We start from the raw sequence: 113,847 nt of genomic DNA on the forward strand, positions 1-113,847 counted from the left end.
TGGGGCCAGACGAAACGGCCTCGCTCAAGCCGTTTTGCGAGGAGCCAGAGCCCGTCGTCGGTCGCCCACAGGACCTTCACGAGATCGCCGCGACGACCGCGGAAGATGAACACGTTGCCGCCCAGCGGATTCTCCTCGAGCGCCGTTTGTACTTTCGCCGCCAGTCCCTGGAATCCGCAGCGCATGTCGGTGACGCCTGCCACCAGCCAGACGCGTGTACCCGTAGGCAGCGCAATCACGATCGCACGCTCGCTAGTACAACCCGTAGCGTATCGGCATCGACGCCGCCGTCGACCTTGACGACCACGCTGCCGATTCGAATCTCGATCGTCCCGGTGAGTGGCGTCCGATTGCCAACGTCGCGTGCTTCCGGCGTCATCGCCACTTGTGCGGGCAGCGTCTCATGGACCACCGCCACTGGAATCATGGAAGTCGTTTCGGCCTGCAATTGCTCGCGATACCGGCGCCGCCATGTGAACAGCATGTTTGCATTGATGCCACTATCCCGGGCCAGCTTTGCGACCGACACCCCAGGCTCACATGCCGCGGCCGCAAGCCGACGTCGAAATTCCGGATCATGGTTCGGGCGTCCCTTGCGGCTACCCGGCTTGGCTTCCGACTCTGTCACAGTGGTGTCCATCAAATCGAAAATGATGGGCACCACTTTGATCTCGTGCCGCGCCGGCGTCTACGACGGCCGCCGCGAGGTGCTTACATTTTTACCTCGTTGCACGTAGCACTTGCGTCTTGGCTTGCCGAGCAGCGAACGGTGTCTCTACGAGCAGAAGAAGCAGAACAAGCAGCCTACAACGCGCATAAGAGACTCTATGAAGCTATCGTCTCTGCGTTCATGGCGCCGATCTCCGCGCGCGTGCGCAAGGAAGCGCAGATTGCAGTGGCGACGGCGTGGGGCATGGACGATCCGGCTGACGCAAAGCACGCTATTGCCGCTCATCAGCTCGCATGCCACGGTCGTCGTCGCTGTTGTTCAACTCGCGCGCCGCGCGGAACGGGTAATGCGGATCCGCCAGATGCGCGCGTCCCATCATCGCGATATCGGCAACTTTTGACCGGCCTGCGCGGCGCGAGACTCGCGCCGCGTCATGTTGCTTCGTCAGAGCGCTGCGCCTGCCGCCTGCCGGCGCTCGTCGAGCGGACAAAATTCGGCTCGATGCGGCCCATCACGAACACGATCGACAGCATGCCCGCGAACACCGCTGCCTCCGCGACTAGGAATGCGTCTTCGAACGAATACATCGCGGCCACGACGAAACCGGTCAGCGCCGGCGCAACCGCGCGCATCACTCCTTCACTGTCGTGTCAGCTGACTTGGTACCGGCTGATCTCCATACCGGTACCGACCGGCAACGCACACTGCGAATCCCTGGAAAAGCGCTAATTGCCCGGCCGTAAGCGTGCACACCTTCGCTTTCCGGCCGAAGCATGTTGTCGGCTACTACGATCGCACCGGGATTAAGTCTGGGATAGAACGCTTCAAGGCAAGGAAGGCGACGGTCTTTCCATAGGTCCACAAAGACGAAATGCACGTTGGCGGACAGTCCGGCTATCAACTGCACGGCGTCCTCGACTTGGAAGTCTATCCAGTCCGCCAGGCCCGCACTCGTCGCCATTTCCTGCGCGTACTGCGACTTGTAGCCGTGCAGCTCCATCGTGATGAGACGCCGCCGCTAGCGCGCGCGGCATCCGCAAGCCAGATGCCGGAATAGCCGAACGACGTGCCAAGCTCAAGAATAACCGGGGCCGTAAGACTCTTCGCCACAATGTTGAGCAGCTGCACGGTCTCGGGTGATACAGCACGCATGCGTTGGTCGTGGCCTCCGTCGCGGCCGCCCGGCGGCTCCGTTCTCGGCTGGCTACGCTCTTCCTGCATTCGGGTGTGGTATTGGTTCCAACACTTCAGTAACGCGTGCGTCCATTGAACGCCGGAACATTGCGCGCAGCGACGCTCCTCACATTGCGATTCGGTCAGTGCCATTCACGATCGGCAGCGACACTCGCGCGTTCAGGCCCGCCGGTTCGCGATTGCTCAGCGTCAGCGTGCCGCCGTGCGCGCGCACGATGTCATCAACGATGGACAGTCCCAGCCCTACGCTGCCCGACCGGTGCGCGCGCGCGGAATCGAGTCGCACGAACGGTTCGATTACGTCGGTCAGGCGTTCAGGCGGAATGCCCGGTCCGTTGTCCGTTACGTCGATGACCACTTCCCCGCCGCGCACGCTCGCCGCCACCACGACCAGCGTGCCGAAGTAAATGGCGTTCTCGATCAGATTCGTCAGCACGCGCTGCATCGCGTCAGGCCGGCAGTAAAACGGAATCTGATCCGGGCCCTCATAGCGAATCTCGGCACCGGATTCGTCATACTCATCGCACAGCGTTTCGAGCAGTGCCCCAAGATCGAGCCACTCCTTCTTCTCGGCGCTCGCGCTGCTCGTGAGGAACGCGAGCGCCGAGGTGACCATTGTCTGCATCAGCGTGATATCGCGCTGCAACTTGCCGCGGTCGATTTGCTTGTCTTCGTTGTCGACTTGCAGCCGCATGCGAGTCAGCGGCGTTCGCAGATCGTGGCTGATGGCCGCGAGCATGCGCGTGCGGCTCTGCATGTGCTGCGCGATGCGCTCCTGCATCGCGTTGAAAGCGTGCGCGGCGCGGCGTATCTCCAGCGGACCTTCTTCTTCGATCGGCGCGATTGCGATATCGCGGCCGAAGGCATTGGCTTGCTTCGACAAGCGGCGCAACGGCCGGATCACGCGCGACACGGCCCACGCCGACAGCGCCGCGACGCCCACGCACAGAAACGCCAGCGCGCCGAAGAACGGAATCGTGAAACGCTCGGGTTCGCGCTCACTGCGTTCGGTGCGCACTTCGAGCGTGCGCGCGCCGAGCGGAACGAGCACCTGCACATCGCGTTCAGGATGCTTTGCGTCGCACGTGCGCACCGTCAGCGGCGATGCATCGTGCAACTCGGACTTCAGCGCTGCTTCGAGATCGTGGGTGTCGAGCGTGGCGGTGGCGCATGGAGCGGGGGCATCGGTCAGCTTCGCGGCCATTCCCGCCGATGCCAGCACGTTTGCCCGCTGCGCCTCCGGCATCGTCCTCAGCAGACCGACGAGCCCAGTGATGCGATAGGTGGTCTGCCACGGCCACGGCGGATTGGGCGGCGCGCCGGGGAAGAACAGCAGCGCGATGAACAGCAGAAACGTCGCGACCGACGAGCACGCGACGATCGCCAGAATCTGACCGAGCGTTGTAGAGAAAAAACGCGGCATCGGCATCAAACCGTCTTCACTTCGGGCTGGAATGCATAGCCGTCGGCGCGCATGGTGCGGATCGGATCGTCCAGCGGATCATTGCCTTGCAGTTTGCGGCGAAGGCGGCTGACGAGCAGATCGACGGAGCGCGCGGCAATCGGAAAGTCCTTGCCGCGCGTCAGACCGATGAGTTGTTCGCGCGATAGCACTTGCCGCGCGTTCTGGCAGAACACCAGCAGGAGATCGGTTTCCGCGCCGGTCAGCGGCACGCGCAGGCCTTTGGGCGAACGCAGAAAGCGTCGATACGGATAGAACGTGAAGCCGGAGAACTCCATGACGAGTTCGGTCGCCTGCTCGCCGGGCTGCGTGCGCGTCGGGGTCTGCGTCTGCCCGCGCCGCAACACAGCGCGAATGCGCGCCAGCAGTTCGCGCAGATCGAACGGCTTCGTCACGTAATCATCAGCGCCGAGTTCGAGGCCGACAACCTTGTCGGTCGGTTCGCCCAGCGCCGTGAGCATGATGATTGGCGGGCCGCCCGATGCGCGCACGCGCCGGCAGAAGCTCAGGCCATCTTCACCGGGCAGCATCACATCGAGCAGGATCAGGTCGAAGGCACCGCGCGCGAGCACGCCATGCGCCGCCTCGGCGCTGTCGGCCACCTCTACGTTCAGCCCCTTGCCCCGCAGGAAGTCGGCCAGCGATGCTCGGATCTCGGGATCGTCTTCGACGAGCAGAAGTCGGGTATCGGTCACTACGTCAATCGCCGGTAACGGCGTGGAAGATCATGTTGCGATTGTCCATCAGATTGCGCCCGCGGTTCATGTCAATCTGGACACAAAATGTGAATGTATCGACAAATCAACGACTTAGTTGATGTTCGGCCGGCGTGCGGCTATCGTTCAGCCTTCGCTCAAGTTCTTTGCGTCTCATGCCCGAACACCGTCTTCTCCGGCTCGCTGCTTCGTTGTCGATCGCCGCCTTCGCGCTCTGCGCGTGTCACGACCAGTCCGCTTCGGCCGCCGCTTCGCCCCCCACCGCACCGAAAGTCACCGTCACCACGTTGCGACCGCAGCACATCGATATCCTCGATGACCTGTCGGGCCGTCTGTCCTCGGTCGAAGTCGCCGACGTGCGTCCGCAAGTCGACGGCATCGTGCAGAAACGCCTCTTCGTCGAAGGCGCGAGCGTGGAAGCCGGTCAGCCGCTCTATCAACTCGATCCGGCAAGTTACCAGGCCGCTTACGACACCGCGCTCGGCACGCTGCAGAAAGCCATCGCCACGTCGAAGGCGGCGGAGATCACCGCACGCCGCTATCAGGAACTGCTCAAGGTCAAGGGCGTGAGCGAACAGGATGTCGAGAACTATCTCGCCGCTGCCGACGAAGCGCGCGCCGATATCGTCACCGACCGCGGCGCGCTCGAAACGGCGCGCGTAAATCTGACACACACGCGCATTGTCGCGCCGATCAGCGGCAAGATCGGCAAGTCCAGCGTGACGGCGGGCGCGCTCGTCACGTCGGATCAAACCACGGCGCTCGCAACCATTCAGTCGATGGACACGCTCTATCTCGACGTCACGCGCTCCAGCGTGGAAGCGTTGCGTCTGCAGAAGGCTATTGCATCGGGCAGGTTGCAGGCGGGTTCGTCGCAGGTGACAGTGCAGACCGAAGACGGCGCGACCTATCCGCATCCCGGCAAGCTGCTGTTCTCCGATGTCACCGTCGATGCGACCACCGGCTCGATCACCCTGCGCGCGCTGATCCCCAATCCCGGGCATGAACTGATGCCCGGCATGTTCCTGCAGGCGCAGTTCGACGAAGGCGAGCAGGACGCGCTGCTCGTGCCGCAGACGTTGGTCAATCGCGGCTCGGGCGGCACGGCGACCGTGCTCGTCGTGAACCGGCAGAACGTTGTCGAAAGCCGCAATGTGAAGGCAGATCAGGCGCACGGCGCGGACTGGATCGTGACGAGCGGATTGCGCGCCGGCGATCGCCTTGCAACCGACAACCTCCAGTCGATCAACGCGGGCATGAAAGTGACGCCTGTTGAAGATACGAAGAAGGGAGCGTGAGCCATGCGTTCCCGCTTCTTCATTCATCGGCCCGTGCTCGCGTGGGTCATCGCCATTGTGGTGATGATGATCGGCGCGCTCGCGCTGCGCAGGTTGCCGGTCGAGCAGTACCCGAGCGTGGCGCCGCCGACCATCCGCATCAGCGCGACGTATCCCGGCGCCTCGGCCGATACCCTCGCCACGACCGTCACCCAGGTCATCGAACAGGATTTGACGGGCATCGACAATCTGGACTACATGTCATCGTCGAGCAGTTCGGCGGGCACGGCGACCATCACGCTCACGTTCAAGTCCGGCACCAATGCTGAGGTCGCCGCCATGCAGGTGCAAAACAAGGTGCAGGAAGCCAATGCGTCGCTGCCCACCGCCGTCCAGGAACAGGGCATTCAGATCACTAAGACGTCGGGCGACATCCTGATGGTCATCTCCGTGACCTCCACCGATGGCCGCATGAACGCCGTCGATCTGGGCAATCTGCTGGCGACGCGTGTGGAAGATACGCTGACGCAGATCAGCGGCGTCGGTCAGGTGATGCTCTTCAACGCGCAACACTCGATGCGCGTCTGGCTCGATCCCGCCAGGCTGCGCAGCGTCGGCCTGATGCCGAGCGACGTGACAACCGCCATCGGCTATCAGAACGCGCAGTTGTCGGTCGGGCAGATCGGCGGCGCACCGAACACGGACAAGCAGGCGATCAATGCGACCATCGTCACGAAAGGCTTTCTCAAGACTTCAGACGACTTCGGCAATATCCTGCTGCGCGTGAATGCGGACGGCTCGCGGGTTTATCTGAAGGATGTCGGCCGCGTGGAAGTCGGGGGCGATTCCTACGACATGACTTCGCGTCTGAACGGCAAGCCGGCGGCATCGATGGGCATTCAGCTCGCTAGCGGCGCGAATGCGCTGACCGTGGCGAAAGCGGTGAAGGCGGAACTCGGCGTGCTGCAACAGCAGATGCCGGGAGGCGTCTCGATCAGCGTCGCGCACGATACGACGCCTTTCATTTCCGCATCCATCGCCGAAGTGATTAAGACGCTGATCGAAGCCGTCGTGCTGGTGTTCCTCGTGAGGTATCTGTTCCTCGGGAATCTGCGCGCCACGCTGATTCCGACCATCGTCGTGCCGGTGGCGCTGCTCGGCACCTTCGCCCTGATGGCCGCGGTCGGCTTCACGATCAACGTGCTGTCGCTGTTCGCGCTGGTGCTGGCCATCGGGCTGCTGGTGGACGACGCGATCGTCGTCGTGGAAAACGTCGCGCGTCTGCTTCGCGAGGGGTCCAGTCCGCTCGATGCCACCATCGAGGCGATGAGCGAAATCGGCGGCGCGCTGATCGGCGTGACCGCCGTGCTGACGGCCGTTTTCATTCCGATGGCGTTCATGTCCGGATCGACGGGCGAAATCTACCGGCAGTTCTCCCTCACGATCACCTGCGCGATGCTGCTGTCCGTGATCCTGGCGCTCACGCTCACGCCCGCGCTGTGCGCGACGCTGCTGCGCCCGGTCGATCGCGAACACGCGCGGCGCGGCTTCTTCGAGTGGTTCGATCACAAGTTCGAGAACGGCACGCGCCGCTACGAACGCCTCGTCACGCGGCTCGTCGCACGCCCTTTACGCTCGATGCTGCCCTACGCCCTGATTTGCGGCGTCGCGGCGCTCCTGTATGTGAACCTGCCCTCGTCGTTCCTGCCGGATGAGGATCAGGGCACGCTAATGACGCTCATCACGCTGCCCGCGGGCAGTTCGAGCGTGCAGACGAACGTCGTCGAGAAGCAGGTCGAGGCGTACTACACGAGTCGTTCGGATGTCGAGGATATCGTCATGCTCGACGGCTTCAGCTTCGCAGGCGAAGGGCAGAACATGGCCATGGCGATGGTCCGCCTCAAGGACTGGAGCCAGCGCGCGGGCAAGGGGCATTCGGCGGCGGAGATCATCGCGGCGGCGAACAGGCATTTCGCCGGCATCCACACGGCGCAGGTCTTCGCGATGAACCCGCCTGCCGTGCACGGACTCGGCACGTACAGCGGCGTCGATTTCGAACTGAAGGACATGGCCGGTCTCGGTCATGACGCACTCGTCGCCGCCAGGCAGAAACTGCTTGCGATGGCATCGAAGGACAAGAACATCGAGGGGATGCGCGCCGCCGGCATGGCCGACGAGCCGCAATACGAAGTGGATATCGACTATCTCAAGGCATCCGCGCTAGGCGTGAGCGCCCAGAACGTCAACGCCACGCTGCAAACCGCGTTCGGATCGACTTACGTGAACAATTACGTGGACACGGGCCGCATCCAGAAGGTGTATGTGCAGGCATTGCCCCAGTATCGAATGATGCCGTCCGATATCGGCAAGTGGTTCGTGACGTCGAGCAATACGCCTTCCACGACGACGAGCACTGGTTACGACGGCCAGATGGTGCCCTTCTCCGCCTTCGCCACCGGTCACTGGACGAGCGGCTCGCCTCAGGTCGAACGCTACAACCGCAGCCTGTCAATGGAAATGACCGCGAAAAGCCCCGGCGGCGTCAGCAGCGGCGATACGATGAACGCCATCGAAGCGCTGGTCGCCAGGCTGCCGCAGGGCATCGGCATGGAATGGACGGGCGAGTCGTATCAACAGCAGATTGCAGGATCGCAGGCGACGTATCTGTATGCGTTGTCGCTGATCGTCGTGTTTCTTTGTCTCGCCGGTCTCTATGAGAGCTGGTCGGTGCCGTTCTCGGTGATGCTGGTCGTGCCGCTCGGCATCGTCGGCGCACTGATGGCGGCGCATGTGCGCGGCTTCGACGACGACATCTACTTCAAGGTCGGCTTGCTGACGACGATCGGGCTTGCAACGAAAAACGCGATTCTCATCGTCGAGTATGCGAAGTCATTGCTGGAGCGCGGGCACACGCTGCGGCAGGCGGCAATCGAAGCGGCGCACCTGCGCCTGCGTCCGATCGTAATGACGTCGCTTGCGTTCGGCTTCGGCGTGCTGCCGCTGGCCATGGCCAGCGGCGCGGGCGCAGCCAGCCGTCAAAGTCTGGGTACCGGTGTGCTAGGCGGCGTCATCGCGGCAACCTTGCTCGCAATCGTCTTCGTGCCGGTATTTTTTGTGCTCGTCAAAGGGTGGGGTCGCGGTGAATAAGCCAATGAAAATCGTTGCGGCGTGTACGTTGTGTGTCCTCACCGCGTGCACGCTGGAGCCGCGCTATGAACGTCCGGCCGCGCCCGTTCCGGCTGCTTATCCGCGTTATGAGACGTCGGGTGCGGAACCAGCGTCCGTGAATGTCCTCACGGACTGGCGCGCCTTCGTCCAGGACGACTATCTGCGCGAGCTGATCGAACTGGCGTTGAACAATAACCGCGAGATGCGGCAGGCTGCAATGAAGGTCGCGCAGTACGAGGCGCAATATCGCGTGGTGCGGGCGGAGCTCGGGCCGTCGGTCGCGGCGACGGGAGCGCAGAGCGCATTGCGTTCCTCGGGCGTGACGACGCGCGCGGCGAGCGTGCAACTCGGCGCCAGCTCGTGGGAAATCGACTTCTTCGGGCGCATCCGGAGTCTCAAGGATCAGGCGCTGGAACAATACCTTTCCACGGACGCCGCGCGCCGCAGCACGCAGATCAGTCTGATTTCAACGACCGCCACGGACTATCTGACGTGGCTCGCCGACCGTGCATTGCTGGAAAACACGCAACGCACCGTGCAGTCGTATCGCGATACCTACGAAACGACGGTGCGGACTGCGCAGCTCGGCAGCGGATCAATGCAGGACGTGCAATCGGCGCGCACTTCCCTGACGAGCGCGATGGCGAGTCTCGCCTCGTATCAACGTGCAGTGGAGCAGGACCGCAACAACCTGATTGCGGTGATCGGCTGTCCATTGCCCGATGGCTTCCCCGAAACGCGCACGCTGCCCGATGCATCGCTCTTCGCGGCGGTGCCCGAAGGACTGCCGTCATCGCTGCTGACCGAGCGGCCCGATATCGTCGAAGCGGAACATACGCTGAAGGCCGCGAACGCGTATGTCGGCGCTGCGCGCGCGGCATTCTTTCCAAGCGTCTCACTGACGGCGACGGGCGGGGCCGCGAGCAACTCGCTAACGACGCTCTTCAGCGCCGGCAGCGGCGCGTGGGCGTTCACACCGTCGGTCACGGTGCCGATCTTCGAGTTCGGTAGCCTGCGGGCCACGCTCGACGCCGCGCGGATCGCAAAGAATATCGATGTGGCCGCTTACGAGGGAGCAATCCAGACCGCCTTCAAGGAAGTGGCCAATGCCCTCGCCGCGCGCGCGTCGTACATCGAACAGACCGCCGCCGACGCGCAATATGTCGATTCCGCACAGCAGTACTACGACATCGCGAATGCGCGCTATCGCGGCGGACTCGACAGCTTTCTTTCGCTTTTGACCGCACAGCGCACATTGTTGACCGCGCAGACGCAAATGATTACGGACCGGGCCGCGCAGCAATCCAACATGGTGACGCTTTACACGGCGTTGGGCGGAGGGTGGCGGAATGCCACAACGCCGTGAAGTCGATACGTCCATCCGACAATTGTGCGACGCGCCCTGGGCCGCGCCGTCCGTTTGCTGTGCTGTGCCGAAGCCGCTCGCCAGCGCGGTGATGACGGACGAGACGGCCCACAAGAACGCGCCTCATCGCCCGACGCGCCTCACGCCGAAGCGGTCGAGCACGACGCCCGCCGGTATCTGCAGGAGCGCATACACCCACGAGAACGCACTGAAAAGAACGCCCATATCGCCCGGCGTGAGCTGGAACGCTTCGCTCAGTTGCGGAGCGGCCACCGACATCGTTACGCGGTCAATATAGTTGACGAGAATGCCGATGCCGATGAAGATGCCGATCCACCAGCGCCGGCGCGGGACGACTGCAGGCTCAATACGATGCTAAATCATTGTGTCCGATGCGTATTATGGTCGTCAGCCGATTAGTTGGGACTACCGTCGAATCGACGGTCCACGACCTTGCCGTTCTCGACGGCCGGCTCATCAAGCTTGTCGGATTCACGCGAAACCAGGCTCACTATCGCCGCGAGCACCGCTGCACCCACAAGAATGCAGAGCCCCGGCGAATATCCCGAAGTCGTCGAGCGGACATAGCCGAGAAGGTACGGACCGGCGAAGCCGCCCAGATTGCCGATCGAATTGGCGAGCGCGATGCCTGCTGCCGCTGCGGTACCGCTCAGGAACGTCGTCGGCAGCGCCCAGAAGGAAGGCAACGCACCATAGCCGCCGATCGCAGCGATAATCAGCCCGCCAAGGATCATCGGCAAGGTGGATGCCATCGCGGCCACTGCCAGTCCGGCGGCGGCGACGACACACGCGCAAGCGAGATCGAACCGATACTTCCCGCGCTTGTCAGCGAAGCGCGACCACACGACCGTTGTCACTGCGCCTATCACGAACGGAATCGAGTTCGCGGGACCGATCCACTGGTCCGACACGCCAAGCGCTTTCAAGGTATTAGCGTAACGCGTTCACGCGCTGACCCTTGACCCGAATGACTTTGCTTCCGGCACGCTGCAGCCAGTTTGCCACCGGAAACCATGCCATTCCGGTTGGCTCCACACGGCTGTGATCGGCGTATCGGCGCCAGCGAGCCGACGAGCGCCGGAATCGCGTTGTGATAGCGCCGCTTGCCGCGCCGGTCGGAACTGCGCCCGATGACAATCATCGTGATTGCGGCGGTGGCATAGGGAATCGCGGAATACAGGCCGGTCTGCATCGTGTCCTTGACGGCCGCCGCCTCGATGATGGAGGGGAGCCAGAAGCTCACGGCCTAGATGCCACAGATGAAGCAGAAGTACGGCACGGCCATCAGATAGACACCGGGATCGCGCGCCACCTGCGCGACCGAATGATGACCGCCGGATGTTCGAGTTCGGACGCGAGCAGAGGTTTTTCATCGTCAGAAAGCCAGCGTGCGTCGGCAGGACGGTCCGCGAGCACGAACACCGCGAGCACACCGAACAGCACACACGGAAGTCCCTCGATGAGGAACATCCACTGCCAGCCGTCGAGATTATGCGCGCCGGAGAAAGACGTCATGATCCAGGTCGAGAGCGGCCCGCCGAAGACGCCGCCGATCGGCCCGGCGAGCATCACGATCGCCATCACCTGCGCCATGCGCGCGCGGCCGTACCAGTACGCCAGACAGAAAATCATGCCCGGCGCAAATCCAGCCTCGAACACGCCCCGCAGGAAGCGCATGCCATAGAGGGTCTTTTCGCTGCGCACGAACAGCATCGCCGCCGACGTCACACCCCAGAGAATCATGATGCGGCTAATGGTCTTTCGCGCACCGACCTTCGGCAGCAAGAGGTTGCTCGAAACTTCGAACAGTACGTAGCCGACAAAGAGGATACCCGCGCCGAGGCCATAAACGGCGTCGGAGATACCTAGATCGCTCTGCATCTGCAGTTTGGCGAATCCGATATTGACGCGGTCGAGGTACGCGAGCGTGTAGCAAACCAGCAGGAACGGAAGCAGCCGCCAGTCGAGCTTGCGATACAGCGGCGCGTGCATTTCGGGTCATGTGCGTCGAGGGAATGGCGGACAAGGGCGTTCTCCGATGAACGTTTCGGTCGTAAGGTCTATTCATCTTCGTCAGCCAATATGCGACGAGCAAGAGCAACCGAGGTCGGCAATCGTTGCCCCTTGGGCAACGCTCGAAAGTGGTCCTGAGAAAACGCAGGGCTCCATCCGCGCGGCGGCGGACAGTCTCAACACGGCGGCATCCGTCATCACACGGCAAATTCGCTTGCTCGAGGAAGAAGTCGGCGCGCGCCACACTGTTCGAACGACAGGCGCGCGGCGTGAAGCCGACCGAGGCGGCGCATCTGCTCGAATACTGGCGCGGCTGTCAGGCACAGCAGGAACAACTCGAGCTGCGTGCTTTGCACGGCCTGCAGCGCGGGCACATCGGGCTTGCGATCAGCGAGGGTTATATCGACGGCCTGATGGAAGAAGTGCTGAGCGACTTCCACATGCAGTATCCAAAGCTCGATGTCGCGGTCGATATCCTGCCCGTCAACGATGTGCTGGAAGAAGTCGCCCAGAGCCGCGCGCACATCGGCCTTGCGTACAATCCGCCGGCCCATTCCGATATCGTGTATCGGGCGACGTCATCGCAGCCGGTGGTATTGCTGGTCGATGCGGCGCATCCGCTTGCAAAACGCGGCGGCGCCGTGACCATCGGCGAGATGTTGCGGTATCCGCTCGCCTTGATGCCGCCGTCCTTCGGCCTCGGACAAGTCATCGAAATGCTCGCCTACACAGAAAATGTCGAGATCAGACCAACGCTCGTCACCAACTTGTTGCAGGTACTGCGCCAGTTCGTGACCCGCGGCGAAGGCGCGACGTTGCCCGGCGCTTTTTCCGTGTACCGGGAGATCGATGCCGACGAGTTGATCGCCTTACCCATCCTTCACCCGCTATTCGAGGCAGTGAAAGCACGCATTCTCGTAAAGGCGCGACGGCCGCTTTCCGGCGCGGCAGAAGAACTACTGAGATGGGTTCTGCGTCGGATGAGCGTATTCGCGGCGAGTGCCTAGGGAGCGCTCAACGAGGCCTACATGCGCGATGTCGCAGACGCATCGGCCGATAACGGAACGAGCGGCGAGCAACACGCCGGAAGCTGGCCCCAACAGCGGACGCGGGGACTTTCGGCCGTTGCGAATGCTCGCCGGCCTGTCGCTCCGCGACGACTGCGTACTGCCCGCCGCCGTCAGAATGCAGAAGATCAACGTCGGAACCCAAGAGGGCGAACGAAACTTCACCGCCTCCCTGATGCCACTCGAGTCACTGCGCAGGCAATGCCGTTCTCAAACGATCAAGACAAAAGTTGTGGTGCACTCCTGTAGCCCGACGATTAACAGTCACACGATCCATGGCGTGTGTGTCCCGGGAAAGGGCTCTTCCAGTTGCGCGATCGATTTCGAGACGGCTGGCTGTCCGATCTGAAGCCGCCGCGCTGCAGCCCAGAACGAGCCCGCCTCTCCCACACCGGAACGGGCGGCGCGGCGAGTTGAAATGGGACACTTGTTGTCGGCGACAAACCTTCGATTGAGTCGCCCGGACCTCTACTTTACGGCCGCATGCTAGGCGTCCTCGACTCACCGCGCTTCGGGGCAAGATGTGCGGATTAACCAGCGTCCGCCGCGCCTGCGATCTTGACAAGTACGCCAATGGCCTCGGCGAGCTTCCTACGCTCGCTTTCGCTGGTTCTGGCAAGCAGCACCTCGGTCAGCCACTCGGTTCGCGCCTTCCTATCCTTACACAGTTGTGCTTTGCCCGACTGCGTGAGATGCACGAGATAAGCGCGTCCGTCTTTGGCATCCTGCATCAGATCGAGCAGGCCGGCATCGACGAGCTTCGTTACGATGAGACGCATCGTCTGATGCGTGACGCCCCTGCTTTGTGCGAGCGCCGATATGTTCATTGGTCCGCAGCGCTCCATCTGAGCAAGCGTTTCGTTCTGCGCATTCGAGCATGTACCGCTGTGCTCGCGCACGGAGCGCACGAAACGCCCCACGACATCGCGAATGGACTCCGCGAGAACCATGACCTCGTCCTTGGAGACATACGCGTGCGGTTGTTCAAGTTGGTCGATAGCCATGTTCACTTGCTGCTCAGTTGAGCGATGACGGCAGAAAGCGAGTTGATGCCCCAGTGTTCGACGTACTGCCCGCCTCGTACGCGCACGATATCGATGACGTCGATCGACAGCGATTGACCTGTCGGCTTAACGCCCAGCAACGGCCCGGTGTGTTCGCCGCGGAGCGTCTTGCGCGTCGTGACCTTGTCGCCGTCCAGAAGCTGGTCATGAATCACGACGTGCAGCCCTGAGAGCGCGGGGCGCAGTACGCCGTCAAAGGTCTTCCACATGTTCTCAGCGGCGCGAAGCGATGCATCGGGCGCCGCCCAGTTCACGAAGTCCGGCGCCATTAGCGCTTCGAACGACGAGCGGTTGCCGTCTTCGATGACTTCGCGATTGAAGCGCAGCACGACGTTCTTCGGGTTATTGGTTTGCATGGCAAAACGGAGTGGGATGGCTGAACTGATATTATACAGCATGGCTGTATATATCGCATCGAAATTTCCCACTTGTTCGGTGGGCCGGCCTTCCTACACTCGCCCTGATCATAGCGGGGTCGCTTCAGAAAACGGAAAATGCACGTTAGCCAGAGGCGATCGTCACCAGTGGGCCGGCCCGGCGTCTCGAGGTTACGTCCCGAGCAAAATGATGCCCAGCTGGCAGAAATCGTATAGGTTTATTCGATGCCTGCCCTCAACCACGGGCGCGTCATCGAACGACAACGCGTGCGGGCAGGCGTTGGATAAACCTCGAGGAAGGAAACCGCGGAGTAGTCCGATGCAGCCAGCGTTTTCGCTATGGGATCGGGCACAGCGAACGTTTCCGCCGCAAGCGCGCTTAGACAGACCGCCCCATGCGCTCCCGTGGACGAAAAGCAGACGTCTTGAATCACGGAGAACCGCATGCAAGCCCTCGACAACAAAAACGAAATAGCAAGTCGGCTCGCGCGCTACGAGGCGCCCGTCCTTGCGAATACTTCGCTCAAGTTCAGCTCTGAGCAGTCGTTAAGCAGTCGCATACCTACCGCCTCAGCGGCGAAAGGGAATGACTGTGCGGCGACGACGTCGGCACGGCTGAGCACCTAATAATTAAGAACAAGGCGGTGTCTGAAGAGCGCTTTGCGCCGCCGTTTCGGGGAAAACATGTCACACACCAATCGAGGACTGAAGGCCAAGCTATATTGGCTTATCGCGGCGATCGGCGTCGCCTTCGTCACGGCGAGCATCTGGAACGCGGTGCAGTTGCGCGAATCGCTGATCGCCGGTCACGCGACCGAGCTGCAGCATCTCACTGAATCGCTGCATAGCCTCATGGCCGCAGAGCAAGCGAAGGTTGCATCGAAAGACAAGACCGTTGAGGAGGCGAAAGCGACGGTCATCAAGCAGATCGACAATATGCGTTACGGCGAGGATGGCTACTTCCTCGCGCTATCGGACGACACTGTCGTGCTAGCGCACGCGAATGCGGCCTTAGTTGGAAAGAACGTCGGCGACTTCAAGTCGGCGGATGGCAAGTTCATTTATCGAGACTTCGTTACGCTAGGCCAGCGCAACGGCCGCGGTCTTTACAACTACGACTTTCCGCGTCCTGGGTCGACGGTCGCCGAACACAAGCTTGCGTATTACCAGTACGACCCGACATGGCATTGGGTCATTCTGACCGGTGTCTATATTGCCGATGTTGACGTGGCCTATCATCGCTCGCTCGTCAAGCAGATGGCCTTGACCAGCGTTATCGTCATTGCGCTGTTGGTGCTGATCCGCATCGGCGCGCAACGCACGGTGCTCGCGCCAATCCGCGAAGCGGTGACCGCTTGTCAGGCGATCGCATCTGGTGATCTAACGCGCGACGTGCCAGCATCCGCGCCTGGAGAGATCGGCGAGTTCATGCGCGCTCTAAGCACGATGCAAGCCACCCTCGCCAGCACCGTTGGCGCCATCGCAGAATCAAGCCGTGCAGTCAGCACGGGGGCGAAAGAGGTGACTGCGGGTAGCACCGATTTGTCATCGCGCACTGAACAGCAAGCGGCGTCGCTCGAGGAGACGGCGGCGAGCATGGAGGAGTTGACCGCCACGGTGAAGCAGAACGCCGAACATGCCGCGCACGCGAAAGGTCTTGCCGACGATGCAAGCGCAGTGGCGCGGGAAGGCAACAACATCGTCCGAACGGTGGTCGACACGATGACCGAGATTCGCGACAGCGCCGGGAAGATGGACGAGATCATCGGCGTCATCGAAGGCATCGCATTCCAGACCAACATCCTTGCGGTCAACGCAGCAGTCGAAGCTGCCCGCGCTGGTGAGCAAGGGCGCGGCTTCGCCGTGGTCGCGACCGAAGTGCGCGGTCTCGCGCAACGCTCATCGACGGCCGCAAAGGAGATCAAGCAACTCATCACGTCTTCGGGCACGCGCGTTAAGACAAGCGCATCGCTTGCGGCCGAAGCAGGCGAGACGATGCAGAAGATCGATACTGCCATTGGGCGGGTCACCGATCTCATGAGCGAGATCGCGGCGGCATCGGTGGAACAGAGCCGCGGCATCGACCAGATCAATCAGGCGGTGTCTCAGATGGACGAAGTCACTCAGCAGAATGCATCGCTCGTCGAACAGGCGAGCGCGGCGGCTGCCATGCTGGAGGATCATGCGGAACAGTTGCGGGCTTCGATCGCGGTGTTTCGTACGTGAAGCAGACGAATTGGCGTTCGCCTGCTGCGCCTGGCTGCGGCATAAATGTGCTGATGCGTTCAGAACGATAGGCGTCGAACCCATCACAGGCGGATTAGCGTATTCAACACGCGGCGAGCGGCCCGCGCGGCCACCCGCCGCATTATCGACGGCCCCAGAATAGTTTCGAAAGGCACGCAAGCGCGATGAGGTTGCCCGAGACGGCACCGACTGCACGTCGAGAAAGATGCGTGGCGGCAGTGCTGCCTCGGATCGCGCCTAAAGTTCATGCAGCGACAAGCCGACATACGTTCAAGCCCCTTTCGGCAGCCTGGCGCTGCAGTGAAACCGTCACTATAACCGGACCAAGAATGGAACACGGGAACACGCCGGGCCTTCAAGTCATCGACTGCATTCTTCACGAGCACGACAGAAGTCTCATGTTGCTTGCGTGTGTGGTATGTGCAATCGGCATTTATGCATCGTTCGCTGTAGGACGACATGCCGCCCGCGCTTCGGGCAAAGCGAGGGTTCACTGGGGCATAGTGAACGTCGTGGCTAGCGGATGCACGGCGTGGGCGACGCACTTCATCGTTTTGCTCGCTTTTGAACCACAGATGCCGGCGGCCTTCGAACCGTATCTGACCGCGGTGTCGCTAGCCTGCGCGATCGTCGGCATTGGCGCGAGCGTGACCGTCTCGATCGCCGGCGCACAACGGTCGAGGCAGGTCCTTGCCGGGTTGATCATTGGAACGGGGGTGGCGGCCCTTCACTACATCGGACAGAGCGCTTATCTGGTGCAAGGCACTGTGTCGTGGGACGTCGAACTGGTCCTTTCTTCGATTGGTGTAAGCCTGCCGTTGTTCGGAGTGGCGATGTTGGCAATTGCCAATCGGGACCGACGGATCCGAAAGCTCGCCGCCCCACTCATGCTCTTGGCAATCGCTTTGCTGCATTTCTGCGGCATGGGAGCGATGACGTTGCGGTACGAACCGACCGTTGTCTTCCCCTCAGATGCGGTTCTGCCGAGGACTGTGACGCCCGTCGTCGCCGGCGTGTCAATCGCGTTGATCATGCTGGCGGTGCTTGGTTGGCGCTTCGACCTCGCTGCGAAAGCGAGGATAAGGCAAGACAGGCGACGGCTGCGCGATCTCGCCGACGTTGCATTGGAGGGCCTGCTCATCACGCAAAGCGATGTGATCGTCACGTCGAACAGCAGCGTTGAACGTCTGTCCGGCTTCGCGCCGGAAGAACTGACAGGCACACATGTCAGTACGCTCCTTCCTGACATCGACCTCGGCGACTTACCCGAGAAGGAAGAGCGCGAGACCGAACTCGTGGGAGCGACTGGGCAGAGGATTCCGGTTCGCGTGCTACGCTCAGAAGTACCGCTAGGGCACAAGCTGCAAACCGTCTTTGCTGTACGTGATCAACGGGAACGCCTGCGCACTGAGGCGAAAATGCGCGCGCTCGCCTACAATGATTCGCTCACGGGGCTCCCGAACCGCGCGAGCTTGTACGAACTGCTCACGTTGCATACCGCTCTGCCCGCCGATACCGGCGAGCCGTTCGCCGTCATCATGGTCGACCTCGATCGTTTCAAGCAAGTCAACGACACGTTCGGTCATCCCATAGGTGATGACGTTCTCGTGCGCATCGCAGAGCGATTGCGGGCGATCGTACGGGCTGACGACGTCGTCGCACGCCTCGGCGGCGACGAGTTTGCAGTCATGCAACGCGGCGCCGACGCAGAAACAGCGTGCACGTTGTGCGTCCGCATTGTCGACGCATCCAATCGCGAGACGTTCGTCGTGGGCGGCCAGTCGATTCACCTCGGCGCGAGTGTCGGCTTTGCGCTTTACCCGGAAGACGGTCGCGTTCCAGCGGAGCTCTTGCGCAACGCGGATCTCGCGCTTTACGCTGCGAAGGCGGACGGCAAGGGGGTCCACCGGCGTTATGAGCCTGCATTGAACGACAAGACGCAAGAAAGGCAGGCCTTGGAAGCGGGACTGCGTCGCGCGCTAACGGATGGACACCTGGAACTCCACTATCAGCCGCTCGTTGACGCTCAAAGCGGGCGCATCGCTTCTGCCGAAGCGCTGGTACGCTGGCGTCATCCTGACCGCGGGCTCGTGTCTCCTGCGGAATTCATCGAAATCGCCGAAGAATCGGGCATCATCATTCCGCTGGGCGACTGGGTGCTTAGGACTGCTTGTGCACAAGCTGCGACGTGGCACTCGCACGTCGGCGTTGCGGTCAATCTCTCGCCTGTGCAGTTCCGCGACAAGGGCCTGGCGTCGAACGTCAGATCGGCGCTGCAAGACGCAGCGCTCCCGCCGGAGCGCCTAGAACTGGCAATCACCGAAGGCGTCCTGCTCATGGACGAAGCACGGACACTTCAAACCTTGAATGAACTTCGCGCAATGCATGTGCGCGTCTCGATGGACGACTTCGGCACGGGTTACTCTTCCTTGAGCTACATCCGCAAGTTTCCATTCGATAAGATCAAGATCGACAAGTCGTTCGTTCGCAACATCCCCGAGGACGCGGAAAGTGTCGCTATCGTGCGGGCGATCATTACGATGAGCGCGTGCCTCGGCCTTCCGACAACGATGGAAGGTGTGGAGACAGCCGACCAGTTCCGCTTCGCTGTGGCAGAAGGCTGCAGCGCCATACAAGGCTATTTCGTTAGTCCTCCTGTTCCTACTTCGAAGTTTCAAGCCCTCTTGGAGCAAGATGCATTTATCGGAGGTTCAGAGCCAGAGATTGACGGACGTCTCGCAACCGCCGAGGAACTCGCGAATGGCTAAACGGCCCATCGAGCAACAAGCGAATCGTTAGACCCAGCCCTAACCAGTTCTTTCCAGAGCCGGGGCAAAATGTCGGGCAGGTTGGCCACCGTTCGCCGCTCCGTGGCGGCCGATTTCAGCCATGGCGTGCTCGTCGGGTCACTCGTGCAACGCACACCAGCCGACCTGCTCAGCGTATTGGCGTCTCACGGATAGCCGCCCCAGGTCGCTTCGATTATGCGATCAACTAGCGTCTCGCGATTCCGCCACCCGCGAGTGCCGGTGCAGCGCAATTCCGAAGGGCGCTGAGATACGGCCATCGACCGTCCGTAGAGCGAGCAAAGCATTATCGCCGGAGGCGGCCTCTCTAGCAGGCCGTTGAAATATCCGTCGTTGGCGCGCTAAGACGCGTTGCGACGGATATTTCAACGGCCTGCTAGCTCAGCGAACGACAAGTATCGACCCGCGATAGGTTTGGACATGAATAGTGGCATGCCGCCACGATAGCGGAACCAGCGCGAGCCTACCGCTTGCGACGCGCCTACCGCCTGCGCCGCTTTCTCGCTTGTAATGCCGGTCGCGATCTGTTGCCAAAACCGACGCTCAATCTCATGTCCAAGTGATGGGGCGCCCGGCGAGTACATCGGTGCTCGACCCGTCAACCGATACACCTGCTTTGCACTTCGCACCATGCAGCACCTCCTCGATTGAAGGTGTTGCGACGACCGGTTGAATCCGCCCAATATTGCGCACAGGCATACCAGAAGCTCCTCAGGCAGTTCGGCATGCGCGCGTCGATGAGTCGCCGCGGAAATTGCTACGATAACGCGCCGATAGAATCATTCTGGGGTTCACTCAAGAACGAACTGATCTATCATCAGCGCTTCGCAACGCGCGTGCAGGCCAAACTTGCCATCAGCGAGTACATCGAAATGTTCTACAATCGGCAGCGCACGCAGGCACGTCTGAACTACCTGTCGCCTGCCGCATTTACGCGGCGATTCTATCTGGATCGTCCCGCTGCTTAACGCGTTGGCCTCCACTGATTCCGACCGACCTCAACAACAATTGGGTCGAAAATCAGATACGTCCATGGGCCATCGGCAGGTCCAACTGGTTGTTCGGAGGGTCGCTGCGCGCTGGCCAACGCGCCGCTGCGATCATGAGCCTCATCCGATCGGCGCAAATCAACGGGCACGAACCTCATGCATATCTCAAGGACATCCTGACCCGCCTGCCGGCCCCCAAAGCAAGCGACATCGCAACATTGCTGCCGCATAACTGGCAGCCTCTCGCGCCTGTCGCGTAAGCCATCGTTCGTCAAGACGAGTTCGCTGGCCGCTTACGCTTGAACTCGTTGGGTGTCGGATAGGCCAAGCTCGAATGCGGTCGAATGGCATTGTAGTGACGCCGCCATTGCATCGATAACGACCTTGGCTTCGACGCGCGTCCAGAACCATTCCAGGCTGAGGCATTCGTCTCGGAACTTGCCGTTGAAGCTTTCATCGGCACCGGTTCCGCCATGGCTTGCCGGGATCGCTCAGTGCCATATCCCAGCTTCTTCCGGCAACAAGTCGACCGGCCTTTCCTATTCGGAACGAACGATGCATATCCTAGTGGAAGTACCAATGCCCGTGAAGCAAGATGTCCATAGAATGACTGCCACACCAGATGGCAGACACCACAATCGCACGACCCGCTTGCGTTCTCGCATTATGGAATGCGCATGGCGCCAGACATTCGGCAATCCGCCATTGACGAGACGACATCACTAAAGGAGAACCATGAACAAACGTTTCCTGACGGTCCTTGCGGCCACTATCGCTGTCTCAAGTACAGGTCTGGCGCGTGCGGCAGACAATGTCGCCATCGCGGGCATCGTGTTCCAGCAGGACATGTTCATGCGAAGCGTTGCGCGAGGCATGAGCGAGGAGGCAAAGGCCGAAAACGTAACGTTGCTGGATGGCAACTCCGACAACAAGGCCGAGAAAGAAGCAAGCCTGATTGATACATACATATCACGAGGCGTCAAAGCGATCGTCATTGCGCCGCTGAGCGATCAGGCGTCGATTCCCGCACTCAAGCGCGCACACGACAAAGGCATACAGGTTGTAACGTGGACGACGGACATCAAGGCGGATTTCCCGGCCGCGCGTGTCGGATCGTCGGGCGCCATTATGGGCGGCGGCACCGGTAAGGCCGCTATGCGCTTCATCAAAGAAAAGCTCGGCGGCAATGCCACGGTCGGTCTCATTGGCTTCAAGGCTCAGCTGCCTGAGCTAAGCACGGCGCGCACTCAAGGCTTTCTGACCGAGGCGCGCAAGGGCGGCACGCTGAACATCGCAGCAGAGCAGGATGCGTGGCTCGCTGAGAAAGCAGTCACGGTGGTCAGCGATATGCTAACGGCCAATCCAAATATCAACGTCATCTATGCGGCAAACGAAGGCGGAACCGTAGGCGCGGTGCAGGCAGTGCGGCGTATGAACAAGCAGGGTAAGGTCTTCGTGTTTGGCACCGACGGCTCCGAGCAATTGACCAGGTTCTTGCAAGATAACGACGATGTCCTCATCGCCACCACTGCGGCCCAACCCAAGCTGATTGGTCGTGAAGCTGTCAAAGCCGCCTTGAAGGCTGTGAAAGGCCAACAGGTCGACAAAGTCGTCGAAGTGCCCGCCGTGCCGCTCAGCCGCGATGATCCGAAGACTCTCGCCGCTTACGCATCGAGCCTGAAGAATGTCAACTGAAACGCCCGTTGCGGCCCGCTCGAACGACGAGACCGAGACAGCGCGCAAGACGTTCGCACGCATCGAAGCGCGTGGCTTGTCGCGCAGTTTCGGCTCCATCGTCGCGCTCAGACAATTCACACATACATTCGAGTCGGGACAGATCCATGCGTTGATGGGCAAGAACGGCTCGGGAAAATCGACGCTCCTGAAGATCCTCGGTGGCTCGATTCGCGCAGATGGCGGCCAGTTGCTGCTCAACGACACAGCGTGCGATTTCCACCACCCTGCCGACGCGTTCTCGGTCGGTATCCGAATGGTGCATCAGGAACTGTCGCTAATTCCGACGCTTTCGGTGGCGGAAAACATTTTCCTCGGCCGTCTGCCCGTCATGCGCAAAGGATTACGGTTAGGCGTCGACTGGAAGCAATTGCGAAGCGACGCCGAGCGCATGCTCGAAGCGACTGGGCTCGACATATCACCGGACGATCCGGTATCGAAGCTTCCGGTCGGTCAACAGCAGATGGTGGAAATCGTCAAGGCGTATGCGACTTCGCCTTCGGTGCTGTTGCTCGACGAGCCGACATCTGCGCTCAGTCATCGCGAAGTGGACCGGCTATTTACCCTAGTTCGCCTGCTTCGCTCGCATGGTGTGACGATGCTCTACATCACGCATCGCATGAATGAAATCTTTGACATCGCCGACACCTGCACCGTGCTGCGCGATGGCGAGCACATCAGCTCAATGCCCATTGCGCAGACCAGTCCAAGAGAAGTGGTGCGAGCCATGTTCGGTGAGCATCATGTGCCCTCTCGCGTCCAGCCGCGTGAGTTGCCCACCGGACAACCTGCGCTGTCCGTGAAGAACCTGCAACGAAACGGCGTCTTCGAAGACATCAGCTTCGACTTGCGGCGCGGCGAAGTCCTCGGCATTTCGGGCATGCTCGGCGCGGGACGCACCGAGTTGCTGCGCTCGATTTTCGGCGCGGACCTGCTGGACAGCGGCACCATCGAAATGGACGGCAAAGCGGTGCAGGCACCGTCCCCGGCACGAATGAAGAAGCTGGGCTTGGGCTATACGCCCGAGAACCGCAAGGAACATGGCCTCGTTCAGATGCACTCGATTCATTCGAACTTGTGCCTGGCGGGAATGAGCCGAATATCCCGGCGCTCATTCATCAATCAGCAGATGGAAGCCGGGCCGGTGCGCCAGCAGATTGCCGACCTGGCGATCAAGGCTCCGCGCCCTCAGTTGCCCGTATCGTCGATGTCGGGTGGAAATCAACAAAAGGTGGTGCTGGGTAACTGGTTCAACACCAATCCACGTGTGATGTTCTTTGATGAACCGAGCCGCGGCATCGACATACAGGCGAAGGAACAGATTTTCGGAATCATCCGCGAGAAGTCGGCGCACGGAATGAGCGCCATCGTCGTATCGAGCGAACCGGAGGAATTGCTCGAAGTCTGCGACCGCATCTTGATCATGCATCGCGGGCGATTCGTGGCCGAGGTCAACCCGCAAACGATCGCCCTCGACGATCTTTATCAAATCATGATGGAGGGCGTGCAATGAGCGCCAAAGGAAGTGCAATGTCGAATACCACTTCGGCTGCCAAGGCGGGCGGAACGGGTGAATCCGTGGTTTATCGCTACATGCTGGAAATTGTGCTGATAGCGGTTGCCGTCATGCTAACGTTCTGCGCGCCCGGATTCTCGACGTTCTCGAATTTGCTAAATGTCATGCGCGCGATCTCGATGCTTGGTATCGTCGCGTGCGGGATGACCGCCGTCATCATCTGCGCCGAGATCGACTTGTCGGTGGGTTCGGGCATGGCGCTGGCAGGTTGCATCCTCGCGTGGGTCGTCGGCGCCTGCACGCCGATGATGGGCAGCGTCGCCGCGGTCATTCTCGGCTCATGCGCCGCTATCGCAGCCGGCATGGCGTGCGGGGCGTTCAGCGGCCTGATGAAAGCAAGCTTCAATGTCCCGACCTTCATCACGACGCTCGGCCTGTTCGCTGCATTGCGCGGCGCCGCGAACCTGATCACCGGCGGCTATCCGCTCGCAACGTTTCCGGGATGGTTCGATTTCATCGGCAACGGTTCGCTCTTCGGCTTGCCCTTCCCGGCCTTCGTGTTCGTCGCGGTCGTGCTGATCATGCATTTTGTCATGAGCTATACGACCTTCGGCCGCGCGGTGTATGCGGTCGGCGGCAACGCGGAAGCGGCCCGCCTGTCGGGCATCAAGGTGTCATGGGTCAAGACCGCGACGCTGGTGCTGACCGGCGGCCTCTCCGCGCTTAGCGGAATCCTGATCGCGTCGCAGATCGGCTCAGGAACCGGTACGACAGCGACGGGCATGGAACTCGACGTGATCGCCGCGACCATCATCGGCGGGACCAGCCTTTTCGGCGGCAAGGGACGCATCTGGGGCACCTTCATCGGCGTATTGTTTCTCGGCGTGATCGGCAATGGCATGACGCTGATGAACGTGTCCGAATACTGGCAATATGTCGTGCGCGGTGCATTGATCGTCGGCGCGGTCATGCTCAGTCAGGTGACCGATAACCGCCGCCGACGTTGAACTCCCCGCAGCCCTGCGAGCCGCGAGCGGGCAATGCCGCTTGCGTGTTCGCAGGACCGGCAGCACAACGCTCCGAAGTGCTTCTCCGTGACGGTTCTCACGTATCATCTCTTTGCACTCTGCATCAACTCGGACGCATCATGGAGCCCATCGAACGCGGTACATCGCTGACGGAAACCGTCGCCGCAAAATTGCGCGCGGCGATCGTCAGCGGCGATTATGAACTCGGTCAGCCTTTGTCCGAGCGGATCCTGGCCGAGATCCTGCACGTATCGAAGACGCCCGTGCGCGAGGCCTTGTCGCTGTTGCGGATGGAAGGCCTCGTGAAAGTGCTGCCGCAGCGAGGCGCGACTGTATTTCTGCCCAGCGAGGACGAGGTTCGCGAATTATGCGAGCTTCGTCAGGCGCTCGAATGCACGGCCGTGACGCGTGCCATGCAGCGGGACTGCGAAGGCTTTGCTGACAAGCTCGACGAGATCGTGCAGAAGATGACCGCGGCGCGCGCGAAAGGGAAAACACGCGTCTACCTCGAATGCGACACCGCCTTCCATCAGTGCTTCTTCGATTTTTGCGGCAATCAGTTAATGGCGAGAACGTACGCCCTTCACAGCGGAAAGATCGCCGCATTGCGGACACACCTCGCGGTCAGGCCGATGCATACGGATCTCAGTTTCGATGAACATCGGCAGATTGCGGAAGCCGCGCGCAAGAACGATATCAACCGCATTATGGCGCTAATCAATACGCATATCGATCGGACGCGGCAGAGCTTCACGAGTATCGTTGACGCGATACAAGCCGGGCCGCAACCCCGGTCGGAAATCACGCACGGCCGTCAGCGCGGCTCATATGTGTTGCGGAACAACTAACTTGCTGCAGTCATATAAGCGAGCGCATTGGACGTCGTCACATCGACGCCCTGGCCTGGCTTGTACAAGCCCGATCCAAGTCCAAAGCCGCTCGCGCCTGTTGCGCGCAACGAGCGGATGTCCACGGGCCGCACGCCACCCACAGGAATCAGCGCAGTGTCGCGCGGCATCACGAGGCGCCACGCCTTTAGTACGCTCGCGCCCAATTGCTCGAACGGAAACAGCTTGAGCACGTCAGCACCGTTCTTCAGCGCGGCGAACGCTTCGGTTGGCGTCGCGACGCCGGGCGCTGTCATCATGCCGCGCTCGCGCGCCGCCGCGATGACCTCGGGATCGCTGTGCGGCATGACGATCAACTGACCGCCCGCTCAGTCGACGTCACGCACGTCCGCCGCACGCAGGACGGTTCCGGCTCCGACGATTGCATCGGCGGGCAACGCGTCGCGAATCGCGCGGATGCTGTCCAGCGGACGCGGCGAGTTGAGCGGTACTTCGATGACATGAAAGTCCGCCTCGTACAGCACGCTCGCATGAGCGGCCGCTTCGTGCGCTTCTACACCACGCAGTATCGCGATGAGCGGACAGGTTTGGAGCGATTCGGTCAGCCGAACGCGAGTCGTCTCGCGGTAGAAATGGTCCGTCGGTGATTGCATGTTCGCTGTGCTTATCCTCACTTAGTCCGCATGCGCGGGCGACAGCAGACCCGCATCCTGCGCGATGTGAAAAAGCCCATGTTCCGTCGTGCCTTGAAGCACGCGAACATCGGTGCAGCCGAGGCGTTCGAGCGCAAGTTGGTATCGGCGGTACAGCGCGCGCTCGCCGATCAGTCCGAGCATCCAGTCGGCGAGCGTGCTGTGTTCGCTCGCAAGGTGATTCGACAATCCAAGCAGTTCATGCGTGATGAGCAGACCCGACAGATAGTCCGCCTGTTGCTCGGCCTGCAACTCGCCCGTCAAGCCGAGCGTGCGTGCGCTGAAGATCGTCGCGAGCATGCCTGCGTCGCCGCATTGTCTGGCGGCATCGACGCCGCGTAGAAACGCGACCTCGTCGGTGCCCGGACACGGATGCATCGTGCGTCCGAGTATGGTGTAATCGCGAAAACGCCGAACACTTCGCCGGTCATGAACGTCAGGAAGCGCTCGATGCTTCCATCGACGACGAACGCCCATTTCGCGTGCGTACCAGGAAGGCCGATCAAGGTCCTACCGCCATCGGCGAATTCCGGATGCGCAACCAGCGCACCGACAATCTGCGTTTCTTCGCCGCGCATCACGTTCGGAAGCCTGCTCCGCTCGATGATTCACGGCACGATATGAACCGGCACGCCGCGCGACGACTTCACCGTCTTGAGTCCCCCACTTAACGGCGCGCAATTCGCGGGCGCAGTGACGTAAGGCGCTTCGGCCCAGCCTTGCGCGCTGCCGATCAAGCCGGCCGCGATGACCGGCACCTCGCGCGCGGTCAGCCAGTCGCCGCAGATGGCTTCGAACGCTTCGTCGAAGCCGCCCGCCTCTCTCGGCTTCGGCAAACGCATGATGCCGTTCGCGGACTGGCGCGTATCGATGACGCCGCCCACCGCATCGAACAGATAGGCGCGCAATGACGAGGTGCCCCAGTCGAGACCGATGAGCGCGGGTGAGCCGTGGGATTCAATGTGCATTCGAAAGTCCATGAGGACGAAGTGCTCTGCTACGCGTCGCGCGGGCCTTGCAGCGTGAGCACGCCTCAGCGATGTCAGGCCACGAGGTAGCCGCCATCCACCGGTACGATCGATGCCGTCATGAACGACGCCGCCGGCGTACACAGGAACACCGCGACCTGCGCAACTTCTTCGGGCGTGCCCCATCGCGCGAGCGGCGTGCGGCCGAGAATGGCCTGCGAGCGGGCGTCGTCGTTCTGTAGCGCCTGCGTCAGCGGCGTGGCGATCCATCCCGGCGCGATCGCATTCACGCGGATGCCGTCGGCCGCATAAGCGATCGCGAGCGACTTGGTCAGTTGCGCGACGCCGCCCTTGCTGGCGCTGTACGCCGGCACCAGGCCGCCGCCGAAAAAGCTCAGCATCGACGCGGTATTCACGATGCATCCGGCCGATTGCGCAAGCAACGCGCGCGCGGCCGCGCATGCGCGCATCGTCCCGTTGAGGTTGATATCCAGCACTTTCTCGAACACCTCCACTTCGTGTTCGTCGCCACGCCGTATCACGCCCGCGCAATTGACGAGCATATCAAGGCGTTCGAATCGGCCGATCAGTGCGGTGACATCTTCAGTAGAACAGACATCGAGCGATACCTGTTCGACGGCTGCATCGAGCGTATCGGTGGCGCCTTCAGGCTGGGGCAAGCCCGCCGCGACGACACGCGCGCCAAGTTGCGCAAGACGGTTGGCGATCGCCGCCCCGATTCCCGACCGGCCGCCCGTCACGAGGGCGACCTTGCCATCAAGAAGATTCTCTTTGAACGTCATATGAGTTCCGGATGTTTGATGACGCTGATCGCTTCAATGAAATCCGATCAGATTCGTTGTACTACAAGACGGACACGTGTCAAGGGTCCGGAAGACCGCTTGGCTTACCGGATGAACTGATCGACGTAATCTTCGCCCAGTCCGACCGATGCATAGTGCTTGCGGCACATGTCGATTTTCGTGAACACGTCTTCGTACCCGGTGTAGTTGCCATACGGATCGCAGTAGAACATCACGCCGTTGACCTGGAAGTACGTGATCATTTCTTCGACGTCTTCGGGCACGTAGAGCGTGTGCGTTTCGCCCGGCGGTTCGTACACGTAGCTGCCCTCCGTGGCAGTCCATTCGTGTTCGAGATATTTCCAACGGCCCTTGAGCACCATGCCATGCACGCCCTGCGGATGACGATGCCGGCTGAGCACGCCCGACTTGCGCACGCGCAACAGGTTCATCCAGTAACCCTGCGACGCATTCAGACAAAGCGGACGGAACGACACGTTCTCCGCTTGCGGAACCCACACACGCTCGTCCTGCGGAATGGCGAACGGCACCACTACTTCCTTCTGCGCTTCCTTGGGGAAAGGAAGTTGATAGGGTGTCATGGGTGAATACTTCTCGACGATCTCGGCCATCACTATGCTCCTTGCGGTTTATGGGGAATATTTCTTCGTCGACGCATCAGCGCGACGCCTGCGCTTCACGAGCGATGCCGTGGAGCAGATGCCCGACATCGGGCGCGGGCTCGCCCGGTCCCGGCGTGAAGCGATGCCGCACAGCGTCGCGGTTCGCGCGAAGCTCGTCGATCGAACACATGCCCATCAGAGCTAAGGTCAGATCCGTTTCGGTGCGCAGCAGCTCGATTGCCTGGCGCACGCCCTTGCGTCCCGATGCACCCAGTCCGTAGGCATACGCGCGGCCCAGCAGGACTGCATCCGCGCCTAGCCCGATCGCTTTCACGATATGACTGCCCCGGCGTATTCCGCTATCGAGCAGCACTTCGGCGCGGCCCGCGACGAAGCGGGCGATTTCGGGCAATGTGGAAATGGACGAACGTGCGCCGTCGAGCTGACGTCCACCGTGATTCGATACGCAAACGCCGTCCGCGCCGCCGTCGAGCGCGCGTTCTGCGTCCTGCACCGACAACACGCCCTTGACGACAAGCTTGCCGGGCCATTCGCGGCGTAACCAGGCGAGGTCGGACCAGCTCATCCTCGCATCGACATTCGCGGACAGATACGCGGCCTGCGCCATCAGATTGGCGGGCACGCCGGCCTTACCTTTGACATTGCCGAGCAGAAGGCGGCCATGCACACCCATGCGTATGCACCATGCGGGCCGTGACATCAGATCGAGAATCGTGGCGAGCCTGAGCGATGACGACGTGCGAAAACCATTACGCGTGTCGCGCTCGCGCACCGACGACACGTTGGTGTCGGCCGTAAGAAAGAGCGTCGTCACGCCGACCTGCCACGCGCGCTGCATGATTTCGGATGCGAGTTCGCGGTCCTTGAACACGTAAAGCTGCATGGACAAACCGTTCGGCATCGCGGCGCCCACTTCCTCGATCGAATTGATGGAGAAGGTCGAAAGGCACATCGGTATGCCGGCGTCCCGCGCGGCGTGCGCGGCCTGCACTTCGCCGTCGGGCCAGAACGATCCGGCGAATCCGACCGGCGCGAGCATGGCGGGCATCGAATAGCGAGCGCCGAGAAATTCGGTCGACAGATCGCGCGTCGAGAGATCGACGAGCACGCGCTGCTCGAGCGTGCACCGGTCGAAGTCTTCTGTGTTGCGCGCCAGCGTGCGCTCGGAAAACGCGCCGCCGTCGATGTAGTCGAAGAACATCCGGGGCAACTTGCGCCGCGCTTCGCGCCGCAGGTCTTCAATGTTGGAGATGGTCATGGGCGCGTGACCTCGTTACGCCCTTTCGACGTGAGCGTAGGCGTCGTCTTCGGGCCGATAGCCGAGATACTCGATCGCGCCGCTTAGATCCCAGTCCATGTCCTTGTTGTTCGACACACCGTTGACGACGATCGCCTGCGAAGGCCATGCGTCGCTAGACGCAAGCACCGAGCGAATGAACAACTGATCGAGATCGCGATTGGACAGCCACATGTTGCGGAACCATCGCAGGGTGCGGCGGGCTTCATCGTCCAGCACGGTCGTGTCGGACGTCGATGCGGGCGAGCCCGAGTGCGTGATGTCGCGCGCGTTGTTCTCGCCGGTGAGCGCCCAGCCCACTCGCACGGACACGGTGCTCAGCTTGCCGCCTGCGAGTTCCGCCACGGACGCGCAAAGCTTTTCGCCCATGACCTTGGCCGTGCCATAGGCGAGCGAATACAGTTCGCGCGTGCCGTCGTGCCATTTCGTTCCGGGTGCGGTGGCAATGTCGGTCGTGAGCAGGCCGGGGCCCATCTTCGCGGCCAGTGGCATGTCCTTGTATGCGCCCATCGTGTGGTTCGAAGATGCGAACACGAAGCGCGGGACGCCTGCCCGCACGCATTCCATCAGCAGATTCGAGGTCATCTCATAGGAGGCGAGTGAGTCGAGCCATGAAGAATCCGGCACGGGATTGAGCGCGGCGAAATGAATCACGGCGTCGACCTCGTCCATGGCGCGCGTCCATTCGCCGGCGCGTTGGGTTAGATCGCCCTGAACCAGACGAAGGCGCTTGCGGGCGGCATCGGAGAACTTCGAGTAATCGCCGCTGCGAACGATACCGATGACCTGCTCGCACCATTCGGTGCGGGTCAGCGCCTCGACGACCTTCTGCCCCAGATTGCCGCCGGCGCCGGTCACCATCACACAGCGAGGAATAGGATGATTCATGTTGCAATTCTCCTTAGATGAATTCCATGCAGACGCCCGAGGGAATCGCGTGCGTATGTCCCGTATCGGTCAGCGCGCCGGTTTGCTCGTCGATTGAGAACACGCGGATGAAGCCGTCGTCCTGCGACGCGGCCAGCAGAAAGCGGCCGTCCGGCGACACGCGGATATCGCGCGGCGTTCGGCCGCCGACCGCCCACGTTCCGATCGACTCGAGCGTGCCCTGCGCTTCGTCGATGCGCGCGGCGAATACGGAGTCGTGTCCTCGATTGCCGACATACACGAACTTGCCTGACGGATGCAACCGCATGCCGCCTGTCGCGCTTTCCTGATCGAACGACTGCGGCAATGTCGAGACTTCGCTCACCAGTTGCGCGTCGTGATCGCCGAGTGCGTACATGCGAACTGTCGAACTCAACTCGTAGTTCACGAGCATGTGCGTGCCCGAGCGCGTGAAGGCGAGATGACGCGGACCCGCGCCGGGAGCGGCGGGCAGCATCAGATCGGATGCTGATTCCGGCTCGCCGCCCAGGCTAAGACGATGCCGCACAATTCCGTCGATGCCGAGATCGGAAAGGTAGAGATGGCGTCTATCCGGACTGACGAGCGCGCAGTGCGCATGCGGGCCCTCCTGACGTGCGGCGTTGGGCCCGCTGCCCTCGCGGGCCAGCAGACGCGGCTCGCCGGAAGGTACGCCGTTGGCATCTAGCGCATAGGCGAGCACTTCGCCGGTCGCATAGTTTGAAACGAGCAACAGGGAGAGCTCGTCGTCGACCGATATGTGACAGGGCCAGCCGCCTGGCGTCGTCAGGTCGCGCAGTAGATCGAGTGTGCCGTTATCCGGATCGAGTTTATACACACCGATGCCCGGCCCGTCTTTCGCATCCACTTCACGCACAGCGTAAAGACGCTTGCGGTCTGCGGACAACGCGACATATGAAGGATTGACTGCCGCCTGCACCGAACGCTCGCGCAGTTTGCCAGTGGCCGTATCGAAGCCGAGCACGTAGATGCCCTTGCCTTCGCCGTTCACGTGCGGCATCGGCAATGTATAAGTGCCGACGACGAGCAACGCTTCCTTGCCCAACTGTTTCATCTCGCTTGTCCCTTGTTCGTTCGATCCAGCGTGGCCGGCTTACAGCACGCCGCCGCTATTGCGAATGTTGTTGATCATCTTTTCGCGAGTCGAAGCCAGGTGCTGACTGATCGCGCGTTCCGCCGCCGCCTCGTCCTTCGACACGACCGCCTTGAGGATGGCGAGGTGCTCCGTATGCACACGCTTCGGCGGCACCAGCGGCCGGTAGTAATGGCTGCGCATGATGTGCATGTAGATGTTCAGATTCTCGTAGGTGAGTTTCATGCGCTGGTTATTGCAGGCATCGATCAGCGTGTTGTGAAACGCGCTGTCGGCGAGCGAAAACGCCAGGTAGTCCTTGAACTCGCTGTCGGACATGAATCCGCTCATTTCGTCGATCAGCGCCCGCATGCGTTTGGTGACCTGCGGGTTCTCGGGGCTGTGAATCACGAAACGCGCCGAATAGAGTTCGAGCGCTTCCCGAACCTGGAAGATTTCGACCGCATCTTGTTCGGTGATGCCTTTGACGAAGGTACCCCGCCGTGCCCTGACCTCGACGAGGCCATCCGACGCCAGTCGCTTGATAGCGTCCACCACCGGTGTACGGCTGACCTGCAATTCGAGCGCAACTTCGTCCACGTTGATCTGCTCGTCGATCTTCATTGCGCGACTCAGGATGCGCGCCCGTACGGCGTCGTACACCTGATCGGCCAGATGGGTGTGCTGAATCGGTGTAAAACCGCGGCTCATTTGCACTGCTCCTCTCATTCGTTTGCGACGGTCCGTCGCAGATGTTGTTGACATCAACATCTAACATGTGAAATATTACACTACACAACGAGCGCTGCCAAGCAAACGCAAAGGCAACGCAAAAACGCAGTTCAACCCCGGAGACAACGAAACATGAAGCAATCCAACGCCTTCTTCTTGCGCGCCATCGTCGCAGCTGTGCTGTCCCTGACTGGCGTGGCAAGTCAGGCTGCAGAGCCGGTTCTGATGCCGGGCGCCATCGTGCGCGAAGGCACCAATCCGATGACTGCGCCGAATCAGTACAAGAAATCGGCGCCCTGGAAAATCGGCTTCAGCATCTGGGGTTTCGGCAACACCTGGATGACGCAGATGGTGCATGAAACCGACGCGGAAGCGGCCAAGCACAAGGAAATCGCCAAGGTCGTTTTCGCCGACGCCAACTCCAAGCCCGCTAAGCAGATCGCAGATATCGAAGACATGATCGCGCAGAAGGTCGATGCGATTATCATCGCACCGGTGTCATACACCGCGCTCACGCCGGTCATCAAGAAGGCGGTCGCGGCGGGTATTCCCCTGATCGTGCACTCGACCGAAGTCGATACGGACGCCTACACCACTGAGATTCAAGGCGAATCGCTCTACTTCGGGCAGGTAGGCGGCAAGTGGCTGGTCGATACGCTGCACGGCAAGGGCAACATCTGGGTGCTTCGCGGCCAGGCCGGTATCGCGGCCGACACCATGCGCTACGACGGCCTGCGCAAGGCGCTCGCCGGGTCGAATATCAAGATCGCATCCGAGCAATACGGCGACTGGTCCTACAACAAGGGAAAGCAGGTGTGCGAGTCGCTCATGCTCTCCAACCCGAATCCGGACGGTATCTGGTCTTCGGGCGGCGATATGAGCCGCGCCTGTATCGAAGTGTTCAAGGAATTCGGTAAGCCCGTTCCGCCCATCACCGGCGAAGGGAACAACGGCTTCATGCGCGCCTGGAAGAACAGCGGCGCAAATGCAATGGCGGCTGTGTTTCCGTCCGAACAAGGCGCGGCCGGCATTCGCGCAGCGGTGGCGTTACTCAATGGCGACTCGCTGCACAAGCGATACGTACTGCGCCCCGACCCGATCACCAAGGCCAATTTCGACAAGTTCTTCCGGCCCGATCTCAACGACAACTACTGGGCGCCCAGTTCGTTGCCCGAAGCCGATCTAAAGAAATACTACGGTTCGAAGTAAGCGACGGAGACACGCGTCATGGAAACGTTAGTCGCTGCAAGTCACATCACGAAGTTGTATGACGGCGTGCCTTCGCTCGTGGATGTTGGCATCACGGGCAAGGCCGGTTCGATTCACGCTGTCACCGGTGAAAACGGCGCGGGCAAATCCACGTTGATGAAGATCATCGCTGGCGTGGTCGCGCCGACCGAAGGTCAGGTCACGGTGCGCGGCACGCCGGTGCGGTTCTCGTCTCCGCTCGACGCGCTCAACGCAGGCATTTCGACCGTATTTCAGGAATTCTCGCTTGTCGGCAATCTCACCGTGGCCGAGACGATGTTCCTCGGACGCGAGCCGAAGCGCGGACTGTATGGCGTAGACCGCAGGCGCATGGAGGAAGAAGCGCGCGCGGCACTCGGCTATCTCGGCCTGAGAATCGATCCGCGCCGGCTGGTGAGTTCGCTCACCGTGGCCGAGCAGCAGTCTGTCGAGATCGCGAAGGGTCTGGCCGTCAGTGCGGACATTTTCATCTTCGACGAGCCGACCGCCGCGCTGAACACGAAAGATGTGGAGCGCATCGAGTCGCTGCTCCTCAAACTGCGTGATCAGGGCAAGTGCATCTTCTACATATCGCATCGGATGCGGGAAATTTTCGACCTGTGCGATACCGCGACGGTCCTCAAGGACGGCAAGCTGGTCGGCTCATACGCCACCGCCGATTTGAACCCCGACCGCCTGCTGTCACTGATGGTCGGGCGCGATGTGGAGCACCTCTATCCGCCGCGCGCGGATTATCACAACGGCGCGGCGCTGAAGGTAAGCGCGCTGAGCACCGCGCCGGGCCGCACCGGCGTCGACTTCGATGTGAGACGCGGCGAGATCCTCGCGCTCGGCGGACTCGAGGGTCAGGGACAACGCGAAATCGTGCGCTCGCTCGCGGGCGTGGCGAAAGGCTGCACCGGCAAGCTGGAATTGCAGCGCCGTTCGGGTGCGTCGATCTCCTTCCGACCGCGTGCGGGCGTGCGCCTCGCGCTGTCGAACGGCCTCGCCTTCATGCCAGAAGACCGCAAGGGCGAAGGCCTCTATCTCGACTTGCCAATTCGCGAAAACCTGACGCTCGGCATGCATCAACGCAAGCACTCGTGGGCCATCGCGCGGCCGCTCGCGGCGCTCGTCAAGCGGCTCTCCGACGAACTGCGGATACGCGCGGCCAGCCCGGCTCAAGCAGTCGTCAGCCTGTCGGGTGGCAATCAGCAAAAGGTGATGCTCGGACGCTGGATAGCCATCGACGCAGATGTACTGCTGATCGAAGAGCCAACGCGCGGCGTCGATGTCGGCGCCAAGGTCGACATCTACAACGCGTTACGCACTTTTTGCGAGCGCGGCGGCGCGGTGATCTTCACGTCGCGCGAGTTGCCCGAAGTGATCGGCCTGGCCGACCGCGTTCTCGTTGTCAGCAACCATCGCATCGTCAAGGAAATCGACGCGAAGGACGCCACGGAAGAGGACATTCTGCAGGCGGCCGTCGCCCGTACCGAAACGCTTGCAGGAGCCACAGCATGATTTCGCGCCTCACCTCTCTCCGGGCCGACCGCACCGGCGGCCAATACGTGTCCGGCGCGCTGCTGGTGATCGCGATCGTGGCGCTGGCGGCCTCTTTCGCGAGCTTCCGGACGCCGCAGAACCTCGGCAACCTCATCGTGCAGGCCACGCCGCTGATGGTCGTCGCACTCGGACAGACCTTGCCGATTCTCACCGGCGGTCTTGACCTGTCGGTCGGTGTCGTGATGAGCCTGTCCACGTGCATTCTCGCCACCATCAGCTCGCCCGCGCTCGCGATCGCGCTGACCATCCTGAGCGCCGCGCTCGTCGGTATCGTGAACGGTGTCGGCGTGACGCGGTTTCGCGTGCATCCGATCATCATGACCTTGTCCACCGGAACTGTGCTGCAAGGCATCGTGCTGCTCGTGCAGCCGTCGCCTGGCGGCAGCGTCTGGCCGATGATTCCCGCCGCCGTCGGCAACTCCGTGATGGGCGTGCCGATCGCGCTGTTGTGGGTTGCGCTGGCGATCTGGTTCGCGTGGTCGCTGCTGCATCGCTCGCGGCTCGGCCTGCACGTCTACGCGGTCGGCGGCGGCGCGGATAACGCGGCGCTCGCGGGCGTGTCCGTCACGCGCACCACCATCGCGTCCTATGTGATTTGCGCACTGTTCGCGGCGGTCGCCGGCATCTTCCTCGCCGGACGTATTTCCTCAGGCGATCCGTGGGTCGGCGCATCGTACGGGCTTGACTCAGTGGCCGCCGTCGCCCTCGGCGGCACGCAACTGAGCGGCGGGATCGGCGGGCCGCTTGGCACGGCGTTCGGCGCGTTGCTGCTGAGTATCGTCGGCAACGCGATGAATATCGTGCAGATCAATCCCTTCCTTCTTTCGGTGGTCAACGGCGCGCTGCTGCTGTTCGCGGTCTGCCTGCGTCGCCGTAAAGAAATCGGAATCTAAGTCTGGAAACTACGCCATGCCCGTCCAACCTGCCTCCGAAGCCGGAAATCTTTCGATGCGCGCCGCGCCGCGCTTCGACTTCCGCAAGTTCTTCGTCGCGGTGCCGCCGTCGATCTTCGTGCTCGCCGCGCTGTTGCTGTTCTGCGTTTTTCTTCGCCCGGTGCTGTTGCAACTGCCGTTTCAGATGGTCATCGCGCGTCAGGCCGCGCCGCTCGGCCTGGCCGTCGCCGCACAGATGATTGTGATGCGATGCCGCTCCATCGACCTGTCCGTCGGCGGCGTTTTTGTGATGACGAACTATCTGATCACCACCGCACCGCTCAACGAGCTGTCCGCGCCGATGCTGCTTCTCGGCGCGCTCGCGATGGGCGCGCTGATCGGCCTCGTCAACGGCCTGCTCATCACGCAGTTTCGCGCGTCCGCCGTGATCGCCACGCTTGCGATGGCGTCCATTCTCACAGGGACCGTGCTGTTCCTGAGTTCCGGCAGCAGTCCCGGCTCGGTGCCGGAGCCGGTGCAAGTGCTCGGCAGCGCGAAGCTCGGCATGGTGCCCATCGCAACCGTGATCTGGGCGGGCGTGCTGCTGCTCCTCGCCATCCCGTTGCGCTACATGGTGTTCGGCCGTCTGCTTAAGGCCGTAGGCAGCAATCCGGTCGCGGCCACGCTGTCGGGCTTGCCGGTCGAGGGCGTGTTTATCGCCTCGCATGTCGCTGCGGGTCTGCTCGCCGCGGCGGGCGGTCTGTTGCTGTCGGGCTATGTCGGCGTAAGCACGACCAGTGTGGGCACCGACGTGGTGATGAACTCGATCGCAGGCGTGATCCTTGGCGGCATTACCTTCGGCGGCGGACGCGGCGGCTTGATCGGACCGTGCGCGGCGGCCTTCGCGCTCACGCTGCTCTTCAACGTGCTCAACGCCTACGGCGCGGGCGAGTCCGGCAAGCTGATCGTGCAGGGTCTCGCGATCGCGGGCGCGGCCATTCTCGCGGGCATGGCGCGGCGCACGCGCGGCTGATTATTTGCGACGGATCACATCGCTTCTCAAGGTTCCAGGTTTCGAGATATGGCCAAAGCAACGACGCACTACGATTTCATCGTGATTGGCGCGGGCGCGGCGGGTTGTCTGACCGCCGGCCGTCTGGTGCGCGATCATGGCGCGCGGGTTCTGCTCGTCGAAGCGGGCGCGCGCGACCGCAATCCGCTCATCCACATGCCTGCGGGCTTCGTCAAGCTGCTGACGAATCGCGACTACATGACGTTTCATCGCAGCGCGGAACATGCGCATCTGAACCGCCGCCAGCCTTCGATTCCGCAGGGCAAGGTGCTCGGTGGCGGCAGTTCCGTCAACGCGATGGTCTACATTCGCGGCCAGGCGCGCGACTACGACGACTGGGTGTCCGTCACCGGCGACGCGTCTTTGAATTACCGTCGTCTGCTGCCGCACTTCATCCGGCTCGAAGGCAACTCCACGTTCAACAACGCGGAGCACGGCGTCGACGGTCCGCTGAAGGTATCCGACGGCGCGAACCTGAGCGATGTATCGCGCGCATTCGTGCTTGCCGCGCAGCAGACCGGCCTGCCCTTCAACCCCGATTTCAACAGCGGCACGCAAATGGGCGCGGGCTTCTATCAGACGACGACGTATCGCGGCCGCCGATGCAGCGGCGTCGACGCATTCCTTGCGCCCGTCATGAACGATCCGCGTCTGGAGATCCGCACGGACACCACGGTCACGCGCATTCTGATCGAAGGTAACGTGGCGCGCGGCATCGAAGTGCAGAATGGATCGCAGCGCGAGCAGATTTTCGGCGGACAGGTGATTCTGACAGCAGGCGCGCTCGTGACACCCAAACTGCTGATGTTGTCGGGCATCGGCGCGGCGGGCGAACTGGCGCGTTTGGATATCCCGGTGAAGGCTGATCTGCCCGGTGTCGGCGAGAATTTGCAGGATCATCATGAAGTGCCGGTCGTCGCGTTCTCCAAAGGAAAACACGGCTACTTCAATCAGGATCGCGGCTGGAACCAGTTACGCAACGGGCTGCAATATCTCGCGTTCCACAACGGCCCGGTCGCATCTAACGCGGTGGAAGCCGGTGCGTTCTTCAATCCCGACGACGCATCCGGCGCGCCGTCCATTCAGGTGTTCTGCCTGCCGACCGTGTATCTCGACCCCGATGTCACGTCGACACGCGCGACCTACGGGTTCACGCTGAACAGTTGCGTGATGCGCCCGAAAAGCCGTGGCCGCGTCTCGCTGCAGACGGCCGATTCGGCCGCGACGCCCATCGTCTACCCGAACTATCTGCATCATCCCGATGACCTTCGGCTGTCCATCGCGGGCATGCGCCGCGCGGCGCGCATCATGCGCGCCGGACCGCTCGAAGGCATGGTCGATCGAATCGTATTGCCGGACGAGCGTGCGTTGACGGATGCATCTGCCGCATCGGACGAGGCGCTCGCGGAGCATTGCCGCCGCACCGTGAAGACGGTCTATCACCCGGCGGGCACTGCGCGCATGGGCGCGGATAGCGATCCGATGGCCGTTCTGCGCACGGACATGACGGTGCGCGGCATCGAGGGCTTGCGCGTGTTCGATACCTCGTCGTGGCCCACCATCGTCAGCGGCAACACGGTTGCGACGACGTATGCCGTTGCCGACCGCGGCGTGTCGATGATGATGGGCGAGACATTGCCGCAAGAAGCACGGACCCGCGACATCGAATCCACCGATCCTGCGCTGACGCACGCTATCTGACGCACGCATGGATCTGCTACGCGCGTGGATCGACATAAGGATGACTAATCGGAGACGCCATATGAATGACATTCTTTCCTGCTTCGCACCGGATGTTCTGGCCGGAAAAACCGCGCTCGTGTCCGGCGGTACCAGCGGAATCGGTCTTGATATCGCAAAGGGACTCGCGGGACTCGGCGCGCGAGTCATGGCGACGGGCAGTTCCATCGACAAGATTACGCAACTTAAGCGGGCCGATGCAACGGATCACCTCACGTTCGATCAACTCGATGTGACCAATCCCGAAGCGATTGCATCGTTCGTGCAGCGCTTGGAGCATCTCGACATTCTCGTGAACGCGCAAGGCATCTCGCGGCCCGGTCGGGAATACGACGACGCCACGTTCCTCAACGTCATGGACATCAATCTGATCAGCGCCATGCGATTGTCCAGCTCGACCATTCCGCTTCTCACGCGCTCCCAAGGCACGATCATCAACATCGCTTCCATGCTGAGTTATCTCGCCGATGCGGAAGTGCCCGCCTATTGCGCGAGCAAGAGCGGCATGCTCGGGTTGACGCGCGCATTGGCGCATCGTCATGGGCGCGACGGCGTGCGCGTCAATGCCATCGCGCCGGGTTATCACCGCACGGCGATGACGCACGGACTATGGAGCGAGGAAGCGGCCGCGACGAAGATCGCCGAACGCACGGCGCTCAAACGCTGGGGTGAAGCCGACGATCTCGTGGGCGCCGCCATCTTTTTGTCAACGCCGGCCGCGCGCTACATCACCGGCGCGACCATCGCGGTGGACGGCGGCTACGTCGTCGGCTGAACAGGGAGTTTCGAATGAACTCGTCCTCCGTCATGCCGCGCACGAGCGTGTTTCCATCGCGCTACGTGCAGGGCGCAGGCGCATTGAGCACGCTGGATGACGAGCTCGCGCGATACGGTTCATCGGCCGCGTGTCTGGTCGACGCCAACGTGTCCGCGCTGCTCGAAGGTGTGACGGCACGCGCGCAGCGCGTCCGTATCTATGCGCGATGCGTGCCGGCATCGAGCACCGAGCGCGCTATCGAAGACGCGGCCGCGTGGATCCGCGATACCGGCGCGCAAATGGTCCTGTCGTTCGGCGGCGGAAAAGTGGTCGATGTCGGGCGCGCCGCCGCCGACGATCTGCGCTTGCCGTTTATCTGCGTGCCGACCATCGCAGCAACCGATTCGCCCTGCTCCGCGCTCTCCGTGATCTACGACGACGCGGGCCGCGTGGTCCGCGACCGCTTCGTGCGCCGCAATCCGGATCTCGTGCTCGTCGACTCGCAGATCATCGCGAACGCGCCGGTGCGCTTCTTCATCGCGGGCATCGGCGACGCGTTGTCCACCTGGTACGAAGCACAGGCGTGCGCCCGCGCGCATGCCGCGAATCTGTGTGGCGGACGCGGCACGTTGCTGGCGCTTCAGGCAGCGAAGCTTTGCCGCGACACGCTCTTCGAACACGCACCGCAAGCGGTGGACGACTGCCGCGCGAATATTGTCACGCAGGATTTCGATGCCACGCTCGAAGCCACCGTGCTGTTATCGGGCATCGGGTTCGAATCGGCGGGCGTGGCGGCCGCGCACGCGATTCATCACGGACTGGCGGAGCTTCCGTCCTCGCATGACTTCCTGCACGGCGAAAAGGTGGCAATCGGCACGCTCGCATCGCTGTTTTTGTCTGCCGTGCCGGACGAAGAACGTCTTCGCGTGTTCCGCTTTTGCCGCGCTGTCGACTTGCCGTATCGCCTGCGCGAAATCGGCGTGGACGCAGGAGATATCGACGCGTTGACGACCGTCGCTGAACGGGCATGCCGGGCCGGCGAGATCATTCACAACGAACCTTATCCAGTGACGCCAGCGAACGTGGTCGCCGCGCTGATCGCAATGGACCGGTACGCCGAGCGAAACATCGAATGGTGCAACGCATCGCATAACAACCCATAAAAGGAACGACCTTGTTCAAAGTGTATGTGACGGATTACGACTATCCCGATCTCGCCATCGAAAGCAAGATTCTCGAATCCATCGGCGCGCAAGTAATCGGCTTGCAGTCGCGCACGGGAGAAGGCCTCGCGGAACTCGCCCGCGACGCCGACGCGCTGATGCAGCAATACGCCAAGATTCCCGCCAGCACCATCCGCGCGCTGAAGAACTGCAAGGTCATCGCGCGCTATGGCATCGGCGTGGACATTCTCGATGTCGATGCCGCGCGCGAAGCGGGCATCGTGGTGACGAACGTGCCGGACTACTGCATCGAGGAAGTCGCGGATCATTCCATCAGCATGGCGCTGACGATCTTCCGGTCGATCCCGACGTATGCGGCGTCAACACGACGCGGCGAGTGGCACTGGAACACCTGGAACCGGCCGATTCCTCGCATGCGCGGCAGCGTGTTCGGTCTCGTGGGCTTCGGGCGCATCGCGCAGAACATGGCGCGCAAGTTGAATCCGTTCGGCTTCGATGTCGTCGCCTACGACCCGTATGTGAGCGCGAGCCTGATGGTATCGCATGGCGTGCGCAAGGTCACGCTGGAGGAGATGCTTTCGGAAGCCGACCTGATTGACGTGATGTGCCCGTACACGCCGCAAACGCATCATCTGATCGATGCGAAAGCGCTCGCCGCGATGAAGCCGGGCGCGCTGCTGGTCAACTGTTCGCGAGGCAAGGTAGTCGACAACCGCGCGCTGTACGACGCACTCGTCAGCGGTCATATCGCGGCGGCGGCGCTCGACGATACAGAAGAGGAACCGGCCAAGCAGGCCGACTGGAAGCCCGCCGACAACCCGTTGTTCTCGCTCGAAAACTGCATCATAACGCCGCATGCGGCGTACATCTCGGAGGACGCCCTGCACGAAGCGCGCCGCGTGGCCGCCGAAAACGTGCGTGCCGTTCTGCTCGGCGAAAAGCCGCTCAATCCGGTCGTCTCCGGCTACTAATCCACATACAGGAATCACATTCATGAGCACCATCATCAAGCCCCGTCCCGAAGTCGATACCGAACTCGTCGCCCGCTTTGTCGCGATGTCGGAAGTCATGTCGCTGTCGTGCGTCGTGTCGGATGCGCTGCAACGCAACGGCACCATGCGCCACGACATCAAGCCGAAAGGCGCGAATCGCAAGATCATCGGCACGGCGCTGACGGTGCAGCTCACGCCGGGCGATATCGTCGATTGTCTCGACGTGTTCACCGTGGCGAAGCCGGGCGACGTGATCGTCATCGACGCATTCGGCGAAACCGAAACATCGATCTGGGGCGGCCTGATGACCGGCCTCGCGCGCAACGCGGGGGTGGTCGGCGCGGTCATCGACGGCAGTTGCCGCGACACCGACGAGGCGAAGTTTCTCGATTTCCCTGTATCGGCCAAAGTCGCGGGGCCGCGTCAGGCGCACACCGCCATCAGCGGACGGCGCGAGCCGATCAGCATCAACGTGCCGATTTCCTGCGGCGGCGTGATCGTGAACCCGGGCGATCTGGTCGTCGCCGACGAGATCGGTGTCGCGGTCGTGCCTCAAGCCGACCTCGCCGCCGTCTACGAACGCGCGAGAACCATCGCCGATAACGAAGAGCGCATGCGCGGCATGATCCTCGAAGGCAAGACCTTCCAGGACCTGCTCGAAAAATTCGGCCGCATCTGAAGACCGCCGCCGATAACGTCAGGAGAAGACAGTTGAAGATCGAAAGCGTAGATACCTTCGTGCTCAAGACGGCGCTGGACAAGCCGTTCGCCTACTCGCAGGGATGGGTCACGGGCCGCTCGACGACCGTGGTGCGCATTCGCACCACCGACGGTATCGAAGGGTGGGGCGAGACCTTCAGCGTGGGTTTGCAGCCACCGGAAATCGCCGCCACGGTGATCGACAGCGCGCTCAAGCCGCTGCTGCTCGGGCAGAATCCGCTCGACACCGAAGTGCTGTGGAACACGATGTATCTGCGCACGCGCGACTTTGGCCGCAAGGGCGTGGTGCTCGGCGCGATCAGCGCAGTCGATATCGCGCTGTGGGATATCTGCGGCAAGGTGGCGAACCGGCCCGTGTGGCAACTGCTCGGCGGCGCATTCCGCCAGCGCGTGCAGTGCTATGCGACCGGTTTTTTTCGCCCGATGGGTCAAGGCCAGGCCGCTGAAATGGCGCTTGAAGCGCAGCGTCATCAGGCCGCCGGCTTCTCGATGATGAAGGTCAAGCTCGGCTTCGGCATTGAGGACGACATCGCCGTGATGCAGGCGATCCGCGACGCGCTCGATCCGCAGACCCGCCTCATGATCGACGTGAACCACGCCTACGGCGCGAACGAAGCGATCCGCCTCGCCCGCGCGCTGGCCGACTTCAAGCTGCGCTGGATCGAGGAGCCGGTCGTGCCCGAGGATCTTGCCGGTTATCGGCGCGTGCGCGATGCGATCGATACACCCGTCGCCGGCGGCGAGGCCGAATTCTCGATGTATGGCTTCCACGATCTGTTCAAGGCCGGCGCGGTAGATATCGCTCAGCCCGACATTTGTCTCGCGGGCGGTTTCACGGCGCTCAGGCATATCAACACGCTCGCACAGGTCAACGGCGTGAAGGTCAATCCGCACGTATGGGGTACGGCGATCGGTCAGTATGCGTCGATGCATATGATCGCCGCCACGCCCGACACGCACTACTCGCTGTATGCCGATCAACCGCTGTTCGAATATGACACCTCGTCGCATCCGTACCGGACAACGCTCGTCAGACGGCCGCTCGAACAGCAGGACGGATGGCTCGATGTGCCGGGCGCGCCGGGGCTCGGCTTCGAACTGGATCAGGCATTCTTCGATAAAACGGCAATTCGAATTGGCGCGTGACTCAATCATCCAGGACCGTATGATGCAAGACAACGAACGCTGGACCCTAAGCTGGGCGCACGGCGAGGCCACCGTGCAATCGATGGGCGGCATGCTCGCGCCCGTGCGCTTCGACCTGGGCGCGGGCCGCAGCGTCTCGCCGCTGCATGTCGCGCCGTGGGGCGATGACCCTGCCTGGACCGGACTGATGCGCGCCCTGCGGGGCGAATGGCCCTGCCTGCCGTTCGGCACCATCGATGTTCCGCCCGGTCTGCCGCAAGGCTTCGATGCGCGCACGGCACACGACGAATGGCGTCACGGCTTCAGTTCAAATCACCTGTGGCGCTGTATCGAGCAAACGCCGCACAGGATCGCGCTGCACATCGACTATCCGGCCGACGACCCGGTCGAAAGTCTTGATCGCGTCATCGAAGCGAGTCCCGACGAACCGATGCTCACGGTTTCGCTGACCGTGCGCGTGCGTCGCGACATCAAGCTGCCCTTCGCGCTGCATCCCACTTTCAAGGTGCCGCAAGAAGGCGTGGACGTCGTGGCGTGTCCGTATGATGCGGTGCATACCTATCCGGTGCCTATCGAACCGGCTTATTCGCGCATCGTGACCAACCGGACATTCGAATCGTTGCGGATGCTCGAAACAACGGACGGATCGTTCGATGCGACGCGCCTTCCGCTGCCGCAGATCACGGAAGAACTCGTACAACTCGAGGCTTGCCGGCCGCCGTTCGTGCTTCGCTATCCAGCGGACAGCGCGGAAGTCCAACTCGACTGGGATACGCGCGATTTCCCCGACGCCGTGCTATGGATCAGCAACGGCGGCCGCGACTATGCGCCATGGTCGGGACACAATTTCGCGCTCGGCGTCGAGCCGGTGAACGGCTTCTTCGATCTGGGGCGGGTCGTGACACCGCCGCAGGATCATCCGCTGGCCGGTCGTACCGGAACCACTTTCAAGGCTGGCGAGCCGCGCACGATCCGGTACCGCCTGTCGGCTGCGGCATTTGAAAGCGAACCTTCGGAACGTACATGAACTGGTCCATCGAATACCGCGTTGAATGGACATCGACCGGGCCGGGCGATCGGCCGCCGGCATCGTCATCGGAAGACGTATTTGCCGCGTTGTTCGCCGATGGCTTCGCGGGCGTCGTTTTCGATCGTATTCATACGGACGACGCCGCGAGAGATACGCCTCGCCACTACAAGGATGCTGCGAATGCAAGATGAAGTTTCGATGCCCCGGACCTGGCAGGCGTGGACGTGGACCGGCCACGCCGATCCGCTCGCCCTCGCGCTGCAAACGGTGGCCGCCGCGCCGCTGCAAAGCGGACAGGTGCTTGTGCGCAATGCCGTCATCGGCCTGAATCCGGTGGACTGGAAGGTGCTCGGCGGCGATCTCGTCGACTGGCAGCCGGGCAAGGTGCCGGGCGTCGACGGCGCGGGCGAAGTCGTCGCCATCGGTGCCGATGTGCCGCGCGAGTGGCTCGGCAAGCGCGTGGCCTATCACACGAGTCTGGCGTCGCCGGGCAGCTTCGCCGAGTACACGCCGGTCGATGCGCGCGCGCTGCTGACGTTTCCCTCCGCAGTGGATTTCGACACCGCCGCGAGCGTACCGTGCCCGGCGCTGACCGCGTGGCTCGCGCTCGACAAGCTGCCGCCGAGGCGGGAAGCGCGCATTCTAATCAGCGGCGCGGGCGGCGCGGTCGGTCTCTACGCGGTGCAACTCGCCGCAATGCAGGGTTTCGAAGTCAGCGTGATGTGTCATCCGCGGCATTGGGATCGTCTGCGCGCGCTCGGCGCGAGCGAATGTTTCGAAGCGCCGCTAGATGCGGACAGCGAGTGGCCGCAAACGCAAGCGAGCCGTTTCTTCGCCATTGTCGATGCCGTCGATGCCACGCACGCCGCGCGCCTGTCGCCCGCGCTCGCCGCGAACGGGCATCTCGTCTGCATTCAGGGACGCGTCGAAGGGTGGCCGAGCCCGCCTTTCGGCCGAACCCTGTCGCTGCATGAAGTCGCGCTGGGCGCGATGCATCAGCATGGCAGCGATGCGGACTGGGCGCGCCTCGTCGATGCAGGCAACCGCATTCTGCAACTCATCGCCGACGGGCGGATAAAAAGCGAGCCGCTATTGACCGCGAGCTTCGACGCACTTCCCAATCGACTCGAAGCATTGCGTCATCGCTCGGTGTCCGGCAAGTCGGTCGTCGCGCTTTCGTCGTTTCGTCATGCCGTCAGTCTCTAGCGCCGGAATCCAGGCAATATGCAAAGCTCCAAACGACACGCGGCTGCCGCCGTACTGAATGCAGTGGATACAGTGGCTTCAATGGCCATTGAAAAAACAGCCGTGCAAGTCGAGGTGACGTCCGGCGAACTCACGACGCTCATCGCCGCGCTCGATGCGTTGCTCCGCGAACGCGGGATGGCTTACCGGATTGCATCCGACTATCTCCTCCAGCAAGATCAACCGATCGATCAACAGTCGTTCGGGATTTCGAACATCATGCGCATCAAGCGTTCGCTCGAAGAACGACTCAGTCCGGTCAACCGGGTCTGAAACCGCCCTGTTCATTCAACTCTTCAGTCGATGCGTGCCGCCGCATATCGCATGCGATGCGGTGTGTCACGGCGCTCAACACACGAAATCGAGAATCACAGGAGACGTGTTCATGTTGCACACGAAAAATAATTCAGGCGCTACGCCGACGCCCAAACCTGCCGGACGCCAGCGATGGATGGTGCTCGGCCTTCTCTGCCTCATCGCGCTTGTCAACAACATCGACCGGTTGACCTTGTCGATTGCGGCGCCCGCCATGCAGCATGAACTCGGTTTCACGGCGACGGATATCGGCTTGCTGGGCAGCGCATTCTCACTCTTCTATGCGTTCGGCCAGTTGCCGTCCGGATGGTTCGTCGATCGCTTCGGTCCGCGCAAATTGCTGGGCATATCCGTCGTGGTATGGAGCGCCGCCACCGCGGCGATGGGCGCCGCGCATTCGATCGGGGCATTCCTTTTTGCGCGCGCGTGGCTCGGCGCGGCCGAATCGCCGTCGCTGCCTTCGACGAACAAGATCGTCACGCAATGGTTTCCGAAAAAGGAACAAGGCATCGCCAACGCCAGTTGGGATGCCGCGCTGAAGGTCGGCCCTGCATTTCTGACCTTCGCACTCGTCTTCATCGTCGCCGAGTTCGGCTGGCGCACGATGTACCTGGCGGCGGGCGTCGCTGGTGTCGTGGTCGCCATCGTGTTCCTGTTCTGCTACCGAGATGTCGATCGAAACGCCCGTTTGAGCAGAGAAGAACGCGCCTATATCGCACAGGACGGGGAAGTTCGAGCCGCCGCCAATACCGTGCGCGTTCCCTGGGCGGCCATGTTCAAACGCCAGAGCATGTGGGGAATGATGGCAGGCTTCTTCTGCAATCTTTGGGTCTATCAGATCTTCCTGGTTTTTATCCCAATGTTCATTATCGAGCAGTTCGGCGTGAAGTTTTCTTCGTTGGGCCTTGCAGCCAGCGTGCCCTGGATTGGCGCGATCATCGGCGACATCGTGAGCGGGATCGTCTCTGGAAAGCTGGCTGAACGGTCTGGATGGACAACGCTCAAGGCGAAGAAGGTGACCATTGTTGCCGCGCTGCTGTTTCAGGCCGTTGTGCTCGCACTGCTTCCGCTCAACGCTGTGTTCGGCCAGTCAGCGGGGCTGCCTGTTGCGGTCATTTTGATGGCCTTCGCGCTGGGATTCAATGGTGCCGTGGTTGCGCATGCATGGTCGCTGCCGGCCGAAATCACAACCTATTCAACCGTTGCGTCGGCTGGCGCGGTGCAGAATTTCGGCGGCTTTCTCGGCGCTACTCTGTCACCTTTGGCCGCGGGCATGATCGTCGACGCCACGCATTCATTCACCTTCGTCTTCCTGTCTTCGGCGGTAGTGTCAGTGCTTGGCGCGATCGCCTATCATTTTTTTGTGCGCAATCTCATCATCTCGGACAAAACGCCGAACCCGTTTCAAGACGAGGGAAAACAGAAGTCAATCAGCGGATACGAGCGTGGCTGAACGTGACTCGTCATGAGGACGGCAGAGGACGCCATCAAACTCGCGCTCGAACTCGGCAAGTTCGAGCGCCCGCCCACGCAATCGCCTGGAAACTGACTTCGCTGTTCGTCCGAGCTTGAGACGCCGGAAATGTGCATTCAGGTCGCTGCATCGACGGCTTGCCTTTCCTCGTCCGCCGGTCCCGGAATCGGTTCAATGCGCCCAAGGACGAAGACGATTGACAAAATCCCAAGGGAAATGACGGCGCCTGCGACCCAGAACGCGTTCTCGAACGAATGCGTCGCGCTGACGATAAATCCTGTCAGCGCGGGCGCCACCGCGCCCATGACATTACCGACGCAGTTCATGATGCCGGAGACCGTCCCGACGCCACCCTGCGGCGCGATGAGCGATGGTATAGACCACGTGACCGCACCCGCGATAGCCAGGCCGCCGAGCGAGATCGAGATCCATGTGATAGCCCATTTCGGATTGCCGGTGCCGATTACTCCGAGAATCGCAAGCGCGCAGACCATGCCGAAAATCAGCACCGCCTTGCGCACACGGCTTTCGTCGAGCCCGCGCGCAATCATGCGGTCGACGATCCAGCCGCCGATGAAAACATCGGTGAACGTCGCCCACGCCCAAGGAATCATCGCGTAGCCCGCCGAGTGAAGCACGCTCATGTGCATGGTCGTGACCAGATAGCTCGGCAGCCACGTCAGGAAGAGGTAGAAGGCGTAGTCGTAGGCGGAATAGCCGATCGTCAGGCCCCACACTTTTTTGTTGGTGAGCAGATAGCCGAGCATGCCCGCGGTGCCCGTCGCCGATTGTCCTTCCGGCGTCGCGCCGCCGCGCTGGATATACGCGAGTTCTTCGCGCGCGAGCCGCGTGTCCTTCGATGGATCGCAGTAGACGATGCAGAAGCCCGCGAAGTAAGCAAGACTCAGCATCGCCGATACCCAGAAGCCCCAGCGCCAGCCGAACGTCACCACGACGACCGCGATCAACGGCACGCCGATCACGTTGGCGAATTTCGCGGATGCATCGAAGATCGATGTCGCGAGCGCGCGTTCGCCGCGCGGGAACCAGTATCCCGTCGCCTTCGAGCTTGCGGCGAGTCCGGGCGCTTCGGCGACGCCAAGCAGAAAGCGCGCCGCGACCAGTCCGCCGAAGCCGCTCGCCAAAGCCGTAATGACCGACGAGACCGCCCAGAGAAACGCGCCCCATCGCCCGACGCGCGTCACGCCGTAACGGTCGAGTACGACGCCGGCTGGAATCTGCAAGAGCGCATACGCCCACGAGAACGCGCTGAACAGAATGCCGAGGTCGCCGGGCGTCAGCTTGAACGCCTCGCTGAGTTGGGGCGCGGCGACCGAGAGCGTCACGCGGTCGATGTAATTCACCAGAATGCCGATGCCGATAAAAATCCCGATCCACCAGCGGCGACGCGGCACGGATGTGTTGTGGCTCATGTCTGTCCTCCGGTATGTCAGTTCGCGCGCCGGTTGGGGACGCCGCCCGTATCACGCGGCGATGGCCCGCGCCGTTCGTCTGCGCCGCCCGAGAGCAGGCTGACGATCGCCGCGAGTAGCGCCGCCGCCGCGAGGATGCCCAGGCCCGCCGCATAGCCGGAAGTCGTCGAGCGCACATATCCGAGCAGGTACGGACCCGCGAAGCCGCCGAGATTGCCGATCGAGTTCGCCAGCGCAATGCCGGCTGCCGCCGCCGTGCCGCCGAGGAAGGTCGTGGGCAAGGCCCAGAACGACGGCAACGCGCCATAACCGCCGATGGCGGCGATCGTCAGGCCGAGCAGGATCATCGGCACCGAAGACGAAGTGGCGGCCAGTGCAAGCCCCGCCGCCGCGACGGCGCACGCACACGCGAGATCCAGCCGATATTTGCCGCGCCGGTCGGCCGCGCGCGACCACACGACCATCGTCAACGCGCCCACGACGAACGGAATGGCATTCGCGGGCCCGATCCACGCATCGGCCACGCCGAGCGTCTTCATGATCTGCGGCTGCCACAGCACCATTCCGTTATTCGCGGTGACGATCAGGAAGTAGATCGCGCCGAGCAACAGCACGCGCGGATTCGCGAGCGTTCGCAACACGCTCGCCTTGTGATGCAACTCGCGTGCGGCGGCTTCGCTCTCGATGCGCGCGGTGAGCCACTTGCGTTCGTCGTCATCGAGCCATGTCGCCCGGCGCGGCGAATCCGCGAGATAGCGCAGCGTCACGAAACCGAGCAGCACGGACGGCAAGCCTTCGATCACGAAGAGCCATTGCCATCCCGCGATGCCGGCCATCCCGTCCATGCGCAGGATAAAGCTTGACACGACCGAACCGAGCGCGGTCGAGACCGGATTGGCGAGCATGAAAAGTCCCACGACCTGCGCGCGGTATCGCGACGGAAACCAGAACGTGAGGTACAGGATCACGCCCGGGAAGAAACCCGCTTCGGCCGCGCCCAGCACAAAGCGCAAGACCATGAAACTGGCCGGGCCGTGCACGAACGCGCCGCATGCGGAAATGAGGCCCCAACTGATGAGAATGCGCGCGAGCCAGACACGCGCGCCGGTTTTCGCCAGCGCGAGATTGCTCGGCACTTCGAAGATGAAATAGCCGATGAAGAAGATGCCCGCCGCCCAGCCGTACGCATATGACGACAGGCCGATGTCCTTGTTCATCGTCAGCGCCGCGAAGCCTACGTTGACGCGATCCAGGAATGCGAAGAAGTACAGCAAAATCAGAAACGGCAAGAGCCGTCGCGTTACCTTTTTCATCGTGCGCTGTTCGAGCGCAAAATTTTCCTGATGGTCGATCATGACCTGTCCCCTCGCCTGCTTTTCGGCGACATCTGTAATGTGTTATCGATCGATGCAGCCGGTCATCGTGCTGGCGTCAAATAGCGATGACCGGCCGCCACAGCGTTAGCCTGCGGACAGCATGGCGCGCACGTCGCCGGGACGCGGAATCGGCGCGACCGCGCCGTAACCTTGCGTCGACAACGCGGCGGCGGCATTCGCGTAACGCGCTGCGTCTTCGGCGCTGTCGCCCGCCGCGAGCCGCGTGACGAACGCGCCGTCGAAGCAGTCGCCCGCACCGGTCGCATCGACGACATCGACCTTGTGTCCTTCGATCCGAACGCGCGATTCGCCTTGTGCCACGAGCACGCCGTCGCCACCCAGCTTCAGGCAAACGGTCTGCGGACCGAGCGCGAGATAGTGCCGGACGATCGACTCGGCATCGTCGAGTCCGGTGAGCGTCTGCGCGTCTTCGAGACTGGGCAGCATGTAGTCGGCAAGGCGCGCGGTGGCATCGACAATGGCCCGTGCGCGAGTCAGCGGCCAGAGCTTGAGCCGCACGTTCGGATCGAACGTCACCGCGACGCCTTCGCGCTTCGCGTGCTCGACCGCCGCCAGCACCGCGTCGCACGCGCTTTCGCTAATCGCCTGGCTGATGCCGGACACGTGCAGATATCGCGCGCGGCCGATCACGTCGAGCGGCACGTTCGCGGGCGACAGACGGCTCGCCGCCGATCCGCGCCGCAGATAGCTGAAGGCATGGCCGCGCTGGTCGTGCGTGACGAAGTACACGGCGGTATGCGCTTCGCGATCCGTCGCGACGCCGCTCGTATCGACGCCTTCGTCGCGCCATAGTTCGAGGAAGCTGCGGCCGAACGCATCGTCGCCCAGGCGCGTGATATAACCGACGCGTCCGCCTTGCCGCGCCGCCGCCACGCAGAAGTTCGACGTGTCGCCACCGAAGCCTTGCAGGAAGTCGCGCGCGTTAGCCCGTGTCTGGTTGAACTCAATCATCGGCTCGCCGATTGCGACGATTTCCGCTGCGTTATTCGCCGTCATGTCAGATGCGGCCATACTTCGCGAGCCCCTTGCGCAAGGACTTTTCACCGATGATCAAACGTGCCTGTTCCAACTCGCGCTCATCGATTTCCTGCGACAGCTTCAGCACGGCGTCGGCATGTTCGCGCGGCACGACGATGACGCCATCGATATCCGCCACGATGATGTCGCCCGGATGCACTTTCACGCCGCCGCAATCCACCGGCACGTTCGCGGCAAGCGTCGTGAAGCGGCCGACCGTCGTTCCCGGCGACACGGAGCGCGAATAGATCGGGAAATCGTAATCGCGGCGAATTTCGGTCAGATCGCGCACGCCACCGTCGAGAATGGCGCCGACGTGTTCGTTCGCCACCGCGCCCGCCGTCATCAGGCCGCCCCAGACGGCGACGTTCGTTTCGCCGTAGATGCCGATCACGATCACGCTGCCGGCCGGCGATTCGTCGATTGCGTCGAGCGCGTGCTGCGGCGGCACTTTTTCGTGCGTCGGCGCTTCGAGAATGGTGACGGCGGGACCGACGATCTTCTTGTCGTTGATACGCGGTTTGATCGATTCATCCATATATCCGCGCACGCCCGCGATCTGATCCACCGCATCGGCGACGGAAGCCGTGGCGACATTCTCGAAACCCTTGATCAATTCTGCCAGTTCCATTTCATGCTCCTTACGTTAGTAGTACACCTAATCAGTAGATCGACAAGCATTTCGGGCGAAATGCTTTATGCCGATCGAGTCAGTCTTGCTGGTCCTCTACTTCGCGGTATAACTGCGGTCGTTCGCTTCGATCTTCCAGATGCGGAAATTCGGCACGGCAGGATGATCGAAGTCCATCGCGTTATCGACCCATTTGTTCAGATGCCCCGACACCGCGTACAGCGATCCGTCCGGGGTCCAACTCAGCGTATCGGGCCACGCCATTTCCGGATGAATCGCATAAGTCGAGATGGCGCCGGTCTTGGCGTCGCGGAACATGAGGCCGTTCATTTCGAGCGCCGTCATGTAAAGGTTGCCCTGGCGGTCCGCGATCATGCCGTCGGTATTCGACGGCAGCGTCGCCACGCGTTTCACCGCCGTGCGCAGCGTGGATTCGCTGGTGTGAAAGTCACGCAGCAATGCGGTATCGAGCGAATAGAGCGTGTGGCCCGAGAGATTCGTCCAGTAGAGCGTGCGCTTGTCGCCCGACAGCGCAATGCCGTCCGCGCCCGTGCGCATCGGCGTTTTGCCGAGCACCGGTTCGTTGTCGATGCGGAAATGGAAGTCGGCTTCATCGGTCGTGAAGACGGTCTGATCGAGCACGCGGCGCGCGCGATTGGTCTTCTGGTCATACACGATCAACCCGCCGTGCAGATGGTCGCAAAAAATGCCCGAATCCGTGATGTACGCGAAGCCGCGATCGTTATCGACGACGACATCGTTGAGGAACGAGCACTTCTTGTCGGAGTCGGCGTCGTTGAATTCGTAGCGCTGGATTTCGCGGTTCGTCTTCAAATTCCACAGCACAAGTTTTTCCGCTCCCGGCGTCGATGGCTGCCCGGCGATGTGCCCCTGATCGAGAATCCACATCACGTCGTTGCGGTCGATTTCGAAACCGAGCACGGACTGCAACGCCTGGCGATCGCCGACCTTGTTCATCGCTACGTTCGGAAAGGGCTGGAGTTCCCAGCGTCCCTTCTTCTGCACGAGTTTCGACAGCGTGGCGGGCACGTCGGGGCCGCCCCAGCGCGCGGTGCTGACGTACATCGTGCCTTTCGAATCGACTTTCACGCCTTGCAGCAGGACCTTCTTGTATGTCTGATTGCTGTCGTACGCCTGTTCGGCCTGAGCGTCGCCGAGATCGTAGGGCAGTCGATTCCACTCGGCCACCACTTCCATAAGCGGCGGATGCGACGCCGCGTTCATCGGGCCAGCCGCGAAAGCAGTTCCGCTCGTGATGATCAATGCACTTACCAGCACGTGCTTGATACTGCGAAAGTCACGCATGTGTCTCCTCCGTTCGAGTTTTCGATGTTGTTCGGACGACGCGGCTTCGAAGGCACCGGCATTCGTTAACTGATATCTTAGATATCAATTCTTGGTCGTGCAAGCGGCCCGTGCTAATATTCCTAAAACATTCCGGTGCTTTTATGCAGGCACCATCCCGGTCATACGACCCATCGTCGATGCCCTTTGAATATGAAGATCGAAAAGCACGTCGAGCGCCCGAAGTCGTTGACCGCGATTGCGAAGGACATGATCCGCGACGCAATCGTCGATGGCGAATTACCCTTCGGCAGTCAGTTGTCGGAGAGTGCGCTCGCGCTCAAATTCGGATTCAGCAAGACGCCGGTGCGCGAGGCGCTGTTGCAACTCAAGCTGGAAGGACTGGTCGAAATTCTTCCGCAATCGGGCACGCTGGTGTTCAAGCCGACCGAAGAGCAGGTTCGCGAGATCTGCCGGTTTCGGGAGATCATCGAACTGTCGGCGCTCGAACTGGCCATGCGCCGTGACGCCAGTGCGCTTGCGCAGCGTCAGACGGCAGCGCTCAAAATGGTACGGGACGACGGCTTGAGCGAGGACGTGCGCCATCGCATTCAGGACGCTCAATTCCACGGCGCGATTCTCGAATGCTGCGGCAACGCCTACTTGCAATCCGCCTATCAACTCGTCGCCGACAAGATTCAGGCGCTGCGCGCGCGGCTTGCCGTAGGCGACAAACCCGTCGGTTCATGCGACGAAATGCACGCGGAAATCATGCGGCTGATTCGCGAAGGCAACGTGCGTCGCGCCTGCACGGAACTGCGTGCGCATATTCGCAGCACGGAAGATTCGTATATTCGTGCAAGCAAGATTGGCGAGAGCGACGGAGCTTGATGCAGCAGGCGCTATTTCCGCTGCCGACGCATTCGCACTAACGCATAAAGCACCCTCAGCTTCCAATCATGCAAGAACTCATTCAGTCGCTCGGCGACATCGTTGGCACCCGATTCGTGTTTACTGCTTCGACTGAAACGCGCCGTTTCCGGCAAGGGTATCGCTATGGTGGCGGCGAGATTCTTGCGGCCGTGCAGCCCGGAACGCTGGTGGAATTCTGGCGGGCGTTGCAGGCCTGTCATCGTGCTGGAGTCATCGTCATTTGTCAGGCGGCCAATACAGGTCTGACGGGCGGATCGACGCCCGCCTCCGATGGCTACGACCGCCCGGTCGTCGTCATCAACGGAATGCGTTTGCGGCGGCTCGATCTGATTCGCGACGGCGAACAGGTGATCTGCCAGCCCGGCGTGACGCTGGATAAGCTTGAAAAGCGCCTGCAAACGATCGGACGCGAACCGCATTCCGTGATCGGCTCGAGTTGTATCGGCGCTTCGGTGACGGGCGGCATCTGCAACAACTCGGGCGGCTCGCTGATTCGGCGAGGTCCGGCATACACGCAGTTATCGATTCATGCGCGCATCACGGCGGAAGGCGAGTTGCAACTCGTCAACCACTTGGGAATCGATCTGGGCGATTCCGCCGAAACCATACTCGCGCGTCTGGACGCGGGCGAACTCCCCGACGATATCCCGGAAGCCGACGGACGGCTCGCCTCCGATCACGAGTACGGCACGCATGTGCGCGACATCGCGGCATCGACGCCCGCGCGTTTCAACGCCGACCCGCGCAGACTTTACGAAGCATCGGGTTCGGCCGGGCGCCTCGCGGTCTTCGCGCTGCGGCTCGATACATTCGCGGCGGACGAACACACGCAAGTGTTCTACATCGGCAGCAACGATCCGGCCGAACTCGAAACCATTCGCCGCGATATCTTGGGCGGTTTCGCCAGCCTGCCGATTGCGGGCGAATACATGCATCGCGGCGCGTTCGATATCAGCCGCCGCTATGGCAAGGACATGTTCCTGTACATCCGAAAGTTCGGCACAGACAAAGTAGCCGGTGCATTCGCCGCGAAAAGCCGCTTCGACGGACTGACCGAAAAAGCCGGTCTCGGCAACGCCATCAGCGACCGCTTGTTGCAGGCGGCAAGCCGTCTCTTGCCCGAGCACTTGCCGCGCCGCCTCATCGATTACCGCGACCGCTTCGAACATCATCTGTTGCTGAAGATGGGTAACGATGGCGTGCAGGAAGCGCGCGCCTATCTTCAATCGCGCTTCCCGACGCAACAGGGCGACTTCTTCGAATGCACGGAGGAAGAAGGCAAAGCCGCGTTTCTGAATCGTTTCGCCATCGGCGGGGCGATGGTCCGTTATCGTGCCGTGCATCCGCGAACCGTGGAAGATATCGTCGCGCTGGACATCGCGCTGCCGCGCAACACGACGGACTGGTTCGAGCGCCTGCCGCCGCACATCACAAAGGACATCGAGTTCACGATGTACTGCGGCCACTTCTTCTGCCACGTGCTGCATCAGGAATATCTGGTGAAGAAAGGAGCGGATTGCGACCGGATCAAGGACGACATTCTCGCTTTACTGGCGGCGCGCGGTGCCGAATATCCCGCCGAGCACAACGTCGGGCATCTGTATGAGGCGAAGGCGTCGCTCAAACGGTTCTACGAAGAACTCGACCCGACCAACACTTTCAACCCCGGTATCGGCAAGACGTCGCGACTGTTCAAATGGGGCAAGCCGGGCTACGGCTGCGGTTGCGCGGCCGACGATGCATCCGAAGCCGCGCCAGCTTCCGCGACACTAAAGTAGAAGCCCGCCCATCAACGCTTGAGTTTGCGACTGCTCGCGGCACGCGGCGGCGCCGTACTGCCGCGCACTTTCAGTTCGGCTTCGAGGCCGACGAAACGCGGCGCCAGTTCCGCGCCCGCTTCGATCCGTTCCAGCAGCGTGCGCGCCGCGACCACACCCGTGTCGTACTTCGGCTGAGATACGGTCGTCAAATCGATCAGCGGATGCCCTGACAGAAAGATGTCGTCGAAGCCGGCGACGGAGATGTCGCCAGGCACCGACAAGCCTCTCTCGCGCAAAGCGCCGAGCACGCCGATCGCCATCAGGTCGTTGGCCGCCACGATCGCCGTCGGCGGCCGCGCCAGGTCCACGAGCGAATGACCGGCGCGCGTGCCACCGTCGATGGTGTAATCGCCGTTCATGACGAGCGCAGGGTCGACCTGAAGCGATGCGCGTTTCATGGCGCTGCGATAAGCGCGATACCGCTCGCCCGCGGAACTCGAATCGCGCGCGCCCTTCACGAACGCAATACGCCGATGTCCCAATCCGAGCAGATGCGTCATCAACGCCGTCATTCCGCCCCGGCTATCGATTGCAACATGATCGCCGGCCAACGCATCGCTTTTCCGGTTGATCATGACGAGCGGCGGAACTCGCGCGAGATCGAGTTCCGCCGCTTCGTCGCCAGTGAGTTTCTGCGCGACGAGAATCAGCCCGTCCACATGCTTGTCGATGAGATTGCGTAAATACGCGACCTTGCGGTCCGACTGCGAACCCGTGCTGCACAAGATCAGGTTGTGGTGCCGCTCCCATAACGCGTCTTCGATGCCGTGCAGCACTTCGGGCGTGAACGGATTCGCGATATCGCCGACGACCACGCCGACGGACCACGTGCGGTTCATCCTGAGGCCGCGCGCCGTCGCCGATGCAACGTAGCCCAGTTCCGTCACCGTCGCGAGCACGAGTGCACGTGTTTCCTGCGCGATGTGGCGCTTGCCCGCCAACACGTTCGATACCGTCGCGGGCGACATGCCGCACGCCGAGGCCACATCGAGGATGGTCGGCCGACGGCCCGCGCCAGAATGCGGTTTGGTTCTGCTCACGTTTTCTGCTTCCTCGACTCGTGGTTTACCCCGCAGACTCAACGCTGCGATTGCCGCGCAATCATAAAACGTTTTATGCTCACAGCGTCGTAAAACGTTTAATGACCGCGGAAAATCGTATGAAAAGCGTGGCCCGGTTTGTTGCTACGCAGACAACCCATATCATGGAGAGCGCGAGTGCCACGCGAGGAATTCGACTTTATCGTGGTGGGCGGCGGTGCATCGGGATGCGTGAGCGCCGCCCGGCTCGTCACGCAGGGCGGCTATCGCGTGCTGCTGCTCGAAGCCGGGCCGTCGCATCATCACCCGTTGCTCGACTCGCCGCCCGGCATCTTCAAGCTGATCCACGGCAGCAAATACATGCGCTATCACACGACGGTGCCGCAGGCGCATCTCGACGGTCGCGCACATGAGATTCCGCAGGGCAACGTGCTCGGCGGCGGTTCGTCGGTGAACGCGCAAGTCTATATGCGCGGGCGTCCATCCGACTACGACGCCTGGCACGCGATCCTGCGCGGTAACGCCGATCCTGTCGACTGGAGCTGGAACGCGGTGCTGCCGCACTTTCGCGCCATCGAAGGCAACGAGCGGCTCAACGACGCACGGCATGGCGTCGATGGCCCGCTGCTGGTGTCCGATCCCGGTCATATCGACGACTTCTCGCGCTGGTTCGTGCAGACGGTGCAGGCGATGGGCGAGCCCTTTAATTCCGACTTCAACGGGGCATCGCAGCGCGGCGTGGGGTTCTATCAGTTCACCAATCGGCGCGGGCGCCGGAGCAGCGCGGCCTATGCGTACATCGAACCGCTCGCTGGCGATCGCCGGCTCACCGTGCGGCTCGGCGCGGAAGTGTCGCGCGTGATCGTCGAGAACGGTGTGGCGACGGGCGTGGCGTACCGTCAGGGCGGACAAGAGCATGTCGTCCATGTGAGGGGCGAAGTCATCGTCAGCGCGGGTGCGCTGGTCACGCCCAAGTTGCTGATGCTCTCGGGCATCGGCCCCGCCGATCATCTCGAACATCACGGCATTCGTTGCAATGTCGATCTACCGGGCGTCGGCTCGAACCTGATCGACCATCCCGAAGTACCGATGACGGCGATGGCGAACGGCAAATACGGCTACTACCGGCAAGGCGTGGGCTGGCGCATGCTGAAGAACGGCCTGCAATTCCGCATGTTCGGCACCGGGCCGATCCTAACCGCCGGTTTCGAAGCAAGCGCGTTCGTCAATCCGCTCGATCGCGACGGCGAGCCGACGATCCAGGCCTTCCCTATTCCCATCGTCTATCTGGACCGTCAGGCGCACGGCGCGTTGCAGGACACGTACGGACTCACCATCATGACGGTGGTCGTCAAGCCGAAGTCGCGCGGCTACGTCAGGCTTCGCTCGGGCAATCCGTCGGACATGCCGCTGGTCTCGCCTCATCTGCTCCAGCACGAGGACGACATGCGCATGATGATCGCGGGGCAGCGCTTCTTTCTTGATGCCTTCAGGACCGAGCCGCTCGCGCGGCGGCTGGCGCGCATCGGCATGCCGCTGCAGGAAGACGACGACAGCCTGCGGCAACACTGCAAGCGCTTCGTCAAGACCAACTATCACCCGGCGAGCACATGCAGGATGGGCGCGGACGGCGACCCGATGGCCATGCTCGATGCGCGCATGCGCGTGCGCGGCGTGCAGGGCCTGCGCGTATGCGATATGTCCGCGGTGCCCGACATCAACGCGGGCAACACGAATGCGCCCGCGATGATGCTCGGCAAGCGCTGCGCCGATTTGATTCTCGACCAGGCGCGTCCGCAGGCCGTGGCCGCGAGCGCGCTCGATACGACTCACTGAACGTTGATCACTGAGCGTTGATTCGCGCATCGACGCCATGCGATGCACGTTTAAACTTCATCCCCAACCGAGGCTTTTCCGATGGCAAGCATCCGTGAAGTGCAGAGCGATTACTTCCGCATTCCCCTGCCCGTGCCGCTGTCCGACAGCACGCATGGCCTGATCCCGAACTTCGAACTGGTGACGATCCGTGTGCGCGATGCGGACGGCGCGGAAGGCGTCGGCTATACGTACACGGTCGGGCGTAACGGCCGCGCGGTACAGGCGTCGGCGCTCGAAATCGCCGAACTGGCGCGCGGACACGACGCCGATCTCGTCGAATCGCTCTGGCAATCGGTCTGGTGGGCGCTGCACTATGGCGGACGCGGCGGCCCGACGGTGCTGGCGCAATCCGCGTTCGACATGGCGCTCTGGGACCTCAAGGCCAAGCGCGCGAAGCTTCCGCTCTGGCGCCTGCTCGGCGGCTTCGATTCGAAAGTGCCGGTTTATGCGGGAGGCGTCGATCTGGACTTTCCGCTGGAGCAATTGTTGAAGCAGGCGGAGAGTTTCCTTTCTAAGGGCTATCGCGCGATCAAGATGAAAGTGGGCCGCAAGCATCTGAGCGAAGACGTGCAGCGCGTCGCCGCCATGCGCGAATTGCTGGGCGACGGCTTTCCGCTGATGGCCGACGCCAACATGAAATGGTCGGTCGATCAAGCCATTCGCGCAGCGCGCGCGCTGACGCCGTTCAATCTGGTGTGGCTCGAGGAACCGATCATCCCCGACGATGTTGCCGGGCACGCGCGCATCGCCATCGAAGGCGGGTTGCCGATCGCCACCGGCGAGAACATGCGGACCATCTGGGAGTTCAAGCAGATGATCGCCGAAGGAAAGATCAGCTTTCCCGAACCGGACGTGACCAATTGCGGCGGCGTCACGCCCTTCATGAAGATCGCGCATCTCGCCGAAGCGCACAACCTGCCCGTGACCTCGCACGGCGCGCACGACGTCACCGTGCACCTGCTGGCGGCCGCGCCGAACCGCACTTATCTGGAGGCGCATGGCTTCGGCATCGAGCATTACATCGCCGAGCCGCTGAAGATCAACGAGGGCTTTGCCATCGCGCCGGAACGGCATGGACACGGCATCGAATTCGACTGGCAGAAGCTGGGCGCGTTGACGACATGATGAGCGGGCAAATGCACTGTTCATGTTGCTGTCTCCTTTCGTTTGAGCGGCCACGTCATGCCGTCGAAAGCGCGCGCTGGATCGAAGGCGAGATTCTGCCCGGCGATGCACCGCGCGAATAGCTCTGGATCCAGTGCGTGCCCTTCGGCGTGGTCGCGGCGATGACCGCGTGGAATTTCCCGGCGGCGCTGTTCGCGCGCAAGGTCGGACCGGCGCTCGTGGCGGGCAATGCCATCGTCGTCAAGCCTCACGAATTCACGCCACTGAGTTCGCTCTATCTCGCCGAACTCGGCGCGCGCGCGGGCATTCCCAAGGGCGTGCTCAACGTCGTGCTGGGCGCGGGCCGTGAAGTCGGCGCGCATCTCGTCACGCACAACCATACCGATCTTGTATCGCTCACCGGCAGCGTGCGCGCGGGCGGTGAAATCTATGCGGCCGCCGCGCCGAAGCTCAAGCCATTGCGGCTGGAACTGGGTGGCGAGGCGCCGTTCATCGTGATGGAAGATGCGGATATCGATGCCGCCGTCGCCGCCGCGATGGCCGCGAAGTTCTTCGCGGGCGGTTCGGTCTGCACGTCGAACGACCGCATGTACGTTCACGAGCGCGTCTACGATGCGTTCATGGAGAAGTTCCTGAAGGCGGTCGGCGCGCTTCGCGTCGGCGATCCGATGACCGACGTGCAAGTCGGCCCGCGCATCAGCCGCGGCGAAGTCGAAAAGCTGGAGCGCATCGCCGCGAACGCGACCGCGCAAGGCGCCACGAAGCTCTGGCAGCACGAAGGCGCGGAAGCGTTCTATTCACGCGGTCACTGGTTCCTGCCGACGATCTTCTCGGTGCCGAACAACGACTTGCGCATCATGAAAGACGAAACCTTCGGCCCGATGGTCGCCGCGATGAAAGTCTCGGACTTCGATGAAGCCCTTCGATACGCCAACGAATCCGATTACGGGCTCTCCGCCTGTGTGTTCACGCAGAACAACGCGCGCATCATGCGTTGCGTCGGCGAGTTGAATTTCGGCGAGATCTATATCAACCGGCCCGGTGGCGAGAGCGTTCACGGCTTTCACACGGGTTACAAGAATAGCGGGCTGGGTGGCGAGGACGGGCGGCACGGCATCGAAGGCTTCATGCGCAAGAAGACGATGTATAACCGCTTCGGTTGTTCGTTCTCTGGCTCTAACGCGAGAAACGAATCATGTCGGAGCGCGTGAGCGTGACGTTCGTGCTCACGCCAGCCGGCGCATTCGCCAGCACCCACGCCGCCGAGACTTCACCGAAGGGATCCTTGCTCGACATGCCGTCGGTCGGCACCACGACCTTGAAGCCGCGCAACGCGGCCTCGCTCGCCGTGTACAACACTGCGCCGTGCGCCATCGTGCCCGTAACGATCACCGTCCAAATGCCTTTCGACTTGAGCGCCGCTTCTAGGTCGGTCTTGAAAAACTTGTCCACGCCGGACTGCACGACGGTCTCGTCGCCCTTGGCCGCGATCGAGGGTGGGACCGCCGCCAAAGTGCCGGCGCTCGTCAGGCTATAGACGATCATCAGATTTGCCTGCCGCGAGCGCTTAAGAAGGCCCTCGACGGCAGGCAGCGACTGCGCGCAGGTCGGGCGCTCATGATCGTTACAGGTCTGCGTGTCGAAGTCGAGCAGCAACAGCGCGGTGTGCGACGGATCGGTCACGTCGAACGGCTTCAATGGCGGCGGCGACGGCATTTGCACCGATGTCCAAGCCGAAATGATGTCCGCGTGCGCCGCGCCGGATAACGCGAAGGCGAGCGCCAGGATGCTTCGCGCTGTCAAAAAGTTACGCATCGTTTCTCCGGGAGAGCTGAATAGATGAATAACCGGGGCCGCAGCCAATCGCATCCGATTGCCTGGCGCGCAGGTCGGGGCGAAGCGCCAATTGCCACATCGGGAGGCGATCGCTGATGCGCCCGGCACGACGAAACCCGACATGCAAGCGCCCGTCGAACGATAAAGCAAGCCGACGAGAAATCCTGCCAGCGCCGCGCCGCGATCCGCTCCCTTGCCGTTAATGATGCCCGACGCCGGACCGATCGCGTGCGGTTCGATCGACAATTGCAGAATCGGACAGACGTTCGGCGTGTAGCTGTTCGAATAGAATCCGAGCGCGATGGTGATAACCGCGAGCTTCGCGTCGCCGCACAGCACGATCGGCAGCGTCATCATCAGGAAGCCCGGCACGAGCAGGCCGATCGCGGTGCTCGGCTCGCACTGCCGGTGCGGTCCCGGGTCCATCATATTGGTCTTCCGTCTGCTACTTTCTGTCTGGCGTCCATTGTGCGCTAATTGCGGCGCGACCACTCACGCGTTTCAAGCATCCGGATCGAGCCTTGCGTTGATGGCAATCGCCAGAATGATGAGCACTCCGCTGATCGCATCCTGTATATGCGGCGAGACGAGCAGGATATTTAGGAAGTTGCTCAACGTCGCGAGAAACAGCACGCCGACGAACGCGTTGCGTATCGACCCCTTGCCGCCCGCCAGGCTCACACCGCCTACGACCACGGCCGCAATCGTGCCGAGCAGGAAGTTGTCGCCGGAGGTGGGCGCGACCGACCCCGTGCGCGCCAGAAACAGAAAACCCGCGAGGCCGGAAAGCAGACCCGACAGCGTGTAGATGGCCACCGTCGTGCCCTCCACCGAGATACCGGACAGACGCGCGGCGCGACCGTTACCGCCCAGCGCATACAGCACCACGCCGAGCTTGCTGCGCGCGAGCAGCACGCCGATCACCGCGGTTAGCACCAGGAAGATGTAGACCGGCACCGGCAGCGTGAAGACGCGCGTCGCGCCGAGATCGGCGAAAAAGGCGTCGGGGTTGTAAATCGGCGCGCCGCCTGTGAATAGCATCGCGACACCCGATAGTACCAGCGCCATGACCAGCGTCGCGATGAACGCGGGAATCCGCAATACGACCACCATCAGACCGTTGATCACGCCCACGAGCGCCGCGCCGATCATCGCGATGGCGATGGCCGGCAGAAAGCCGACATACGGCAGCGCGTTGGACATGCTCATCTGTTGCTGCAACTCCGATCCCGCGCCGCCCATGAAGATCGCCGACGCCACCATCAGCGCGACGATCGACAGATCGATGCCGCCCGTGAGCATCACCAGCGCCTCGCCGAGCGCCAAGACGCCGATCACCGAACTCTGGAACAGGATGTTCGAGAGATTGCCGGGTTCGATCAGACGGCCGCGTGACACAGCAGTCCCGACGACGAGAAACAGCGCGAATACGAACACGATCGCGTTCTTGCGCACCAGCGGCGAGCGCCACCAAGTTTCGTGCGTGGGTTGAGCCAAGGTCGTCATCTTCATCCCCTGTTGCCGAGCGTGCGGCGGTTCTGCCTTCCCTGCCGCAGCACGGAAAGCCCCACGGCGACCACGATGACCACCGCGCGAATGATGCTTTGATAGTAAGGATCGATGCCCGTGAGATTCATCACGTTCGCGATCAACTGATAGAGGAGCACGCCCGCCATGGCCTTGAGCAAGCGTCCTTCGCCGCCGAACAAACGCACCCCGCCGATCACGATGGCTGCGATCGAATCCAGTTCCCAACCGATGCCGCCATTCGGCACGCCGCTGCTCGACCGGATCACGAGCGCAATACCCGCGATGCCAGAGATCAGTCCCGCCATCGTGTACACGCCGATCTTCAGCCGGTCGGAGCGCACGCCAGCAAGACGCGCGGTCGTCTCGTTGCCGCCGACCGCGTAGCAATGCAGACCGGCGCGCGTCTGCGCGAGCCACACGGCGACCACGGCCGCGAGAACGAGCCATATAAGCGTCGGCGGTGTGAGCAGTCCGCCGATGTTGCCGAGCGCCTGAATGAGTGGGTTATTCGTGAGCTCGCTCTTCTCGCTGACGCTGAAGGCAAGGCCGCGCGCAACGCCCATCATCGCGAGCGTTGCGATAAGCGGCTGCACCCGCCCGCGCACGACCGACACGCCGCTCGCGAAGCCACACAACGCGGAAGCGAGCAGTGCGCCGCCGAGCGCGAGCACGACGTTGGTCTCCGCATAACGCGCGAGCAGAATTGACGAAAGCGCCATGACCGCGGCGACGGACAGATCGAAGCCGCCCGTGAGCACGACGAGAAACTGCGCGACCGACAGAATGCCCAGCACCGCCGATTGCGTTAGCAGATTTCCGAGGTTCGACACGCTCATGAATTGCGGACTCGCCGCGCACGCGAGAGCGAACAGCACCAGCAGAATCAGATACACGTCGTAGCGCGCGAGCAGGCGCTTCACGTCGCGCGGTGCGGGCGCATGATGCGACGACACCGCCGCGTGCGATGAAGAAGTGGCGTGGCTCATGCTGCGGCCTCCATGTGTGCGTTGGACCGTGGCACCGCGTGACGCATGACTCCCACTTGCGTCGCGTGCTCGCCTTCGAGCACCGCGGCGGCCCGACCTTCGGCCATGACGAGAATGCGGTCACTCAACGCGAGCAGTTCGAGCATGTCGGAGGACGCCATGATGACGGACATGCCTTCGGCGACGAGCTTGCGGATCAATTGATGGATCTCGAACTTCGCGTTGATGTCCACGCCACGGCTCGGCTCGTCGAGCAGCAGAATGCGCGTGTCGTTCGCGAGCCACTTCGCGAGCACCACTTTCTGCTGATTGCCGCCAGAGAGCGTGCGCACGGCCTGCTGCAACGAAGGCGTCTTGATGTGCATGTTCGCAACCAGTCCCTGCGCGATCTCGCGCAAGCGGCTTCTGCGCATCATCGACAGGCGCGAGACGCGATTGAGGATCGGATACGAGATGTTGTCCTCGACCGAGCGTCCGATCACGAGACCGCTCTCGCGACGCTCTTCCGGCACGAGTCCGAGGCCGGCGCGAATCGCATCGCGCGGCGCGCCAAACGACACCGTTTTTCCTTCGATGACGATCTCGCCGGCATCGGGCTTCGTGATGCCGAAGAGGCATTCGAGCAACTCGCTGCGGCCCGCGCCGACAAGGCCGCCGAGACCGAGAATCTCGCCTTTGCGTACCTCGAAACTCACGTTCTCGAACTGACCTTTGACAGTCAGGTTGCGTGCCGCCAGCACAACCTCGCCGCCACGTTTCGCTTCAGGCCGCGCGGGCATAGCGTCCTCCAGCGGACGGCCGACCATCGCCTGAATCAGATCGGCTTCGCGCACGTCTTTCACGTCATGCGTCGCCACGCGCGTGCCGTCGCGCATGATCGTCACGCGGTCGCCGATGGTGATGATCTCCTGCAACCGGTGCGACACATACACGATCCCGATCCCCTGCTTCCTAAATACATCAAGCAATTCGAACAGGTGACCGATTTCATTGTCCGTCAACGAAGCCGTAGGCTCGTCGAGCACGATGATGCGGCTCTCGCGCGATACCGCCTTCACGATCTGCACGAGCTGACGCTGCGCCGGTCCAAGGTTGCGCACCGGCTCGTCGATGGGAAAACGCAGGTTGAAGCGCTCCATCAACTCAACGACGCGCGAGCGCATGCCCGCGCGATCCAGCATGCCGCCGCGCCGGGCCTGCTCGTGGCCGAGAAACACGTTCTCGGTCACGGTCAGCGGCAGCACGAGATCGGTTTCCTGATAGATCACCGTGATGCCGAGTTCGTGGCTCAGTACCGGATCGAGCGAGGCGAACTCGCGGCCCGCCATCACGACGCGCCCGCCGTCCGGCGTTTCCGCGCCGGACATCACGCGCATCAGCGTGGATTTGCCGGCGCCGTTCTCGCCAATCAGGCAGTGGATTTCGCCCGCGCGCAGGTCGAAGTCCACGCCCTTGAGCGCGCGCACGCCAGGATAAGACTTGACGATGCCCGTCATCCGCAAAAGCGGGACCGCATTCTCGTAGTTCATCGCAATCGTGCTCCGTTTGAAGGCGTCCGCATCAGCAGCAGCCGACGCCCATCGCTTTCAGTTCTTTCAAACGCTGCTCGATGAGCGCGCGATGCTCAGGCGTGTGGGCGTCGAACTCTTTCTTGTCCGAGTACACGACGGGCGGCACCGGCTTGCCGGCTTGCGAGTCGTTAAACACCTTCACCGCGAGCGCGCCGAACGTCGGCGGCGTTTGCACCGTGTAGCTCGCCCAGCCGTCGAGGATCGCTTTCAGGCCGTCGGCGGTGCCGTCCTTGCCCCACAGATAACCTTTCAGATCGTCGCGGTTGGCAGCCTTGATCGCGGTGAGGCCGCCGATCATTTCATCGTCGCTGTCGAACACGATGCCGTCGATCGAGCCTTTCGGGAACGACTGCAGGAAGTCTTCCGTGCACTTGCGGCCGCCTTCGCGGCTATAGCGGCCATCGCACTTCGCGACGAACTTGATACCCGGATTCTTCGCGAACACGCTGTCCAGGCCCTTCTGTTCCTCGATGACCGGCGCCGCGCCCGTATTGCCTGTGACGTGCAGCAGCTTGCCTTCGGGCTTGCCGTTTTTCTTCGTCAGCTGCGCGACGACGTCCTTGCCCACACGCACGCCCGTATCTTCATAGCTGATGGTGAGAAGCGAGATCCAGCCATCTTTTCCCGGCTGGCCCGGCATAGCACGATCCGCGACGATGAGCGGCACGCCCGCCTTCTTCGCCATGCCGGGCACCGGCGCGGCGGGCTCGTACTCGACCGGCTCGACGATCAGCACCTTGGGTTTGCGCGCGAGCAAGTCCTGAACGTCGGAAAGCTGCTTGGCGGGATCCCAGTTCGCATTCGTCCACACGAAGTCGTAGCCCGTGTCCTTCCAGCTCTTCTCCATGTCCTTCGTGTTGACCACGCGCCACTCGTTCTCCATGCCGGACTGCGACATCGCGACAAGCCCTTTGCTCGCATCGGCCTGCATCGAGAAGATGAGGCTGGCCGCACCCAAAGCGATCGACAACGCCACCCGCACGCCTTTCATTCGTCGTACTAACATTTGTGTCTCCGTGGATTTCGTGTTTGTCGTGTTTGTTTCAGGTCATCAAGAATCCGCCGGTCACGTTCAGCGCCTGGCCCGTCATGGCGCTGGAATCCGTGCTGGCGAGGAACATCATCGTATTGGCGACTTCCTGCGGCGTGACGAAGCGGTTCATCGGCGCGGCGCTTTCCCATTCGCGGCGAACTTGCTCGATGCTCTTGCCTTCCTTCTTCGCGTGATGCGCCATCACGTCTTCGATGCGGTCTCCTTCTACTGGACCCGGACACACCGCATTCACGCGAATACCGTGCTCCGCGTTTTCCAGCGCGAGCGTCTGCGTGAGGCCGAGCAGCGCCCACTTCGAGCACACGTAGTCGGCGCGCAACGGCAATCCGCGCCGCGCGACGTTCGACGCGGTCGTCACGATCGCGCCGCGCTTCGCCGCGATCATCAGCGGCAACACTTCGCGCGTGACGAGCATCGTGCCCGTCAGATTGATGGCGAGCGTCTCGCTCCATTGCGCGAGCTGCATGTCCTTGACGAGGTTGTAGTGGCCATTGAAGCCCGCGTTGTTGACGAGCACGTCCACGCGTTGATCAAAGAATTGCGCGGCGGAGGTGACAGCTTCGGCGACCGCGTGTTCATCGCGCACATCGCAATGAAACACCTGGCAGCGGCGTCCTTCGTTTTCGACGAGCGCACGCGTCTCATGGGCGGGCTGTAGATCCAGCACGGCGATGTCCGCGCCTTCGCGGGCGAAAGAAGTCGCGATGACCTGCCCGAGACCGGCTGCCGCGCCCGTGACGATCACACGCTGGTTGACGAATCGACTCACGAAATCCTCCTTCATTGAACAGAGAAGCGCTGCAGCGCGGCTTCGTTGACGGTAACGCCGAGGCCCGGTGCATCCGGCACGGCGAGTTTTCCATCCACGAGCGCGAAACGCTGATCGAGCAGGTCGTCGCGCAAGGGATTGTGTTTGCGATCGAATTCGACGATCGGCTCGTTCTGGAGCGCGATAGGGTTGGCCGTGTGCGGAATCGGCGGAATAGTAGCGATCGCCTGCAATGCCGCCGCGACCGCGATGCCCGAACCCCACACATGCGGAATTACGCCGACGCCATGCGTGCTCGCGAACGTAAGAATCTGCTTGAACGCGGTGAAGCCGCCGCACACCGCGAGATCGGGCTGCGCGATGTCGACGCAACCGCTGCTGATCAGTTCCGCAAAGCCATATCGCGTGAACTCGCACTCGCCGCCCGCCACGGGAACCGGGTTCTCCGCGCGCACGCGCCGGTAGCCCGCCTTGTCTTCCGGCACCACCGGTTCCTCGAAGAAACGCACGTCGAGCGGCTCCATCATTCGGCCCATGCGAATGGCGGAGGTCGCGTTGTACGCGTGGTTGGCGTCGACCAGCATGGCGATATTGGGACCGACGGCCGCGCGGATCACACGCAGGCGTTCGATATCGTCCTTCAGGCTCAGCAGGCCGATTTTCACCTTAAGCATCTCGAAGCCCGCGTCGGCATAACTCGACGCTTCTTCTTCGAGACTGCGCAGTAACTCGGGCAGACGGCTGAAGTCCTGCGGGTAATAGCAACCGGTCGCGTACGCCGGAACCGCTTCGCGGAATCGTCCGCCGAGCATCTTCCACACCGGCAGTCCGGCGGATTGCCCCGCGATGTCCCACAGCGCGATATCGAGCGCAGAGATCGCTTCCACGTAGGTGCCCTTCTGTCCGAAATCGCGAGAGAAGTTGTACAGCTCTTCCCAGATGCGCACGGGCTCGGTCGGATCACGGCCAATCAGCTTCGGCGCGAGCACATGATCGATACACGCCGCGACCGGCTCCGGCGGCCCATATTGTCCACCTTCGCCCCAGCCGACGAGGCCAGTATCGGTTTCGATGCGCACCAGATAACTGTTGCGCTCGGGGAACGCAGCCTGCGACGAATAAAACAGCTTGTCGCCGAGCGGCACGCGCAGCACGTAGGAACGGATCGTACGGATCTTCATGTCGTGGATGGAGGGTTGTCAGCGTTCAGTTTTCGGAGTTGAGGTCCGCCAGATCGATGTTCGCGCTCAGGCGATCCCGCGAGTTTTCCAAGTGGGTGCGCATGGCTTTCGCCGCGCCCTGTGCGTCGCGCAAAAACACCGCTTCGATGATCGCGATGTGCTCGGGCAACGCAATTTCATATGCGCCCGTCAGCTTGTCGACAATAGTGCGCTGCGCCCAGCGGATCAGCTCCATATGCGACGACAGCGCCTTTTGCAGCCGCGCGTTGCCGCAATACACATGCGCGAGTTCATGCACCTGCCGGTCGGCGAGCGCGATCGGTTCGGCGTCGCCGTTGCGCAGCGCGTCGGCTGCGGTGAGATACGCGGTGCGGACGCGTTCGGCCTCGGCGGAAGGAACGGCGGGCGTCGCCCGTTCCACGGCCATGCATTCGAGCGCGATCCGCAGGTCGAAAATTTCGTTCACGGTCTGCTGGTCGAGCGGCGAAACATACACGCCCTTACGGGCCTCGACCGTCACGAAGCCCTGAATTTCCAGCGAGCGCAGCGCGTCACGGAATGGCGTCGAACTGACTTTCCATGCCGCCTGGAAATCGCTGATGTTAATGCGCTGTCCCGGCCGCACCCGTCCGCCAATGATCTCTTCCTTCAGCGCGGTTTCCACTTGTTCGCTGAGTGATGCCCTATCGAAAACCTTCATCTCGTCTGAACCTCTAATGTGTCTTAATCACGCGTGCGGTCTCAACACGGCGCGCGCTCAGCCCTGAAAACGTGAGCTCGGCAAACCTCGCACGCCCGGCCGCCACGCAAACAGGCTGCCGGCGTGCGACTCGCGCGCGCGGGCGGCGTCGTCGAGCGTGAACCACGCGCTCGTGATGAACATGATGTCGAGTTGCGCCCCGCCGAAGATCATGCACGTCGGATTCGATACGGGCAGCGCGACCTCGCGTTCGACCGATCCGTCGGGCGCGTAGCGCACGAGCTTGCCGCCGCCCCACTGCGCGTTCCACAAAAAGCCTTCTTCGTCGACGATGGAACCATCGGGCGCGCCAGGCGTCGCGAGTTTCGCGAATGCGCGGCGGTTGGCGATCTCGCCATCGGCGTAATCGAATGCGTCGATTCGGCGCGTCGGCATATCGGAGAAATACATTGTCCGGCCGTCCGGACTCCAGCACAGCGAGTTCGCGCAGGAAATGGCGGGCAGCAGTTCGCGCACGCGGCAGTCTGCATCCAGCGAATGAAGCGCGGCGGTGGCGAGTTGCGGCGTTTCTTCGTTCATACCGCCGCACACGAAACGTCCGTCCGGCGAGACGCGGCCGTCGTTCAGGCGCGTATGCGGCGCGGGCATGGGCAGCGTGGCCAGCAGCGCCGGTTGCATGCTGGCATCGTCCAGCGTGGCGAAGCCGCTTTCGAGCGCAAGCACCAGGCCGCCACCCGCCCGCAAACCGATTGCGCCGATGCGCTCGGGCATGGTCCGCACGGTTGGCTCGTGTTCCGACAGCTTCCAAGACCAGATTTCGCGCGCATGGATGTTGGTCCAGTGCAGTGTCTGCGAGATGTCGTCCCAAACCGGGCTTTCGCCGAGGCAGTTGCGGCAGTCAAGCACGACTTCGGGCGAAGCTAGAGCAAGCACCATTGCCAAATCATCCTGTTCTGCAGGTTGATGTATCATGCCTGATGCATCAGACTCACACATCAGAACTAACCCGTACGCGATGCTCGGCTGCTTGACGTGCCATTTAATAGCGATTGCCTGCCTATCAGTCGAGCTTCGCGCACACGTCGAACATCAATTCGCGCATCCAGCGATGCGCCGGCGATCGATGCGTGCGCTCGTGCCACGCCACCGTCTTCGTGAATCCGTCGACGGCGACAGGCGCTTCCACGATGGCGAGTCCGTCATCGGCCTGCACGAGCCGACGCGGTACGACCGCGATCAGATCGCTGCGGTGAAGAATGCGCGGCAGTACGAGAAAACTCGTCACCGAGAGCGTCACGCGCCGCGTGCGGCCGAGGCGGCTCAACGCATCGTCGGTCACGCCGCTGAACGCGCCGCCGTTATACGACACCAGTGCGTGATCGAGCGCGCAGAAGCGGTCGAGCGACAAGCGCTTAGCGCGGGCAGCCGGATGATCGGCGCGCATGACGCACACGTAACGCTCGTCGAAGAGCGTGCGGGCGTGCAGACCGGCGGGCGTCGTATCGGGCGTGACAAGCGCGAGATCCAGTTCGGCGCGCTCGAACTGCGCCTGCAAGGCGGAGTTGCGCACTGGCACGACGGCCACGCGCACACCGGGCGCGTCCTCGCGCAAGCGTTCTAGGAACGGCACGATCACGACCTGCAAGGCGTAATCGGTCGCCGCGATGTTCAGCGTCATCTCGGCGCGCGCGGGTTCGAACGCGGGAGGCTGAAGCATCGCGTCGATATCGCTCAGCACCTGCTTGAGCGGCGCCGCGAGCTCGAGCGCCCGGGCGGTCGGCAGGATGCCGCGTTGCGTGCGCACGAACAAGGGATCGTCGAAGCTTTCGCGCAGGCGCACCAGCATGCCGCTCACGGCAGGCTGCGTAAGAGAAAGCCGCTGGGCCGCCTTGGTGACGTTACGCTCGTCGAGCAAGGCGTCCAGAGTGCGCAGCAGGTTGAGGTCAAGGTTTCTAATATCAGTCAGCATGATGACTGAGATCATGACATGCAATTGGATTTATTTCAGTCACACGAGCATGATCTGCACGGTTAGTCACAACCCCAAGATTCGAGCATGAATCACATTCACTGGCCGCAGGGCTACGTACCCGGCTTCGCCGACAATTTCGCGTCCAATGAGATCATCGTCGCGGGCCTGAGCGTCGCGGACGTCTGGCCGATGCTGGACGACACGGCGCAATGGCCGACCTACTACAGCAACGCCTCGGAGATCCGCTTCTACGATGAAAACGGTCCGCGTCTCGCTGCCGGCGCGCGTTTTCGCTTCACGACTTTTGGCTTTGCGGTGGAAGCCGAAGTGACCGAGTATGTGCCGCCCTCCGGCGGACAGGCCGCCCGCGTGGCGTGGCACGGCTGGGTCGAAGGCGATGCGCAGTCGCGTCTGGACGTGCATCACGCATGGTTGCTGGAAGACCTGTCCGACGGGCGCGTTCGCATCTTGACGCAGGAGACGCAGAATGGAGTGCCGGCCAAAGCGCTCGCCACGGCGCGTCCCAACCCGATGATCAACGGCCATCAAGAATGGCTCGACGGCATGGTCGCGGCGGCACGCGCCGCGCGCTCGCAGTAAACGGGATAAACATGAGCAAACAGAAAATCCTGATAATCGTCACGTCGCACGCCACGATGGGCGAGGACGGACGGGCCACGGGTGTCTGGTTCGAAGAATTATCGACGCCGTATTACGTGTTTGTCGACTCAGGCAAGGAAGTGGAAATCGCATCGATCAAAGGCGGCGCGGTGCCATTCGATCCGCATTCGATCGGTCCGGAGGGAAGCCGTCCTGCTAGCGTCGAACGCTTTATGAACGACTCGCGGGCCATGAAACACGTGCAATCGGCGGTAGCGCTTGACCACGTGAACGTTGACGACTACGCAGCGATCTTTCTGCCTGGCGGCCACGGCACGATGTGGGACCTGCCGACAAGCGAAACGCTCGCGCGTCTGCTCTCCGACGCCTGGCGTCGCGGCAAAGTGCTTGCGGCGGTCTGCCACGGCCCGGCCGGCCTGCTCAACGTGAAAGATGCCGACGGCGCGCCCTTGCTCGCAACCCGCAACGTGACAGGCTTCAGCAATAGCGAAGAAGCGGCGGCCGGACTCACTAAGGTCGTCCCGTTCCTGCTCGAAGACCGCATTCGATCACTCGGCGCCAGATACGTCGCTGCCTCCGACTTTCAGCCGCACGCCATTCGCGATGGCCGGCTAGTCACCGGCCAGAACCCGGCGTCCTCGGACGAAGCCGCGCGGCTAGCGCTGCAAGCCATCGCGTGAAGTATCGAACGCAAAATCATCTACGATTCGAACCTAACTTACCTCTATGACACCCTACCCTCGCGCCTTCTCCCACATTGGCCTGTCCGTCACGGATCTCGATGCCGCCGTCGAGTTCTATACCGAAGTCATGGGCTGGTATCTCATCATGCCGCCGACGACTATCACAGAAGACGACAGTGCCATCGGCGTCATGTGCACCGATGTCTTCGGCGCGGGCTGGCAGTCATTCCGTATCGCGCATCTTTCGACGGGTGATCGTATCGGCGTAGAGATTTTTCAGTTCAGGAACGCGCAGAAGCCCGAGAACAACTTCGAGTACTGGAAAACCGGCGTCTTCCACTTCTGTGTGCAGGACCCGGACGTCGAGGGCCTGGCGGCGAAGATCGTCGCGGCGGGCGGCAAGCAGCGCATGCCGGTACGCGAATACTTCCCGGGTGAGAAGCCGTATCGCATGGTGTACATGGAAGATCCATTCGGCAACATTCTCGAAATTTATAGCCACAGCTACGAGCTGACCTATTCCGCCGGCGCGTACCAGTGATGCACCTGCAAGGCGATGACGCCCCGTCGCGTGCCTATTGCGCATGGGGATGGACTGGAAGCGCCGATCCGCAAGCACTCGAGTTGAGTGAAATCAACACCGCCCCGCTCGACCCAGGCTTCGTGCTCGTGCGCAACGCGGCGATCGGCTTGGATCCGGTCGACTGGAAAGTGCTCGGCGGCGACCTTGTGAACTGGCAGGCGGGGAAAGGGCCCGGCGTGCACGGCGCAGGAGTTGTCGTTGCAGTCGCCGACGATGATGCGCGCGGATGGCTGGGCCAGCGCGTTGCGTATCACACCAGTCTCACACGCCGGGGAGCTTCGCGCACTACACGCCAGTTGCGGCGCGTGCGCTGATGCTCGTGCCGCCGGACATCGACTTCGCCACGGCCGCGAGCTTGCCCTGCCCGGCGCTGACCGCCTGGCTCGCGCTCGAGAAGTTGCCGACGCGCGCGGGCGCGCGAGTGCTGATCAGCGGCGCAGGTGGCGCAGTCGGGTTGTACGCGCTTCAAGTCGCCCTTATGCGTGGCTTTAGGGTAAGCGTGATGTGTCATCCGCGCCACTGGGAGCGGCTGACCGCGCTCGGCGCGATTGAGTGCTTCGAAGGCCCGCTTGGTGCCGACCCGCAATGGCCCGTGCGGCATGCAGGCGCGTTCTACGCGGTCATCGACTGCGTGAACGCTGACCACGCGATGCGCCTTGCGCCGGTGCTTAGCGCGAGTGGTCATCTGGTCTGCATCCAAAGCCGCGTCGATACTTGGCCTTGTACGCCCTTCGGACGAACGCTGTCGATTCACGAGGTCGCGCTGGGCGCATTGCATGATCATGGCAGCGACCTCGACTGGGCGCCTCGTCGATGCCGGCGAGCAGATCCTAAGCCTCGTAGCGAGTGGCCGATTCGTCGCGGAAGAGCGGTACAGCGAGACGTTCGAGCATCTGCCGCGTCAGCTCGACGCCCTCAAACATCGCGCGTTCACCGGCAAATCTATCGTGACGCTCGAGCGAACGCAGCACATTCATTTCTAAGAGGATCACATGACAGCGCTTTTCAGCCCTTTCGCGCTCAAGGACGTCACGCTGCGTAACCGCATCGCCGTGCCGCCGATGTGCCAGTACAGTGCTGTCGACGGCGTCACGAACGACTGGCATGACGTCCATTACGCAAGTCTCGCACGCGGCGGCGCTGGACTTGTCATCGTCGAAGCAACGGCGGTGTCGCCCGAAGGCCGCATCACGCCGGCCTGCACAGGCTTGTGGAACGACACGCAAGCGCAGGGCATGGCGCGGATCGCAGCATCGATCAAGAGTGCAGGCGCGACGCCAGGCATTCAGATCGGTCACGCGGGTTGGAAAGGCAGCGCCAATCGTCCGTGGGACGGCGACGATCACATTCCGAACAGCGATGCGCGCGGCTGGCAAACCATCTCGCTCTCGCCCATCGCGTTTGGCGGCAAACTCGACAAGGTGCCCACGGAGATGACGCTCGACGACATCGCCCGCGTAAAGGCGGATTTCGTCGCGGCTGCCGTACGTGCACGCGAGGCGGGCTTCGAGTGGCTCGAACTGCATTTTGCGCACGGCTATCTCGCGCAGAGCTTCTTCTCCGTTCACGCGAACCAACGCCAGGATCGCTACGGCGGCAATGCGGAGGGCCGCGGACGCTTCCTTTCTGAAACGCTCAATGCCGTACGGGACGTGTGGCCCGAACGCCTGCCGCTGACGGCGCGCTTCGGCGTGATCGAATTCGACGGGCGCGACGAAGATACGCTCGCGGAGTCTATCGAGCTTGTGAGACAGATGAAACGCGACGGTCTCGATCTGCTCAATGTCAGCATGGGCTTCTCGACAATGCAGGTAGAGGTGCCATGGTCATCGGGCTTTATGGCGCCGATCGCCGCGCGCGTGCGTCGCGAAGCGGCTATCGCCGTCGCCACAGCATGGGGCATGGACGATCCTGCCGAAGCGAATCAGGCGATCGAGACGGATCAACTCGATCTCGCCATGATGGGCCGCGCGCATCTCGCCGATCCGCATTACCCGTTCGGCGCGGCGCGGACGTTGGGCCTGCGCAAATCGTCGTCGGTGTTGCCCGAGCAATATGCTTACTGGCTCGCGCGCTATCCCGGTCCGCAGAACGGCGACCCCGTCGACTAAACCAGGCCTGTTCGAGACCGACGTCATGCGCCGTTTGGCGCCGCCACAGCACATGCGGCGCGTACTGCGGCGAAGGAACTATGCGGGCGACGATCCCGCCCGCTTTTAAATTCCCCGCCCTTGTCGTTTGGTGTTTATCAACCGATGCGACTTTTTCAGGCTGGTGCGGGAAGCAGTTGTCGCTTGCCCGCCTACGCGGTGCGTGCCGCACAATCGCAGTTGCGCTGACCGTTACCGTGCGCTCTCGGTGGCTGTCCAATCAGGTCGCGCCGACCAGCGACGACGTGCTCTTTTTGAGACTGCCGCGTCCATCGCGCACGATCGGTCCTAGCGGCGGACGACGCGGCGTCTGTCGGGCCCTGCCGAGCGCTTTTCCAACATCGCACTTGATCCTGCGGTGATCGAAACGAACCCGTGGCATTCGGCTACCGGAACTACCGAATTGAGCCTGTTCGATAAGCATGTGCTGACCTTCGAAAGGTCCGTAGATAGGATACCCCCGCCGACCGATGGACGGGGGTTTCTGAGTAACTGACAATGGGATGTCACCGTGCGCCTGTCGTCGCTATCCGTCGAGAGGCGCTTTCGGCGTTTTGACGTCCTTCCTCCAAGGCAATGGAACGGGCTCAGGCAACGCCTATGGCAAGATGCAGGAGCAGAAATATTGCCGCCCCGCCCGCCACAAGGACGAGCGCGTGAAGGCGCGTTGTGATGACTAGAATGGTGGAAACAATGGCGATAGCGCGCGCGAGCCATCCGCCGTCGAGTGCATCAAACAACACGTAGATGGCGGCGGCGATCATGCCTGCAGCGACCGGCCGAAGCCCATTCTCAAGTGCCGTCAGCCAACGCGCCCCACGATGCCGGTCCCACAAACGCACGACTCCGTACATTAAAACAGCAGTTGGGCAAAAGAGTCCCACCGTTGAGATCACAGCGCCGCAGAAACCTGCTACTTGCCAGCCTATCAATGTAGCAAGGAGGGAGCCGGGACCGGGGGCCATGCGGGCTATCGCGAAGTCACTGAGAAACTGGGCGTTGGTCATCCAGTGATGCACATCGACAACCTGACGCTGCATGTCGGCAATCACAGTCTGCCCTCCGCCGATGGTTGCGAGCGACAACGGTGCGAAAACACTGAACAGCGCGAAAAGGCGGCTCGTCATTCTTGGTGCTCCCGCTGCTCGGCTTCCAAGAGAGTTCCATCTCCGAGCCGTCGATACTCCACCGTGATGCTAACGACGGCAGCCACAAGCACCACATAGACTGTCGGAAAGTGCAGAACGCCTATCGACGCGAACGTCGCCAACATCACGATGAAGGACATTAAGCGCCGCGGCACGCGACGAACTGCGGTCAGCGCCATCGCGAGGGACAGACCGACGGCGCCAGCCGCCGCGCCCGCTAGAGCGAAGCGAGTCGCGGGGAAACGCGCAAGCGCGGCAAACACTAACCCGAACAGAACAATAAGAATTGCGGGGGGGATGATGATGCCACTGAAGCCCGCAATCGCGCCGCGCTTTCCGCAAAGCCGGTAGCCGATCCAGATGGCCATGTTCTTCACGTTGATGCCGGGCAATGCCTGGGACAACGACAGTCCGTTAAGGAACTCCTCCTCGCTCAGCCACTGTCGTTCATTTACGAATTCCCGTAGCAGCCAGCCACTGAGGCCACCGCCGAAACTAGTCAGCCCGATGCGAGTGAAGATCGCAAGCAGATGTAGAGGAGTCGGCGCCAACGGTGACTGCCGGCTTGATGAATGTGGGCGAATTGGCATACGAGTAAGCGGCTTAGCGTTGTGACCTAGGACTGAAAGAAAGACGTGTAATGCGTCTACAAGGAGCTCAGGCCGCCGGTTCGGTGAGAATTCAGCGTGCCTATGGGTTGTTGCCCGGAGGACTAATGAAGTGCGCACCGCGCGACGCCGGGCACCCAGCAAAAAATCGCTGATCGGTCGCAACAATGCCTCGCGAAAGTTGTCGGTTCGTGTTCCATACCGGGGAGTCGAGCGTTGATGACGTATGGCCGTTCTTCTTGCTGCTATGACAACGGGCGGCTACCGTCCGACATTGACGTCTGGGATAGGCTGCAAGCGTCGCGACAACGATCACAGGACAGATACTTCACCACTTAGTGCCCGGTCCCGACTCGATGACGACGGCCTCCTCGCCGATGAGAAACAAATTCGCGTGTCGCAGGCTGATTGGACCATTCTCGCTGAAGGAACCGTTAGATTCGCATCGAACGCAAACGCGTCGGCGTACCAGCGGTTTGCTTTCCACACGCAGCCGCTTACCAGACGGGAAGACGAGTAGCGGATTGATGCCGCTCTCAAGCGCTTACAGGTCGGTCGACAGGCCGCAGGGATCAATCAAGTCAAGGCTGCGGCCTACTATTAGCGCCGTTAGCTCGGAACATGGCAGCGCGCCTTTGATCGATGGCCACGCATGACGCTCAGCGATCTCTCCGGCCAATGCGCAGCGGTCGCGCTTAGCGTTCGTTCGGGCATTCCTCGTCACGCCTATGACCATCAATTGACGCGCGAAAGCCATTGATTCGTGCTGAACCGGCTTCCGATTATAGGTGAAAACCCTAAAATGGAGACCCTAACAACTGCACACGGACCGTACAAGCCATGCGAAGAATTTCATTGTTGCCGCTGCTCTTGTCCCTTCTCGCCGCACCTATTACAGCCACAGCCGCGAACGGTAACCTCCTCTCGGAACTCGGACAACTTGAAAGCGTCGGCTATGGGCCAGCCGCCGACGATCCCAGCTATCCCGCGAACCTGCGCACCGCAGAACATCGCGTACAGCTCGCGCAGATGAACCGTCGCGATGCAACGGCGGTCGGCGGCGTTGAAACGTCCAGCGAGGACGCTGGACGCCGCACGAACGCCGACCTTCGCTAACCTGTACGATTGACGCTCAGAATTTATGCATCATGCCGGCTTCTACAAGTGTCTGGTTCTTACCGGATGAAGGGCTCGTCGTGTAAATCTGAGCGAACGCGTTTGGCCCGCTTGCGCGCTGATAGATGCCGATGAGAAATAGGTCAGTACGTTTCGACAGGAAGTAATGCGATGCGACGTCGATCTGGTTGTAGTGCGTCGAGCGCCCGATTGAATAGTCACCGTGCGTGTAGACGTACGCCGCGCCTACTTCCCAGTCGGGTCGCAAGTACTTATAAATCGCACCCTCGGCATTTTGCAGGCGTAGCCCGGTAGAGTCTGAGTAATTGAACAGCACGTTGGTGTAATTACCAAGTACGTTGAACCAGCCGAAGTCGTAGGTCCCTCCAACACCGATAATGCGCTGCTGATCCGTGCCTGCGCCACCTGGACTCGTGACGAATGGCGAGCTGAAGCCCCAGCCGGTGCTGTCCACCGCGCCGCTCGTCAGATTTGACGGATTCGCGTTGCTGCGCCGGTTGAATTGCGTGAACGCCGCGGCAACCTTGAGCGGTCCGTGCGCATAGGTGACGCTGCCGCTGTAGCCGTCGTTGTTCGAGAATTGCGTCGAGTTGGCAAAAGCGAAGCTGCCTGCCGCGCTCAAACCCGCGACATTCGGCGACGCATAACGCACTGCGTTGTTGAAGCGGTTCGTGAAGAACATGTTGTCGTTGTCGCCGATGTGCGCGCCGTAGCCCGCGAACACGTTTGCCGACGTCGCGAACCACATTGTGTTCGTCATCTCCTCGTACTGGCGCCCGAGCGTGACGGTGCCGAAGGTTCTATTGTTCAAGCCGACGTACGCCTGCCGCCCAAACATCCCGCCGAGCATGGCGCCGTTGGTGATGTTGAAGCCGTTCTCGAGCGTCAAGATCGCCTGCGTGCCGCCGCCGAGATCCTCGACGCCGCGCAAGCCCCAGCGCGGCGGCATCATGCCGCCGTTGGAGAGCGCGTAAAGATGATTGCCCTTTGCGTTGCTGACGAATTCGAGCGTCGTCGACAGCACGCCGTACAGCGTGACGCTGCTCTGCGCATACGCGGTTCCCGCGATCGAAAGCCCGATGGCGATACCCGCGATACCAGCCATGGCGCGCGCGGGGCGTGCCTTGAAACGTTGCGTGATCTCCTTCATCTTCAGTCTCCTTGTGTCACTCGCTTCTTGTCGCGTTATTTTCGGACGCGCGCCGGCCGCCCGGCGATGTCGCCGGAGATGACTAGCATCGTCAGGTTTTGGATGGTGTGTGCGGCGGTTCAGCGATGCGCGAGCGCTTGAACGTCGCCCGAAGGAGCTTCGTCGGCGTGTTTCGATCTCGCGCCCATCAGTATCGGCGCGAGTTGCAGAACGGTGGCAATCACGACGAGCGTGACGCGCACCGACCAGCCGCCTTCGTAGAAGGTCGCGAAGATCGCGGGCGGCCCGAGCAGAACGCCGAGATAAGTCGCCTGCGAAACCAGTCCGCTCGTCGCGCCGAGCGTCGCAGGCGTCGGCGCCGCGCCGGGCACGAGCGTCCAGATGGCGCCGTTCACCGTGCCGATGCCGAGCGAGAACGCGCATACTGCAATCGCCGCGCCGACGAGCGATGTCGCCGGCAGATACATGACGATGCCGCCCGCGAGCATCACGATGCCGCCGCCGAGCGCGAGCATCCAGGTCTTCGTGCCCGCTTTTAGCAGATGCCCGACCGAAAGACAGCCGATCGCGACGAACACTTCGGCGAGCGTGCCGATGCCCGCAGCGGTTGATATGGAAATCTGGAAGCGTTTGGCGAGATACACGGTCAGCGCAGCCATGACGCCGGTCTGGATGAACGCGGAAGCGCCCGACGCCAGCGCGACGCGATACGGCGCACGGCTTCTCAGCACGAGCCAGATGTCGGAAAGACGCCGGACCTGCGCGTCCGCGTGCTTGCGCGGCAAAAGAAAGGCCAGCGCGACGAGCACGGCCATCAGGATCGCGTGTCCGCCGAACGCCCACCGCCACATCTCTCCGCGTTGGGCGAGCGGCGCGACGATGGACAGCGTCATCCCGATGCCCACCGCCGTATGCGACGTCCACAGCCCGAGCGCGATGCTGCGGCGCGCGCCGCTCGTCGTGCGCATGATGAGCGTCACCGCGCCGACCGTCAGCGACAGATAGCCGACGCCTTCGAGCAGGCGGCTCGCGAAGAGCGCGGTCAGGTCATGCGCGAAGACCACGCCGAGATTGCCGACGAACGCGAACATGGCGCCGCCGAGAATCACGCGCTTGTCGCCGATGCGGTCGACCAGCCATCCCGCGAACAACGCGCCGAGCGCCGTAATCAGCGACGGAATCGAAATCACCCAGCCCGAGGCCGCATGCGAAAGGTGAAAGTAAGCCGCAATATCGCCGATGACCGGCACGGACTGCGTAACGAGCGAGGTCGCCACGGTGCCGTAGATATACAGCAAGATGATGCAAGGCCAGCTTCCTGCGGTGAACATCGTCGTCTCCTGTGAGATGGCCGATATGCTTCGGCTCGATCCGTCCTGCTTTCTATCAAACACTAAAAGTCGTGGCTAGCGGCTATTAAACGGCTTGCCAATGCAACAAACGCGTGATGTTGCCGCCCATGATCCGTTCGCGATCCTCGCGCGAAAGCCAAGGCAGATTCTCGCTGAAGTGCGTGACGCATTGGCGATAAGAATGATGCAGCCGCGAAAGATCGCTGCCCCAGATCACGCGCTCGGGGCCGAAGGCATCGACGATACGCCGCAGCGTCTCGCCAAGCGAATGGAACGGATAGGGATCCAACGCATAGTCGCCGACGCCTACCGCCTTCACAAACACGTTTGGATGACGCGCGAGCGCAAGCAGCTCCGGCAAGTGCTCGAATGCGGCCGGCCCGGTTGCGCCGCGCGGCACGCCGAGATGATCGACGATCACCTTCAGGCGCGGATGCCGCTCCGCGATCTGACCGGCGTTCGCGAGCGCACCCGGAATCAGTAACGCGACGACGAGCTCGGCTTCTTCCGCAACCAGCCATACATCGTCGAAACGTCCTTCGAACAGCGGCGCAATGCGGTCCTTCGTGTTGAAGAGAAATCGTATGCCGAGCATGCCCGGCTGGTCGCGCCAATGCCTCACTCGCTCCGCCGCGTTCTCCGGCGCCGTATCCAGAAGGCCCATCACTGCAAAGCGGTCGGGTTCTTGTTGCGCCAGCGAGAGCGAATAAGCGTTGCCGCTCGGGTCCCATAACGGCGGTACAAGTACCACGCGATCCACGCCGCCCTGTTGCATTTCGGCCTTCAGCGCCTCCGCGTCGATAGGCGTGCGCCGATGATGTCCCGTCGATTCGCCTTGTGACCAGGCGTGAACTTGTGCGTCTACTATCTGCATATACGTATCGATGGACGTGTCAGTTGCCGTTGAAGAGTCTGCCGGCGCCCACAATGTTGCCGCGCCAGCCTGCTGCCTGAAGCGCGCCCCACAACATCGCCTGATTGCTCGTGACGACGGGCATGTTCAATGCGTCCTCCAGTTCCTGTACGGCTTCGAAGGCGCGCACATTGGCGCAAGAGAGCAGCAGCGCACGCGTGTTCTCGTCGACGCGCTGCTTCACGGTCTCGGCGATTTGGTTCGGCTCCATTAGCGCGGCGACTTTCGCATCGGTGAAACCGAGCGATACCGTGCGCTGCACGTCGAGGCCAGAATCGACGAGCGACTGACGCTCGACGCGCGAGAACTCGTCGCCGAACGGACAGACGTGCAGGATCGCTTCGGCGTGTACGAACTTAAGTGCGTCCTTGATGGCGACCATCGTGTTGGTCGAAGGCACGCCGAGCTTTTCGGTCATGCGCGCGGCGAGTGCCACGTCGCAGCCGCTGCCGTGCGCGACGCTCGCGCCCGTGCAATTGAACGCGATCGCATCGGGCGACAGATCCTTCAGCAACTGCGCATCATCGATAGCTTCGAGATACGCGCGCGTGAGACTGTCCATCGTCACGCGGCCGTCCTCCTTACGCAACCGCGTGCGATGCACGTGATACGACACGCCGGGCGGACAGAACGCACGAAAGTCATCCTCCGCGATGGTGTTCAACGACGGCACGATCATGCCGAGTCGCAGGCGCTTCATGGTGTCTCCTTTATCGTTGAATTCAGTCTATGGCGACCGTGCTTGCAGGCCCAATCGGAAACACGCCGTCGCCATATGTTTTTGCTGTGTCGCCGGCGCGTGCGCGCTATCCCCGCTGCCTGGATCCTTCGAGCACGGGCGCCGGTTCGCTCGCGGGTTCATCGAGCGCTTCGAGCGACTTGCCGCGCGCTTCGATGCCGATCGTGAGATACGTCACGCCGCACACGCACAGGCAAAACGCGAGGAACTGAAACGCGGGCACGATGACGGAGACCGTCGCCGACGGCATCACGACATTGCTCGATCCCGCCGTCAATGCGAGGCCCATCGGTCCGAGAATCTTGCCGACCGAACCGGCAAGACCGGCGAAACCCGAGCCGGTGCCGCGCAGACGCGAAGGCCAGATTTCCGTCGAATAAGCGGCGCACACCGAGAGACTGCCGTCCGCGAAAACGAACGCAAGCAGAAGCGGCAGCCAGAAGTATGTAGGCGAAAAAAGGTCACCATGCCCGACGTATCCCGCGACGAGCAGGGCCACCGCCGCCGCAAGCGCGAATCCGCCGCCGGTCTTTCTGCGTCCCACCTTGTCCGCGAGCGCCGCGGCCGCGAGTCGGGACATGATGCCGAGCACGCTGAAGCCGATCATCACCTTCGATGCCAACACCGGAGAAAACGACTGAATCTGCGACATGAGCGTCGGCGCCCACAGGACGATGCCGTAGTAGCCAGAAATGAGGCCCACATTGACGAGCGTGGTCGTCAACACGCTGCGCGGGCATTGCAGGATGTCGAACCAACTATGCGAAGGCACGGGATGCGGCGCTTCCTTGTCGAGTTCGAACGCGGTGTTGCCCAACGCCCAGCACACTGCGCCGCGAGCTTCATCGTGGCGGCCTTGCAGCGCAAGCCAACGCGGCGATTCGGGAATGCGATAGGCGCCGATCAGGGCAATGAGAGCGGGCGCAGCGCCGAGCACGAACGTCCAGCGCCATCCGATCGTCGGAATCACCCACGCCCCACTGAATGCGCCGAGCAAGAGACCGCCCGTGGTAATGGCCGAGACGATGCCCGTCAGCATGCCGCGGCGCTTCGGCGGCGTGAACTCCTGTACCAGCGCGATCTGAATGAAGTAGCCCGCCGAACAGAAGCCGATCACCGTGCGTAGCGCGGCCATGTACATCCAGCCCTTGTCGGGCGTCAACGCAAGTCCGATGCTCGCTGCCGCGAGCAGCAGCAAAGACACGACGAATACGGGCTTGCGTCCGAAGCGGTCCGCGATTTTTCCCCACACCACGCCGCCGATGATCGCGCCGACGCCCGATGCCAGAAGGACCGCACCCATGATGCCGTAGGTGAGTCCCCATGGTTTGATGAGGAAGGCCATCGTGAAGCCGATGAGGAACGCGTCCCAGAACTCGAGCATGCTGCCGAGGCCGACGAGGCCGAGCAGCATGCGCTGATTGTTGGAGAGCGTGGTCTGATTCTGAAACGGGCTGCGCCCGGTTTGCGCCTGAAGCATGATTGTCTCCGTCGAGCTTCGTTATATATTACGGATACCAAACTATCCCGCATACCGCGCCACCGCATGCGAGAGATAAAGCGCCGCTCAGTTCTCTAGCGGATCGCCGGCAATGGCCGCCGCGTTCTTCTTCAAATCGGCGAGAAACGCAGCCTGGATGTCGTTGGGCGTCCAGTCGCGCCGCGTCGTGATGCCGAACATCGGCCCCATCCACGGCACGTCCAGCGCGAGCGGCGCCAGAAATCCGAAGCGCCGTTCACTCAGAATTTCCGTCCAGCTCAGGATAGTCAGCATGTCGGAATCGGCGAGCGTGATGCGGATGGTCGAGAGCGAATAAGTTTCGATGCTCGCCGGCGGCGTCGTCCCTTCCGCGAAGAGATTCTCGTACGCCTCGCGGCGCGGGGACCCCTTAGGCGGCAAAACCCATTGATATTGCCGTAGCGATTCGACGGACGGCGCGTTCTGGCGCGTGAGCGGATGATGCCGGCTCGACACGACGAAATATCGCTCGCGGTACAACGGTTCTTCGACGAAATCGAAGGACTGCTCGGGCTTTTTCAATAGCCCAATCATGAAGTCGATCTCGCCGCGAGAAAGCTTGCTGAGCAACGCCTGATACGTGCCGGATAACACGGTGACGCGCGTATCGGGAAACTGCGCGCCGAGCGCGCGAATCGCGTTGACGATCAAAATGGTCGGATCCAGCAGCAACACGCCGACCGTGACTGAACGTTCCTTCGGAAATTCGTACGCGCCGACCGCTTCCACCAGCGCCGCGATGTGGTTGCACACGAGCTTGAGCCGCTGTGCGAATGCCTGACCACTTTCGGTCGTCGTCACGCCAGAAGCGGTGTGTCGATACAACTGCGCGCCGAGGTTCTGTTCTAGCGTGCGCGCGGCGCGCTGCAGCGAAGCCTCCGTAATACCCAACATGCGCGCCGCCGCGCGAAACGAGCCCCGCTCCTCGATAGCGATGAGACAGCGCATCTGCGTGCGAGTGATGCTGCTCGCCAGCGCGAGTGCCGACACCTTCCGTGTGCTACCGAGCAGCAGCACCGCTTCCTCCGCTGCGAGCAGGATGCGCTTGTCGCGCACGAGCGCGGCGACCCCGACCGGTGTGAGCCACGTGCCGGTGGTCGAGCGCTCGAACAGGGTCACGTTGAGCGACGATTCGAACGCTGCAATGGACGACGTCGTGGCCGGCTGCGAACGCAGCAGTTCCTGCGATGCCTGGGTGACGCTCTGATGCCGCGCAACGGTCTCGAACACGCGAAGCTGCCAGAGGCTCGGCAGTTCCGAGCCGTCTCGTACGGCCTGCAGGTCTTTCACGTCGTTCGCTTCGTCCTCGACGATCGTCCGCTCGATCTTTCCCATCGCGACCCTGTACAGTGTGAACGCTATTCGCCGCCTACGCGATTGCGCAATGTACCGACGCCTTCGATCGTGATTTCGCAGACGTCGCCCTGCTTCATGAACACCGGCGGCTTGCGCGAGAATCCTACCCCGCTCGGCGTGCCCGTTGCGAGGATATCGCCCGCATAGAGCGGCGCGATGCTCGACACGTATTCGATGAAGCGCGGAATCTTGTGCACCATCGCACTGACGGACTCGTCTTGCATGACCTCGCCGTTAAGCGTCGTTCTGATGGTGAGCGCATCAACGTTGGCGACTTCGTCCTTTGTGACGATCCACGGTCCGATGGCGCCGCTCTTATAGAAGTTCTTGCCCGGAGTTATCTGCCTCGTGTGGAACTGCCAGTCCCGCACGCTGCCCTCGTTCATCACAGTGTAGCCTGCGATGTAGTCGAACGCGTCTTCCTGGCTGATCTGAAACCCCTCCTTGCCGATGACGACGACCAGTTCGCCTTCGAAGTCGAATTGCTCGCTGACTTGCGGATGACGCAACGGCTCATCGTGCGCCACAAGCGAATCGACGGCGCGCGAGAAGAGCGCGGGCGACTTCGGCAACTCCTGTACGCGCCCGGCGGCCTGCACCTCGTTGTGATGTTCGGGATAGTTGAGCGCGAGGCACCAGATATGCGTCGGGTCGGTGATCGGCGCTAGCAATTTCACATTGGCCAATGCGTAGTCGGTTGCGTTGATTCCGATCTCCGATGCGGGCGGCAACCCCGCTGCGATATAGGTCTTGAGCGTCGGATAGCGATCCCCGATGCGCTTGCCGAGATCGATCACGCCATCGTCCGCGACGATGCCGTAGCTCGCGCGTCCATCAATACTAAAGCTCGCGTATTTCACGAAATATTCTCCTTGTTATACGAGACCCGCGTAGGAGCCGCCATCGAGTTGCAGATTCTGCCCGGAGATGAAGCCCGCTTGCGCGCTGCAAAGAAACGCGCACGCGTCGCCAAATTCACTGGGATCGCCAAGACGCTTGGCAGCGATGGTCGCAGCGATCCGCTTCTTCGCTTCGTCGACCGTGATGCTCTCTTTCTTCGACATGCGATCCGCCATATAACGCTGACGATCCGTATCGAAGCGCTCGGGCAGCATGTTGTTGATGGTCACGTTATCGACGACCGAATCGCGCTGCACCGACTTGCTCAACGCCGTAAGACCCGCGCGTACCGCGGCCGACAGGCCCATCGTCGCGCTTGGCGACTTCACCATCGCCGAGGTGATGTTGACGATGCGCCCGAAGCGCCGCTCACGCATGCCCGGCACGTAGTGCTTGATGAGGAAGATCGGCGCGAGCATGTTGCCTTCCACGCCCGCAAGCCAGTCATCCCGGGACCAGTCGGCGATCTTGCCCGGCTCCGGTCCCGCGTTGTTGTTGATGAGGATGTCCGGCGCGGGACACGCATCCTGCAGGGCGGCGCGCCCCGCTTCCGTCGCGAGATCCGCGACGATCACATGCGGCCGCCTGCCCGTCGCGGCTTCGATTTGCGCGGCGGCCGTGTCGAGGGCATCGGCGTGCCGGCCGTTGATCCACACTTCGCTGCCCTCGCGCGAAAGCGCCGTTGCGCATGCAAGTCCCAATCCGCGCGACGATGCGCATACGAGCGCTTTCCTACCCGCAATACCCAGGTCCATTTGCGTTTATCCCTTATGAAGTCAGGCGAGTTTCGTCTTGAGCCGCGGATAGACGGCAAGCGCGTTGTCGTAAAACACATGCTGGCGGTCACAGTCGCACATATTCGGCGTCGATGCGACGTAGCGGCGCGTGTCGTCGTAGTGATGTCCCGTGGTCGGATCGATGCCCTTGACCGCGCCGATCATCTCCGAACCGAACAGGATGTTCTTGTGCGGCACGACTTCCGTCAGTAGGTTGACGCCCGCCTGGTGATAGACGCAGGTATCGAAGAAGAGATTGTTCATGAGACCGTCATCGAGCGTCTTAAAGCCCATGTCCTGCGCGAGACCGCGATAACGCCCCCAGTGATACGGCACCGCACCGCCGCCATGAGGAATCACGAAACGCAGCGTCGGGAAGTCTTCGAACAACTGCGGCGCGAGCAGAAACTGCATGAACGCCGTAGTGTCGCCGTTCAAGTAGTGCGCGCCCACGTGATGAAAGCACGGGTTGCACGAACTGCTGACGTGAATCATCGCGGGCACGTCGAGTTCGACCATCTTCTCGTAGAGCGGATAGTAGATGCGGTCGGTGAGCGGCTTGTCGGTCCAGTATCCGCCCGAAGGATCAGGGTTCAAGTTGCAGCCGACGAATCCCAGCGCGGTCACGCAGCGTTCAAGCTCACGCACCGATGCGCCGAGGTCCGCGCCCGGAGATTGCGGCAGTTGGCACACGCCGGTAAAGTTTTGCGGATAAAGCTCGCATACGCGATGGATCACGTCGTTAGCCACCGTCGACCACGCAATGCTGTGTTCGAGCGTGCCGAGGTGATGGCCCATCTGACCCGCGATGGGCGAGAACAGGGTCATGTCGAGGCCGCGCTCTCGTTGCGCCTTGAGCTGCCCGCCTTCGAGCGCTTCGCGCAGTTCGTCGTCGGAGATGGCGAGCGAAGCAGCGTACTGGCCGCCTGGGGCTTCGAGCTGTTGGCGCCGCCATTCGTGCAGCGCCTTCGGCACCGTCGTGAAGTGTCCGTGGCAATCGATGATCATTGCTTCATTCGTGTCGTTGTGGTTGAAAGGACCCGTCAGGCGTTCCACGCGACGATGGGTGTCGCCTGCTTCACGAAGCGTTCCGGCGGACGCTCGCCGGTGTCGTAGCTCATGCCTTCGCCGATTTGAATGCGGTTGAACTTGCTGGACGCATTCATCTTTTCGTGCGAAACCCAGTGCTCGTGCATCTGCTCAAACGGGCTCATCCAGTAGTTGAAGATCTGGCTGCCGAGCGCATGACGTCCGATGCCGCGAACATGATCGTGCTCGCCGCGCGTCATGTGGTCATAGCCGAAGAAGATGTCGTCGACACCCTCGACCTGATACGACACGTGATGCATGCCAGCACGCTGACCACGCATTAGGAAGATCACGTGGTGATCGACGAGCGCGTCGCCGTGATCCACGCGATCGAACTGGCCGATCACGTTGTCGGGCGAGCCGACATAGAGCTCGTCGGTCGGCAAAAGCCCGAACGTTCGCTGATACCACGCGATGGCCTCGGGCAGATTCGGCGTCGCATACGCGGTATGAGCGATGCGAACCACGCGCGCAGCACCGAGCGCGCGGCTGTCTCCGTCCGGCCCGCGAACGACGACTCGTGGAGGCAGCGGGCTCACGCGCTGCTGCCCCGCGACGAGTTCGAGCCAGAATCCGTTCGGATCGCGCACGCGCACGCGCTTGCCGCCGCCGGGCGCATCGAGCGTTTCAATGCCGTGCGCATCGGGTAGCCGGGCCACGTCATCGAGCAGGGAATCGTCGCGCAATTCATACCCGAAGCTGAGCACGCCCGGAGCGCCGAGTTCGGTGACATGCAGGAACGGCGTTTCGCCGACGCCGCGCATATAGAGGCGCTTCGCGTCGCGGTGCGCGAGGACCATCCCGAAGTCTTCCAGGAAAGCCTGCATGCGGCCGAGATCCGGCGCACTGAGTCTGACAAACGACATGCCATTGATGGGTGAGGCCAAGTCCGTCTCCTTCGTTTTTACCCGTGCTAGCCAAGAATCCCGGCGACCCTTCCGTACAGTTCTTCGACCGCATAACGCTTGTGAATGAGCTTCTGCTCGAAGGCGTACCGAATCGCCGTCTCAAGCGAGGTCTGCAGCTTGTCGAAGCCGACTGGCTGCAAGTCCACGCCCGTCGCCGATGCCTGATCGCCGCTTGCTGCCCGGCTCTCGCATAGCATGCGAAAGACTTCGCGCACGAGTTCGTCGCCCATTCTGAGCGCGTCCTCCTTTATCGCGACGATATGGTTGATCGGCACGACGCCGGTGCGTCGATGCCATTCCAACGCGGCTTCCTTCGGCTCGTCGATGAGCGTGCGAATGCCGGGATCGCCCGACAACGCACCACCCGCGATGATCGCGTCGACCTCGCCAGCGAGCAGCATCTCTTCGAGGCCGCGCGCCGCAGACCGCGGCGTGACCCACGGCGGGTCCGCATATTCGGCGACATGCGCGCCTTCCTGACTCAGCCACTTCACGCCTTGCAAGTCGAGGCCGTATTCGTCGGAGAGGATGCCGCGCACCCATGTCGGCGTAGTCTGCGCATACGAGCGCATGGCGACGGTCTTGCCGGCGAGCGCATCTGGTTCGAGATCGTCTTGCGCACGGCACAGGATGCTCTTGTGATGGAACATGCCGTTCATCACGAAGGGCAGAAACCGATAGGGCTTGCCCGCCTCATACGCCTGCAAGAAAGTGATGATCGCTAGTTCGGCCACGTCGTACTTCAGGCCGCGCACGACGTCCTTGAACGCCTTCTGCGCGGTATCGACCGGTGCGATATCCAGCGTGACGAGCGGCGAGCGAATCCGCCCTTCTTTTAGCGGCTTCGTCTTCGGATACGTTCCGAGCATCGTGCTCAGGTGGATGGTTTCTGTCGCGTTCATGCGCGCCTCCTTTGCGCGGTCGCGTTGGTGCGCGGGTCGAAGACAACCGATTCTAGCGACGGCAATTCCGGTATCAGCTTCTGCCGATATGCATAGCGCGCGAGCGCCTCGAACGACTGTGCGTTTTCTGCTAACCCATACGGCAGCGGATCACCGACGAGTTCGGCAAGCGCGAGATAGCGCCTGTCTTCCGCGTTCGCCGCGCTGCCCGAACGCACGCGCGCGAGATAGTTCTCCTTCGCCGACGTGAACGCTTCGAACAACGCGAGCGCGAGCTCGGGATAGCGTTCGAGCACATCGTTTCTCACGACGATCACGCCGTGCAGCGGATAGATGCCCGTTCTGCGATACCAGTCCTGCTCCATCGCTTTGGCATCGGGCACGACGTCGACGAGTTCACCTGCATCATCCCCCGCGCCCGCGAGCCCCGCAAAGGCCGCATCGAGTTCACCGTCGCGCAACATTCCCGCAAGCGACTTGCCTTGCTCGACGCGTCGCACATTGGACGGCGGGATGAAGCTTTCGACGTTCTCGTCTTCCTCGGTGAACCATGTGATGCTGTCGTTTTCGAGGCCGTATTCATCGGCGAGGATGCCGCGCGTCCATACCGCGGCCGTCACCGAATAGGCGCGCACGCCGACGCGCCGTCCCGTCAAATCCCTGGGTTCGCGTATCGGCGACGCTATCGGCCGTTGCATCCCTGCGTGGCGAAAACGGCGCGTCATCGGCAGCGGAAGCGCTGTGATCGGCGCGCCCGCGGCGACGGCCATCAGATACGATGTCGGCGCCATTTCGCAGATGTCGTAGGGCTGGCTGCGCGCCATCGCGCGATAGGCGTCCGGCATGCGCTTGATGTCGATGAAGTCGAGCGCATAACCATCGACCTCGACTACGCCGTTGCGCAAGTCCGCAACCTGAGCGTGCCGTCCCAGCACGATGGACAGTTTGTCTGTCATGTCTGCTCCGTATGTGTCGCGGCGATCAGCGGCTCGCGAGTTCGCGGCCTTTTTCCAGCGCAGAAAAATCGCGCTTTGGGAACGTCATCAAGAAGCGATATCCGTCCTCGATCACGCGCTCGACGTTCTGCCCTGTCACATGCGGATGGCCAACGGGAATGTCGTATGCCTTGCCGACTTCAAGCACGTGACGCATCATACGGAGCAGCTCTGGGTTGTCGTACTGACGCGGGCAACCGAGTTCCTGCGTGAGGTCGCCTTCGCCGATCAGCAACACGCCGATACCCGGCACGCGCTTCACGATCTCCTCGATGTTTTCGATCGCCGACGTATCCTCGATCATCAACGCAACCAGCACCTCGCCTTCGGGCGCAAGCGGCCATACGTCGGCCTTCCTGTAGTACTCCTGCTGCGATACGCCCCAATAGCGCGCGGCGGGCATCGGCGCATCGCCGCGCAAGCCGGCCGGTTCGTAGAGCGGCGCGCTCTTCAGTCTCGGATAGCGGCATGCTGATACCGCGTTGTAGGCTTCCTCGGGCGTGCTGATGCGCGGCCACACGATGCCGTATGCGCCGAGATCGAGCGCCTGCTTCGCGAACCACAGATTCATCTCGCTGCCGCTCGGCGGGATGCGCACCAGTGGCGTCATCTGGCACGCAACGGAACCCGCCTGCGCGACCTTCTGCCGGAGCAGCAGGAACTGCATCGCCTCACGCAGCGCGCGAATGTCCCACGGCGTGTGTTCCATTTCGAAGACGACGCCATCGTTCGCCGATTGCGCGAAGCTGACCGCGTTCTCCACTTCAGCCTGGATGAATGACGTGAAAGCGATGCGTCGGCCGGTTTCGAGTGCGCGGATGACGCCGTTGAGTCTTTCTGCCATGTCGGACTTGCCTCCCGTCGCTCAGAGAATGGCGCCGCAGAACGCGTCGCCGGCTTGTTGGGGAAGGCGCTTCTCGGTCCAGTTCGCGCCGCCGTCGAGCGTGTAGAAGACTTGTCCGCCGCGCGTCACAGTAACGATGCCGTTCGGGTCCGTCGCATGCACGCCGAAGCCGAGCATCGTGCTTTGCGGATCGACCTGAGCGTCCGCGCGATACCACGTCTTGCCGAGATCGTTGCTGCCGTACAGCGCGCCCGCCGTGCTGCGCGACGAGATGCTTAAGCACGCGTACATCTTCTTGGGCGACCCCGCGACGAAGCGGCAATCGCGCGTATAGGCGAAAGGCGCGAACTTGCCGACCTCGATGTCCCGAAACGTCTTTCCCTTGTCGCGGCTTTCAAATATCCCGAGCCGGCAGATGTAGAAAAGGGCGTCGGGATCGGCGGGCGTCGTGACGACCGAGTGCGCGTCAAACATGCCTTCGGCGTCGTCATCGGTTTCGATCTTGCTCTTCAGATGGGGCTGCTTCGAGAGCGCGACGAGACCGTCGTTTTCGCCACGCCACGTTTCGCCTCCGTCTTCGCTCAGCAGAAAGCCATTGATCTCGCTGACCGCGTACATGACCGCAGGATCGGTCGGATGGAAGGCGATGCGCATCACCCGTGATGCACCGAAGGAAATCTTGAAGCGCTCGGGATAGTCCGCCTTGCATTTCTTCCACGTCTCGCCGCGGTCGTCGCTGCGATAGAAACCGACGGGGGCGGAGCCCGCGAAGAGTGTGTCCGGATCATGCGGACTGACGACGACACACCAGAACTGAACCGCTTCGTCGGTTACCTCCAGGCGCTTCCAGGATTGCCCTCCATTGGACGAGCGATAGACGCCCTTTCGCGCGGCGGCGAAAAGCAAATCCTCATCTTGAGGATGCTGGGTGATCGCCTGCACGGACACATCGCTCGGAATGCCTTCGACGGTCTCCCATTCACCGCCGGGACGCAGCGCGAACAGGGTGCCCAGTGCATCGGGACGGGAGGCGGCAGTGCCGACGAACATCAGATTTTTCATTCGAGTCTCCAATCTGTCGTATAGACGCTCGCGCCGTTCCGCAGACGCAGATGACCGTGGTGGCCACATCGGGCTTTGGGCCGCGAGTCGTTGGGAATGAGTGTATGGCCGGTTTACTACGCGTTGTTATTGAAAGTCTGCATTCGCCATAAGTTTCTGCTTATTCGGGCGAGTATCGAAACGACGGGTCCTAAGACGCTTGCATCCAGCAGTGGCGCATGGGTGGGAGCGCGCCAGAGTGAGCCTTTAAGCAAGAAGCTATCGCCGTGACGCTAGTTCCGATATCGAGATCGAACAAAGCACCCCCTAGACTGCGACAAATCCAGCGCCTGAGCGAGGAGACTACGGAGTCCCAGCCTGGACACAACGATTGGCCGCTCAAGCCGAAACCAACAAGCCGGGAGGAGACGATGAAGAGATGGACAGCAGTGGGACTGGCGTTCTCAATCGCAGCCGCAGCCTGCTCGTCAGGACCCGATGACAGCAGTGGTCCACCGGTCGCAACCGTTGCCGACGGGGCCTTGCAAGGCAGCCGGCCAGCCGATGCGCCCGGCGCGGTCTTCCAGGGCATACCGTTCGCTCAGCCGCCAGTCGGCTCATTGCGGTGGGCACCACCGCGGCCAGCCCTAGCGTGGCAAGGAACGAAGACCGCTACCGCATACGCGTCATCGTGCGTGCAGACGTTTGACGGCGTGAACGTGTCGGGCAGTGAAGACTGTCTGTACCTCAACGTATGCAGCGCCTGAAGTCATTTGCACTGCTTCCAAACACCAATTTGCCGACGTACATGCGACGAGTTTCCTAGGGTGTATGGGCGTTTGTTTCAACGTCTCCTAGACTGCTCGACTTTTCGTTCAGACCCAGCCATTCGTGAGCCGGATCATGAGCATTCAAACTCGTCGCGAGACAGTCGAGGAACCGACGGACTCTCAGCGGCACGTGTCTCGAGGTTGGCATGAGTGCCCAAATAGGGAGGTCAAGCGGGGTGGCATCTGTCAAGGACACGATCTTCAGAGCGCCGGAGGATATTCCGTCGGCCACGTCCCAATAGGAAAGGAGGGCGATGCCAACCCCTTCGAGACACGCTTCACGAATCCCCTCCGCGCTTGAGCAAAGAAACCGCCCCCCAATCTTGATCATATGATGCTCTTCCCCCCTGAAGAACGGCCAGTGCGTAGTGTGTGTAAGGCGTCGGGGGTAAGTCCGCTTGCCCTGGTTGAACGGTGGATTAAGCGAACGCCAAGCTCCTGCTCAAGCGACCGACCATGGTCGCGCTCTCCATTGAACCAATTGCCGTGGCGGCTAGAGATGGGGCCCAACCAATCCTTTAAATCCACAAGTAGCAAGCGATCTTCTGTGACGATTACGAGATCTATCTCCCGCATCCCTCGTCCCGGAAGAGCTAGATCGAGATTGGTGAACGCATGCCAGTGGTCCGGAAGTCCTCTTAACTTGTCCAGACCGGTAGGCGCAAGACGAGGCTAGGGTCGCTTGTCGGCCATAGCGGGCGTTCCCGACCCCATCGTTGCTGACGCGCCGATCGCGTCCTGATACCCTTTACCTAATTACGAGATCGACCACTGCGCACCGTGGTAGCGCCCGCGAATCGACCGCCTCGATGCTGGCGCAATCCATGTCAACGCGTCGCATCTTCGCTCGGTGCCCATCCGGCGATCTGGTCTGCCGGTTCCACGCGCCGGTGGTGCCGTTCCACGATACACAAGTGAGCCTTAGGTGGCCAGTCCGACGGTCGGTTCTGCAAGATGGGTTGAAATGCAGGTTCAACACTACCTAGAGACCGGAGAATACGACAGCTTCTTCGTGGGATGGCCGGGGAAGGCTGTCACTGACACTGCTTCGCACGCCAGTCAGCAACTGCGCGCTGCTCTCATCGCTGACACTCTGCTATGCGCGAGGGGTTTCGGCCAAGCGAGAATCGTGTTTGAGCCGACGTTGCCGTGGTTTCATGACAAGCTCAAGCCCATGGTACACGTCCTGTTTTCCGCCACCGAACGGGAGCTCATTTTCCGCACCCTCGTATCAGGCATCGTCGTCCTCACGCCGAACAACATTGTGCAGGTACTAACTAAGGAGACTTGGCCATCGACCGCATGGACAGTCGCTGGCATTTATCTGGACAGTTTGGGCGCCACTCCGCTGCGAGAGGAGTCGGCTCGTGTTGTCGGCACGAGTCAGGACACCACCTGCTACGTCTCCCCGGCCTTCTTTCGCGATACCGATCCCTTTGCTGATTACGTCGTGCATGAAGCGGCCCACGTGCTGCACAACTGCCGCCGCTCGGCGATCGGCCTCACAGAACGCCGAACTTGTCCGAATCCGCTCGACATTGCCTTTGGCAAGCGAGAAACGTTCGCCTATGCTTGTGAAGCATACAGCCGGATCCTCTTGTCGCTCGCGGAGAAGCGGCGCGGCGAGCGGCCTTGAGACGCCATGAAGAGCATGGGTTGCCTCCTGATGGACGCGTCGACCATGACGAATACGTGGCCATCCTTGCGGATGCGATCGGGGCACGCAACGGATGGCGTCGCATTCGGGAGCGATGTTCGCGCTGATTTTCCTCGTCTCGGCCAGAATCCAAGCTGCCACGAAACCGGAGGATGCTATGTCGGCGCCATCTCACGTTTACACCATCTCTTGCGTGGCCAAGATGCTCAATGAACCGGAGGAATGGCTTGACGCACTGGCCAATGTGAACTTACAACCGGAGGATGGCTGCCTTGGCGTAATAGCCGATCTTGACGTGCCGCCCGACGAGATCATCTCCATCACTGCCTTCACTGACGCGGGAATTGAAGCACTCAAGGAACTGGTAGCAGACTCAAAGCGCGCAGATTCGGGAACGTACAAGGACGCTGAGTGACAGGATGAATGCGGTAACATTCATTCGGCCGAGATACGGTGCACTCAACGCTTCCTGGCCCCGGTGTGAGCGGAGCCGCGCAAGCAATTCGGCGCAATAAGGCGCCTCGATTTCTTCCACTCTCGGGCGTAAGCCGAACAGCAGTAGGTCCCGGTCTCTTCGTGGCCGCCATCTGGCCACATCGCTCGTCGCCGCTCAACGCCGCCGGATAAGTCGGCTACCGTTCCGCGCGCCAGCGAGGCGCACACCACAGTGTGACCTCTCGCGGCCCGCTATCATTCCAGGGCACGCATTGAACGCAGGCTCCTTTCGTTCTCCTTTTGCAGATGCCTTCTCGCCGCCCTCGCTCGCAAGCTTCTCGTTCGCCGTCTCGCAGATTTCTAAGCAAGGAGATGTTGCTGCCCCTGCCACCGTCAGCGGCGCAAACCGTTGCGTTGTCGAATCATTTGACCTTCGCGGCCTGTCGCGACGGCGCCGGATCCGCGTATCTTTTCAACGAGCTCATCCAGCTGGTCTACGTCACTTTTTTTGTGCAAGATGCGGGGTACGGCGACACGGACGTGCTCGCCTATGCGCGCGCCGAATCGGCCTTGGAGCGCGGGCTGCAGCGCGCTGAAACAGAGCGCATATGGGCACTTGATCCCGCTGACTTGCCCTTGTTTGAAGCGGTGCTGCGGGAGGCAGATCGCCAACTAGCGGCCGCACCACGGTACGCTCATGTTGGTGCACGGGAAAGGCTTAAACGCTTTGCCACGAGTGGGCGCACCTCGCCTCTCACCTCTGCCGCCGCCCGGCACTGACGCAGAAGGCCGATCAACACCGGCGATGCACGAGTCGATCGCACCTGCTACGACACGGAAAGTAAATCGGCAATTAGTAGGCTGACAGCGCCCGCGAATACAAGTCGGTCGGCGGAACCTGTCGAAGGCGCCGGTGTGCAGCGGCGCGCGCTGCCTTCAGCGCCAAGCGTTCGGTATTGACTTTGACCCATATAATCGAAGTGTCGAAATTCAAGCATTGCACCGGAGCTCTACTATGAGTCAAACCCGCGGACTAAATGCGGGATATCGGGCCAAGCCGAACAGTCGGCGCCAAGCTCATCACCTGACGAGCCCCAATCGCGCGGCGCGAGGCCAACCTCCTTCAAGAGCGCGTGACGACGGGGCCGCGCAGGCGTCCGTTATCAAGACTCGTTCGTTGAAATTCCTCGTCGATGCGGTCGGCGCAGAGAATATTGCTTTGGCACTGGAGTCCAGCTTGGCCCGGATCGCAGAACTGCTCCGAGGAGAGAGATTCACGCCCGAGACCGCGTTCCATATGGAAACTACGCTCGGACTACCGTCCGGCTTTTTCGACCAATCTCATCCACTTCTTTCGTCGGAGACGATTGCGCGCCTGAAGGTGCCGCTCAAGTTTGTCCATCCGGACGAGATCAGCCATGAAGGTGACCTCGGGGACGCACCCGTCCTTCCAAGTGCGCAGAAGCCTTCGCTGCTTGCCAGTAGTTTGCCCGAGGACACGACAATGCCGTCTAAGAGTTCGAAAGAAGCGTCGGGCGCGCCCAAGACCCGCGCCCAAAAGTCAAAGCTGGCAAGCGGTCACGCTTCCGGAGCACGAGAGTCGCCCAAACCGCACCCATTGACGCAAGCGGCCGGGCGGAAGCAGGCCCAAGCAAATGGCGGTGCAACAGTAGAGAGGATCAGGCAGGCCAATCTTCACGTTCTCACTACACGCAACGGTTCAAAGGTCAAGCTCGGCGCAGTCTTGGGTCTGAGCGGATCGAATATGGCGCACCGACTGCACGGAAAGAAGCGCATGGATGATGCTGAAGCCGAGCGCTTCACCGAGGGGCTTGGTCTGCCGGCGGGCTGGCTCGACACGCCTCGCTCCGAAGCCGACATTCCCGAGTCAGTCGCGCTGCTGCTGGCGCCCGCATCACGCGTGCGTGCGCCTGGCCAAGCACCCGCGCCAACCGCTGCGGTACCGTATGAGGACACTGAAGCCGCTGCCGCGACCGGCGAAATCGACCGCGCCCTGCCCAGCTCTGCGAGCGACCCGAACAGTGAAGCATTCTCAGCCGATGCGGCGGGCGAGGAAGACAGCGCAGCACGCGTTCACAATGAAAACATCATCAGTTCATCCGTCACCCGCGACGACGGTTTCGTCGAACGCGCCGAGCCAGGAACGCCAGCAGCCATCGCCGCACCGGCGGAGTCCCTGCCCGCATTCTCGATGGCAAAGCCTACAGCCACGCAAACCTCCGCCACTTCGGGAGCCAGCTTAGCCGGTCTTGATGGAATCGCACCGATCGCAGAGGCGCTCTTGAAGACGCTCGCCGGCAAAGCACGCACCGGTCGCTTGGACGAACTGAAAGCGTTGGAGCTATTGCAACAAGCCGTCCTGCTATAACAGGGACGTCCGGAACTATCGTCTGGCCACGTCGGTAATAGGCGGAGATCGAGCTGACGACCGAACAGTTGCTTTGGCTGCTCAACGGGATCGACATTCACGCAGTGCGCCGCGATCCGATGCGGCCGTACCGTGACGCGAGCTTGATGCCGATGTCCGTGATCTGCTGCCCTTCAAACTTCGAACCACACACCCGCTTGGGCAGCCGGCATCCGGCTAAAATATCGCCTTGGTTCCGACTCCCGCGACAAACGGAAGCTCTCTCATGACCAAGGCGATCCGCCAGGCCGTCAGCATCGCGCCGGGCCACAACCAGGCTAGCCTGTCCAGGGGACAGAAGGCATTCAACACCCTGATCAGACAGATCGAGAAGCGCCGTAATCGTCTGCGGGCTTGGGAGGCCGTCATGCCGGCGTTTCAGAAAAAGTACGTCGACGAGCTATTGCCTCTCGAGCGGCAATCGACGCACCTGCACGTCAAGATGGTTTATCCGCTCGATGGTGCCTTCGACGAGAAAGGACTGACCAAGGGCGAGCGGCGCACCATCTCAGAGCTGATCGGCGGCCTGGCCCGCGATCTCATCGAAGAAAGCAATGATTCGCAGTTGAAAGTCATTTACAACAGACATAGCCAATCCGACTACGACAGCGATGCGGCGGCCGAACTCGAAGATATGAAGTTCGCGCTCGAGGCAATGCTCGGCGTTGAACTGGGTGACGACATCGACATGAGTTCGCCCGACGAAGTCTTGCACCGCGCGCATGCCAGAATGGAAGAGCAGCAATCGCAGGAAGCCGCCGCAAATCAGGCTCGGGAAGCGCGACGCGCCAAACGGAAGAAGTCGGCAAAACACCTCGCCGCGCAAGCCGAGCAGGAAGCAGAGCAGGCAGAGTTGAGCCAGACTATCCGCGAGCTCTATCGAAAACTCGCCAGCGATTTACATCCCGATCGCGAAGCGGATCCTCAGGAGCGCGAACGCAAGACCGGGCTGATGCAGCGGGCCAACCAGGCTTACGGCAAAAACGATCTTCTAAAAACTGCTGGAACTGCAACTGGAGCTCGAGCACATCGACCAGCGCGCCATCAATGACATCAGCGAAGATCGACTAAAGCATTACACAAGATCCTCAGGGAGCAGCTTGGCGAACTGGACCAGGAAATTCTGCACGTCGAGGCCGGCTTCAGGCATGCCTACGGAGTTCCTCCATTCGTTGAAGTAACTCCCGGGACCGTCTTGCGCAATCTCTCGGATGACATCGTCGGGCTTCAGCAAAGCATGCGTGATTTGGAAGCAGATCTGCTTGTGTTTGAAGACCTCAAGCAATTCAAAAGCTGGTTGAAGCACCTGAAACGTCGGCAGACAGCCCTTCATTTCGACGAGATCCCATTCTGACAACTCATGCGTTTCGCATAAATATGCCCGTTGTGGGGTGGAGCGCCTACGCTGACCGCGAACACACTGCGGGCCGTGGACGAAGGACGACCGGACTGGAAGCACGGGGGTCAGCGCGAATCTAAAGAGACAAGAACGAAATGGTCGCGGTGAAACGCGCAACGTTGGATAATCAGCCAAGCCCGTATTGCAATACGCCTATGCCCCGCTCCGCTGATCGCCCTATCAAGCCGCACGCGGCCTCGCGGCACACTGGCTCGCTACCGAGACCGGATCGTCGAGGTGAAGCTCGCGGGCAACGCGTCATGATCCGGTCCGTCCACGTGGACGGCACCGAGCGGCGCGTGGACATTCCCGGTGCGGAAGGCGAGCAGCCGCCACATCGGCATCGCAAGGGGCAATTGGTGTTTGCGTTGCGCGGCAGCGTGATGTGCAAGGTCGCGGATGCGCTGCACATGGTGTTGCCGCAATCGGGCGTGTGGATTCCGAGCCATGTGCCGCACAGCAATCACGCCAGCCCGAATGCTCAAATCATCATGTTGTATGTGGAGCCGGATGCGCTCGCGTTGCCCGAGCATTGCTGCATCCTCTCGATCAGCGCGATGGTCCGCGAGATGATCTTTCACCTCGCGGACAACGGCGACAAGTTCGAAGACAAGGCGCGTTATGCGCGCTTCGGCCAGGTGTTGCTCGATCAGCTTACCAGCACGCCGGTCGAGCATCTGTCCTTGCCGCTGTTCTCGCACCCGACACTCAGAATGGTGTGCGATTCGCTGATCGCCAATCCAGGCGACCGGCGCTCGAAAGCCGATTGGGCAAGCCTCGTCGCGATGAGCGAACGCACTTTCGGCCGCCTCGTCATGCGCGGAACGGGCCAGTCGCGATGGCGTCAGCATCTGCAACTGATCGTCGCGCTGCGCGATCTGCCTGAGGGCGCAACGGTTCGGCAAGTTGCGATATCGCTGCGCTACGAGTCCGCGACGGCGTTCATCATCATTTTCAAGAAGGCGTTCGGCATGCCGCCAGGTCAGTTCACGCTCGACCGGCGTCCGCTTCTCTCGGCGTTCAGGCCCGAGCACACACCCGATCCCGCAGTTCAAGCATGACGTCCTCGACGTCGTGCTCTTCTGCATCGATCCGCCGGAACACTACGCTGACGAGCTGAAGCTCATCGCGCGACCACTCGCCTGTATTGGCGCGGGCGATCTCGCTCAGCATCGACTGACGCCGCGTGACGCGCGCGATCATGCGCCTGACGCATTCCGCCTCATCCATCACGTGCCTGCCCGCGTCACATCGACGAATTCGTCCACGCGGCTCAGGAGCAGGAAGAACGCACCCGCGACAAACAAGGTCACGCCGATGGCCTCGTAAGCGGACCCGCACAACGCAGCACCGGCGACGAGCATCGCGAGATGCGCGAGCAGCAACGGGAGCTTTATGTCGCCCCGATGATATTTCCCGATGCCGTCCATGCGCGTGTGCCTTGCGTTTTCGTTGCAACAAGGTTGATCGACCAAAAATCCCCATGCAAGCCGACGCTCACGTTTTCCCCTATTTTTGACCGATTGCGCATATTAATTATAGGTACATATAATAAAAACACGTCGAAAACGGTGGGCCCCCGCTTCGCGCAAACCGGCATTTGCCGGCCTGATGGCACTTCTGGACGGCACTCGCCGTCCACAACGAGGAGTTGTTTATGTCGCAAGCAGAGCTTCGATCGGGGCCGGCCTTTCCGCCGCTGACGGATGCGCCCAACCGCATGGACACGTGGAGCGGGAACGTGGTGGTCGAGCAATACATCGACGCGCATCCGTTCTCGCGCTTTCAATGGATGCTGATGGGCCTGTGCTTTCTGATCGTACTGGTCGATGGCATGGACACGGCGGCGATCGGTTATATCGGCCCGTCGCTCGTGAAGGGATGGGGCATCAGCAAGGCGGCGCTGGGGCCCGTGCTGAGCGCGGCGCTGTTCGGGCTGGCGGCGGGCGCGGTGGTATCGGGACCTGCGGCGGACCGTTTCGGACGGCGCGGGGTATTGATTGCCGCCACCCTGTTCTTCGGCGCGATGAGCCTCGCGACCGCGTTTTGCGGCTCGGTGGAATCGCTCGTTACGCTGCGCTTTCTCACCGGCATCGGCCTGGGCGCGGCGATTCCGAATGCGATCACGCTGGTATCGGAATATGCGCCTTCGCGTAACCGCTCGATTATCGTCAATACGACGTATTGCGGCTTCTCGGTCGGTGCGGCGGTCGGCGGTTTCATCTCGTCATGGCTGATTCCGAACTTCGGCTGGCACAGCCTGTTTCTCGTCGGCGGCATCGTGCCGCTGGTGCTCGTCATCGGCGTGATGCTGTGGGTGCCGGAGTCCGTGCGCTACATGGTGAAGCGCGGGGCAACGAAGGAGCGTATCCACGCACCGCTCGCGCGCATCGCACCGCTCGATCTGTCGCGTATCGAGTCGTTCCGTCTGTCGGAGCGCGCGGAGACGCACGCGAAGACTTCCGTCGGCGCCATTCTGTCGAAGCGCTTCTTCGTCGGCACGATCATGCTGTGGCTCACGTATTTCATGGGCCTCGTGATCTTCTATCTGTTGATGAGCTGGATGCCGCTCTTGATGAACGAAGCCGGCTTCACGCCCGAACGCGCCGCGTTACTGACTGCGCTGTTCCCGCTGGGCGGCGGTATCGGCACCATTGCATCGGGCTGGCTGATGGACCGTTGGAACGCGAATGTCATCGTGATGCTCGGCTATCTGCTGACGGCGGCGTTCATCTTCGTAGTCGGTCAGGCCATGGGCAGTATCGGACTCGTGAGCGCATTGATCTTCCTCGCGGGCACCACCATGAACGGCGCGCAATCGTCGATGCCTTCGCTCGCCGCCATGTTCTATCCCACGCGCAGCCGCGCCACCGGCGTCTCGTGGATGTACGGCGTTGGACGCTTCGGCGGCATCGCGGGCGTGGCGCTGGGCGGTTTGTTCTCGGCGTGGAAGCTCGGCTTGCCGGCGGTGTTCGCGCTGCTCGCCGTGCCTTCGGTGATCGCGGGGCTCGCCATTTTCGTCAAGCATAAGGCGCATCCGAATCAGGAACAGGTTTAACCCCCCGTAATAGGAACAGCAATGAGTCACGAACTGGAAGCACTCAACGGCAAGCTGCACGGCCTCACGGCGGCCATCAGCGTGATTGCGGCGGCGCTGCCGCAGTCGTCATCGGCGGATGTGCAGGAAACGCTGCACGATCTGATCGGTGAAACGGCATCGGCGGATTTGCCGGGCGCGACGCGTGAATCGATGCACGCCGTCATCCGGCAAGTCATCGATTCGATGGAGATCGGTCTGCGCCGTTGATCTACGCGGCGCGTGCGGTTTTGGCAGCCTTCTTCGCTGCGACAGCCTTCTTCGCGCGGGCAGGCTTCGCCGCCGCCGCGCTGGCTTCGGCTTCGAGTCCCCCGACGATGAAGCTCGTCAACTGCTCCAGCGTTTCGTGAGCGTCCATCGGATCGCATGTGTTCTTCGAGAGCACATCGATTCGATGCGTATCCGAGAACGCATACAGATAGGCGCCGATCATGGCCGTCACACGCCAGTAGAGGTCTTTCGCGGGCAAGTCCGGCAAGGCGGCGCGAAAGGCTTCGACGAATAGATCGGTCGAATCGCCGTATGCGGTGCTGCGCAGGCTGTAGGAGATCTCGGGCGGCTCGGTATGCAGCCGCGCCTGCAAGCGGATGAACGCACGCCCGCCCTCCGACTTGCGCAACGCAACGAGCGGCAAGAGAAACGCCCGCACGATATCGCGCACGCTCGCGGGCTGGCCGCTTTCCGTCAGTTCGTTCAAACGCTGCACACGCTCCTCGGAAATCAGCGTGGCGCGGCGCAGAAACACCTGCTCGAACAACTGCTGCTTCGTACCGAAGTAATACGTGATGAGCGCCTGCGTGACATCGCAGGACGCCGCGACTTCCTTGAGCGATGTGCCCGCATAGCCGCGCTGCGAAAAATCGACCTCGGCGGCATCGAGAATGTTCTCGCGCTGATTGATGTTGCCGGTCGGACGGCCGAGCCGCTTGCGCGTACCCGACGCACCGTGTGCTCGAACGTGATGGTTGTCGTCTTTTTTCATGCACCTGAGAGCGAAGCGATGGAACCGCCCTATTTTACGGGGCTTTCGCTCGCTTCCATCCTATCGCTGCCCCCATCTTTTTGCCGTTGCATTTATTTATACGGCCATATAATATCGGTTTCATGATCACTGATCCATCGAGAGGACGAGACATCATGAGCAGAACACTTCGCGTCGGCGTGATCGGCGGCGGAATCGGCGGTGTGGCGCTGACGGGCGCGCTCGCGCAACAAGGTATCGAGGTCAGGGTTTTCGAGCGTGCGAACGCATTCGGCGATGTCGGCGCAGGCATTCAGATGACGCCGAACGCGGTCAAGGTGCTGCGTGCGCTCGGCCTCGGCCGTGAACTCACGGACGTCGCGTTCGTGCCGCAAGCCATCGTCGGACGCAACTGGGAAACGGCGCGCGAAAACTTCCGCACGCCGCTCGCAGGCGTGTGCGAGGACATCTACGGCGCGCCGTTCTTCCACGTGCATCGCGCGGACCTGCATCGCATCCTGACCTCGCTCGTGCCGGCGGATGCCGCGCGTCTTTCCACGAGTTGCATCGATGTGCGCCAGGAAGCCGACAAGGCCGTCGCCGTGTTCGAAGACGGGAGTAAATTCGAAGCGGACCTGATCGTCGGCGCGGACGGCGTGCGTTCCGTCGTGCGCTCGAAGCTGTTCGGCGAAGAAGCGCCGCGCTTCACCGGCAACATGTGCTTTCGCGCCGTCGTCCCCTTCGATTCGATGCCCGATTTCGTCAGCCCCGACTCGTCATTCTGGCTCGGGCCGCATGCGCACGTCGTCACCTATTACGTGCGATGCGGTCAGGCCGTGAATATCGTCGCCGTGGCCGAAACGGAGAACTGGGTCGAGGAATCGTGGAATGCGAAGAGCAGCCGCGAAGAACTGCTCGCCACGTTCGAAGGCTGGCATCCGAACTTGCAGCGTCTCTTCGAGCGCGCGGACTCCGTCTACAAGTGGGGCTTGTTCGACCGCGACCCCATGCAAACGTGGTCGCGCGGCAACATCACCTTGTTGGGCGATGCCTGCCATCCCATGCTTCCGTTCCTCTCGCAAGGCGCGGCCATGGCTATCGAAGATGGATACGTGCTGGCGAAATCGCTGGGCGCGCATGGCAAGGATATCGCGAGCGCATTGCGCGATTACGAAGCCGAACGCCTGCCGCGCACGACCCGCGTGCAGCTCGAATCGCGCGAGCGTGGCAAGACGTATCACTTGCCGAGCGCGTTCGCGCAGCGCAAGCGCGATCTCATCTACAAGTTCAAGTCGTATCTGAATCCGCAGGCGTCGGGCATTCAGGCGAACTGGGTCTATGCGTACAACGCGACCGACTTCGCACCGCGTGCACTGGCCGCAGCCTGACATAAGAGGGACTGGAAAACATGACATCGAAGACATACCGCATCGGCCAGATCGTTCCGAGTTCGAACACGACGATGGAAACCGAAATTCCTGCCATGCTGATGGCGCGTCAAGGCATCGAGCCGGAGCGCTTCACGTTCCATTCCAGCCGCATGCGCATGAAAAAGGTCGTGAAAGAGGAACTCGCGCAAATGGATGGCGAGTCCGACCGCTGCGCCGTCGAGCTATCCGATGCACGCGTCGATGTGCTCGGTTACGCGTGTCTCGTCGCGATCATGGCGATGGGGCGCGGCTACCATCGCGTATCGCAGGAGCGCTTGCAGGCGCATACCGCGGCGAATGGTGCGGATGCGCCGGTCATCACCAGCGCGGGCGCGTTGATCGAAGGATTGAAGACCATTGGCGCGAAGCGTGTTGCCATCGTTGCGCCGTATATGAAGCCGCTGACGGAACTCGTGGTCGATTACATCCGGCATGAAGGCTTCGAAGTAGTCGATTACATCGCGCTGGAGATTCCAGACAATCTCGAAGTCGGGCGGCATGATCCGGCTCGTCTGCCGAACATCGTCAAGGATCTGAAGCTCGATGGCGTCGATGCGATCGTGCTCTCCGCTTGCGTGCAGATGCCGTCGCTACCCGCCGTCGCGCAAGTTGAAGCGATGACGGGCAAGCCCGTCGTGACGGCGGCAATTGCGACGACATACGCCATCCTGAAGCAACTGGGCCTGAAGCGCGTAGTGCCGGGCGCGGGTGCTCTGCTGTCGGGCGCGTACTGATATGTCCACCTACCTTTACGGCGGCAACGTTCAGGCGAACGATATCCGCCAGCACTATCTCCGATACGGCGGCGCGAAAGAAGCACGCGATCCCGTCGTGATCGTGCCGGGCATCACGAGTCCCGCGATCACGTGGGGCTTCGTCGGCGAACGCTTCGGCGAGCAGTTCGATACGTACATTCTCGACGTACGCGGACGCGGCTTGTCGAGCGCATCGGATACGCTGGATTACAGCCTCGATGCGCAAGCCGCCGACCTGCTCGCCTTTCTCGATGCGATGAACTTCAAACACGCCAGCATCCTCGGCCATTCGATGGGCGGACGCATTGCGGTGCGTGCGGCGCGCATGAACAGCGAGCGCATTGCACGCATCGCGATGATCGATCCGCCGGTCTCAGGCCCGGGCCGGCGCGCGTATCCATCGCAACTGCCGTGGTATGTGGATTCGATGGCGCTGGCACGCATCGGCATCGACCGGGAAGGCATGCGCCGCTTCTGCCCGACATGGACGGATGCGCAACTGCAACTGCGCGCCGAATGGCTGCACACTTGCGACGACCGCGCGATCCGCACGAGCTTCGAAGGCTTCCATACAGATGACGTTCACGCCGACATGCCGCACGTGAAGCAGCCCGCCTTACTGATGACGGCAGGCCGCGGCGACGTGATCCGCGACGAAGACATTGCCGAGATACGCGATCTGATACCGCAACTCGAAGTCGTCAAGGTGCCGGACGCAGGCCACATGATTCCTTGGGACGACGAAGCAGGTTTCTATCGCGCGTGCGGCGCATTCTTCGGCGCAACGCTTTAAAAGAGGCACATTCATCATGCCAATCAGCGACTATCAACTCGTCGAAGCCTGGAAGGAAGTGCTCACGCTGTCGCGGCTCGAAGCGGGGCAGACGGTGACCATCCTCACCGGTGCGGCGACGCACCCGCAAACGCTCGCCTGCGCGCTCATCGCGACGCAATCCATGGGCGCTGTCGTCAACCGCCTGGACTTGCCGCCCGTGAACGGCGAAAAAGCCTTGTCGCGCGATGCCCTCGCCTATCTCGGCGAAACGCCCTTGACCGGCAATCGCGCCGCCACTGCAGCATTGAAGGCAAGCGATCTCGTGCTCGATCTGATGACCTTGCTGTTCTCGCCGGAGCAGCATGACATCCTCGCATCGGGGACGAAGATTCTGCTGGCCGTCGAGCCGCCCGAAGTGCTCGTGCGCATGACGCCGACACGCGACGACCGTACGCGCGTGTTGCAGGCGGCGAGGCGCATCGAAGAAGCGCGCGAGATGCGCGTCACATCGAAAGCCGGCACGGATCTGACGTGCCCGATAGGCGAGTTCCCCGCCATCGCCGAATACGGTTTTGTCGATGAACCCGGCCGCTGGGACCATTGGCCGAGCGGTTTCGCGCTGACGTTCCCGAACGAAGGCGGCGCGAACGGGCGCATCGTGATCGACCGTGGCGACATTCTGCTGCCGCAGAAGAGCTATTGCACGGAGCCGATCGTGCTGACGGTCGAAGCGGGTTATGCGCGCAAGATCGAAGGCGGCGTGGATGCCGACTTGCTGCGCGAATACATGGCGACCTTCGACGACCCCGAAGCGTACGCAATCTCGCACATCGGCTGGGGTTTGCAGAAGCGCGCGCACTGGTCCACGCTCGGCCTCTACGATCGCGAAGCGACCATCGGCATGGACGCGCGTGCTTACGACGGCAACTTCCTGTTCTCGCTCGGACCGAACAACGAAGGCGGCGGCAAGCGTACGACCGCTTGCCACATCGACATTCCGTTGCGGCGCTGCACGGTCTCGCTGGATGGCGTGGACGTGGTGCGCGACGGCAAGACCATCGGGGAACATCAATGAGCGACGCTGTTTATGAGCGGCAAGGCTTCGGCCAGACCTTGGACATCGAAGGGAAGATCGGGTTGTTGATCATCGACTTCGTGAATGGCTTCGCCGATCCGGCGGTATTCGGCGGCGGCAATATTCCCGCTGCCATCGATACGACCGTGCCGCTGCTGAAGGCCGCGCGCGAGATGAAATGGCCAGTGGCGCACAGCCGCATCGTCTACGCAGACGATGACTCCGACGCCAATGTCTTCTCGCTGAAAGTACCGGGCATGCTGACGCTCAAGGAGCATTCGCCCGCGAGCGCGATCGTGCCGCAACTGACGCCGGAGCATGGCGAACTGGTCGTGCGCAAGAACGTGCCGTCGGCGTTCTTCGGCACATCGCTGGCGGCGTGGCTTTCGATGCGCGGCGTGCAGACGCTCGTCGTCGCCGGATGCGTCACGAGCGGTTGCGTTCGCGCGAGCGTCGTCGATGCGATGCAGTTCGGCTTCCGCCCTGTCGTGCTGTCGGATTGCGTGGGTGACCGCGCAATCGCGCCGCACGAAGCGAACCTATTCGACATGGCGCAAAAGTATGCCGCGGTGATGACATCAGTGGAATTGCTTGCACGGGTGCGGTAAGCGCGGATTTTGGCGGTAAGATCCCACCGGCGCCGAAGGAACCACCGGCGTGCTGTCTGCGCCAGAGCCACTCGCGCCGCCATCGCTCGCTGGTGCCCCACCGCTGCCGTCTGCGCCGTTTCCAGGGGCGCCGGACGAAGCTGTGTCGCCCGCGCCCGATGTCGGCGATGTTGTCGATCCACTGTTGCCGGAGCCCGTCGAACCGCTGCCGGTTGTTCCCGAGTCGCCAGAGCTACCCTTGCCGCTCGAGCCGGAGCCGTTTGTTCCCGTGTCGGCCAAGCGCTCGGGCGTACCGGTGTCGGAGTATCGATCAGCACACCACCCGCGCCCCCTGATGGTCATGTCTGCTGAGCCTGCGCCATTCGCTGCTGACGGTAACGAGTGATCCACTTGCGAAGCTGATTCGGATTCACGTCATGTTCCATGGCCGTACGCGCGATCGACACGCCGGGCTTCAGGACATCATGACCAGCTCGTCGTGTGTGCCTTTGTCATACGCGTCGGCCGTCGCGTTTCTCGCCAATCACCAGACGGCTCTTCAGGTCCTTGTTCTCTGTCCTCAGTGCCATTGTGCAGGTGTCCACGTGGACACCTAGCTTCTGACCCTCTGCCCTCGATGGAAGGGCGTCTTTTAACGACCGCTTACGCTTCGCCGACCGGCACGGACGACGGGCGGTAGCGCCTGTCGCGCCGACGCGATCCGTCTGTCTAGCACTCGATACCCTCGGTTCGCTTCCGCAAGGCCCGAGCGGGCAGAGGAACGCCAGATATGTTGCCAATGCCCCGCGGAACGACGCAAGCAGACCAACTCAGCGCCGCCAAACACATTTCATGCTGATAAGTCGTATTAACACGCATGAGCTTAATGGCGGTGGCTTGCCACTGGCGACTAGCTTCGTCGGAGCCAGTTCCATTCGGCAGTCCATCGGCCAGACTCATAAGCACTACATATCGACCTTTCTAGTAACTCAATGGACGCGGCGAATCTACGCCGCGCGGCGCCCGTCGCTCGCTCCGACGTCGACCTGTTTCTGGGCGAGCTGTTCGACCTCACGCTCAAGCGCAGACAGCCGGGCAAGTTGGACGGGAAGCAATGCGTAGGCGATGCGCAGCTCATGCAGGCGTGCCCTCCAGTAACGAACGCTTATTGGCAACGGAGCTGATGTCGCACGCGCTGCCGTCACCACTTGCCGTATATGAGCGAGTTCGCGATCAGCTTCCAGGGAGGTCCGCTTGAGCACGCCGGGCGACGTACCGGGGACGTGATGTTTTCGGTCGACTGCGGTTGTCTTCATACGCTGTGCATCTCCTGATCGGTTGAGACCAGCGTATTGAGATTCTCGGGATGTCAAGGAAACATGCGGGCGCGCAGCCGGCCGGGCTTGGGCCCTGGCTGCGAACGATCGGACCGTGCCGGATTCACGCACAGAAGTGCGCGACGTCCAAGGGGCTGCATCAGCCGATACCCTTCTCTTTCCTTCTTTTCTAGCGCCGGACGGCTTCCATGCGTGTGTGCAACGCTCGCCCCACCAGCGAATTCGCATTGCGCATCAGGCTTCGCACACAGTCGTCCACCGCGGACTTCGGCACACGACCGACGAGCGCCGCGGCAACGAGGGCATCGTACGCATCGATGACATCAGTCGCCGAGATTTCGTAGCCGTAGCCGGCCTCCATCCAATGCAGCGCGGAGACAGCACACTCCATCGCGAACTGCGGCTGCGTCGTCTCGTAATCTCGCGCCGCGCGAATGAGCGTTTTCGGATCGGTGGCGCTCTGCCTGGACAGCGCGACCGCTTGATCGAAGAGGCCGGCGTCTTTTGCTGCGGCGAACCACTTGCCTTCCGAGCCGGGCTCGCTGTGAATCAAGTCGGACAAGATCGTTTCTTGCGGTCTTTCAGGATATTTTTTGGCGATGCCCCGGAACGTTGCGAGGTACGTGCCTGCACGATTCGCGGAAATGGCGTAGCGCTCGTACGCTTCGTTTCTCATCCCGCACCCGAGAAGAATCGTCTCGCACGCTCGCGCGATCGCGTGCTCGGGCGCGTTCAACCCTCGACTCGCTTCAGCAAGACGAAGGGCATCGCCCGGACGTCCGAGCGAAACCAGCGCGTCAACGGCCCAGCGTCGATACCACCAGGACTTCAGCCGATCACGCTGGGCGAGCTCAACAAGCTCCTCGAAGCGGCCGGCAGTGAAAAGCGCACTCAAGCACGGCACCGTACCGACAAAGTAGTTGAAGCCATCGGCCTGAAGCACGTGCGTGACAAGCGGCAACAGCCGATCCGCCCATTAGAGAACGACAATTATCTTGGCCGGTCCTTTGACAGTTACCTTGGCCGGTGGTGAGGAGTCGAAGGCGGCGTAGCCGCCGGAGACGACGAACTACCGGCGGCGCCGGAGTAGCGGGGTTTTACGATGGCTGATCGCGTCGAACAAGAAGCGAACAGTCATGCCTGGAACCTACGTAACGGACCAGCAGGTCCGACTCTATATGAGCAAGCGCAAACATCACACTCAGGAAGTCGCCGCGGCAATGGCGGGCATGAGCGTTCGCACGGCCCGGCGCATCGAGCATGACGGCCGGCTGCCGTCGCAGAAGTCATCGCGCGCGTGGCGTACACGTCACGATCCGTTCGCGGAGGTCTGGGAGAGCGAGGTCGTGCCATTGCTGCGCCACGCGCCCCGGCTCAAGGCCATCACGTTGCTGTGCAAGCTGCAGGAGGCGCATCCGGGCCTCTTCCCTGACAGCATGCGGCGTACGCTCGAGCGGCGCGTCAGCCAATGGCGCGCACTCGAGGGCCCTGGCAAGGAGATCTTCTTCCCGCAGCAGCACTTGCCCGGCGTGCAGGGGCTCTCGGACTTTACCGACATGCGCGATTTGCGCGTGACGGTCGCCGGCGCGCCCCTCGATCACCGGCTCTATCACTTCGTGCTCGCGTTCTCGCACTGGGAATACGCCTATGTCGTCGAAGGTGGCGAGAGCTTCGAGGCCCTCTCCACCGGACTACAGAACGCGCTGTGGCAGGCCGGCGGCTGCCCGCATGAGCATCGCACCGACAGCCTATCGGCAGCGTTCAAGAATTTGCAGACTGAAGAGGACTTCACGGCTCGCTATGACGCACTGCTGGTGCATTACGGCATGGCCGGCACGCGCAATAACGTCGGCGTGGCCCATGAGAACGGTAGTGTGGAATCCTCGCACCGCCATCTGAAGGAGGCGATCGACCAGGCGCTGATGCTGCGTGGGCATCGCGACTTCGACGATCGTGCTGCGTATGAGGGGTTTGTTCGCGACGTCGTCATGCGCCGTAACCGTCGCAACGCAGCGGCGTTTAACGCTGAGCGCGAACAGTTGCGCGATCTGCCCGCACATCGCACGACCGACTTCATCGAAGAGGAAGCACGCGTGACACGCTGTGGCACCTTCACCGTGCGGGGCATTCTCTACAGCGCGCCGTCGCGCCTGATTGGTCACCGTCTGAAGGTGCGCGTCTATGCCGATCACCTCGACTGCTATCTGTCCGGCGCACTCGTGCACAGCACAGCACGGGGCTCGCATGCGGCCAATAGCCGCCGTCGCAAGCTCGACTACCGGCACTTCATTGAGGCGCTCAAGCGCAAGCCCCAGGCGTTCAAGGGGCTGGCGTTTCGCGACGACTTGTTTCCGCGCGAGGCGTACCGCCGGACGTGGGAGCGGCTTGAGGCTCGGCTCACGCAGCGCGAAGCCTGCAAGACCATGGTCGGCTTACTGGAACTGGCCGCGAATCACGGAGTCGAGGCCGTTCTTGCTGAGCGGCTCGAGGCGTTGCTCGCCGCGGGCGAGCTGCCCGATCTCGAGCAACTACAGAATGAATTTGCGCCGCGGCAGGCGCAATGCCCAGACGTGGCTGTGGACATGCCGACGGCCGCTCTCTACGACACGCTGCTTGGCGAGGAGGCATCGGTATGAACGCGCCCGCAATTTACGATGCCGCCCGTATGGGGCTGATGCTCACCGAGTTGCGCTTGCCGACGATCGCGCGGCTATGGTCCGAGTTCACACAGCGCTCCGACAAGGAAGGCTGGCCATCGACGCGCCTGCTCGGCGCGCTGCTCGAGCACGAACTGGCCGAGCGCGCGAAACGGCGCATCGAGCGGCATCGCGTCGAATCGCATTTGGACCCAAGCAAGACGCTCGAGGCCTTCGACTTCGGCTTGGTACCAATGGTGTCCAAGGCACATGTAATGGCGCTCGCGAGCGGCGACTCGTGGCTCGAGAAAGGCGCCACGATCCTGCTGTTTGGGCCACCGGGTGCCGGGAAGAGCCATTTAGGCTCCGGCATTGGTCATGCGCTGATCGACGCCGGGTACCGAGTGCTGTTCACACGCACCGGCGAAATCGTGCAGAAGCTGCAGGCGGCACGCCAAAGCCTGCAGTTGCCATCGATGCTCGCCAAGCTCGATCACTTCGATCTGATCATCCTGGATGACCTGTCGTACGTCAGAAAGGACCAGGCCGAAACGAGCGTGCTGTTCGAATTGATTGCGGAAAGATACGAGCGTCGAAGCCTTCTCATCACGGCCAACGCCGCGTTCTCCGGCTGGAATGATGTCTTCCCCGATCCCTCAATGACGGTCGCCGCCATCGACCGACTGGTCCATCACTCGACGATCTTCGAGCTGAACGTGGAAAGCTACCGGCGTCGCAGCGCCGACGACAACAAGCGCGCGCGGCGGCGTCAATTACCCCACCCCGAATCGGAAGGAGCGACAACTATGCCGAG

105 protein-coding genes and 13 pseudogenes (2 of these 118 cut by a window edge) are annotated in these 113,847 nt (G+C 62.0%); 55 read left to right on the plus strand and 63 right to left on the minus strand.

The genetic code is table 11. The features are described from left to right. From tnpB to LDZ21_RS29615, 6 genes and pseudogenes are all read right to left on the minus strand, one after another. On the minus strand, positions 1–239 hold the 5' portion of the coding sequence (gene tnpB, locus LDZ21_RS29590; RefSeq protein WP_244797738.1) for an IS66 family insertion sequence element accessory protein TnpB. Its footprint begins 106 nt before the window's first position; 239 of the gene's 345 nt are visible here — the first part of the coding sequence; the start codon lies at positions 237–239; its stop codon lies off the left edge, out of view. After that, positions 236–664 carry an IS66-like element accessory protein TnpA gene (gene tnpA / locus LDZ21_RS29595; RefSeq protein ID WP_244797739.1) on the minus strand — a complete coding sequence of 143 codons (429 nt, stop codon included), beginning with the start codon at positions 662–664 and terminating at the stop codon, positions 236–238. The genes tnpB and tnpA overlap by 4 nt, the downstream gene beginning before the upstream one ends. A 437-nt stretch (positions 665–1,101) precedes the next feature. Next, positions 1,102–1,302, minus strand: a complete 201-nt coding sequence (locus LDZ21_RS29600) for a hypothetical protein (protein ID WP_244797740.1) — start codon at positions 1,300–1,302, stop codon at positions 1,102–1,104. 18 nt (positions 1,303–1,320) lie between these two features. Continuing rightward, a pseudogene (locus LDZ21_RS29605) lies at positions 1,321–1,937 on the minus strand (O-methyltransferase). Between the two features lie 33 nt (positions 1,938–1,970). Continuing rightward, a complete protein-coding gene (locus LDZ21_RS29610) occupies positions 1,971–3,287 on the minus strand; it encodes an ATP-binding protein (RefSeq protein WP_244797741.1) in 1,317 nt (438 codons plus the stop codon). A 5-nt stretch (positions 3,288–3,292) separates the two neighbouring features. Then, positions 3,293–4,021 carry a response regulator transcription factor gene (locus LDZ21_RS29615; protein WP_244797742.1) on the minus strand — a complete coding sequence of 243 codons (729 nt, stop codon included), beginning with the start codon at positions 4,019–4,021 and terminating at the stop codon, positions 3,293–3,295. A gap of 176 nt (positions 4,022–4,197) precedes the next feature. Here LDZ21_RS29615 and LDZ21_RS29620 point away from each other — a divergent pair, with 176 nt between their 5' ends. Genes LDZ21_RS29620 through LDZ21_RS29630 form a run of 3 tightly spaced genes read left to right on the plus strand, consistent with a single transcriptional unit; the run spans position 4,198 to position 9,853 of the window. Next, the gene (locus LDZ21_RS29620) at positions 4,198–5,340 is read left to right on the plus strand and encodes an efflux RND transporter periplasmic adaptor subunit (RefSeq protein WP_244797743.1); all 1,143 of its coding nucleotides are present in this window, start codon (positions 4,198–4,200) and stop codon (positions 5,338–5,340) included. Between the two features lie 3 nt (positions 5,341–5,343). Beyond that, positions 5,344–8,466: an efflux RND transporter permease subunit gene (locus LDZ21_RS29625; protein ID WP_244797744.1), complete on the plus strand. Its 3,123-nt coding sequence runs from the start codon at positions 5,344–5,346 to the stop codon at positions 8,464–8,466. A gap of 4 nt (positions 8,467–8,470) precedes the next feature. Further along, positions 8,471–9,853: an efflux transporter outer membrane subunit gene (locus LDZ21_RS29630; RefSeq protein ID WP_244797745.1), complete on the plus strand. Its 1,383-nt coding sequence runs from the start codon at positions 8,471–8,473 to the stop codon at positions 9,851–9,853. Positions 9,854–9,976: 123 nt separating this feature from the next. Here LDZ21_RS29630 and LDZ21_RS31495 read toward each other — a convergent pair whose 3' ends face one another. The 3 genes and pseudogenes from LDZ21_RS31495 to LDZ21_RS29645 form a co-directional block, all read right to left on the minus strand. Then, a complete protein-coding gene (locus LDZ21_RS31495; RefSeq protein WP_404980719.1) occupies positions 9,977–10,222 on the minus strand; it encodes an MFS transporter in 246 nt (81 codons plus the stop codon). Positions 10,223–10,269: 47 nt separating this feature from the next. Beyond that, positions 10,270–10,800: an MFS transporter gene (locus LDZ21_RS29640; RefSeq protein WP_244797746.1), complete on the minus strand. Its 531-nt coding sequence runs from the start codon at positions 10,798–10,800 to the stop codon at positions 10,270–10,272. Positions 10,801–10,931: 131 nt separating this feature from the next. Further along, positions 10,932–11,866, minus strand: a pseudogene (locus LDZ21_RS29645) (MFS transporter); the annotation flags it as partial. Between the two features lie 121 nt (positions 11,867–11,987). Here LDZ21_RS29645 and LDZ21_RS29650 point away from each other — a divergent pair. Further along, a pseudogene (locus tag LDZ21_RS29650) lies at positions 11,988–12,894 on the plus strand (LysR family transcriptional regulator). Positions 12,895–13,254: 360 nt separating this feature from the next. Here the strand turns inward: LDZ21_RS29650 and LDZ21_RS29655 are convergent. From LDZ21_RS29655 to LDZ21_RS29665, 3 genes and pseudogenes are all read right to left on the minus strand, one after another. Next, positions 13,255–13,374 (minus strand): annotated as a pseudogene (locus LDZ21_RS29655) (helix-turn-helix domain-containing protein); the annotation flags it as partial. A 110-nt stretch (positions 13,375–13,484) separates the two neighbouring features. After that, complete coding sequence (locus LDZ21_RS29660; protein WP_244797747.1) at positions 13,485–13,958, minus strand: MarR family transcriptional regulator; 474 nt, start codon at positions 13,956–13,958, stop codon at positions 13,485–13,487. 2 nt (positions 13,959–13,960) lie between these two features. Further along, positions 13,961–14,374 (minus strand): ester cyclase, encoded by a 414-nt coding sequence (locus LDZ21_RS29665; protein WP_244797748.1) that lies wholly within the window; start codon positions 14,372–14,374, stop codon positions 13,961–13,963. A 705-nt stretch (positions 14,375–15,079) separates the two neighbouring features. On the opposite strand from LDZ21_RS29665, the gene LDZ21_RS31260 reads away from it, so the two are divergent. After that, positions 15,080–16,621, plus strand: coding sequence for a methyl-accepting chemotaxis protein (locus LDZ21_RS31260; protein WP_280519453.1), 1,542 nt, complete (start codon positions 15,080–15,082; stop codon positions 16,619–16,621). Positions 16,622–16,971: 350 nt separating this feature from the next. Further along, a complete protein-coding gene (locus tag LDZ21_RS29680; RefSeq protein ID WP_244797749.1) occupies positions 16,972–19,410 on the plus strand; it encodes a bifunctional diguanylate cyclase/phosphodiesterase in 2,439 nt (812 codons plus the stop codon). 419 nt (positions 19,411–19,829) lie between these two features. On the opposite strand, the pseudogene LDZ21_RS29685 reads toward LDZ21_RS29680, so the two are convergent. Further along, a pseudogene (locus LDZ21_RS29685) lies at positions 19,830–20,060 on the minus strand (IS30 family transposase); the annotation flags it as partial. Between the two features lie 66 nt (positions 20,061–20,126). Between LDZ21_RS29685 and LDZ21_RS29690 the strand changes: the two are divergent. Further along, positions 20,127–20,417: pseudogene (locus tag LDZ21_RS29690) on the plus strand (IS3 family transposase); the annotation flags it as partial. Beyond that, positions 20,414–20,698, plus strand: a pseudogene (locus LDZ21_RS29695) (transposase domain-containing protein); the annotation flags it as partial. The pseudogenes LDZ21_RS29690 and LDZ21_RS29695, both read left to right, overlap by 4 nt. Positions 20,699–20,709: 11 nt before the next feature. On the opposite strand, the pseudogene LDZ21_RS29700 reads toward LDZ21_RS29695, so the two are convergent. Beyond that, a pseudogene (locus LDZ21_RS29700) lies at positions 20,710–20,957 on the minus strand (integrase core domain-containing protein); the annotation flags it as partial. A gap of 216 nt (positions 20,958–21,173) precedes the next feature. Between LDZ21_RS29700 and LDZ21_RS29705 the strand changes: the two are divergent. The 4 genes from LDZ21_RS29705 to LDZ21_RS29720 all read left to right on the plus strand — a co-directional run bounded on the left by LDZ21_RS29705 (position 21,174) and on the right by LDZ21_RS29720 (position 25,564). Continuing rightward, complete coding sequence (locus LDZ21_RS29705; RefSeq protein ID WP_244797750.1) at positions 21,174–22,133, plus strand: substrate-binding domain-containing protein; 960 nt, start codon at positions 21,174–21,176, stop codon at positions 22,131–22,133. Between the two features lie 76 nt (positions 22,134–22,209). Then, positions 22,210–23,685 carry a sugar ABC transporter ATP-binding protein gene (locus LDZ21_RS29710; protein WP_425306870.1) on the plus strand — a complete coding sequence of 492 codons (1,476 nt, stop codon included), beginning with the start codon at positions 22,210–22,212 and terminating at the stop codon, positions 23,683–23,685. A 17-nt stretch (positions 23,686–23,702) separates the two neighbouring features. Beyond that, entirely contained in the window at positions 23,703–24,695 is a 993-nt protein-coding gene (locus LDZ21_RS29715) for an ABC transporter permease (protein WP_244797752.1), read from the plus strand. Positions 24,696–24,835: 140 nt separating this feature from the next. Continuing rightward, positions 24,836–25,564: a GntR family transcriptional regulator gene (locus tag LDZ21_RS29720; RefSeq protein WP_244797753.1), complete on the plus strand. Its 729-nt coding sequence runs from the start codon at positions 24,836–24,838 to the stop codon at positions 25,562–25,564. Here LDZ21_RS29720 and LDZ21_RS29725 read toward each other — a convergent pair. The 8 genes and pseudogenes from LDZ21_RS29725 to LDZ21_RS29760 form a co-directional block, all read right to left on the minus strand. Further along, positions 25,561–26,217 (minus strand): annotated as a pseudogene (locus tag LDZ21_RS29725) (2-dehydro-3-deoxy-6-phosphogalactonate aldolase). The gene LDZ21_RS29720 and the pseudogene LDZ21_RS29725 overlap by 4 nt on opposite strands. 21 nt (positions 26,218–26,238) lie before the next feature. Then, positions 26,239–27,236: pseudogene (locus LDZ21_RS29730) on the minus strand (2-dehydro-3-deoxygalactonokinase). A gap of 62 nt (positions 27,237–27,298) precedes the next feature. After that, a complete protein-coding gene (locus LDZ21_RS29735; RefSeq protein ID WP_244797754.1) occupies positions 27,299–28,027 on the minus strand; it encodes an SDR family NAD(P)-dependent oxidoreductase in 729 nt (242 codons plus the stop codon). 104 nt (positions 28,028–28,131) lie between these two features. After that, entirely contained in the window at positions 28,132–28,659 is a 528-nt protein-coding gene (locus tag LDZ21_RS29740; protein ID WP_244797755.1) for a 2,4'-dihydroxyacetophenone dioxygenase family protein, read from the minus strand. Between the two features lie 46 nt (positions 28,660–28,705). Next, positions 28,706–29,929, minus strand: coding sequence for an alpha-hydroxy acid oxidase (locus tag LDZ21_RS29745; RefSeq protein ID WP_244797756.1), 1,224 nt, complete (start codon positions 29,927–29,929; stop codon positions 28,706–28,708). 15 nt (positions 29,930–29,944) lie between these two features. Beyond that, positions 29,945–30,856 carry an NAD-dependent epimerase/dehydratase family protein gene (locus LDZ21_RS29750; protein ID WP_244797757.1) on the minus strand — a complete coding sequence of 304 codons (912 nt, stop codon included), beginning with the start codon at positions 30,854–30,856 and terminating at the stop codon, positions 29,945–29,947. A 13-nt stretch (positions 30,857–30,869) separates the two neighbouring features. Continuing rightward, entirely contained in the window at positions 30,870–31,949 is a 1,080-nt protein-coding gene (locus tag LDZ21_RS29755; RefSeq protein WP_244797758.1) for a lactonase family protein, read from the minus strand. Between the two features lie 39 nt (positions 31,950–31,988). Beyond that, on the minus strand, positions 31,989–32,678 hold the full coding sequence (locus tag LDZ21_RS29760; protein WP_244797759.1) for a GntR family transcriptional regulator: 690 nt from the start codon (positions 32,676–32,678) through the stop codon (positions 31,989–31,991). Positions 32,679–32,831: 153 nt separating this feature from the next. Here LDZ21_RS29760 and LDZ21_RS29765 point away from each other — a divergent pair, with 153 nt between their 5' ends. From LDZ21_RS29765 to LDZ21_RS29835, 15 genes are all read left to right on the plus strand, one after another. Then, entirely contained in the window at positions 32,832–33,908 is a 1,077-nt protein-coding gene (locus LDZ21_RS29765) for an ABC transporter substrate-binding protein (protein ID WP_244797760.1), read from the plus strand. An 18-nt stretch (positions 33,909–33,926) separates the two neighbouring features. Beyond that, positions 33,927–35,450 carry a sugar ABC transporter ATP-binding protein gene (locus LDZ21_RS29770; RefSeq protein ID WP_244797761.1) on the plus strand — a complete coding sequence of 508 codons (1,524 nt, stop codon included), beginning with the start codon at positions 33,927–33,929 and terminating at the stop codon, positions 35,448–35,450. After that, positions 35,447–36,385, plus strand: coding sequence for an ABC transporter permease (locus LDZ21_RS29775; protein WP_244797762.1), 939 nt, complete (start codon positions 35,447–35,449; stop codon positions 36,383–36,385). The genes LDZ21_RS29770 and LDZ21_RS29775 overlap by 4 nt, the downstream gene beginning before the upstream one ends. Positions 36,386–36,401: 16 nt before the next feature. Further along, positions 36,402–37,397, plus strand: a complete 996-nt coding sequence (locus tag LDZ21_RS29780; RefSeq protein ID WP_244797763.1) for an ABC transporter permease — start codon at positions 36,402–36,404, stop codon at positions 37,395–37,397. A 48-nt stretch (positions 37,398–37,445) separates the two neighbouring features. Further along, positions 37,446–39,137: a GMC family oxidoreductase gene (locus LDZ21_RS29785; protein ID WP_244797764.1), complete on the plus strand. Its 1,692-nt coding sequence runs from the start codon at positions 37,446–37,448 to the stop codon at positions 39,135–39,137. Between the two features lie 61 nt (positions 39,138–39,198). Next, complete coding sequence (locus LDZ21_RS29790) at positions 39,199–39,951, plus strand: SDR family NAD(P)-dependent oxidoreductase (protein WP_244797765.1); 753 nt, start codon at positions 39,199–39,201, stop codon at positions 39,949–39,951. Positions 39,952–39,965: 14 nt separating this feature from the next. After that, complete coding sequence (locus LDZ21_RS29795; RefSeq protein ID WP_244797766.1) at positions 39,966–41,096, plus strand: glycerol dehydrogenase; 1,131 nt, start codon at positions 39,966–39,968, stop codon at positions 41,094–41,096. Positions 41,097–41,116: 20 nt separating this feature from the next. Then, complete coding sequence (locus LDZ21_RS29800) at positions 41,117–42,088, plus strand: C-terminal binding protein (protein WP_244797995.1); 972 nt, start codon at positions 41,117–41,119, stop codon at positions 42,086–42,088. Positions 42,089–42,110: 22 nt separating this feature from the next. Next, entirely contained in the window at positions 42,111–42,788 is a 678-nt protein-coding gene (locus LDZ21_RS29805; protein WP_244797767.1) for an RraA family protein, read from the plus strand. A gap of 32 nt (positions 42,789–42,820) precedes the next feature. Continuing rightward, on the plus strand, positions 42,821–43,975 hold the full coding sequence (locus tag LDZ21_RS29810; RefSeq protein WP_244797768.1) for a mandelate racemase/muconate lactonizing enzyme family protein: 1,155 nt from the start codon (positions 42,821–42,823) through the stop codon (positions 43,973–43,975). Positions 43,976–43,994: 19 nt separating this feature from the next. Further along, positions 43,995–45,002, plus strand: a complete 1,008-nt coding sequence (locus LDZ21_RS29815; protein WP_244797769.1) for an aldose epimerase family protein — start codon at positions 43,995–43,997, stop codon at positions 45,000–45,002. Then, entirely contained in the window at positions 44,999–45,196 is a 198-nt protein-coding gene (locus LDZ21_RS29820) for a hypothetical protein (protein WP_244797770.1), read from the plus strand. The genes LDZ21_RS29815 and LDZ21_RS29820 overlap by 4 nt, the downstream gene beginning before the upstream one ends. Then, on the plus strand, positions 45,186–46,211 hold the full coding sequence (locus tag LDZ21_RS29825) for a zinc-binding dehydrogenase (RefSeq protein ID WP_244797771.1): 1,026 nt from the start codon (positions 45,186–45,188) through the stop codon (positions 46,209–46,211). The genes LDZ21_RS29820 and LDZ21_RS29825 overlap by 11 nt, the downstream gene beginning before the upstream one ends. A gap of 81 nt (positions 46,212–46,292) precedes the next feature. Beyond that, entirely contained in the window at positions 46,293–46,523 is a 231-nt protein-coding gene (locus tag LDZ21_RS29830; RefSeq protein WP_244797772.1) for a hypothetical protein, read from the plus strand. A gap of 112 nt (positions 46,524–46,635) precedes the next feature. Next, positions 46,636–48,018: an MFS transporter gene (locus LDZ21_RS29835; protein WP_244797773.1), complete on the plus strand. Its 1,383-nt coding sequence runs from the start codon at positions 46,636–46,638 to the stop codon at positions 48,016–48,018. A 137-nt stretch (positions 48,019–48,155) separates the two neighbouring features. Here the strand turns inward: LDZ21_RS29835 and LDZ21_RS29840 are convergent, their stop codons facing one another. The 5 genes from LDZ21_RS29840 to LDZ21_RS29860 form a co-directional block, all read right to left on the minus strand. Then, a complete protein-coding gene (locus LDZ21_RS29840; RefSeq protein WP_244797774.1) occupies positions 48,156–49,472 on the minus strand; it encodes an MFS transporter in 1,317 nt (438 codons plus the stop codon). A 17-nt stretch (positions 49,473–49,489) separates the two neighbouring features. After that, the gene (locus tag LDZ21_RS29845) at positions 49,490–50,827 is read right to left on the minus strand and encodes an MFS transporter (protein ID WP_244797775.1); all 1,338 of its coding nucleotides are present in this window, start codon (positions 50,825–50,827) and stop codon (positions 49,490–49,492) included. A 105-nt stretch (positions 50,828–50,932) separates the two neighbouring features. Continuing rightward, entirely contained in the window at positions 50,933–51,865 is a 933-nt protein-coding gene (locus LDZ21_RS29850) for a sugar kinase (protein WP_244797776.1), read from the minus strand. Between the two features lies 1 nt (position 51,866). Then, positions 51,867–52,517 carry an RraA family protein gene (locus LDZ21_RS29855; RefSeq protein ID WP_244797777.1) on the minus strand — a complete coding sequence of 217 codons (651 nt, stop codon included), beginning with the start codon at positions 52,515–52,517 and terminating at the stop codon, positions 51,867–51,869. A gap of 96 nt (positions 52,518–52,613) precedes the next feature. Then, positions 52,614–53,843, minus strand: a complete 1,230-nt coding sequence (locus LDZ21_RS29860) for an L-dopachrome tautomerase-related protein (protein ID WP_244797778.1) — start codon at positions 53,841–53,843, stop codon at positions 52,614–52,616. A 192-nt stretch (positions 53,844–54,035) separates the two neighbouring features. Between LDZ21_RS29860 and LDZ21_RS29865 the strand changes: the two genes are divergently transcribed. Both LDZ21_RS29865 and dld read left to right on the plus strand, forming a co-directional pair. Beyond that, entirely contained in the window at positions 54,036–54,713 is a 678-nt protein-coding gene (locus LDZ21_RS29865) for a GntR family transcriptional regulator (protein WP_244797779.1), read from the plus strand. A 68-nt stretch (positions 54,714–54,781) separates the two neighbouring features. Beyond that, positions 54,782–56,533 carry a D-lactate dehydrogenase gene (dld, locus tag LDZ21_RS29870; RefSeq protein WP_244797780.1) on the plus strand — a complete coding sequence of 584 codons (1,752 nt, stop codon included), beginning with the start codon at positions 54,782–54,784 and terminating at the stop codon, positions 56,531–56,533. An 11-nt stretch (positions 56,534–56,544) separates the two neighbouring features. On the opposite strand, the gene LDZ21_RS29875 is transcribed toward dld, so the two are convergent. Further along, positions 56,545–57,615 carry a LacI family DNA-binding transcriptional regulator gene (locus LDZ21_RS29875; protein WP_244797781.1) on the minus strand — a complete coding sequence of 357 codons (1,071 nt, stop codon included), beginning with the start codon at positions 57,613–57,615 and terminating at the stop codon, positions 56,545–56,547. A 177-nt stretch (positions 57,616–57,792) separates the two neighbouring features. On the opposite strand from LDZ21_RS29875, the gene LDZ21_RS29880 reads away from it, so the two are divergent. From LDZ21_RS29880 to LDZ21_RS29890, 3 genes are all read left to right on the plus strand, one after another. Then, on the plus strand, positions 57,793–59,451 hold the full coding sequence (locus LDZ21_RS29880) for a GMC family oxidoreductase (protein ID WP_244797782.1): 1,659 nt from the start codon (positions 57,793–57,795) through the stop codon (positions 59,449–59,451). A gap of 81 nt (positions 59,452–59,532) precedes the next feature. Beyond that, a complete protein-coding gene (locus tag LDZ21_RS29885) occupies positions 59,533–60,618 on the plus strand; it encodes a mandelate racemase/muconate lactonizing enzyme family protein (RefSeq protein ID WP_244797783.1) in 1,086 nt (361 codons plus the stop codon). A gap of 137 nt (positions 60,619–60,755) precedes the next feature. Next, positions 60,756–61,829: an aldehyde dehydrogenase family protein gene (locus LDZ21_RS29890; protein ID WP_244797784.1), complete on the plus strand. Its 1,074-nt coding sequence runs from the start codon at positions 60,756–60,758 to the stop codon at positions 61,827–61,829. Here LDZ21_RS29890 and LDZ21_RS29895 read toward each other — a convergent pair. From LDZ21_RS29895 to LDZ21_RS29940, 11 genes and pseudogenes are all read right to left on the minus strand, one after another. Then, the gene (locus LDZ21_RS29895; protein ID WP_244797785.1) at positions 61,795–62,883 is read right to left on the minus strand and encodes an isochorismatase family protein; all 1,089 of its coding nucleotides are present in this window, start codon (positions 62,881–62,883) and stop codon (positions 61,795–61,797) included. The two genes, LDZ21_RS29890 and LDZ21_RS29895, sit on opposite strands and share 35 nt — an antisense overlap. A 72-nt stretch (positions 62,884–62,955) precedes the next feature. After that, positions 62,956–63,960, minus strand: coding sequence for an ABC transporter permease (locus LDZ21_RS29900; RefSeq protein WP_244797786.1), 1,005 nt, complete (start codon positions 63,958–63,960; stop codon positions 62,956–62,958). A 2-nt stretch (positions 63,961–63,962) separates the two neighbouring features. Beyond that, the gene (locus tag LDZ21_RS29905) at positions 63,963–64,970 is read right to left on the minus strand and encodes an ABC transporter permease (RefSeq protein ID WP_244797787.1); all 1,008 of its coding nucleotides are present in this window, start codon (positions 64,968–64,970) and stop codon (positions 63,963–63,965) included. Next, the gene (locus LDZ21_RS31560) at positions 64,967–65,845 is read right to left on the minus strand and encodes an ATP-binding cassette domain-containing protein (protein WP_441301347.1); all 879 of its coding nucleotides are present in this window, start codon (positions 65,843–65,845) and stop codon (positions 64,967–64,969) included. The genes LDZ21_RS29905 and LDZ21_RS31560 overlap by 4 nt, the downstream gene beginning before the upstream one ends. Positions 65,846–65,986: 141 nt before the next feature. Then, positions 65,987–66,499 (minus strand): annotated as a pseudogene (locus LDZ21_RS31565) (ATP-binding cassette domain-containing protein); the annotation flags it as partial. 31 nt (positions 66,500–66,530) lie between these two features. Beyond that, on the minus strand, positions 66,531–67,547 hold the full coding sequence (locus LDZ21_RS29915) for a substrate-binding domain-containing protein (RefSeq protein WP_244797789.1): 1,017 nt from the start codon (positions 67,545–67,547) through the stop codon (positions 66,531–66,533). A gap of 37 nt (positions 67,548–67,584) precedes the next feature. Further along, positions 67,585–68,364, minus strand: a complete 780-nt coding sequence (locus LDZ21_RS29920) for an SDR family NAD(P)-dependent oxidoreductase (protein ID WP_244797790.1) — start codon at positions 68,362–68,364, stop codon at positions 67,585–67,587. An 11-nt stretch (positions 68,365–68,375) separates the two neighbouring features. Further along, positions 68,376–69,545 carry a mandelate racemase/muconate lactonizing enzyme family protein gene (locus tag LDZ21_RS29925; protein WP_244797791.1) on the minus strand — a complete coding sequence of 390 codons (1,170 nt, stop codon included), beginning with the start codon at positions 69,543–69,545 and terminating at the stop codon, positions 68,376–68,378. 25 nt (positions 69,546–69,570) lie between these two features. After that, positions 69,571–70,245 carry a GntR family transcriptional regulator gene (locus tag LDZ21_RS29930; RefSeq protein WP_244797792.1) on the minus strand — a complete coding sequence of 225 codons (675 nt, stop codon included), beginning with the start codon at positions 70,243–70,245 and terminating at the stop codon, positions 69,571–69,573. A 57-nt stretch (positions 70,246–70,302) separates the two neighbouring features. After that, a complete protein-coding gene (locus LDZ21_RS29935; RefSeq protein ID WP_244797793.1) occupies positions 70,303–71,181 on the minus strand; it encodes an SMP-30/gluconolactonase/LRE family protein in 879 nt (292 codons plus the stop codon). A gap of 124 nt (positions 71,182–71,305) precedes the next feature. Continuing rightward, a complete protein-coding gene (locus LDZ21_RS29940) occupies positions 71,306–72,214 on the minus strand; it encodes a LysR family transcriptional regulator (RefSeq protein ID WP_244797794.1) in 909 nt (302 codons plus the stop codon). Between the two features lie 87 nt (positions 72,215–72,301). Between LDZ21_RS29940 and LDZ21_RS29945 the strand changes: the two genes are divergently transcribed. The 6 genes from LDZ21_RS29945 (at position 72,302) to LDZ21_RS29970 (ending at position 76,215) form a co-directional block, all read left to right on the plus strand. Further along, entirely contained in the window at positions 72,302–72,817 is a 516-nt protein-coding gene (locus LDZ21_RS29945; protein ID WP_244797795.1) for an SRPBCC domain-containing protein, read from the plus strand. An 11-nt stretch (positions 72,818–72,828) separates the two neighbouring features. Further along, positions 72,829–73,518: a type 1 glutamine amidotransferase domain-containing protein gene (locus LDZ21_RS29950; RefSeq protein WP_244797796.1), complete on the plus strand. Its 690-nt coding sequence runs from the start codon at positions 72,829–72,831 to the stop codon at positions 73,516–73,518. A gap of 46 nt (positions 73,519–73,564) precedes the next feature. Then, positions 73,565–74,062, plus strand: a complete 498-nt coding sequence (locus LDZ21_RS29955) for a lactoylglutathione lyase family protein (protein ID WP_244797797.1) — start codon at positions 73,565–73,567, stop codon at positions 74,060–74,062. Continuing rightward, a complete protein-coding gene (locus LDZ21_RS29960; RefSeq protein ID WP_404980720.1) occupies positions 74,062–74,418 on the plus strand; it encodes an alcohol dehydrogenase catalytic domain-containing protein in 357 nt (118 codons plus the stop codon). The genes LDZ21_RS29955 and LDZ21_RS29960 overlap by 1 nt, the downstream gene beginning before the upstream one ends. Positions 74,419–74,886: 468 nt before the next feature. Next, positions 74,887–75,087 (plus strand): hypothetical protein, encoded by a 201-nt coding sequence (locus LDZ21_RS29965; protein ID WP_244797799.1) that lies wholly within the window; start codon positions 74,887–74,889, stop codon positions 75,085–75,087. Positions 75,088–75,096: 9 nt separating this feature from the next. Next, entirely contained in the window at positions 75,097–76,215 is a 1,119-nt protein-coding gene (locus LDZ21_RS29970; RefSeq protein WP_244797800.1) for an NADH:flavin oxidoreductase/NADH oxidase, read from the plus strand. 626 nt (positions 76,216–76,841) lie between these two features. Here LDZ21_RS29970 and LDZ21_RS29975 read toward each other — a convergent pair. After that, positions 76,842–77,381 (minus strand): chromate transporter, encoded by a 540-nt coding sequence (locus LDZ21_RS29975; RefSeq protein ID WP_244797801.1) that lies wholly within the window; start codon positions 77,379–77,381, stop codon positions 76,842–76,844. Next, positions 77,378–77,992, minus strand: coding sequence for a chromate transporter (locus tag LDZ21_RS29980; RefSeq protein WP_244797802.1), 615 nt, complete (start codon positions 77,990–77,992; stop codon positions 77,378–77,380). The genes LDZ21_RS29975 and LDZ21_RS29980 overlap by 4 nt, the downstream gene beginning before the upstream one ends. A gap of 873 nt (positions 77,993–78,865) precedes the next feature. Here LDZ21_RS29980 and LDZ21_RS29985 point away from each other — a divergent pair. Then, positions 78,866–79,126 (plus strand): DUF4148 domain-containing protein, encoded by a 261-nt coding sequence (locus LDZ21_RS29985; protein ID WP_244797803.1) that lies wholly within the window; start codon positions 78,866–78,868, stop codon positions 79,124–79,126. A 16-nt stretch (positions 79,127–79,142) separates the two neighbouring features. On the opposite strand, the gene LDZ21_RS29990 is transcribed toward LDZ21_RS29985, so the two are convergent. From LDZ21_RS29990 to LDZ21_RS30055, 14 genes are all read right to left on the minus strand, one after another. After that, positions 79,143–80,297, minus strand: a complete 1,155-nt coding sequence (locus LDZ21_RS29990; protein WP_244797804.1) for a porin — start codon at positions 80,295–80,297, stop codon at positions 79,143–79,145. Between the two features lie 119 nt (positions 80,298–80,416). Beyond that, positions 80,417–81,628, minus strand: coding sequence for an MFS transporter (locus LDZ21_RS29995; RefSeq protein WP_244797805.1), 1,212 nt, complete (start codon positions 81,626–81,628; stop codon positions 80,417–80,419). A gap of 85 nt (positions 81,629–81,713) precedes the next feature. After that, the gene (locus LDZ21_RS30000) at positions 81,714–82,523 is read right to left on the minus strand and encodes an amidohydrolase family protein (RefSeq protein WP_244797806.1); all 810 of its coding nucleotides are present in this window, start codon (positions 82,521–82,523) and stop codon (positions 81,714–81,716) included. Positions 82,524–82,542: 19 nt separating this feature from the next. Beyond that, complete coding sequence (locus tag LDZ21_RS30005; RefSeq protein ID WP_244797807.1) at positions 82,543–83,262, minus strand: maleate cis-trans isomerase family protein; 720 nt, start codon at positions 83,260–83,262, stop codon at positions 82,543–82,545. A 106-nt stretch (positions 83,263–83,368) separates the two neighbouring features. Further along, positions 83,369–84,781 carry an MFS transporter gene (locus LDZ21_RS30010; protein WP_244797808.1) on the minus strand — a complete coding sequence of 471 codons (1,413 nt, stop codon included), beginning with the start codon at positions 84,779–84,781 and terminating at the stop codon, positions 83,369–83,371. A gap of 87 nt (positions 84,782–84,868) precedes the next feature. Further along, a complete protein-coding gene (locus LDZ21_RS30015) occupies positions 84,869–86,155 on the minus strand; it encodes a LysR family transcriptional regulator (protein ID WP_244797809.1) in 1,287 nt (428 codons plus the stop codon). A gap of 23 nt (positions 86,156–86,178) precedes the next feature. After that, the gene (locus LDZ21_RS30020) at positions 86,179–87,036 is read right to left on the minus strand and encodes a fumarylacetoacetate hydrolase family protein (protein ID WP_244797810.1); all 858 of its coding nucleotides are present in this window, start codon (positions 87,034–87,036) and stop codon (positions 86,179–86,181) included. Positions 87,037–87,051: 15 nt separating this feature from the next. Next, a complete protein-coding gene (locus LDZ21_RS30025; protein ID WP_244797811.1) occupies positions 87,052–87,831 on the minus strand; it encodes an SDR family oxidoreductase in 780 nt (259 codons plus the stop codon). Between the two features lie 21 nt (positions 87,832–87,852). Then, the gene (locus tag LDZ21_RS30030) at positions 87,853–88,860 is read right to left on the minus strand and encodes an amidohydrolase family protein (RefSeq protein WP_244797812.1); all 1,008 of its coding nucleotides are present in this window, start codon (positions 88,858–88,860) and stop codon (positions 87,853–87,855) included. A 35-nt stretch (positions 88,861–88,895) separates the two neighbouring features. Beyond that, on the minus strand, positions 88,896–89,828 hold the full coding sequence (locus tag LDZ21_RS30035; RefSeq protein ID WP_244797813.1) for a VOC family protein: 933 nt from the start codon (positions 89,826–89,828) through the stop codon (positions 88,896–88,898). 26 nt (positions 89,829–89,854) lie between these two features. Beyond that, a complete protein-coding gene (locus LDZ21_RS30040) occupies positions 89,855–90,751 on the minus strand; it encodes a phosphate ABC transporter substrate-binding protein (RefSeq protein WP_244797814.1) in 897 nt (298 codons plus the stop codon). Then, positions 90,748–91,707 (minus strand): substrate-binding domain-containing protein, encoded by a 960-nt coding sequence (locus LDZ21_RS30045; protein WP_244797815.1) that lies wholly within the window; start codon positions 91,705–91,707, stop codon positions 90,748–90,750. Before LDZ21_RS30045 ends, LDZ21_RS30040 begins: the two co-directional genes overlap by 4 nt. A 25-nt stretch (positions 91,708–91,732) precedes the next feature. Beyond that, a complete protein-coding gene (locus tag LDZ21_RS30050) occupies positions 91,733–92,590 on the minus strand; it encodes an HpcH/HpaI aldolase family protein (RefSeq protein WP_244797816.1) in 858 nt (285 codons plus the stop codon). A 21-nt stretch (positions 92,591–92,611) separates the two neighbouring features. After that, positions 92,612–93,652 (minus strand): WD40/YVTN/BNR-like repeat-containing protein, encoded by a 1,041-nt coding sequence (locus tag LDZ21_RS30055; protein ID WP_244797817.1) that lies wholly within the window; start codon positions 93,650–93,652, stop codon positions 92,612–92,614. 410 nt (positions 93,653–94,062) lie between these two features. Here LDZ21_RS30055 and LDZ21_RS31500 point away from each other — a divergent pair, with 410 nt between their 5' ends. Next, positions 94,063–94,398: a carboxylesterase family protein gene (locus tag LDZ21_RS31500; protein WP_309774825.1), complete on the plus strand. Its 336-nt coding sequence runs from the start codon at positions 94,063–94,065 to the stop codon at positions 94,396–94,398. Between the two features lie 55 nt (positions 94,399–94,453). On the opposite strand, the pseudogene LDZ21_RS31505 reads toward LDZ21_RS31500, so the two are convergent. Both LDZ21_RS31505 and LDZ21_RS31510 read right to left on the minus strand, forming a co-directional pair. Further along, a pseudogene (locus LDZ21_RS31505) lies at positions 94,454–94,825 on the minus strand (LysR substrate-binding domain-containing protein); the annotation flags it as partial. Continuing rightward, positions 94,789–95,112 carry an NERD domain-containing protein gene (locus LDZ21_RS31510; protein ID WP_404980721.1) on the minus strand — a complete coding sequence of 108 codons (324 nt, stop codon included), beginning with the start codon at positions 95,110–95,112 and terminating at the stop codon, positions 94,789–94,791. The pseudogene LDZ21_RS31505 and the gene LDZ21_RS31510, both read right to left, overlap by 37 nt. Before the next feature lie 313 nt (positions 95,113–95,425). On the opposite strand from LDZ21_RS31510, the gene LDZ21_RS30060 reads away from it, so the two are divergent. The 6 genes and pseudogenes from LDZ21_RS30060 to LDZ21_RS30085 all read left to right on the plus strand — a co-directional run bounded on the left by LDZ21_RS30060 (position 95,426) and on the right by LDZ21_RS30085 (position 101,441). Continuing rightward, the gene (locus tag LDZ21_RS30060) at positions 95,426–96,097 is read left to right on the plus strand and encodes a hypothetical protein (RefSeq protein ID WP_244797818.1); all 672 of its coding nucleotides are present in this window, start codon (positions 95,426–95,428) and stop codon (positions 96,095–96,097) included. A 115-nt stretch (positions 96,098–96,212) separates the two neighbouring features. Continuing rightward, positions 96,213–96,533, plus strand: a complete 321-nt coding sequence (locus LDZ21_RS30065; RefSeq protein WP_244797819.1) for a hypothetical protein — start codon at positions 96,213–96,215, stop codon at positions 96,531–96,533. A 392-nt stretch (positions 96,534–96,925) separates the two neighbouring features. Further along, positions 96,926–97,333 (plus strand): hypothetical protein, encoded by a 408-nt coding sequence (locus LDZ21_RS30070; protein ID WP_244797820.1) that lies wholly within the window; start codon positions 96,926–96,928, stop codon positions 97,331–97,333. A 235-nt stretch (positions 97,334–97,568) separates the two neighbouring features. Beyond that, complete coding sequence (locus LDZ21_RS30075) at positions 97,569–98,942, plus strand: hypothetical protein (RefSeq protein WP_244797821.1); 1,374 nt, start codon at positions 97,569–97,571, stop codon at positions 98,940–98,942. A gap of 265 nt (positions 98,943–99,207) precedes the next feature. After that, positions 99,208–100,335, plus strand: a pseudogene (locus LDZ21_RS30080) (J domain-containing protein). Between the two features lie 305 nt (positions 100,336–100,640). Further along, positions 100,641–101,441 carry an AraC family transcriptional regulator gene (locus tag LDZ21_RS30085; protein WP_244797822.1) on the plus strand — a complete coding sequence of 267 codons (801 nt, stop codon included), beginning with the start codon at positions 100,641–100,643 and terminating at the stop codon, positions 101,439–101,441. Here the strand turns inward: LDZ21_RS30085 and LDZ21_RS30090 are convergent. Further along, on the minus strand, positions 101,401–101,583 hold the full coding sequence (locus LDZ21_RS30090) for a hypothetical protein (RefSeq protein WP_244797823.1): 183 nt from the start codon (positions 101,581–101,583) through the stop codon (positions 101,401–101,403). The two genes, LDZ21_RS30085 and LDZ21_RS30090, sit on opposite strands and share 41 nt — an antisense overlap. 26 nt (positions 101,584–101,609) lie before the next feature. Further along, positions 101,610–101,810, minus strand: coding sequence for a hypothetical protein (locus tag LDZ21_RS30095; RefSeq protein WP_244797824.1), 201 nt, complete (start codon positions 101,808–101,810; stop codon positions 101,610–101,612). Positions 101,811–102,037: 227 nt separating this feature from the next. Here LDZ21_RS30095 and LDZ21_RS30100 point away from each other — a divergent pair, with 227 nt between their 5' ends. Continuing rightward, complete coding sequence (locus LDZ21_RS30100) at positions 102,038–103,438, plus strand: MFS transporter (RefSeq protein WP_244797825.1); 1,401 nt, start codon at positions 102,038–102,040, stop codon at positions 103,436–103,438. Positions 103,439–103,459: 21 nt separating this feature from the next. Next, the gene (locus LDZ21_RS30105) at positions 103,460–103,687 is read left to right on the plus strand and encodes a hypothetical protein (protein ID WP_244797826.1); all 228 of its coding nucleotides are present in this window, start codon (positions 103,460–103,462) and stop codon (positions 103,685–103,687) included. A gap of 1 nt (position 103,688) precedes the next feature. On the opposite strand, the gene LDZ21_RS30110 is transcribed toward LDZ21_RS30105, so the two are convergent. After that, complete coding sequence (locus LDZ21_RS30110) at positions 103,689–104,459, minus strand: TetR/AcrR family transcriptional regulator (RefSeq protein ID WP_244797827.1); 771 nt, start codon at positions 104,457–104,459, stop codon at positions 103,689–103,691. Positions 104,460–104,614: 155 nt separating this feature from the next. Here LDZ21_RS30110 and LDZ21_RS30115 point away from each other — a divergent pair, with 155 nt between their 5' ends. Genes LDZ21_RS30115 through LDZ21_RS30135 form a run of 5 tightly spaced genes read left to right on the plus strand, consistent with a single transcriptional unit; the run spans position 104,615 to position 109,081 of the window. Continuing rightward, positions 104,615–105,826 carry an FAD-dependent monooxygenase gene (locus LDZ21_RS30115; RefSeq protein WP_244797828.1) on the plus strand — a complete coding sequence of 404 codons (1,212 nt, stop codon included), beginning with the start codon at positions 104,615–104,617 and terminating at the stop codon, positions 105,824–105,826. 20 nt (positions 105,827–105,846) lie between these two features. Then, positions 105,847–106,602, plus strand: coding sequence for a maleate cis-trans isomerase family protein (locus LDZ21_RS30120; RefSeq protein WP_280519454.1), 756 nt, complete (start codon positions 105,847–105,849; stop codon positions 106,600–106,602). A gap of 1 nt (position 106,603) precedes the next feature. Then, positions 106,604–107,416, plus strand: coding sequence for an alpha/beta fold hydrolase (locus tag LDZ21_RS30125; protein WP_244797829.1), 813 nt, complete (start codon positions 106,604–106,606; stop codon positions 107,414–107,416). 16 nt (positions 107,417–107,432) lie between these two features. Then, the gene (locus tag LDZ21_RS30130; protein WP_244797830.1) at positions 107,433–108,473 is read left to right on the plus strand and encodes a 2,5-dihydroxypyridine 5,6-dioxygenase NicX family protein; all 1,041 of its coding nucleotides are present in this window, start codon (positions 107,433–107,435) and stop codon (positions 108,471–108,473) included. Continuing rightward, positions 108,470–109,081, plus strand: a complete 612-nt coding sequence (locus LDZ21_RS30135; RefSeq protein ID WP_244797831.1) for an N-carbamoylsarcosine amidohydrolase — start codon at positions 108,470–108,472, stop codon at positions 109,079–109,081. Before LDZ21_RS30130 ends, LDZ21_RS30135 begins: the two co-directional genes overlap by 4 nt. Positions 109,082–109,419: 338 nt before the next feature. Here the strand turns inward: LDZ21_RS30135 and LDZ21_RS31515 are convergent, their stop codons facing one another. From LDZ21_RS31515 to LDZ21_RS30145, 3 genes are all read right to left on the minus strand, one after another. Continuing rightward, complete coding sequence (locus tag LDZ21_RS31515) at positions 109,420–109,539, minus strand: transposase (protein WP_404980722.1); 120 nt, start codon at positions 109,537–109,539, stop codon at positions 109,420–109,422. Positions 109,540–110,067: 528 nt separating this feature from the next. Further along, positions 110,068–110,376 carry a hypothetical protein gene (locus LDZ21_RS30140; protein ID WP_244797832.1) on the minus strand — a complete coding sequence of 103 codons (309 nt, stop codon included), beginning with the start codon at positions 110,374–110,376 and terminating at the stop codon, positions 110,068–110,070. A 190-nt stretch (positions 110,377–110,566) separates the two neighbouring features. Beyond that, entirely contained in the window at positions 110,567–111,358 is a 792-nt protein-coding gene (locus tag LDZ21_RS30145; RefSeq protein WP_244797833.1) for a hypothetical protein, read from the minus strand. 175 nt (positions 111,359–111,533) lie between these two features. On the opposite strand from LDZ21_RS30145, the gene istA reads away from it, so the two are divergent. Both istA and istB read left to right on the plus strand, forming a co-directional pair. Next, positions 111,534–113,033: an IS21 family transposase gene (istA, locus tag LDZ21_RS30150; RefSeq protein ID WP_244797068.1), complete on the plus strand. Its 1,500-nt coding sequence runs from the start codon at positions 111,534–111,536 to the stop codon at positions 113,031–113,033. Then, on the plus strand, positions 113,030–113,847 hold the 5' portion of the coding sequence (gene istB, locus LDZ21_RS30155) for an IS21-like element helper ATPase IstB (RefSeq protein WP_035508514.1). The gene runs 4 nt beyond the window's last position; only the first 818 of its 822 coding nucleotides appear in the window; the start codon lies at positions 113,030–113,032; its stop codon lies beyond the right edge, outside the window. Before istA ends, istB begins: the two co-directional genes overlap by 4 nt.

Source organism: Caballeronia grimmiae (assembly GCF_022879615.1).
GTDB lineage: Bacteria > Pseudomonadota > Gammaproteobacteria > Burkholderiales > Burkholderiaceae > Caballeronia > Caballeronia grimmiae.

What these genes read in the sequence shown, in the direction of transcription:
- LDZ21_RS29905 (WP_244797787.1), bottom strand. Translation starts at nt 64,970, where the DNA reads ATGAGCCACGCCACTTCTTCATCGCACGCGGCGGTGTCGTCGCATCAT.
- LDZ21_RS31500 (WP_309774825.1), top strand. Translation starts at nt 94,063, where the DNA reads ATGAAGAGATGGACAGCAGTGGGACTGGCGTTCTCAATCGCAGCCGCA.
- LDZ21_RS29955 (WP_244797797.1), top strand. Translation starts at nt 73,565, where the DNA reads ATGACACCCTACCCTCGCGCCTTCTCCCACATTGGCCTGTCCGTCACG.
- LDZ21_RS29715 (WP_244797752.1), top strand. Translation starts at nt 23,703, where the DNA reads ATGTCGAATACCACTTCGGCTGCCAAGGCGGGCGGAACGGGTGAATCC.
- LDZ21_RS29745 (WP_244797756.1), bottom strand. Translation starts at nt 29,929, where the DNA reads ATGACCATCTCCAACATTGAAGACCTGCGGCGCGAAGCGCGGCGCAAG.
- LDZ21_RS30095 (WP_244797824.1), bottom strand. Translation starts at nt 101,810, where the DNA reads ATGGACGGCATCGGGAAATATCATCGGGGCGACATAAAGCTCCCGTTG.
- LDZ21_RS30065 (WP_244797819.1), top strand. Translation starts at nt 96,213, where the DNA reads ATGTTCGCGCTGATTTTCCTCGTCTCGGCCAGAATCCAAGCTGCCACG.
- LDZ21_RS29925 (WP_244797791.1), bottom strand. Translation starts at nt 69,545, where the DNA reads ATGAAGATCCGTACGATCCGTTCCTACGTGCTGCGCGTGCCGCTCGGC.
- LDZ21_RS30130 (WP_244797830.1), top strand. Translation starts at nt 107,433, where the DNA reads ATGCCAATCAGCGACTATCAACTCGTCGAAGCCTGGAAGGAAGTGCTC.
- LDZ21_RS29975 (WP_244797801.1), bottom strand. Translation starts at nt 77,381, where the DNA reads ATGACGAGCCGCCTTTTCGCGCTGTTCAGTGTTTTCGCACCGTTGTCG.
- LDZ21_RS29845 (WP_244797775.1), bottom strand. Translation starts at nt 50,827, where the DNA reads ATGATCGACCATCAGGAAAATTTTGCGCTCGAACAGCGCACGATGAAA.
- LDZ21_RS29600 (WP_244797740.1), bottom strand. Translation starts at nt 1,302, where the DNA reads ATGCGCGCGGTTGCGCCGGCGCTGACCGGTTTCGTCGTGGCCGCGATG.
- LDZ21_RS29945 (WP_244797795.1), top strand. Translation starts at nt 72,302, where the DNA reads ATGAATCACATTCACTGGCCGCAGGGCTACGTACCCGGCTTCGCCGAC.
- istA (WP_244797068.1), top strand. Translation starts at nt 111,534, where the DNA reads ATGCCTGGAACCTACGTAACGGACCAGCAGGTCCGACTCTATATGAGC.
- LDZ21_RS30105 (WP_244797826.1), top strand. Translation starts at nt 103,460, where the DNA reads ATGAGTCACGAACTGGAAGCACTCAACGGCAAGCTGCACGGCCTCACG.
- LDZ21_RS29665 (WP_244797748.1), bottom strand. Translation starts at nt 14,374, where the DNA reads ATGCAAACCAATAACCCGAAGAACGTCGTGCTGCGCTTCAATCGCGAA.
- LDZ21_RS29850 (WP_244797776.1), bottom strand. Translation starts at nt 51,865, where the DNA reads ATGACGGCGAATAACGCAGCGGAAATCGTCGCAATCGGCGAGCCGATG.
- LDZ21_RS29705 (WP_244797750.1), top strand. Translation starts at nt 21,174, where the DNA reads ATGAACAAACGTTTCCTGACGGTCCTTGCGGCCACTATCGCTGTCTCA.
- LDZ21_RS30140 (WP_244797832.1), bottom strand. Translation starts at nt 110,376, where the DNA reads ATGAAGACAACCGCAGTCGACCGAAAACATCACGTCCCCGGTACGTCG.
- LDZ21_RS29660 (WP_244797747.1), bottom strand. Translation starts at nt 13,958, where the DNA reads ATGGCTATCGACCAACTTGAACAACCGCACGCGTATGTCTCCAAGGAC.
- LDZ21_RS29980 (WP_244797802.1), bottom strand. Translation starts at nt 77,992, where the DNA reads ATGCCAATTCGCCCACATTCATCAAGCCGGCAGTCACCGTTGGCGCCG.
- LDZ21_RS29625 (WP_244797744.1), top strand. Translation starts at nt 5,344, where the DNA reads ATGCGTTCCCGCTTCTTCATTCATCGGCCCGTGCTCGCGTGGGTCATC.
- LDZ21_RS29835 (WP_244797773.1), top strand. Translation starts at nt 46,636, where the DNA reads ATGTTGCACACGAAAAATAATTCAGGCGCTACGCCGACGCCCAAACCT.
- LDZ21_RS29770 (WP_244797761.1), top strand. Translation starts at nt 33,927, where the DNA reads ATGGAAACGTTAGTCGCTGCAAGTCACATCACGAAGTTGTATGACGGC.
- LDZ21_RS29780 (WP_244797763.1), top strand. Translation starts at nt 36,402, where the DNA reads ATGCCCGTCCAACCTGCCTCCGAAGCCGGAAATCTTTCGATGCGCGCC.
- LDZ21_RS29915 (WP_244797789.1), bottom strand. Translation starts at nt 67,547, where the DNA reads ATGTTAGTACGACGAATGAAAGGCGTGCGGGTGGCGTTGTCGATCGCT.
- LDZ21_RS29840 (WP_244797774.1), bottom strand. Translation starts at nt 49,472, where the DNA reads ATGAGCCACAACACATCCGTGCCGCGTCGCCGCTGGTGGATCGGGATT.
- LDZ21_RS29620 (WP_244797743.1), top strand. Translation starts at nt 4,198, where the DNA reads ATGCCCGAACACCGTCTTCTCCGGCTCGCTGCTTCGTTGTCGATCGCC.
- LDZ21_RS30070 (WP_244797820.1), top strand. Translation starts at nt 96,926, where the DNA reads ATGTTGCTGCCCCTGCCACCGTCAGCGGCGCAAACCGTTGCGTTGTCG.
- LDZ21_RS29860 (WP_244797778.1), bottom strand. Translation starts at nt 53,843, where the DNA reads ATGCGTGACTTTCGCAGTATCAAGCACGTGCTGGTAAGTGCATTGATC.
- LDZ21_RS29895 (WP_244797785.1), bottom strand. Translation starts at nt 62,883, where the DNA reads ATGATGGACCCGGGACCGCACCGGCAGTGCGAGCCGAGCACCGCGATC.
- LDZ21_RS29680 (WP_244797749.1), top strand. Translation starts at nt 16,972, where the DNA reads ATGGAACACGGGAACACGCCGGGCCTTCAAGTCATCGACTGCATTCTT.
- LDZ21_RS30040 (WP_244797814.1), bottom strand. Translation starts at nt 90,751, where the DNA reads ATGAACGCGACAGAAACCATCCACCTGAGCACGATGCTCGGAACGTAT.
- LDZ21_RS30075 (WP_244797821.1), top strand. Translation starts at nt 97,569, where the DNA reads ATGAGTCAAACCCGCGGACTAAATGCGGGATATCGGGCCAAGCCGAAC.
- LDZ21_RS29720 (WP_244797753.1), top strand. Translation starts at nt 24,836, where the DNA reads ATGGAGCCCATCGAACGCGGTACATCGCTGACGGAAACCGTCGCCGCA.
- LDZ21_RS29740 (WP_244797755.1), bottom strand. Translation starts at nt 28,659, where the DNA reads ATGGCCGAGATCGTCGAGAAGTATTCACCCATGACACCCTATCAACTT.
- LDZ21_RS29885 (WP_244797783.1), top strand. Translation starts at nt 59,533, where the DNA reads ATGGCAAGCATCCGTGAAGTGCAGAGCGATTACTTCCGCATTCCCCTG.
- LDZ21_RS29960 (WP_404980720.1), top strand. Translation starts at nt 74,062, where the DNA reads ATGCACCTGCAAGGCGATGACGCCCCGTCGCGTGCCTATTGCGCATGG.
- LDZ21_RS29970 (WP_244797800.1), top strand. Translation starts at nt 75,097, where the DNA reads ATGACAGCGCTTTTCAGCCCTTTCGCGCTCAAGGACGTCACGCTGCGT.
- LDZ21_RS29990 (WP_244797804.1), bottom strand. Translation starts at nt 80,297, where the DNA reads ATGAAGGAGATCACGCAACGTTTCAAGGCACGCCCCGCGCGCGCCATG.
- LDZ21_RS29805 (WP_244797767.1), top strand. Translation starts at nt 42,111, where the DNA reads ATGAGCACCATCATCAAGCCCCGTCCCGAAGTCGATACCGAACTCGTC.
- LDZ21_RS29830 (WP_244797772.1), top strand. Translation starts at nt 46,293, where the DNA reads ATGGCCATTGAAAAAACAGCCGTGCAAGTCGAGGTGACGTCCGGCGAA.
- dld (WP_244797780.1), top strand. Translation starts at nt 54,782, where the DNA reads ATGCAAGAACTCATTCAGTCGCTCGGCGACATCGTTGGCACCCGATTC.
- LDZ21_RS29785 (WP_244797764.1), top strand. Translation starts at nt 37,446, where the DNA reads ATGGCCAAAGCAACGACGCACTACGATTTCATCGTGATTGGCGCGGGC.
- LDZ21_RS31560 (WP_441301347.1), bottom strand. Translation starts at nt 65,845, where the DNA reads ATGCGCGACGGCACGCGCGTGGCGACGCATGACGTGAAAGACGTGCGC.
- LDZ21_RS29735 (WP_244797754.1), bottom strand. Translation starts at nt 28,027, where the DNA reads ATGACGTTCAAAGAGAATCTTCTTGATGGCAAGGTCGCCCTCGTGACG.
- LDZ21_RS29940 (WP_244797794.1), bottom strand. Translation starts at nt 72,214, where the DNA reads ATGCTGACTGATATTAGAAACCTTGACCTCAACCTGCTGCGCACTCTG.
- LDZ21_RS31260 (WP_280519453.1), top strand. Translation starts at nt 15,080, where the DNA reads ATGTCACACACCAATCGAGGACTGAAGGCCAAGCTATATTGGCTTATC.
- LDZ21_RS29775 (WP_244797762.1), top strand. Translation starts at nt 35,447, where the DNA reads ATGATTTCGCGCCTCACCTCTCTCCGGGCCGACCGCACCGGCGGCCAA.
- LDZ21_RS30055 (WP_244797817.1), bottom strand. Translation starts at nt 93,652, where the DNA reads ATGAAAAATCTGATGTTCGTCGGCACTGCCGCCTCCCGTCCCGATGCA.
- LDZ21_RS29760 (WP_244797759.1), bottom strand. Translation starts at nt 32,678, where the DNA reads ATGAGCCGCGGTTTTACACCGATTCAGCACACCCATCTGGCCGATCAG.
- LDZ21_RS29865 (WP_244797779.1), top strand. Translation starts at nt 54,036, where the DNA reads ATGAAGATCGAAAAGCACGTCGAGCGCCCGAAGTCGTTGACCGCGATT.
- LDZ21_RS29825 (WP_244797771.1), top strand. Translation starts at nt 45,186, where the DNA reads ATGCAAGATGAAGTTTCGATGCCCCGGACCTGGCAGGCGTGGACGTGG.
- LDZ21_RS29935 (WP_244797793.1), bottom strand. Translation starts at nt 71,181, where the DNA reads ATGGTGCTTGCTCTAGCTTCGCCCGAAGTCGTGCTTGACTGCCGCAAC.
- LDZ21_RS29630 (WP_244797745.1), top strand. Translation starts at nt 8,471, where the DNA reads ATGAAAATCGTTGCGGCGTGTACGTTGTGTGTCCTCACCGCGTGCACG.
- LDZ21_RS29855 (WP_244797777.1), bottom strand. Translation starts at nt 52,517, where the DNA reads ATGGAACTGGCAGAATTGATCAAGGGTTTCGAGAATGTCGCCACGGCT.
- LDZ21_RS29930 (WP_244797792.1), bottom strand. Translation starts at nt 70,245, where the DNA reads ATGAAGGTTTTCGATAGGGCATCACTCAGCGAACAAGTGGAAACCGCG.
- LDZ21_RS30010 (WP_244797808.1), bottom strand. Translation starts at nt 84,781, where the DNA reads ATGCTTCAGGCGCAAACCGGGCGCAGCCCGTTTCAGAATCAGACCACG.
- LDZ21_RS30125 (WP_244797829.1), top strand. Translation starts at nt 106,604, where the DNA reads ATGTCCACCTACCTTTACGGCGGCAACGTTCAGGCGAACGATATCCGC.
- LDZ21_RS29610 (WP_244797741.1), bottom strand. Translation starts at nt 3,287, where the DNA reads ATGCCGCGTTTTTTCTCTACAACGCTCGGTCAGATTCTGGCGATCGTC.
- LDZ21_RS30015 (WP_244797809.1), bottom strand. Translation starts at nt 86,155, where the DNA reads ATGGGAAAGATCGAGCGGACGATCGTCGAGGACGAAGCGAACGACGTG.
- LDZ21_RS29815 (WP_244797769.1), top strand. Translation starts at nt 43,995, where the DNA reads ATGATGCAAGACAACGAACGCTGGACCCTAAGCTGGGCGCACGGCGAG.
- LDZ21_RS30045 (WP_244797815.1), bottom strand. Translation starts at nt 91,707, where the DNA reads ATGACAGACAAACTGTCCATCGTGCTGGGACGGCACGCTCAGGTTGCG.
- LDZ21_RS30005 (WP_244797807.1), bottom strand. Translation starts at nt 83,262, where the DNA reads ATGAAGCGCCTGCGACTCGGCATGATCGTGCCGTCGTTGAACACCATC.
- LDZ21_RS30120 (WP_280519454.1), top strand. Translation starts at nt 105,847, where the DNA reads ATGACATCGAAGACATACCGCATCGGCCAGATCGTTCCGAGTTCGAAC.
- LDZ21_RS29995 (WP_244797805.1), bottom strand. Translation starts at nt 81,628, where the DNA reads ATGTTCACCGCAGGAAGCTGGCCTTGCATCATCTTGCTGTATATCTAC.
- LDZ21_RS30110 (WP_244797827.1), bottom strand. Translation starts at nt 104,459, where the DNA reads ATGAAAAAAGACGACAACCATCACGTTCGAGCACACGGTGCGTCGGGT.
- LDZ21_RS29755 (WP_244797758.1), bottom strand. Translation starts at nt 31,949, where the DNA reads ATGAAACAGTTGGGCAAGGAAGCGTTGCTCGTCGTCGGCACTTATACA.
- LDZ21_RS30025 (WP_244797811.1), bottom strand. Translation starts at nt 87,831, where the DNA reads ATGGACCTGGGTATTGCGGGTAGGAAAGCGCTCGTATGCGCATCGTCG.
- LDZ21_RS29900 (WP_244797786.1), bottom strand. Translation starts at nt 63,960, where the DNA reads ATGACGACCTTGGCTCAACCCACGCACGAAACTTGGTGGCGCTCGCCG.
- LDZ21_RS30135 (WP_244797831.1), top strand. Translation starts at nt 108,470, where the DNA reads ATGAGCGACGCTGTTTATGAGCGGCAAGGCTTCGGCCAGACCTTGGAC.
- LDZ21_RS30030 (WP_244797812.1), bottom strand. Translation starts at nt 88,860, where the DNA reads ATGATCATCGATTGCCACGGACACTTCACGACGGTGCCGAAGGCGCTG.
- LDZ21_RS30050 (WP_244797816.1), bottom strand. Translation starts at nt 92,590, where the DNA reads ATGGCAGAAAGACTCAACGGCGTCATCCGCGCACTCGAAACCGGCCGA.
- LDZ21_RS29950 (WP_244797796.1), top strand. Translation starts at nt 72,829, where the DNA reads ATGAGCAAACAGAAAATCCTGATAATCGTCACGTCGCACGCCACGATG.
- LDZ21_RS29795 (WP_244797766.1), top strand. Translation starts at nt 39,966, where the DNA reads ATGAACTCGTCCTCCGTCATGCCGCGCACGAGCGTGTTTCCATCGCGC.
- LDZ21_RS30060 (WP_244797818.1), top strand. Translation starts at nt 95,426, where the DNA reads ATGCAGGTTCAACACTACCTAGAGACCGGAGAATACGACAGCTTCTTC.
- LDZ21_RS29750 (WP_244797757.1), bottom strand. Translation starts at nt 30,856, where the DNA reads ATGAATCATCCTATTCCTCGCTGTGTGATGGTGACCGGCGCCGGCGGC.
- LDZ21_RS29790 (WP_244797765.1), top strand. Translation starts at nt 39,199, where the DNA reads ATGAATGACATTCTTTCCTGCTTCGCACCGGATGTTCTGGCCGGAAAA.
- LDZ21_RS30000 (WP_244797806.1), bottom strand. Translation starts at nt 82,523, where the DNA reads ATGCAGATAGTAGACGCACAAGTTCACGCCTGGTCACAAGGCGAATCG.
- LDZ21_RS30090 (WP_244797823.1), bottom strand. Translation starts at nt 101,583, where the DNA reads ATGATCGCGCGCGTCACGCGGCGTCAGTCGATGCTGAGCGAGATCGCC.
- LDZ21_RS30115 (WP_244797828.1), top strand. Translation starts at nt 104,615, where the DNA reads ATGAGCAGAACACTTCGCGTCGGCGTGATCGGCGGCGGAATCGGCGGT.
- LDZ21_RS30085 (WP_244797822.1), top strand. Translation starts at nt 100,641, where the DNA reads ATGATCCGGTCCGTCCACGTGGACGGCACCGAGCGGCGCGTGGACATT.
- LDZ21_RS29765 (WP_244797760.1), top strand. Translation starts at nt 32,832, where the DNA reads ATGAAGCAATCCAACGCCTTCTTCTTGCGCGCCATCGTCGCAGCTGTG.
- LDZ21_RS29965 (WP_244797799.1), top strand. Translation starts at nt 74,887, where the DNA reads ATGGCAGCGACCTCGACTGGGCGCCTCGTCGATGCCGGCGAGCAGATC.
- LDZ21_RS30100 (WP_244797825.1), top strand. Translation starts at nt 102,038, where the DNA reads ATGTCGCAAGCAGAGCTTCGATCGGGGCCGGCCTTTCCGCCGCTGACG.
- LDZ21_RS29820 (WP_244797770.1), top strand. Translation starts at nt 44,999, where the DNA reads ATGAACTGGTCCATCGAATACCGCGTTGAATGGACATCGACCGGGCCG.